Genomic DNA, 83,034 nt, shown 5'->3' on the forward strand with positions numbered 1-83,034 from the left:
GCTTGGCCGCGCGGGACAGGCTCACCGAATCCGAGGGCGGAGTCCCGGACCCGAAGGAGCGATCCACAGCCGACGCCGACGGGTCGAACCCGGTATCCCACATCAAGCAACCCTCCGTCGGGAATGGGGCAGCGATCGGGGCCACGTCATCGGCGCCGATGCCCTCGGCCGCCGTAACACTCCATCAACCAAAACCGATCCCGAAAGAATCCAAAATTATTCAGAAAAGTTGCTTCGATCCGCGCCGCCGCACCGGGGCCCCCGCGGGGTGCGGGGCGACCCGCGCTGCGGTCCAGGCGGCGTCCTCGAGGATGAATACGTAGATCCGTCAACATCTTGAAGCGAGACGCACAGGCGCCGCCGGATTTCCGCCCGCCGCGAGGGGGCGATCCCGGTAACCCTATCCTGAAAAACCGCAAGGGCCGAGTTCTGTGTCCGGCCATGTCGAGGCGGCTATGGCCAAGCAATCCCGGACCGCACGCCGAAGCAGAACGTGGCAACGCCGAGATGAGGTCGGCTTTCATGCTTCATTTCCGCCACAATCTCTTCGACCGAATCAGTCTCTGCTTCGAGCGCAGGCCGTGCGCGTCATGCCGGCGGGAGGCGCCGGTGCCAGTCGGTCGCCTGCTGGTAGGCGTGGCCGACGCGCAAGGCCGTGGCCTCGTCGTAGCTGCGGCAGACGATCTGGAGCGACAGCGGCAGGCCTTCCTCCGTGAACCCGTCCGGCAGCGCCAGGGCACAGAGGCCGAGGAGGTTGCCGAAGCGGGTGAAGCGGGCGGGCAGGTGGTCCTCGTCCACCTCCGCGAGGGGGATGGCGGCGGTCTCGGTGGTGGGGGTGAGGAGGGCATCGATCCCCTCCATGGCCTCGGCGAACCGCAGCCCCAGCTCCGCCCGCCGCGCCTGCGTCGCCAGGTAGTCCTGCGCCGTGACGGAGGCGCCCGCGAGCACCCGCGCCCGCACCGCCTCGCCGAGGGGCGCGGCGGGATCCTCCGCCAGCGCGCGGTTCACGAAATACGCCTCCGCGTTGGTGACCGCGCTCATCGCCAGGAAATCCGCGAAGCGGAAGGGCAGGGCGATCTCGACCAGGGTCGCGCCCTCGCCCTCCAGAACCGCGAGGGCCGCGTCGTAGGCCGCGAGCATGGCGGGGGCGACGCCTTCCCGTTCGGCCTCCGGCATCCGGGCGAGACGCAGGCCGCGCACCCCCCGATGGCGGGGGCTCCAGGGCTCGACGGGCGGGACGCCCCGCGTCAGCGGATCGAGGGGATCCGGCCCCGCCATGGCCTCGTAGAGCAGCGCCGCGTCCTCCACGGTGCGGGCGAGGGGGCCGGGCGTGTCGAAGGTGGCTGCCAGCGGTGCGATCCCATGGGTCGAGACCCGGCCCACCGTCACCTTCAGGCCCGTGAGTCCGCAGAAGGCGGCGGGCAGGCGCACGGAGCCGCCCGTGTCCGTGCCGAGGCCCCAGGGGGCCATCCGCGCCGCCACGGCGACGCCCGTGCCGCTCGACGAGCCGCCGGGCGTCCGCGCCACCTCCGGGTCCCAGGGGTTCCGGGGGGTGCCGAGGCGGGGGTTGGTGCCCCAGCCGCCATAGGCGAACTCGACGGTGTGGGTCTTGCCGAGCACGATCATGCCCTGCGCGATCAGCCGCCGGGCGACGGTCGCGGTGTGGGCGGCGCGGCGGTCGCGGTAGGCCGCCGAACCGCCCATGGTGATGCGCCCCCTGAGGTCGATCAGGTCCTTCAACACCACCGGCACCCCGTGCAGGGGGCCGACCGCGTGGCCCGAGCGGATCGCCCGCTCCGCCCCCTCGGCGGCGAGCCGGGCGTCGTCGGCGAAGACCTCCGTGAAGGCGTGGAGCGTGGGATCGAGGCGGGCGATCCGGTCGATCATCGCCTCCACCGCCGCGACGGGCGAGACGCGGCCCGCACCGATCAACCCCGCCAGCGCGGCGGCGGACAGGGTGTGGAGTTCGGTCATGACGGGCCTCCTGCCCTCGCTCGTTACCCTTGCCCCTTGCCCCCGGCGCACGGCCGGCCGACGCGGAAGGCCGGCCCGGCACGACAGGGGGCCAGACTGGAGCATCCTCCGTGACCCTCGGATGACACGGGGTGCGCCTGACCAGGCCCGTCGTCCATGCATCGATCATTCCGGACCCGGCCGACGCCTCCGACTGGATCGATGCACTAGCGCACGCTCACCCGGGTGAGGTCGACGAACCAAGTCCGGGACGGGGCGAAGCCCTGCACCCTCGGTGCCAGCGCCCGAGGGTTGAGATCATGGACAACATACAACCATGGTGGATTGTCGACCAAACGCTCGTGGGCGATGCGCGTCTGCGCGGCGATGGTCGCCTCGTCCGTGGTCTCCGCGAGCGCCTTCAAGGCCGCGTCGAAGCGCGGGTCCGCCCAGGTGGCGAAGTTGAAGCCGGCGGGGGGAAACCGTGCGGAGGAGAAGTAGCGCTCCATCACCGCCGGGTCGGAGGAGGGGGAGGAGATGTTGAGGGCGTCCACCCCCCGGACGCCAGGAGCGTCCGGCCGCGCCCGGAGGCCGTTGAGCAGCACCTGCCACTCCACGACCCTGAAGCTCACCTCCACGCCGCAGGCGGTCTTCAGGGTCTCCTGCAGATACTCGTTCATCGGCAGCGGCAGCATCTGCCCCGAGCCCGAGGCGGAGATCATCACCGTCAGGGCGAGGGGCTTGGCCGGACCGTAGCCGGCCTCCGAGAGGAGCGCCCGGCCCTTGCCCGGCTCGAAGCCGTAGCGGTTCTGCGGCGTGCCGAAATCCGGGTCGCCGTCGTTGAGCCAGCCGCTCGCCGGTTCGGCGGTGCCCGCCAGCAGCGTGACGATGCCCTCCCGGTCGATGCAGTAGTTCAGGGCCTGCCGGACGCGGACGTCCTTCAGGGGGCTCCCCTCCGCGCCGCTGTTGAAGATCCACGGCCAGATATGCGGATAGGGCGCGGTGGCGACGGTGAAGTCCGCCTGCTTGAGGGAGGGGATCGCGTCCGGGGGCACGGCCTCGATCCAGTCGACCTGGCCGGCGCGCAGGGCGGCGACGCGGGCGTTGGCGTCGGGGATCGGCAGCAGGCGGATGCCGTCGAGCTTGGCCCGGCGACCGGTGTCCCAGTAGGCGTCGTTGCGGGCGAGCTCGACCGATTCCCGCGGGGAGACCCTGACGATCCGGAACGGGCCGGTTCCCGCCGCCGGCACGGCCGGGACCTTCGTCCAGTCCCGTCCCGCCGCCTCGAAGGGGCGGGGCGAGGCGATGAGCAGGTACACCGCCATGTAGGGGAAGAAGGAGGCCACCTCCGTCGTCGTGAATTGCACGGTGGCCCCGTCCACCTTCCGGTAGCCAGCCAGGATCGGGACCCGCGCCCGCGAGATCCCCGCCGCCTGCGGCTCGAATTGCGGGCTGTCGGCCTTGAAGTAGCGGTCGAGGTTCCACAGCACGGCGTCGGCGTCGAAGGGCGTGCCGTCGTGGAACGTGACGCCCCGGCGCAGGTGGAAGGTCCAGACGCGGGGGTCGGCGGGATCCTGCTCCCAGCGTTCGGCCAGGGCGGGCTTGAGGCCGTGGCCCGAGAGGTCCCACTGCGCCAGGGCCTCGAAGACCGGGTAGCCCAAAAAGCGCATCCCCTCGAAGCCGTTGTTGGGCAGGCCGGTGGCGGTGGGGATGTCGGCGGCGGTCATGGCGATCCGCAGCACGCCCTCCGCGGGGGCGGGCCCCCCGATCCCCGCGGCACCCGCGACCGCGCTCGCCCACAGGCTGGCCACGACCAGGGTGAGACGAGGAAGGGGCGGCATGTGATCTCCGGTTGCGCGATCGGCGCACCGGACTCCCCCGTCGGGACCGCGTTGGCAAGATGGCATTCGGCCCGGGCGGGGGTTTCCCCGTCCCCGGAACGCCGTCCGGTCGGGCGAACCGCTCCGCCCCGGCGACGCCGGGGGCGATCGCGGGCATTCGACCCGTCCCGCTCACCCGGCCTTTACCGGTGGTGGATCAGGATGGCGCCATGAGCAGCTCGATCGCGCCCGCCGTGCAGATGCAAGCCGCAGGCTTCGCCCAGTCGGTCGGCGTGGCGGTCGCCCGCCAGCAGATCGACGCCGGGAAAGCCGTGGCCGACCTCGTGGCCCAGACGGCCGCCTCCGCCTCGCCCCCGGCTCCGGCGGGCCAGGGGCAGCGGCTCGACATCAGGGTCTGACCGGCCGGGGCGTCAGGGCTTCACCAGCAGCACGTTCACCGCCTTGGCGAGGACGTGGACGGCGTCGCCCTCCTTGAGGCCGAGCTCCTCCACCGAATCGAGGGTCATCACCGAACTCATCCGGTAGGGGGTGCCGACGAGTTCGACCTCGATCTGCGCCATCACGCCCCCGCGCTTGATCGCCGTGACCGTGGCGGGAATGTCGTTGCGGGCCCCGTGCTTCATGGATCCTCCCCTCGGCGCCCCTGCGGCGCAGGTCTGATCTAGTGCATCGATCCAGACGGAGGCGTCAGCCGTGTTTGGAAACATTGATGCAAAGACAAAAAGCGAGTGCTCACGCGCATGAACCCAGTGAGTGCGTCTGAGCATTCGGCCCGGCCCGGGGAAGGGGATGCCGGGCCGCCGCCCGCGGCGGGGCCCTACGCCACCCGGATCCGGGTCGCCACCCGCGGCGGCTCCTCCGCGCCGGTCTCCGCCTCCAGGATGCGCATGTCGAGGCGGCCCTCCTCGTCGCGAAAGACGTCGTAGACCACCCTGTCCACCACGGCGTTGTCCGCGCCGAAGATCAGCACGCGCGGCTTGTGGGCGATCACGTCGTCCACGGCGCCGTAGCTCGCCGAGGCGATGATCACCTCGTCGCCGACCTGGCAGGTGCGGGCGGCTGCCCCGTTCAGGATGCAGCAGCGCGAGCCCGCCGGGCCGTAGAGCACGTAGGTGCTGATCCGCGCGCCCGACATCTTGTTCCAGATCTCGACGAATTCGAGGGGATCGAGGCCGACCTCGCGGCAGAGATCGGCGTCGATCGTGATGGAGCCGTGATAGTTCAGGTCGGCGCCGGTGACGCGGATCCCGTGCAGCTTGGCGCGGACGAAGCTCTGCATTGGTGTCCTCCCCCATGAGGCCGGACCGCGTCGTCGAGGAGGCGGCCCCCGGGTCTCATAGCAAGACGCGCCACCGCGAGTCTCGCCGTCCGCGGGCCCGGGCCGGCCGCCGCCCCCGGCCTCCCTGTCAGCCCGCCTCGATCATCGACCGGATGCGGGCCGCCATCGTCTCGATGGCGAAGGGCTTGGTCAGCACGGCCATGCCGGGCTTGAGCTTGCCGTTGCCGATGATGGCGTTCTCCGCGTAGCCGGTGATGAAGAGCACCTTGAGGTCGGGCCGGGAGACGCGGGCCGCATCCGCCATCTGGCGCCCGTTCATCCCACCGGGCAGGCCGACATCGGTCACGAGCAGGTCGATGCGCACATCCGATTGCAGCACCTTCAGGCCGGCGGCGCTGTCGCTCGCCTCGATGGCGGTGTAGCCGAGATCCTCCAGAATGTCGGTGATCAGCATCCTGACCGTCGACTCGTCGTCGACGATCAGCACCGTCTCGCCCTGCTCGGAGCGCGGCAGCGCCACCGCGTCGTCGTGGCCGGCGCTCTCTTCGACGTCGCCGTAGTGCCGGGGCAGGTAGATGCAGACGGTGGTGCCCTTGCCGACCTCCGAGTAGATCCGCACCTGCCCGCCCGATTGCTGGGCGAAGCCGTAGATCATCGACAGGCCGAGGCCGGTGCCCTCGCCCAGCGGCTTCGTGGTGAAGAAGGGCTCGAACACCCGCTCCAGCACCTCCGGCGCGATGCCGGTGCCCGTGTCGGTGACGCACAGGGACAGGTACTGTCCCTCCGGCACGTCGTAGGTGCGCGAGGCCGGCCAGTCGAGCCAGCGGTTGGCCGTCTCGATGGTGATGCGCCCGCCCTCCGGCATCGCGTCGCGGGCGTTGATGCAGAGGTTCAGGAGGGCGTTCTCGAGCTGGGACGGATCGACCAGCGCCGGCCAGATCCCCGTGGCGCCGACGACCTCGATCGGGATGGCGGGGCCGACCGTGCGCTGGATGAGGTCCTGCATGTCCGCTACGAGGCGGTTCACGTTGGTGGGCTTCGGGTCGAGGGTCTGGCGGCGGGAGAAGGCCAGCAGGCGGTGGGTGAGGGCGGCGGCGCGCTTGGCCGCCCCCTGCGCCGCCGCCATGTAGCGCTCGACGTCGTTGAAGCGGCCCTGCTGCATCCGGCTCTGCATCAGTTCCAGCGAGCCCGAGATGCCGGCGAGCAGGTTGTTGAAGTCGTGGGCGAGGCCGCCCGTGAGCTGGCCGACCGCCTCCATCTTCTGGGATTGCCGGAGGGCCTCCTCCAGGGTCTCGCGCTTGGCGATCTCCTCCGCCACGCGCTGTTCGAGGGTCGCGTTGAACGCCTCCATCGCCGCCTTGGCGCGGAGTTCCCCCTCGATGTTGCGGGCCTCGATGACGGTGCCGATCGGCTGCCCGTCCTCGTTGCGGATGGGGCTCGCCGTGAAGCCCACGGGGTAGAAGCTCCCGTCCCGGCGGACGAAGACCTCCTCGCCCTGCTCCTGGTTGTTCTCGGGGAAGGCTTGGTCGATCGGGCACTCGCACAGGGGATAGGGCGAGCCGTCCGGCCGGGTGTGGTGCACGACGTCGTGCAGGGCGCGCCCTTGCGTCTCGGCCAGGGCGTAGCCGGTGAGCGCCTCGGCCGCCGCGTTCATGTAGCTGCAGTGCTGGCGCTCATCCATCACGAAGATGGCCTGCGTGGTGTTGTCGAGGATCGCGTCGAGGCGACGCGTCGTCTCCACGAGGCGGCGCTCGGTGACCTTCTGGTCGTCGATGTCGGTGACGGAGCCGATATAGCCGCAGAAGCTCCCGTCCTCGCCGAGGCGGGGCTGAGCGGCGTCGAGGAACCAGCGGTACCCGCCGTCGCGGCCCCTGAGGCGGTATTCCAGGCGGAAGGCGGCCCGCTCGGCGTTGGCGGCCAGGAAGGTCTCCTCCGACCAGCCCCGATCCTCCGGGTGGACGGCCTCCAGCCAGCCCAGGCCCAGGCCGTCGGCCTCGGTCTGGCCCGTATAGGCGTACCATTGCCGGTTGAGATACGTGCAGGCCCCGTTCCCGTCGGTGATCCACATCATCACCGGCGCGTGGTCGGCCATGTTGCGGAAGCGCGCCTCGCTCTCGCGCAGGACGATCTCGGCCTGCTTGCGCGCGGTGATGTCGATGGCCGTGCCGACCACGCGCACGCACGCCCCGGCCTCGTCGAACAGGCCCCGTCCCTTGGCCGCGACCCAGCGCACCACGCCGTCATCCCGGCCGATGGCGCGATACTCGACCTCGAAGATCGCCCGGCTCGCCGGATCGCGCGCCGCGTCGAGGGCGGCCCTGGTCGTGGCGCGGTCCTCGGGGTGGAGCCCGGCCTCGAAGTCGGCCATGGTGACCGGCACGTCGGGGGAGAGGCCGAACATCGCCTTGACCCGCGGCGGCCAGGACAGGGTGTTCGCGACCGGATCGATGTCCCACAGGCCGATCTCGGCGGCCTCCGTCGCGAGCGGCAGGGTCGCGTCCGCGATCCTCAGGCGCTCGGCGCTCGCGGCGTGCTGGGCGATCAGCGCCGCGTTCTCGCCCCGCAGGGCGGCCAGCTGCGCGAAGTCCGACGTGATGTCGTACTGGCTCGCGACGAAGTAGATGACGCCGCCCGCCTCGTCCCTGACCGGGGCCACCAGCAGCTGGTTCCAGAAGGGCGTGCCGTCCTTGCGGTAGTTGCAGATCGCGATCTCGATCCGGCGGCCCGCCGCGACGGCCTCGCGGATGCGCGAGACGTCCTCGGGATTGGTCTCGGGGCCCTGGAGGAAGCGGCAGTTGCGGCCGACGATCTCCTCGCGGGTGTAGCCGGTCAGATCGCGGAAGGCGTCGTTGGCGAAGATGATCGGGTTGTCGGGCTTGCGCGGGTCCGTGACGATCATCGGCATCCGCGTCGCCACCACCGCCGCCGCGAACGGATCGCCGCCCGCGCGGCCGGCGGCGATCTCGGACAGGATACGGTCCGTGTCGTGGCGAAGACTCTCCGGCCCCGTCCGCAGGGGAGCGCTCTCGGTCGTATGCATCGGGCCAGCGGTGTACCAGACGGGCGTTCCGGCTCAACTCCCCGGGCCGCGGCCCGTTGCGTCCGCCCGGTCAGGGCCCGCGCCGGGGCGCGCCGCCCCGAAGGACCGACCGCGCGACGGACTCCGCGGCACGTCCGGTGGCCGGTCCCTCCCGCCCGAGACGGCGAACCGGCCGGGACTTGACTCCAGGACCCGAAGGGCGCGACGCCCTTCGTGTTAACTCAGACAAATCTCTTGCGAGGATGAGACCCATGACGGCCCCCTATCGCGGCGTGTTCCCGGTGGCCCCGACGGTGTTCGACGCCGCAGGCGCCCTCGACCTCGACGGGCAGCGCCGGGCCATCGACTTCATGATCGAGGCCGGGAGCCAGGGGATCTGCATCCTCGCGAACTTCTCGGAACAGTTCGTCCTCACGGACGGGGAGCGCGAGACCGTGATGCACGCCGTGCTGGAGCACGTGGCGGGCCGGGTGCCGGTCATCGTCACGACCACGCACTTCGCCACCCATGTCTGCGCCGAGCGGTCCCGCCGGGCGCAGGAAGCCGGCGCGGCGATGGTGATGATCATGCCGCCCTATCACGGCGCCACGATCCGCGTGCCGGACCTCGGCGTCTACGAGTTCTTCCGCGCCGTCTCGGACGCGATCACGATTCCCATCATGATCCAGGACGCGCCCGTCGCCGGCACGCCCCTCTCGGCGGCCTTCCTCGCGCGGATGGCCCGGGAGATCGCGCACGTCTCCTACTTCAAGATCGAGACCGCCAACGCCGCCGCCAAGCTCCGCGACCTGATCGCGCAAGGGGGCGACGCGGTGGTCGGCCCCTGGGACGGCGAGGAGGCGATCACCCTGATGGCCGACCTCGACGCAGGCGCCACGGGCGCCATGACCGGGGGCGGCTACCCGGACGGGATCCGCACCATCACCGACGCCTACGCCGCCGGACGCCGGGAGGAGGCCATGGCCGCCTACGAGCGCTGGCTGCCGCTCATCAACTACGAGAACCGCCAGTGCGGCCTGCTCGCCTGCAAGGCGCTGATGGCCGAGGGCGGCGTGATCGCCCACGAGACCGCGCGCCTGCCGATCCAGCCCCTCCACCCGGCGACCCGCGCCGGCCTGATCGAGCTCGCCCGCCGCAACGACGCGATGGTCCTGCGCTGGGGGCGGTGAGGGGCGGGACATTGTCGTCTTTCCGGGGCGCCGGAGGCGAGCCCGGAAGCCAGAACCGCCGACGGTGCCACGGGCGGTGGTGTCGGCGTGTCTGGATCCCGGGCTCCGCTGCGCGGCCCCGGGATGACGGCAGGGCTGTTCGAGTCTCGATCCGCGTTAAGCGGCCGAGTCTCAAAAAAACGCCTGCAAGCCCGTCTGCGCCCGGCCCAGGATCAGGGCGTGGACGTCGTGGGTGCCCTCGTAGGTGTTGACCGTCTCGAGGTTCTGGGCGTGCCGCATCACGTGGTACTCGCCCATGATGCCGTTGCCGCCATGCATGTCGCGGGCGACGCGGGCGATGTCGAGCGCCTTGCCGCAATTGTTGCGCTTGACGAGGCTGATCATCTCCGGCGCCATCTTGTGCTCGTCCATCAGGCGGCCCACCCGGAGGGAGGCCTGGAGGCCCAGGGCGATCTCGGTCTGCATGTCCGCGAGCTTCTTCTGGACGAGCTGGGTCTGCGCCAGCGGGCGGCCGAACTGCTTGCGGTCGAGGGTGTAGTCGCGGGCCCGGCGCCAGCAATCCTCCGCCGCGCCCATGACGCCCCAGGAGATGCCGTAGCGCGCCCGGTTGAGGCAGCCGAAGGGCCCCTTGAGACCCGAGACGTTGGGGAGGAGCGCGTCCTCGCCGACCTCCACGTCCTCCATCACGATCTCGCCGGTGGTGGAGGCGCGCAGGGAGAGCTTGCCCTTGATGGTCGGGGCGGAGAGGCCCTTCATGCCCTTCTCCAGCACGAAGCCGCGGATCGCGTTGTCGTGCGCCTCCGACTTCGCCCAGACCACGAACACGTCCGCGAAGGGCGCGTTCGAGATCCACATCTTGGCGCCGGTCAGGCGGTAGCCGGAGGCGGTGCGCACCGCCTTGGTCTTCATGCCCGCCGGATCGGAGCCGGCATCGGGCTCGGTGAGGCCGAAGCAGCCGATCCACTCGCCCGAGGCGAGCTTGGGCAGGAACTTCTTCCGCTGCTCCTCCGAGCCGTAGGCGTAGATCGGGTACATGACGAGGGAGGATTGCACGCTCATCATCGAGCGGTAGCCGGAATCGACCGATTCCACCGCCCGCGCCACGAGGCCGTAGGCCACGTAGCTTGCCCCCGCGCAGCCGTACTCCTCCGGCAGGGTCACGCCGAGGAGACCCAGCTCGCCCATGCGCCGGAACAGGTCCGGGTTGCTGGTCTCGTGCGCGTAGGCGTCCACGATGCCGGGCAGGAGCTGCTCGCGGGCGAAGTCCTGCGCGACGTCGCGGATCGCGCGCTCGTCCTCGGTGAGCTGTTCGTCGAGGAGGAAGGGATCGTCCCACACGAAGCGGGCGGAGGGCGGGGCGTCGGGCGCGGCGGAGCCGGGCGGGCGCATCGGAGCGTTCATGGCGTCTCTCCTCGTCTCAGGCGGCGCTCGGCAGGGCGCCCGCGTCGCTCACCCGGCGCAGATGGGTGGGCGTATCGCCGAACAGAACCTCGATCGCGGTGAGGCGCCGGAACAGGTGCGCCCCGAGATATTCGAGCGTCATCCCGATGCCGCCGTGGAGCTGCACCGCCTCCTGGCCCACGGAGCGGGCCGAGCGGTTGACCTGCACCTTGGCGGCGGAGACGGCGGGCCCCCGCTCGGCCGCGTCGTCCCCGGCCGCCATCATGGTGGCGTAAAGGGCCATGGAGCGGGCCTGTTCCAGGGCCACGAACATGTCGACGGCGCGGTGCTGCAGCACCTGGAAGCCGCCGATCGCCGTGCCGAACTGCTTGCGGGTCTTCAGGTAGTCCACGGTGAGGGTGTGGAGCGCCTCCATCACGCCCACCGCCTCGGCGCTCACGGCGGCGATGCCGCCGTCGAGCACCCGCTCGATCACCGGCAGGCCCGCATCGGCCTGCCCCAGGAGCGCGTCGGAGGGAAGCGTCACGCCCGCGAGCGTCAGGTCCGCCGCCCGGCCGCCGTCCTGGGTCGGATAGGCCGTCACGGTCAGGCCGGGCGCGTCGGCGGGGACGAGGAACAGGCTGATCCCGTCCGCGTCGCGCCGTCCGCCGGCCGTGCGGGCGCTGACCACCAGGGTGTGGGCCGCGTCGGCGTTCAGCACCACGCACTTGGCGCCGTCGAGGACGAAGCCGTCGCCCTCCCGCCGGGCGGTGGTGGCGACGTCGAACCGGTCGTAGCGGGCCTGCCGCTCGCCATGGGCGAAGGCGAGGCGATGGCGGCCCTCCACGAGGCCGGGGATCAGCGCCGCCTTCTGCGCCGCGCTGCCCGCGAGCCGCAGGGCGGTCCCGCCCAGCACCACGCTCGCGAGGTAGGGCTCGGGGGCGAGGTGGCGGCCCAGCGCCTCCACGGCGATCATGGTCTCGACGGGGCCGCCGCCGAAGCCGCCATCCTCCTCCGCGAAGGGCAGGCCGAGGAGGCCGAGTTCGGCGAGTTCGGTCCAGGCGGCCTCGTCGAAGCCCAGCGGCTTGCGGCGGGCGGCCTCGATCCTCTCCAGGCTGCCGTAGCGGTCGGAGGCCCAGCGGCTCACGCTGTCCTTGAGCAGGTTCTGCTCGTCGGTGAGGTCGAAATCCATCGTGCTGAAGTCCGTTGGAGCTTATTTCTACGGTTCATGGGGCGAACACGGGACACCGCGCCGTCATTGCGAGCGAAGCGAAGCAATCCAGCAGCGCCACGTCTTGAGACGTCCCGACGCCCTGGATGGCTTCGCCGACGCTCGCCATGACGGGGCGCTCGTGCATCGATCCAGTCGGAGGCGCCAGCCGAGACTGGAAAAATCGGTGTAAAAACAATCAGCTGGTGCAGAACGCATGAACGAAGTGACTGCGTCACTGCACTAGAGTCCCAGGATCGCCTTGGCGATCACGTTGCGCTGGATCTCGTTCGAGCCGCCGTAGATCGAGACCTTGCGGGTGTTGAGGTAGGTCGGCGCGGCGAAGGCCTCCCAGCCGAGGGCATCGCTGTCGTTGGCCACCGGTGCCGGGAGGCTGAGCGGCCCCGCCAGTTCGAGGAGGAGTTCGGTCGCCGCCTGCTGCAACTCCGAGCCCTTGATCTTGAGGATCGAGGAGGCCGGATCGGGCTTCGACGCGTCGCGCTTGGCCTGCGCCGCCACCACCCGCATCTGGGTGATCTCCAGGGCCTTCAGTTCGATCTCGACCGAGGCGATCCTGCCCCGGAAGGCGGCATCGTCCCACATCGTGCCGTCGCCCGCCGGGGTCTCCCGGGCCAGCCGCTTGACGCGGGCGATGCGCTCCTTGGTGAGGCCGATGCGGGCGATGCCGGTGCGCTCGTTGGCGAGCAGGAACTTGGCGTAGTCCCAGCCCTTGTTCTCCTCGCCCACGAGGTTCTCGACCGGCACGCGCACGGAATCGAAGAAGACCTCGTTGACCTCGTGGCGCCCGTCGATGGTGATGATCGGGCGCACCGCAATGCCGGGGCTCTTCATGTCGATGAGCAGGAAGGAGATGCCGGCCTGCTTCTTCGCCGCCGGATCGGTGCGCACGAGGCAGAAGATCCAGTCGGCGTACTGGCCGAGGGTGGTCCAGGTCTTCTGGCCGTCGACGACGTAGTGGTCGCCGTCCCGCACGGCTCGCGTCTTCAGGGAGGCGAGGTCCGAGCCGGCGCCGGGCTCGGAGAAGCCCTGGCACCACCAGTCGTCGAGGTTGGCGATGCGCGGCAGGAAGCGCTTCTTCTGCGCCTCGTTGCCGAAGGCCGCGATCACCGGGCCGACCATGAAGCAGTTGAACTGCAGGGGCAGGGGCACCGCCGCCTGCATCAGCTCCTCCATGAAGATGTAGCGGCGGATCGGATCCCACGCCTGCCCGCCCCATTCCTTCGGCCAGTGCGGCACCGCCCAGCCCTTGGCGTTGAGGATGCGCTGGGAGGTGACGTAGTCCTCGCGGGCGAGGGAGCGGCCCTCGGAGACCTTCTTCCGGATCTCGGCCGGGATCTCGGCGTGGAAGAAGGCGCGCACCTCCTTGCGGAAGGCGGTCTCCTCGGGGGTGAAGCGCAGGTCCATGGTGTTAGCTCCGTGCGATCTCGAAGAGGCCGGCGCAGCCCTGGCCGCCGGCGACGCACATGGTGACGACGGCGTAGCGCACGCCCCGGCGGCGGCCCTCGAGCAGGGCGTGGCCGACGAGCCGGGCGCCCGACATGCCGAAGGGGTGGCCGACGCTGATCGCGCCGCCGTTGACGTTGACCCGGTCCGGGTCGATCCCGAGTTTGTCCCGGCAGTAGAGGGACTGCGAGGCGAAGGCCTCGTTCAACTCCCACAGGCCGATATCGTCCACGGTGAGCCCGTTGCGCTCGAGCAAGCGCGGCACCGCGAAGACCGGGCCGATGCCCATCTCCTCCGGGCCGCAGCCGGCGGCCGCGAAGCCGCGGACGAGGCCGAGCGGCGCGAGGTTCCGGCGGGCGGCCTCGTCGGCCGACATCAGCACCGAGGCCGAGGCGCCGTCCGAGAGCTGGCTCGCATTGCCCGCCGTGATGAAGGCGCCCTCGCCGCGCACGGGCTTGAGCTTGGCGAGGCCCTCCAGGGTGGTCTCGGGCCGGTTGCCCTCGTCCTTGGAAAGCCGCGTCTCGACGTGGCGGGTCTCGCCCGTCGCCTTGTCGGTGACGGCCATGGTGGCGGTGATCGGCACGATCTCGTCGTCGAACAGCCCGGCGTCCTGCGCGGCGGCGGTGCGTTGCTGGCTCAGGACGGCGAATGCGTCCTGCGCCTCGCGGGAGATGCCGTAGCGCTCCGCCACGATGTCGGCGGTCTCGATCATCGGCATGTAGATGGCGGGGAGGTGCTCCTCCAGCCACGCGTTGCGGGTCAGCTCGCGCCGCACCTGCGGCTGGACGAGGCTGATCGATTCGACACCCCCCGCCACCGCCACCGGCACGCCGTCGAGGCGGATGCGCTTGGCGGCGTCGGCGATGGCCTGGAGGCCGGAGGCGCAGAAGCGCGAGACGGTGACGCCCGCCGCCTGGACGGGAACCCCCGCGATCAGGCTCGCGTGGCGGGCGACGTTGCCGCCGGTCGCCGCCTCCGGGTAGCCGCAGCCCATCACGACCTCTTCCACGGCCTCCGGCTCGACTCCGGCCCTGGCGAGGGCGTGGCGGATGGCGTGGGCGGCGAGGTCCGCCCCGTGGGTCAGGTTCAGCGCCCCGCGATGCGCCTTGCCGATGGGCGTGCGGGCGGTGGCGACGATTACGGCGTCCGTCATCGGAAACTCGCGTGCGGAAGGAGAGGGCGGGGCGGTCGCGCGGGGGTCACCGGCCGCCCCAGTCGGCGAAGCCCTTGCCCTCGGCTGCGAGGCGGGCGAGCAGCGGCGCGGGGCGCAAATTCCCGTCGCCGGTCTCGTGCGAAAAGCGCTCCAGCTCGGCGGCGACCGTGGCGAGGCCGAGGCCGTCGGCCCAGTGCATCGGGCCGCCGCGCCACGCGGGCCAGTTGTAGCCGTTGAGCCAGATCGTATCGATGTCGCCGGGGCGCGCCGCGATGCCTTCTTCGAGGATGCGCGCGCCCTCGTTGACCATCGGCAGCATCAGCCGGGCGACGATGTCCTCGGACGAAAAGCTGCGCCGGGTGATACCGTGCTCGGCGGCTGTGCGCTCGATCAGGGCCTCGACCTCGGGGTCGCGCGCGCCCGTCCGGGCGCCCTCGGGGTAGAGGTAGAAGCCTTTGCCGGTCTTCTGGCCGAGGCGGCCCGCCTCGCACAGCGCATCGGCGACGGGGGCCTTGCCGCCGGTGGCCTTGCGGGTGCGCCAGCCGATGTCGAGGCCCGCGAGGTCGGCCATGGCGAAGGGGCCCATGCGGAAGCCGAACTCCGTCACGGCGGCATCGACCTCGTGGGGGAGGGCGCCCGCCAGCAGCAGGCGCTCGCCCGCCGCGCTGCGCTGGGCCAGCATCCGGTTGCCGACGAAGCCGAAGCAGACGCCCACCGTCACCGGCAGCTTGCCCAAGCGCCGGGCGAGGTCGTTGGCGGTGGCGAGCGCGTCCGGCGCCGTGCGGGCGCCCCGCACCACCTCCACGAGGCGCATCACGTTGGCCGGGCTGAAGAAGTGCAGGCCGAGCACGTCGCCGGGGCGGTCCGTGGCGTCGGCGATCCGGTCGATGTCGAGGTAGGAGGTGTTGGTGGCCAGGATCGCGCCGGGCTTGGCGATCCGCGACAGGGCGGAGAAGATCGTCTCCTTGACGCCCATCTCCTCGAAGGCCGCCTCGACCACGATGTCGGCATCCGCCGCGAGGTCGAGCCCGACGGCGCCGGTGATGCGCGCCATCCGTTCGGCCATCGCCGCCTCGGTGAGGGAGCCGCGCTTGACGGAGGACGCATAGGTGGCGCGCATCCGGTCGAGCCCCCGGTCGAGGGCCTCCCGCTCGGTCTCGATCACCACCACCGGGATGCCGGCATTGGCGAAGCAGAGCGCGATGCCGCCGCCCATCGTGCCCGCGCCGACCACCGCCGCCGAGGCGATTGCCCGGCGCGGCGTGTCCTTGGCCAAGCCCGGCACCCGCGCGGTCTCACGCTCGGCGAAGAAGGCGTAGCGCAGGGCCTTGGAGCGCGGGTCGTCCACCAGGGCGAGGAAGCGGGCGCGCTCGGTGGCCACGGCCTCGTCGAAGGGCTGATCGAACCCGGCGCGCACGACGTCGGCCAGCGCCGCCACGTTCGGCTGGCCCGGGGCCTTCTTCAGGGCCTCGGCGGCCCGGGCCTCGAAGGCGGTACGCGCCGCCGGATCCAACCGCTCGCCGCGGTCGCGGACCCGGACCGGCGTGCCCTCACCGAGCGTGAGCGCCAGGGTGCGGGCGGCCGCGACGAGGTCGCCCGTCTCGAGGGCGTCGGCGAGGCCGGTCTCGACGGCCTTGGCGGCATCGACCGGCTCGCCGCCCAGCATCATCGCGAAGCCGGCCTCCGGCCCCACGAGGCGCGGCAGGCGCTGGGTGCCGCCCGCGCCGGGGATGAGGCCGAGCTTCACCTCCGGCAGGCCGAGCTTGGCCTTCGGCCCGACGACGCGGGCGTGGCAGGCCAGCGCCAGTTCGAGGCCGCCGCCGAGCGCCGCGCCGTGGATCGCCGCGACGACGGGTTTGCCCGCGCCGTCGAGGCGGGCGAGCAGGTCCGGCAGCAGGGGAGGGCGCGGGGGCTGGCCGAACTCCGAGATGTCCGCCCCGCCGACGAAGACCTTGCCCTCGGCCGCCAGCACCACGGCCCGCACGGAGGCATCCGCGAGAGCGCGCTCCAGCGCTGCGTCGAGGGCGGCGCGCAGGCCGTGGCCGAGCGCGTTGACGGGCGGGTTCGACAGCGTGAGCACGGCGACGCCGCCCTGGATCTCCTCTCGAACCACGTTTCCTCCCGTGTTCTGCAATGCAGAATAGTGGTTTGCATTTATGGGAGGGATGTCGCGCCTGCCGTGGGCCGTGTCAAGTCTGAGTGGGGAATTCGGGCCGATCGCAGCTCGACGCTCTTGGGCCTTGGTCAGTTCGCGGGGTACCCTTGTCCATGCTCGTCATTTTGAGTGCAGCGAAGCAATCCGAGGTGGGCGCCACAGTCGGAGACGTCCCGCTGCCCTGGATTGCTTCGCTGCGCTCGCAAGAACGGCGGAGCGTGGCCAAGGGCGTTCCATCCGGCCCGTCGAACAGTCTCGTTCCGTTGTGCAGAACATCCATCTGCGAATTCTTGACAACGCAAGACGCAGCATGCGATGCCGCACCCGCTTCGGCCGCCCCGCGGACCGGACGCTGACGCGGCCCCTCAGAGGCCGCGCATCAAGACGAATCACGCGCGCCGCCGGCTTCCGGTCCGCGCCCAGGGAGGAAGCCCCATGTTGCGCAGGACCGTCGCGGCCGCGTCGATCGCCCTCGCCACCCTCGCCGGGAGCGCGGCCCGCGCCGACGAGATCCTGGTCGGCGCCCACATGCCGCTGACCGGATCCCTCGCCCGCTCCGGCCAAGCCTTCGACGAGGGCATGCGGGTGGCGATCCAGATGTTCAACGCCCGCTCGGACAAGCACAAGATCCGCCTGCAGGTGATCGACGACGAGAGCACGCCCGCCAAGGCCGTCTCGGCGGTGGAGAAGCTCGTCTCGGACGGGGCGGTGGCGGTGGTCGGCGGCTACGGCTCGAACATCATCGGCCCGGCCTCCGACGCCTCGAACCGGCTGAAGACCACCTACATCACGGCCGGCGCGGTGAGCGACGAGCTGACGGTCCGGGGCCTCAAGACCTTCTTCCGCATCAACAACAACGCCGGCTACCAACGCGGCATCGGCACCCTGCTCGAGGCCCTGAAGCCGACCTCGGTGTCGATCCTCGCCTCCACCAAGGAGGCGCCGGCCCTGCTCGCCAAGGGGTTGCAGAAGGACCTGTCCGCCAAGGGCGTGAAGGTCACGGTGCACGAGTTCGACCCGGCGATCACCGACTTCAAGCCGATCATCAACAAGGTGAAGCTGCAGGACCGCTCCGACATCCTGATGATGTCGGCCTACGAGAACGACTATGTCGGCATCATCCGCGCCGCCAAGGTGCTGAAGCCGCCGGTCAAGCTCGTCGTCGGCGCGTGGTCGCTCGCCACGCCGAAGATGTCCGCCGAATTCCCCGACCTGATGAACAACGTCGTCGGCACCTCCTTCCTGCCCTACCCGGTGGAGATGAAGGACGAGGAGGGCAAGCGCTTCGCGGAGGTCTACAAGACGACCTACAACAAGGAGATCGAGTACCTCTCCACCCTGAGCTTCGTGGAGACCACGATCCTCGCCGAGGCCATCGCCCGCGCGGCCGAGGCCGGCACCCTCAAGGCCGGCGGCCTGCCCGACGCCATGCGCCAGACCGACCGCGAGACCCTGCTCGGCCCCGTCCAGTTCGACGCCACGGGCGACAACCCGCGCTTTGCCGTGGCCATGGGCCAGCACCGGGCCGGCAAGGTCGTGCTGGTCTCGCCGCCCGCCTCGGCGACGGGCGAGATCGTCTATCCCGGCCTGCCCTGGTGAGGCGGGCATGACCGATCTCGTCCTCCAGGCCCTGTTCTCCGGGCTCCTCGTCGGCAGCGTCTACGCCCTGGTGGCGCTCGGCCTCGCCCTCTCCTTCGGGGCGATGCGGATCATCAACCTCGCCCACGGCGAACTCGTCCTGCTCGCCGCCTACTGCGCCTACGTGGTCGAGGGGCGGCTGGGGCTCGATCCCTACCTCGCGATCCCCCTGGCGCTCCTCGTGGTGAGCGCGGTCTGCGCCGTGCTGTTCCTGATGATCGACCGCATCCGCGAGCACCGGGAGCTCAACTCCCTGATCCTGACCTTCGGGGTCGGCATCATCCTGACGAACGCGATCCTGCTGATCTTCGCGAGCGACGCGCGCACCACCGCCTCGGCGACCCTGCAGGACGCGACCTCGGTCGGCCCGGTCTACGCCATGAACGGCGAGGTCGTCGCCTTCGGGGTGAGCCTCGCCCTGATGGTCGCCCTGTGGTGGTGGCTGAAGACGAGCTGGTACGGGCGGGCGGTGCGCGCCGTCTCCTCGAACCGGGCGGCGGCCAAGCTCATGGGCATCAGCCCGGTGCGGACCGAACTCGTCTCCTTCCTCGTCGCCGGGGCGCTCGCGAGCTTCGCGGGCGTGGCGCTCTACACGATGAGCGTGGTGCAGCCGGCCCTCGGCCACGCGCTCACCGTGAAGGCGTTCATCGTCACCGTGCTCGCGGGCGTCGGCTCGATCCCCGGCGTGTTCCTGGCGGCGATCCTGCTCGGCGTCACCGAGGCGCTCACCGTCACCCTCGCGAGCAGCGCGTTGCAGGAACTCGCCGGCATGGTGCTGTTCCTCCTCGTCCTCTTCCTGCTGCCGAACGGCCTGTTCGGCGCCCGTGCCCGGCGCGGCTGAGGAGCAACCGCCATGGCCTCCCTCGATTCCGCCCCCGCCGTCCCGCTGAAGGCCGCCCCCGCCAAGGGGCGGCTGCCCGGCGGCGCGCTCCTCGGCCTCGGCCTCCTCGTCCTGGCGGCCCTGCCGGTGCTGCTCGGGGCCAGCAACTATCTGCTGGGGCTGCTGATCTCGGCCCTGATCCTGTCCGGCGTCTCCCTCGCCTGGGCGCTGCTGGGCAACCTCGGCGGCATGGTCTCCTTCGGCCACGCGGCCTTCTTCGGCGTCGGCGCCTACGCCTCGGCGCTGCTCGCAGGCAAACTCGGCCTGCCGGTGCTGCTCACCGTGCCGGCGGGCGGCCTTGTGGCGGTGGTGGCCTCGCTGGCCATGCTGCCGGCGCTGCGGCTGTCGGGGCCCTATTTCGCGCTCGCCATCCTCGCCTACGCGCAGATCTTCCGCATCCTCGCGACGGAAGCCTCCTGGCTGACCGGCGGCGGCGCGGGCTACCAGCGCTACCCGGGCCTGCCCACCGTGTTCGGCCTCGATCTCGCGAGCCGCACCGGCAGCTACCTGCTCCTCGTCGCCTGCGTCACCCTCTGCGCGCTCGCCTACCTCGCCGTCCGGCGCAGCCCTATCGGCCTCGCCCTGCGGGCCATCGCCGACAGCGAGGACGCGACGCGGGTGGTGGGCGTCAACGCGACGCTCCTCAAGTGCCTGATGCTGCTGCTCTCGGCCTTCATCACCGGCGTGTTCGGCGCGCTGAACGCCCACATCATCGGCTTCCTGGAGCCGGATTACGCCTTCTCCGGCGTCTGGAGCCTGATGCCGATCATCGCCGCGATCTTCGGCGGCTACCGCACCATCGCCGGGCCGATCGGCGGCGCGGTGATCATCTACCTGTTCGACCAGATCGTCGCGAAGGGGCTGATCGCGGTGGGCCACCAGATCATCCTGGGCTTCGTCCTCGTCGCGATGGTGCTCGCCGCGCCGAACGGGCTCCTGGGTCTCGCGAAGAGGGGTGGCCGCCATGCTTGAGCTCGACGCCGTCACCGTCCGCTTCGGCGGCCTCGTGGCGCTCCGCGACGTCAGCTTCACCGTGAAGCCCGGCGAGATCCTGGGGCTCGTCGGCCCCAACGGGGCGGGCAAGACCACCCTGTTCAACGGCATCTCGGGCCTGACCCGGGTGCGCGGGCGCATCCGCTTCGAGGGACGGGACGTCACCAAGCTGCCCCTCTACCGCCGGGCCCGCCTCGGGATCGGGCGCACCTTCCAGATCCCGCAGCCGATGCAGCACCTCACCGTGCGGGAGAACCTCGCCGTCGCGCAGGTCTTCGGCGCGGGCCGCAGGGATCCGGCGCGGATTGAGGAGATCCTGGAGGTGATGGAGTTGCAGGCCCAGGGCGACCGCCCGGCCGAGAGCGCGCTGGCCCTCCAGGAACTGAAGCGCCTGGAGATCGCCAAGGCGCTCGCCACCGAGCCGCGCCTCCTCCTCCTCGACGAGGTGCTGGCGGGGCTGGAGAGCCAAGCCAAGCGTCAGTTCGCCGCCAAGCTGAAGGAGCTGCACCGGCGCTTCGGCCTGACCGTCGTCATCGTCGAGCACGACATCGAGACGATCTCGGGCCTCTGCTCCCGGGCGGTGGTGCTGAACTTCGGCGAGATCATCGCCGACGGCACCCCGGCGCAGGTCTTCCGCGATCCCCGCGTCATCGAGAGCTACACGGGGACGGCCCATGCTTGAGACCCAGAACCTCCGGGCCGGCTACGGCCACATCACCGTCCTGTGGGACCTGTCGCTCACCTTCCGGGAGGGCGCGCTCACCGCCATCGTCGGCCCGAACGGGGCGGGCAAGACCACCCTGCTGCGGGCGCTCACGGGGCTCATCCCCTACGAGGGCCGGATCCTGCTGGGCGGACAGCCGCTGGCGGGCCGGAAGACCTGGGACCTCGCCGCCCAGGGCCTCGTGATGGTGCCGGAGGGCCGCCTCGTCTTCCGCGACATGAGCGTGGAGGAGAACCTCTGCCTCGGCGCCTACCCGAAGCGCTGCCGGGGCGACGTCTCCGCCGGGCTCGACCGGGTCTACGCCCTGTTCCCCCGCCTGCGCGAGCGGCGCACCCAGGCGGCGGGCTCGCTCTCCGGCGGCGAGGCGCAGATGGTCGCCATGGGCCGGGGCCTGATGTCTCAGCCCAAGATCCTGCTGATCGACGAGCCGAGCCTCGGCCTCGCCCCGGTGATCGTCAACGAGGTCTTCTCCATCATCGCCCGCCTCAAGGAGGCCGGGACCACGATCCTGCTGGTGGAGCAGAACACCCGCGTCGCCCTCTCGGTGGCCGACGACGTGCATCTCCTGCGCGGCGGGCAGGTCCGGCTCAGCGCGCCGGCGGCCGACATCGCCCTCGACCGCCTGCACGATCTCTACTTCGCCCGGGAGGCGGAAACCGCATGAGCGCCCCCGAGACCCTGCGGATCACGGCGCCCGCCGAGGGCGTGCGCCTCCTCACGATCGACCGGCCCGCCCGGCGCAACGCCCTCGACCGGGCGACCTACGGCGCCCTGCGCGAGGCCGTCCGCGCGGCCGGGGAGGACGGGGGCGTGCGCGCCCTCGTGCTCACGGGGGCGGGCGGCTGCTTCACCGCCGGCAACGACCTGTCGGACTTCCGCGAGACCGCCGAGAGCGTGGAGGACAGCCCCGGCCTCGCCCTGCTGAAGGTGCTGGCCGCCTGCCCGAAGCCGCTGGTCGCGGCGGTGGAGGGCCACGCGGTCGGCATCGGCACGACGCTCCTCCTGCATTGCGACCTCGCCTATGCGGGGGAGGGGGCGCGCTTCCGCCTGCCCTTCGTCAACCTCGGCCTCAGCCCGGAGGGCGCATCGAGCTACCTGCTCCCCCTGGTGGCGGGGACGAAGCGCGCCGCCGAACTGCTGATGCTGGGCGAGCCCTTCGGGCCGGAGGCGGCGCGGGAGGCGGGCCTCGTCAACGCCCTGGTGGAGGAGGGCCACGCCCTCGCCACGGCGCTGGCGCGGGCGAGCGCGCTCGCGGCCCTGCCCCCGGCCTCCATCGCCGCCACCAAGCGGGCGTTGAAGGCCGGCCATGCGGAGATCGTGGCGCGCACGCTGGCGAGCGAGGCCGAGACCTTCCACGCGCTGCGCCGGGGTCCCGAGGCCCAGGCCGCCTTCGCGGCCTTCTTCGCACGGAGCGCGGGACGATGAGCGCGACGGCCGATCCCCTCCTCGATCCCGAGGCGGAGGAGGGCGGTCCGAAGGAGGACCGGCACTTCGTCACGGCGCTGGCCCGGGGGCTCGCCGTGCTGGCCTGCTTCGGGCGCGGCCGCCGGATGCTCGCCAACCACGACATCGCGGAGGCCTGCGGCCTGCCCCGCTCCACCGTCTCGCGGCTGACCTACACGCTGACCAAGCTCGGCTACCTGCGCTTCGTCGAGGAATCCGGCAAGTACGCGCTCGGCACCCAGACCATCGCGCTGGGCTCCATGGCGCTCGGCGGCCTCGACGTGCGCCACATCGCCCGGCCGGCGCTGCGGGCCGTGGCCCAGGCGTCCAACGCCTCCGTCGGCCTCGGCGTCCGCGACCGGCTGAGCATGCGCTACGTCGATTGCCAGCGCGGGCCCGCCGCGATCTCGCTCAACCTCGACATCGGCTCGCGCATCTCGCTCGCCCGCTCGGCCATGGGCCGGGCCTACATCGCGGTCTGCTCCGATCAGGAGCGCGCCGCCCTCTACGAGGAACTGAAGGCCTACGATCCCCTCGCCTGGCCGGCGCTCCGCGACGGCCTCGACAAGGCGGTGCGGGAGCACCGGGAGATCGGCTGCTGCACCTCCTTCGGCGAGTGGCAGGACACCGTCTCGGCCATCGCGGTGGGCTTCCATCCGGGGGGCGGCCTGCCGCCGATGTCGATCAATTGCGGTGCGCCCACCGTCATCACCGACGGCCGCTTCCTGATGGAGGTGGCCCGGCCCCGGCTCATCGAGGCGGTGCGCGGCCTCGATGGGGTGATGGGGACCTGAGAGCCCCGACCGGAAGGACCTTCGCTCCCTCCGTCTTTGCGAGCGCAGCGAAGCAATCCAGGGATGCGCAACGATCGTGAGACGGCCCGCTGCCCTGGATTGCTTCGCTGCGCTCGCAAAGACGCGGCGGGATTCATGAGCCGCCGAACCCGTCCCGGCCAGACGCCAAGGAGACACGCCCGATGCTGTTCGATCCCGACGACCTGCCGCTGGCCGGCCTGCGCGTGCTGGACCTCTCCCGGGTGCTGGCCGGTCCCTGGTGCGCGCAGGTGCTGGGCGATCTCGGCGCCGACGTGATCAAGGTCGAGCATCCCGAGCGCGGGGACGACACCCGCGACTGGGGGCTCAAGACCGGCCCGACCAACACCTCGTATTTCGACAGCGTGAACCGCAACAAGCGCTCCATCGGGATCGACCTCACCGATCCGGAGGGGCTCGCCCTGGTGCGCAGGCTCGCCCGCGAGAGCGACGTGGTGGTGCAGAACTTCAAGACCGGCGGGGCCGACAGGCTCGGCCTCGGCTACGCGGCCCTGTCGGCCGAGAACCCCCGGCTGATCTACTGCTCCGTCTCCGGCTACGCCTCGGACGGGCCGGAGGCGACCCGGCCGGGCTACGACCTCGTGATCCAGGGCGAGGCCGGGCTCATGGCCCTCAACGGCGAGGCCGACCGGCCGCCCCTCAAGTTCGGGCTCGCGGCCGTCGACCTGTTCACCGGGCAGTTCGCGGCCCAGGCCGTCCTCGCCGCCCTCTACCAGCGCGAGCGCACCGGGCGCGGGCGCCTCGTGGAACTCGCCCTGTTCGATTGCGGCGTGGCGCTCACCTCCTATTACGGGCTGGAGGCGATGGTGCAGGGGCGCGACCCCGCGCGCTACGGCAACGCCCACCCCTCCATCGTGCCCTACGGCGTGTTCCAGGCCGGCGACGGGCCGATCGTCCTGACGGTGGGCAACAACGCCCAGTACCGGCGCTTCTGCGAGCAGGTTCTGGAGCGGCCGGACCTCTGCACCGATCCGCGCTTTTCCACCAACCTCGACCGCTCCCGGAACCGCGCCGCCTTCGTGCCCACGATGGAGGCGGAGCTGGCCAAGCGCAGCCGGGCCGACCTCGTCGCGAGGCTCGCGGCCGCCGGCATCCCCTGCGGGGAGGTGATGGGGCTGCACGAGGCCCTGACCTCCGACCGCGCCGGGACGGCGGGGCTGGTCGTCCCCGTCCGCGAGGCGGGGGACGGGCAAGCCGGGGACCGGGAGCCCGGCGCCCACGTCTTCGCGCCGCCCTATCGCTTCGATGGCGCCCGGCTGCCGATCCGCCGCCCGCCCCCGTCCCTCGACGGCGCGCGCGACGCCATCCTGGCGCAGGTCGCCGCCAAGCCGGTCCCGTGACGCGGCGGGACTCGCCGCCGGCGCCCGTGCCCGGATCCGAGTCCCGCCGCTGGCCGGTGATCGCCGCCCTCGGCATCCTCCAGATCCTCGCCTGGGGTTCGTCCTTCTACCTGCCGGCGGTGCTCGCGGGGCCGATCGCCGCCGGGACCGGCTGGCCCCTGGCCTGGGTGGTCGGCGGCCTCGCCCTCGGCCTCCTGGCCGCCGCCGCCGCCTCGCCGCATGTCGGGGCGGCGATCCACCGCCACGGCGGACGCCCGGTCCTGGCACTGGCCGCGCTCCTCCTGGCGGGCGGCCTGACGATCCTCGCCCTCGCGCCGAGCCTGCCCGTCTACCTCGGCGGCTGGCTGGTGATCGGCCTCGGGATGGGGGGCGGGCTGTACGATCCGGCCTTCGCCACCCTCGGCCGCCTCTACGGCGCCGAGGCGCGCGGGTCCATCACGGCCCTGACCCTCTGGGGCGGGTTCGCGAGCACCGTCTGCTGGCCGCTCTCGGCCTTCCTCGTCGCCCAGGTCGGATGGCGGGGGGCCTGCCTGACCTATGCCGGGCTGCACCTGGCCGTCAGCCTGCCGCTGGTGCTCGCGCTGGTCCCGAAGGCGCCCCCGCCGCCGCCGGCCGCATCCCCCCGGGTGGGCACCGTCCCGCTCTCCGCCCGGGAGAGGCGGGCCTTCCTGCTCTTCGCCGGGGTGCTGATCCTGGGCGGCGCCGTCATGGCGATGGTCTCGGTCCACCTGCTGACGCTCCTGCAGGCGCGGGGCGATTCCCTCGCCTCGGCCGTCTCCCACGGGGCCCTGATCGGCCCGGCGCAGGTCGGCGCGCGCCTCGGGGAGATGGCCCTGAAGGGCCGCCACCATCCCCTCTGGACCCTGGCCGCCGCCCTGATCCTGGTCACCCTCGGGCTGGCGGCGCTCGCCCTGGGCGCGCCGGGGCTCGGCCTCTGGCTCGTGATCTACGGGGGCGGCAACGGGATCTATTCCATCGCCCGCGGCACGGTGCCCCTCGCCCTGTTCGGCCCGGCGCGATACCCCCTCGTGGTCGGACGCCTCGCCCGGCCGGGGCTGGCCGCCCAGGCGCTCGCCCCGCCGGCCGGCGCCCTCCTGCTGACCCGGGCCGGACCGGAGGCCCTGTGGTGGCTCCTCCTCGCCCTGAGCCTTGCCAACCTTGTCCTCGCCGCGGCCCTGTGGCGGCTCGCCGCAGCGACAAGACCGGGCGATGGCGGGCTGCTGTGACATCGGGCGGCGGGACGTGAGGGGGAGACCATGCGCACGCAGGTGGCCATCGTCGGCGCCGGGCCGGCCGGACTGTTCCTGGCGCATCTGCTGCGGGCCGCCGGAATCGACGGCGTGGTGCTGGAGCGGCGCAGCCGGGAGCATGTCGAGGGCCGCGTGCGCGCCGGGATTCTGGAACAGGGCACCGTCGACGTCCTCGCCCGCCTCGGCCTCGACGGGCGCCTGCGCCGGGACGGGCTCGTCCACACGGGCACGAACCTCACGGCGGACGGAGAGACCGTCCGCATCGACCTCGCGGCGCTGACCGGCGGCCGCGCCGTGACGGTCTACGGCCAGCAGGAGGTCATGCGCGACCTGTTCGATGCGGCGGAGGCCCGGGGCCTGCCGGTCGTGTTCGGGGCGGAGGACCTGCGCCTCCACGACATCGAGGGCGATCGGCCGGGCGTGAGCTACCGCACGCAGGCGGGCGAGGGGCGCCTCGCCTGCGATTTCATCGCGGGGTGCGACGGGTTCCACGGCGTGTCCCGGCGGGCGATCCCGCCCGGGGTGCTGGACATCGTCGAGCGGGTCTACCCCTTCGGCTGGCTCGGCATCCTCGCCGACGTGCCGCCCGCCGCGCACGAACTGGTCTATGCCAGCCACGCCAACGGCTTCGCGCTCGCCAGCATGCGCTCGGAGACGCGCAGCCGCTACTACATCCAGTGCGGGATCGAGGAGCGAGTGGAGGACTGGCCGGACGGGCGCTTCTGGGACGAACTGTGCCTGCGCCTCGGGCCGGCCCTCGCGGACCACGTGGTCCGCGGCCCCTCCTTCGAGAAGGGCATCGCGCCGCTGCGCAGCTTCGTGGCCGAGCCGATGCGCCACGGCCGGCTGTTCCTCGCGGGCGACGCCGCCCACATCGTGCCGCCGACGGGCGCCAAGGGCCTGAACCTCGCCGTGTCGGACGTGGTGATGCTGGCCGAGGCCCTGGCGGAGTTCTACCGCGGGCGATCCACCGCCGGCCTCGACGGCTATTCCGCCCGCGCCCTGGCCCGGGTGTGGAAGGCGGAGCGGTTCTCGTGGTGGTTCACCCGCCTGATGCACCGCTTCCCCGACGCGACGGGCTTCGACCGCCGGATGCAGGTGGCCGAACTCGCCTATCTCGGCACCTCCCGCGCCGCGCAGACGGTGCTGGCCGAGAATTACGTCGGCCTCCCCCTCGATCCGGTCTAGACCACCCTCCCGCGCCCGGAGAGATCCATGTCCGACGCCACGCCACGCCCCCGTGGGGAGCCGGGCCAGCCGCCCTCGCTGTTCCCGCCCTACCGCTCCACCGTGCTGCGCAGCCCGCGCGAGCCCCTGGTGCGGATACCGCCCACCCTGACCGAGCTCACCGGCCCCGCCGGGACCTGGGACGCCCTGATGGGCCCGGCCATCGCCGACCTCACCCGGCACGGGCGGGGGCCGGGCGTGGCGCTGGGCCAGCGCATCGTCGTGACGGGCCGCGTCCTCGACGAGGACGCCCGGCCCGTGCCCGACACCGTCGTGGAGATCTGGCAGGCCAACGCGGCGGGCCGCTACATCCACCGGGGCGACCAGTGGAACGCGCCCCTCGACCCGAACTTCACCGGGACGGGCCGGGTCGTCACCGATGGAGGCGGCCGTTACCGCTTCACCACGATCCGGCCGGGTGCCTACCCCTGGGGCAACCACCGCAACGCGTGGCGCCCGGCCCATATCCACCTGTCGCTGCTGGGCCCGGCCTTCGCCACCCGCCTCGTGACCCAGCTCTACTTCCCCGACGACCCCCTGATCGAGATCGACCCGATCGCCAACGCCGTGCCGATGCCCTACCGCAACCGCCTGGTGGCCCGGTTCGACATCGACGTCACGGAGCCGAACCACGCCCTCGGCTACGTCTTCGACCTCGTGCTGCGCGGGCGCGACGCCACGCCGTGGGAGGCCTGAGATGAGCGACGCCCCCGAGGGCCTGCGCCGCACCGCCCCCCGGGCGGACAACCAGGATCCGGCCCTGTTCGGCCAGACGCCCTGGCAGACGGTCGGCCCGTTCTTCCATTACGGCCTGCCCTGGAAGGGCGGCGCCGACCTCGTGGGCGCCTCCGGCATCGGCGCGCGCCCCGACCTCTTCCCGGCAGAGCACGACGTCCTCCACCTCGCCCCGCCGCGCGGGCCGGTGACGGGCGAGGTCGTCGCCCTCGTCGGCACCGTGTTCGACGGAGAGGGCAAGCCGGTGCCCGACGCCATGATCGAGATCTGGGGCGCCAACGCCGCCGGGCGCTACCACGGCGAGGCCGACACCCGGACCGGGATCCCCCTCGATCCCGGCTTCATCGGCTTCGGCCGGGCGGCGGTGGATGCGCGGGGGGGCTTCCGCTTCCTGACCCTCCGGCCCGGCCGCGTGCCCCTCGCCCCCGGCGACGACCGCCGGCAGGCGCCCCATCTCGCCGTGGGGGTGTTCGGGCGCGGGCTGATCAAGCGGCTGGCGACGCGGCTCTACTTCGCGGATAGCGAGGGCAACGGGGACGACCCGGTGCTGGCCCTCGTCCCCGAGGCCCGGCGGCGGACCCTCCTCGCGCCGCGCATCGCGGAGGAGCCGCCCACCTACCGGTTCGATATCGTGCTGTGCGGCGACGGCGAGACCGTCTTCTTCGATCTGTGAGGCCCGACCCATGAGCAGCCAACCCCTCGTCGTCGCGGTGGCCATCACCGGCTCCGTGCCGCGCAAGAAGGACAACCCGGCGGTCCCTGTGACCGTCGCGGAGCAGATCGAGTCGACGCAGCAAGCGTATCAAGCGGGCGCGACGCTGGCCCACATCCACGTCCGCAACGATGACGAGTCGCCCTCCTCCGATCCCGAGAAGTTCGCCGCCGTGCAGGAGGGCCTGCGCCGCCACTGCCCCGGCATGATCGTCCAGTTCTCCACCGGCGGGCGCGGGCGCGACCCGGCGGCGCGGGGCCTCTCCCTGACGCACCGGCCGGACATGGCCTCGCTCTCGACGGGCTCGGTGAACTTCCCCACCATCGTCTACGAGAACCACGCGAGCCTCGTCACCGACCTCGCCACCCGGATGAAGGACCACGGCATCCGTCCCGAGATCGAGATCTTCGACCTCTCGCACATCCACGGGGCGAAGCGCCTGATCGAGGCCGGGCTGATGGACGCGCGCCCCCACGTCCAGTTCGTGATGGGCGTGCAGAACGCCATGCCGGCCGACGAGCGCCTGCTCGACATCCTCCTCGCCGAGACCCGGCGGGTCATCCCCGGGGCGACCTGGACCGCCGCCGGCATCGGCCGCAACCAGGCGGTGGTGATGGACTGGGCGCTGGCCCGCGGGGCGGACGCGGTGCGCACCGGCCTGGAGGACAACATCCGCGTCTCGAAGGACCGGCTGGCGGCCGGCAACGCCGAGCTCGTGAGCCTCGCGGTGGAGGCGGCGGCCCGCCACGGGCGGCGCCCGGCCACGCCCGCCGAGGCGCGGGCCGTCCTCTCGCTCGCGGCCGCGCGGTGAGCTTCTCGGCCCTCGATTCGGGCCTGCTCGGCCCGCTCTTCGCGAGCGAGGCGATGCGCGCCGCCTTCTCGGACGGGGCGCGCCTCGCCGGGATGCTGCGGGCGGAGGCGGCGCTGGCCAAGGCCTCCGCCGAGGCCGGGCTCGCCCCGCCGGGGCTCGCCGGGGCCATCGAGGCCGTCGCGCCGGGCGACCTCGACCTCGGGGCGCTGGGGGAGGGCACGGCGCTGGCGGGCGTGCCGGTGATCCCCTTCGTCTCGGCCCTGCGCCGCCGCCTGCCGCCGGACCTGGAGCCGGCCTTCCACAGGGGCGCCACCACCCAGGATATCGCCGACACCGCCCTCGTCCTGCAGATGCGGACGGGCTTCGACCTGATCGCGCGGGACTGCGCCGCCGTGGTCGCGGGCCTCGCCCGGCTGGCGCGGGCGCACCGGGCCACGCCCTGCATCGGCCGCACCTACGGCCAGCACGCGGCACCGATCAGCTTCGGCGCGAAGGCCGCCACCTGGGCCCTCGGCATCGCCGAGGTCGCCGACCGGCTCCCGGAGGTGAGGGGCCGGGTGCTCGCCGCCTCCCTCGGCGGCCCGGTGGGCACCCTCGGCGCCTTCGGGGCCGAGGCCGGGGCGGTGGCGGAAGGCTTCGCCCGCCATCTCGGCCTCGCGCCGGAGCCGGTCGCGTGGCACACCCGCCGCGCCCGCATCGCCGAGGCCGGGACGTGGCTCGCGCTCCTCCTCGGGGCGCTGGCGAAATGCGCGGGCGACATCGCCCACCTCGCCTCGACGGAGGTGGGGGAGGTGGCCGAGCCCTTCGTGCCGGGCCGGGGCGGCTCCTCGGCGATGCCGCACAAGCGCAACCCCGTCTCCGCCACGGTGATCCTCGCCGCCTTCGGCGCCGCCAAGGGCCATGCGGCGACGCTCCTCGACGCCATGGCCGCCGCGCACGAGCGGCCCGCGGGCGCGTGGCACGCCGAGTGGCACGCCCTGCCGCAGCTGTTCGGGCTCGCCTCGGGCGCCCTGCGCGAGGCGCGGACCCTCGCCGAGGGCCTGGAGGTCGATGCCGGGCGGATGCGCCGGAACCTCGACCTCACCCACGGCCTGCTCTTCGCCGACGCCGCCGCCGCGGCCTGCGTCGGCTCCCTCGGCGGGGCGCGGGCCCATGCCCTGGTCGAGCGCGCGGCGGGCGAGGTCCGCGCGGGCGGCCGCGACCTGCGGACCGTCCTGGACGCCCTCCTCGCCACCCTGCCCGAGGGCGCGGGCATCGACCTCGCCCCCTCCTTCGACCTCGACCGCCCGGTCGCGGCCGCCGCCGCCGCCACCGACCGCGCCCTCGCGCGGTTGCCCCCCGACGCCGCGTTCCGAGACGGAGCCCGACCCCCATGCCCGTGATCCGCGCCAACGGCACCCACCTGAACTACGACCTCTCCGGCCCCAGCGGCGCGCCGGTCCTGGTGCTGTCGAACTCGCTCGGCACCACGCTCGCCATGTGGGACGGCGTGGCCGCCCACCTGCGCGGGCGCTACCGGATCCTGCGCTACGACACGCGCGGGCACGGTGCCTCCCCCGCCCGCGACGCCGAGACGGCGATCGAGGATCTGGCCGACGACCTGATCGGGCTGCTCGATGCCCTCGGCATCGCCCAGGCGCATCTCGCCGGGCTGTCGCTGGGCGGCATGACCGTCCAGGCCGCGGCGGCGCGGGCGCCGGAGCGCGTCCTCAGCCTCGGCCTGCTGGCCACCGCCGCCTTCATGCCGAGCCGCGAGAGCTGGGCCGAGCGGGCCGCCACGGTGCGGGCGCAGGGCACGGGCGCCCTCGTGGAGGCCACCCTCGGGCGCTGGTTCACGGCGGGGTTCCGCGAGGCGGCGCCCCCCGTCCTCGCGCGGATCCGGGAGGATTTCGTCGCCTGCGACCGCACCGGCTACGCCCGGGCCTGCGAGGCGATCGGCGCCATGGACCTGAGGCCGGTGCTCGGGCGCATCCCGGCCCCGACCCTCGTCATCGCGGGCCGCGAGGATCCGGCCACCCCGCCGGCCATGGCGGAGGAGATCTGCGCGGGGCTCCCCCAGGCGGAACTCGTCCTCCTGCCGCGCGCGGCCCATCTCCTCGCCGTCGAGCACCCGGCCGCCACCGCCTCCCATCTCGGCGCCTTCCTCGACCGGCATCGCGGCGCGGTCCCGGCGACCGGCGCGGTCCCGTTCGCGGCGGGGCTTGCGAACCGCAAGGCGGTGCTGGGCGACGCCCATGTGGAGCGCTCCCTCGCCGGGGCCGGCTCCTTCGCGGGGCCGTGGCAGGACTTCATCACCCGCACCGCCTGGGGCGAGGTCTGGGGCGACCCGCGCCTGCCGTGGAAGACGCGCTCCCTCGTGACCCTCGCCCTGATGGTGGCGCTCGGACGCGAGGAGGAGTTCAAGCTCCACATCCGCCCGGCCCTGGCGAACGGGGTCGATCCCGACGAGTTGCAGGCGCTGCTCCTGCAGACGGCGGTCTATGCCGGGGTCCCGGCCGCCAACGCCGCCTTCCGCTGGGTGCGCGACGTCCTGGGGGAGGAGGGGGGGCAGGGGTAGGGGCCGTCCGCCGGAGGGGAGGGCGGTCCGCGGCGCGAAGCGGAGCCGTTTCGCGGTGTCCGCCGTTAGGCTCCCGGTGCGGGCGTCGCCGGTCCCGCGCGGATCGGCGGCGTGACGCGCGCCGGGGTCACGGGGCCCGGCCGACGACGGGGGGAGCGTGGTGCGGAGAGTAGCGTGGCCCGGACTGCGTGAGGCGCTGCTCACCGTCGGCCTGATCGTGGTGCTCCTCGTCGGGGCCATCGCGACGGTCTACCTGACCCGTCCCACGACCCTGACCGTCGCGGTCGCCCCGGCCGGCGGGACCGAGCCGGCCCTGCTGCGGGCCTACGCGGAGGAGCTCGCCCGGCGGAAGCGGGGGGTCCGGCTGAGGATCGTGGCCTTCGACGGGGTCGAGGAGAGCGCGCAGGCCCTGAGCGCGGGCAGGGCCGACCTCGCGGTGGTCCGGCCGGACGTGGCGCTGCCCGGCAACGGTCTCACCCTCGCCGTGCTGCGGACGCTCGCGACCTTCGTGGCGGCGCCGGGCGCCTCCGGCATCAAGGCCATGCCGGACCTCGGGGGCAGGCGCCTGGGCTTGCTGGCGGGGCGGACGGCGGACCGGGCGCTCCTGAAGGCCGTGGCCGCGCATTACGGGCTCGAGCTCGCCACCGACGCGCCCGCCGGCGCGATCGGCGCCAAGGCCGTCGCGCTGGTCCCCGTCGAGGAGGCCGACATCGCGCCCGCGCTCAGGGACAAGCGCATCGACGCGATGGCCCTCGTCACCACGCCCGACTTCCCCGCCGCGCGCCGGGTGGTCGGCGCCGTGGCCGAGGCGGACGAGGGCGGCGAGGTCGCGATCCTCGGGATCTCCGACACCCAGGCCGTGCTGGCCCGCTGGCCGCGCCTGCAATCGATCACGGTGCCCGCCGGCCTCTACGGCGGCAACCCGCGGCTGCCCGACGAGGAGATGACCACCGTCGGCTCGTCCTACCGCCTGATGGCGCGCGCCAGCCTCTCGCGCAGCGTGGCGGCGGAGGTGACCCAGCACCTGTTCGAGATGCGCTCCGCCCTGGCCGAGGCCGTGCCGGCGGCCGAGGACGTGTCCCATCCGGAGTACGAGGACACGGCGGACGCCACCAGCGCGCGCCTGCCGATCCATCCCGGCGCGATCGACTACTACGAGCGGGAGCAGGAGACGTTCATCGAGCGCTACGAGAGCTGGATCTATCTCGTCGCGATCCTGGGCGGCGGCCTCGGCTCGACGGTGGCGTGGCTGCGGCAGCGCCTCGGCCGCATCCGCCGCGAACGGATCGAGGTGGCCACCGCGCGGCTGCTGGAACTCCGCTCGGCCGCGCGCCGCGAGACGGATCCCGCCCGCCTGGAGGCGATGGCGGGCGAGGTGGACGACCTCGCGGCCAGCATCGCCCGCCACGCCCTGAACCGCCCGACGGAGCCGCGGACGCTCGGCGCCGCCACCGTCGCCATCGATGCGGCGCGCTCCACGGTCCGGCGCGCCCGGGCCCCGCACTCGCCCCAGGCGCCACACCCTCACGAAATCGTGCAGGCATCCCCAGGCGCAGATTGACGCGGATCGCGTCGGCGCCTTACGCGCTCGGCATGAGGACGCAGAGGCCACGCTGGACGGCCGTCCGCGTGGCCATCGCCGTGGCCGCGCTGTACGCGCTCGTGCTGCAGGCGTTCCTCGGCGGCGTCCTCTCGGCCGGCCTGTCGGGGCCGGACCATCGCCTCTGCCTCGGCACCGTGGGCACCGACGACGACGGCGGGCCGGCCAAGCCCTCGCCCGCCCACGCCAACTGCGAGTGCTGCACCGCCGCCCACGTCCATCCGGCGAGCCACGCGCCCATCCTGGCGGTCTCGACCGTCGCCTGGCCGCGCCGCGGGGCCGTCAGCCTCGCGTGGCGGCCGGAGGTCGTCGCCGTCCCACGGGCGCCCCCACGGTTCCGGGCCCACGCGAGAGCACCCCCCATCGTCTGAGCGATCGCCACCTTTCGATCACTCAGACCATGGACCTTTTCTCATGCGCCCCATCCTCCGGGTCGAGCTGTATGCCGCCCTGTTGCCGACGCTGCTCGCCTCCCCGTCGGCCCTCGCCCAATCCGCCGCCTCGCCCTCCGTCGCCCTCCCCGAACTCAGCGTGGTGCGAGCCCCCGCACCGGGCGTCGGCACCACGACGCCAGCGGCGGAGAATCCCGGCTCCGTCACGGTGCCCAGCGTCGCCCGGCAGCGAGCCGCGGTGAACGCGACCGTCGGCTCGGTCGGCTTCGTGGATGCCAAGGACTTTCAGGACCGCTACGCCAACACCCTGCGCGACGTGCTCAAGGACGTCCCCGGCGTCTACGCGCAGCAGCGTTACGGGCAGGAGCTGCGCCTGTCGGTGCGCGGCTCCGGCATCGCCCGCGGGTTCCACCTGCGCGGCCTCGAGGTGCTGCAGGACGGCATCCCGTTCAACCTCGCCGACGGCAGCGGCGACTTCTACCAGATCGACCCGCTCGCCCTGCGCTCGGCCGAAATCTACAAGGGCGGCAACGCGCTGACCTTCGGGGCGACGACCCTCGGCGGCGCGGTCAACTTCGTGACGCCCACCGCCTACACGGCCTTCGCGCCGAACATCCTGCGCATCGACGGCGGCAGCTTCGGCACGATCCGGGAGAACTTCCAGGTCTCGCGCATTTCGGGCCCGGTCGACGTCATGGTCAACGGCACCTTCACCAACTCGGACGGGTTCCGCGTCCACGAGACCCAGCGCACCCAGAACTTCAACGCCAACATCGGCTACCAGCTCGCGCCCGGCGTCGAGACGCGGTTCTACCTCGGCGGCTACCTGACCGACCAGAAGCTGCCGGGCGCCATCACCCTCGGCCAGTCCCTCAACACGCCACGGATCGCGAATCCCACGGCCATCGCCGGCAACCAGTCCCGGAAGGTCGAGACCGAGCGGGTCGCCAACCGCACGTCGTTCGTGCTCGACGTCGGCAAGCTCGACATCGACACCTGGGCGATCCACAAGAACCTCTACCACCCGATCTTCCAGGTGATCGACCAGGACGGCTGGACCTACGGCATCAGCCCGCACTGGGCCGGGACCTTCGACGTCGGCGGCTACCGCAACGACACCATCCTGGGCCTTCGGGCCTTCGCGGGGCAGAATTCCGCCCAGCAATTCGTCAACATCCGGGGCCAGCGGGGCGCGCAGACGCTGAACGCCCTGCAGAGCGCGTCCAACTACGAGGCGTATGGCGAGAACCGCTTCTGGTTCCTGCCCGACGTGGCGTTGATGACCGGCGCCAAGCTGTTCTCGTCGAACCGGACCTACAGCAACAAGGGCGGCCTGCCGGCGAGCCCCGCCGTCCGGTACGACAACACCACCTACGACGGGATCAACCCCAAGGTCGGCCTCTTGTGGCAGCCGCTGCCGGACATCCAGGTCTTCGCCGACATCACCCGCTCGCGCGACGTGCCGGACTTCAGCGACTTGGTGCAGCAGAACCTGCTCGGTGCCACCTTCGTGCCCCTCGCGGCCCAGCGCGCCTGGACCTACGAGGCGGGCTCGCGCGGACGCATCGACCGGCTGACCTGGGACGTCACGCTCTACCGGGCCGACCTGCGCGACGAGCTGATCAACTTCTCGACCAATCCGGGGCTCGGCATCCAGGCCGCGACCTTCAATGCGCCCCGCACGCTCCATCAGGGCGTCGAGGCCGCCGTCTCCCTCGATCTCGTCCGCGACCTGACCGGCACCGGCGATACCCTCGCCGTCACCCAGATCTGGACGCACAACGACTTCCGGTTCGTGCGCGACCCCGTCTACCGCGGCAACCGCATCGCCGGCATCCCGGACGACGTCCTCCGCACGATCCTGAGCTACCGCCATCCGAGCGGCTTCTACCTCGCCCCCTCGGTGGATTGGGTGCCGCGGGGCGCCTTCGCGGACCACGCCAACACCCTGCGGGTGCCCGGCTACGCGCTGTTCAACGTTGAGACGGGCATCGACTTCGCCAACGGCGTGTCGCTGTTCGTGGACGCCCGCAACCTGACCGACGAGCGCTACGTCTCCGACATCGCGGTCGTGACCAACGCCCGGACTACGGTCGGCGGCCCGGCCGCGCTGGCGGCGTTCTATCCGGGCAACGGCCGCAGCGTGTTCGCCGGCATCCGCGCCTCGTTCTGAGCCGTCCCCTCCGCCCTGTCGGCCGCAGGCCCACCGTGGCCCGCGGCCGTCACCGCGCGCGGCCCACGCGGCAGCGCAGGTCACGCGACGGCGGAGATCCATCCGGGACAGAGAGAAAAATCCAATTCCGGCGATCCCGTCTGCTTGCCGTCGTGCAATGAATCGCGCAGTCTACTGCTGGAAGGCGGCGGAGGACGGCACTCATGACGCGTTTTATGATTGTTTTATTATTTTTTAGTGCCGCGATACCCGGCCCGGCCTGGGCACGACTGAAGATGGACGATCTCGCCTCGCTGTGGCCGAGGGCGTCGGCGGACGACAAGATCGATTTCACGAACCGGATGGGCAAGGCGATGAGTTCGCTCTCGCCGGACCTGAACCGGGAGTACTTCATGCGCTGCCTGGAGGAGACGGCCAATATCGGCGACACGAAGCAGTTGACGATGAGCGACATGGTGCGGACCTGCATCTCCCTGCAGGGCGGCTCCGGCGGCGACGAGTGACCGCGACGCCGCACGGGATGGAACGCGCGAACGAAGAGATCTGCGGACGGTGCGGACCTTGGACAGACTTCGCAGTCCCGTGCCGACCGTGATCGCGGCGACGCTGGTCACGTTGGCGGGCGGCATCGCCCTCTGGACGCGTCCCTGGCGCTCGGACCCGGCGCCCGCGAGCCCCCCCGCCGCGTCCGGCCCGCGCGATCCTGCGAGGTCTCAGGGGCCGGACACGACCCTCTATTGCGAATTCAACAACTTCGCGGACGTGACGCCGCTGGTCGGCTTCCTGTTCCGGATCGCGGGGACGGGGCCTTCGCGCAGCTTCGCCCTGATCGTCCAGCGTGAGAAGGACGGATCCCAGCGCGATTTCGGAGGGGCAGGCCAGCCGGCCCCGCTCTGGACGCTCGACACGGCCGACACTCCACCCGCGATCCGTGCCCCGGAGGACGATCTCCGGATCAATCTCTACGGCTACGACCCCGAGACGAGCGGACATGCCTGGTTCGAGGCCGGCTTGCGCAGCATCCGGTACAGGAACCTCGGCGGACGCTGCCGGCAGGGCGCATGATCATGGACCTGTCCAGGCTGAGGCAATCCGGCACCGCCGTCACGCCCCGCGCCGCCTGCGGGGTCCCCCCGCGCCGGGTTTCCACCGGCCGACCGTGGCCCGCCGCGCTCCGCCTCGCGGGCGCGTTCCTCGCGATGTCCGCCGCCGCGGCCCGGGCGCAGGACGTCGCGGACGGAACGGACGCCCGCATCGGACCCGACGCCACCCGCATCCTTCTGGACCGGATCGGCCGGACCCTGCACGGCGGCACCGAGGCGAAGGTCACCGCCCTCCGCGAGGGACGGCAGGGCGCGCTGTGCGGCGCGGTCGAGGTCCGCAACCGCATGGGCACCTATACGGGGGCTCGCCCGTTCGTGTTCGAGCGGGAGACGGGCTTCCTCGGGCGGCTGCCCGAGGGGCCGGAACTGCGCAACCCGGCGAGCGCCGCGGATTACGAGGCGATGGAGCGCGCCAGGACGCTCTTCCTCGCGAACTGTACGGAGAAGTGAGCCGATGCCCCCTCGAAGGATCCCCGCCCTGCGGCGCAGTGCCCTGCTTCGGGCGGCGGCCGTGATCGTCCTCGGCGCGACGGCCGCCCGGGCCCAAGAGCCCCGAGCAACCCAAGAACCCCAAGCAGGTCAGGAGCCTCAAAAGGCTTTCGAGGCTCCGGACATTCCGGCGCCGAAGCGGAATGCCGCCAAGCTGGCGGGTCTGGCGGGCTTCGTGAACCTCAACTGCGCCACGTTGCGCACGGACCAGGACCGGTTCAAGGGCGCCATCCAATCGATGGGCGTGGATCCCGCCGAGTTGGACCGCGATGCCCTGATGCTGCAGGCGCGCTCCTATCTGGCCGCCTATCAGAAGGACGTGCCGGGCAGTTGCAGCAAGGCGGAGGAATTGTTCGGGCGCAGCGGCAGGATCATCCCCGGCGTGTTCCTCGCCCGGTGATCCGGGCGTGCCGGGGCGGGCGTCCCGCCCTCAGCCGTCGAGGCACAGCCGGAAGTAGCTCTGGCGGATGGCCTCCTTCTCCGCGAAGCCGGCCGAGCGGGGGCTGAGAAGCTCCGGCCCGTCCGGGACGCGGCCGAACCGCCGGGTCTCCAGATCGACCACGAAGCCCCGCTCTCCGGTGTAGAGGCCGTCCCGGTTCTTCACGTTCACGGACCCGCAGACGTGCGAGCGTCCGCTCCGCCGCAACACCGTCACCTTGGCATCGGGGCTGTCGAGTTCCCGCCGGATCAGGTCGAGGACGATCGTCGTGTCGGGCGCGCCGATTTCGGCGCCCGATCCGTCCTCGACGGTCTGGGCGAGCGCGGGCGCGATCGCCAGCGAGGCGATCAGGACGGCGATGGGGCCGCCCGCCCGGGACCCTGGATCACGTCTCATTCCGGTGGCTCTTCCTGCAATGGACCATGCCGAGGCGCCGCGACCCCGCCCTCAGCGGGCCGGCAGGCCGGAGCGCACCCCCGGCTGGGACAGGGCGATGCGGATCAGCTCCGCGAGGCTCCCCACGCCGAGCTTCACCCGCATGGCGGAGGTGGTGCTCACGACGCTGCGGTAGTTCAGCGTCAGGATGTGGGCGATCTCGGTGTAGGTCTTGCCCTTGCCGAGCAGCGACAGGATCTGCAGCTCCCGGGCGGTGAGGCGCGTCAGCGGCGAACGGTCGGCGGCGAGGTCGAGGATCGCGATGTTCGTGGCGATGGCGTGGGGCAGGTAGCCCCGGCCGGCGCGCACCGCGTCGAGGGCCTCGAGCACGGTCGCGAGGGAGGTGTCCTTCATCACGAAGCCCGACGCCCCGGCCTCGAGGACCCGGGCGGCGACGACGGGGTCGTCGTACATGCTGAAGGCGAGGATGCGGGTGGCGGGCTCCAGCGCCCGGACCCGGCGGATCAGCGACAGGCCGGACAGGCCGTCCTCCCCGAAGGAGAGGTCCGTCACCACGAGGCCCGGCCGGTGGCGGTGGAACATCCGGTAGCCCGAGACGATGTCCTCCGCCTCGAACACCCCGTCGATGCCCTCCATCTCCGCGAGCTGGCGGAATCCCCGCAGCACCACCGGATGGTCGTCGACGATCAGGATCCCGTCCCGCGCCGTGGCGGCGGGTCTGCGCGGGGCGATGTCCAGGGCGGCGCTCATGGGGCGCTCCCGGTCAGCGGCCTCACCTCATTCTCGGCGAGTTCGGCGAGCGCCGCCTCGTGCCCGAGCCCCCGGTTGCGGATGTTGACGTAGTGCTGGCACATCTCGCCGTAGAGGCTCTTGTGGCGGCCGCGGGCGGCGGCGATCCGCCCGAGCCCGTCGAGGAGGTCGCGGTAGCTCTCGGACGTGCCGGTCTCGGCCAGCATCTCACCGAGCTGCACCGTGCGGTTGGCGATCATCCGCCGGTCCTCGATGAAGCCCTCGGCGGCGCGGGCGAGGCTCGCGCGCATCGCCTGGACCGGCGGCGCGTCGTTGGCCAGCGGATGCCCCGCCTCGCGGCCCGCGAGCCAGCGCGCCGGATCGGTCCCGTCCTTGTGGGAGAGCCAGGCGGGCAGCTCCGTCTCGGAGGTGCGGGCCACCACCGTCTCGTCCCTCCGCGCCTCCTCCTCGCCGCGATCGCAGGCGGCCAGCGGCACCAGCAGGGTGAGGGCGGGCAGCGGGAGCCATCTCCTCATCGTGACGCCTCCGGTGCGTCGGGCGCCGTGGCGAGGCCGCGCGGCCCCTCCGCGACGGGAATGCGGCGCGTCTCGCGGCCGGTGGCGAGGTCGATCACGGACACGTCGTCCGAGAACCAGTTGGCGACGTAGGCGAAGCCGCCGGAGATCGCCACCCCTTCGGGATAGGGGCCCACCGGCACCGTCGCCGTCACCGCGAGGCTCTGCGCATCGATCACCGAGACCTTGGCCGCGTGCTGGTCGCTGACGATCACGCGCGCCCCGTCCGGGGTGACGGCGATGCCGTAGGGGCTCGCCCCCGCCGGCACCGTCGCCAGGACGCGGCCGGCCCTGGTGTCGATCGCCGTCACGTCGTCGCTGCGGACGTTCGCGACGTAGAGGCGGCCGCGGGCCGGGTCGTAGGCCAGGGCGAAGGGGCCGTCGCCCACGGGAAAGCCGCCGACCCGCCGCATCGTGCCCGTGTCGATCACTCCCACCGAGCGGCCCTCCCGCTCGGCGACGTAGAGCCGTCCGGGCGGGCCCAGGACGAGATGCGCCGGGTCCGGCCCGGTCCGCGCCTCGCCCAGGACGGCGCCGTCCGCCGAGAGGGCGAGCACCCGGTTGCCCGACCAGTCGCCCACGTAGATCCGGCTTCCGTCCGGCTCGGCGGCGATGCCGAAGGGCTGGGCCGCCAGGGACAGGGGGCGCACGCCCCCGTCGGGCGAGACCACCGACACCGCCCTCCCGTCGGGATGGCTGAGGTAGAGCCGCCCGCCCGCATCCGCCGCCACGGCGGCCGGGGCCCGCGGCACCGCGACCGCGCCGGCCGCCCCGCCCGCCTCGATCCGCGTGACCCGCGCGCCCTGCTGGCTCACGACGGACACGCCGCCGGCCGCCGCCGGGCCCGCCGACAGCAGCACGAGGAGCGCGAGGAGGCGAACGCGTCCCGTCATTGCGTCGGCCCGCCCTCCACCTGGGCCTTCAGGCCCTTCAGGCCGTCGCCGAAATAGCGGTCCATGGCCTCGCGGCCGGCGGCGTCGCTCAGGTTCTCCGGCGGCTCGTTGCCCGTGTCGCCCCGGTAGAAGCGGCCCATCCACTCGACCTTCGAGCCGTCCCCGTCCGGGGTGACGGTCAGCGTCGCGGAGTAGGACGAGACCGGCAGCGCCGTCAGGTCCGGGTCGGACATCCGGTAGGTGTAGGTGTGCTCCGGCCCCTTCCACTCGTCGAGCCCCTCGACCAGGGTGCCGCCGGACTTGAGCGTCACCTTGCGGGTGGCGCCCTCGGCGTTGCCGCCCGTCCATTCGGCCTTGGCCACATCGGGATGCCACGCGGCGATGCCGCCGAAGTCGCCCACCACCTTCCAGACCGCGTCCGGCTTCGCCCGGATCGTCACGGTCTGCGACACCTTCTGCGGCGTCGGGCCATGGGCCAGGGCCGTGCCCGCGGTGAGGATCAGGGCCAGGGCGGCCAGGTTACGCATGGTCCTACGCGTCGTCTTACGCATCATCGTGGTCTCGCTGAGGGGATGAGGGACCTCGGCAGGCCCGCGCAGAGGGTGGCGAGCACCAGGGCCAGCGCCAGGGCGCCGAGGATCGGCCGGGGATCGAGGGAGCCCCGGAGGGCGCGGGGCGCGACCGCCCCGAGGACGGGCGCGTCGAGCCCGCCCGGCCCGTCGAGGTGGGCGTAGGCGAGGCCCGCCTCCGCCGCGAGGCGCTTGAGGTAGGGCTCGCGGACGGAGGACAGGTGCTCGGTGCCCCGTGCGGCGACGGAGCCGAAGGGGGCGTTGCGCGGGTTGAAGCCCTCGCGGCTCTCGGCGTCGGCCGGCGGCGGGCCGAAGCGGTTCTCCTGCGTCACGTCGGCCTCGCCGTAGAAACCCTTCTCCCGGCCCAGTTCGTCGTAGCGGGGGATCGGCGACAGGGCGTAGCCGCCCGCGCCGACGACGAGGCCGCGCACGGCGCCGGGCCGCCCGTCGAAGGGCGGGGGCTCGCCCCCCGGCAGGGGCGGCGTCTCCTGGCCGTCGGTGACGAAGACGAGATCGGTGCCGAGGTCCGCCGCCATCGCCACGGCGCGATGGAGGCCGGCGGCGATGCGGCTGTCGCCCTCCCAGGCCATGCGCCAGTCGAGGGCGGCCAGCGCCCCGTCGAGGGGGGCGAAGTCGGCGCAGACCTCGATGGGCGCGAAGAGCAGGAAGGGCCGCCTTTCCGTGAACAGGGCGAGCGCCACCCGCGAGCCGCAGGGCAGGTCGGCCACGAGCCTGCGCAGCGCGGCCTTCGCCGTGTCGAGGCGGCTCGCCGGCCTGCCGTCCTGCGTGTAGTCGCGGACGTTCATCGAGCCGGTGATGTCCACGACCATCAGGATCTCGGCACCGGTGCGCGTGACCGGCAGCGCCGGCGCGACGAGGGCGGCGAGCGTCAGCGCGAGGGCCAGGGCCAGGGCGAGGAAGCGCGGCCCACGCAGGTTGCGGGCGAGGGGCAGGGCAGGGGACGGGGCGGCGCTCACGGCCCGCCCCTCGGCTGGCCGGGAATGTCGGTCCAGATCTTCTTCGGCTCCGACTGGAGTTCGTCGCCGTCCGTGCGATTGAGTTCCGGGTAGTCGCGGATCAGGCGCGAGGCGACGTCGAGGTTGAACTTGGCGTCCCAGAAGTCAGGGCGCTCCCGCAGCGCCCGGCGGTAGTCCTGGCGGGAGAGGGTCACGAGCGGCCCGGCCTTGTCCAGTTCGCCCCGGGCGAGGAGGCCGAAGGCCGCGCGCATCCGGGCGTTGGCCAGCACGTAGCGGGCGCGGGCGAGGTCCGCCCGGTCGTCCCCGGCCTCGAGGCCCGGCAGCAGGGGCTCGGCCTCGTCCAGCCGACCGCGCTTGGCGAGGAAGGCCACCCGCGCGGCCAGGACCGGCGGCGGCGCGCCGGGGGAGACCTCCGCATCGGTCCCGGCTTCCAGGGCGGCGATGGTGCCGTTCGCCCGCGCCACGCGCCACGCCTCCAGGCCGGAGGCGCAGGCCGCCGCGAGCAGCAGGACGGGCATGGTCGCGATCAGGCCCGGACGCACACGCCCCCACAGGTGCCTCATGCCGCCCTCCGCCGGGGCTCGGCTGCCGCGACCCCTCGCGCGGTCCTGCGGGCGGAGAGGTCCGCCTCGGCGAGCGCCGCGAGCGCCAGGAGGAGGAGGCCGAGGGCCGCCACGCCGTAGGCCCACCCGGTGAGGTCGTGGCGGGGGCGGATCTCCGTGTAGGGGATGGGGTCGCGCTCCAGCGCCTCGATCTGCGCGATGGCGTCGGCCACCGCCTGCGGCCCCTCGGCCTCGAAGGCGCGGTAGGGGATGCCGAGACTCCTGAAGAACAGGTCGAGGTGGCGCTCGGGGGCGGCCTGGGGCGTGTCCTCGCCCTCCGGCCGGTCGTGGATCGAGGGCGATCCTTTCGTGCGCAGGAACAGCCAGTAGAGGTTCGGGCGGATCTTCGCGAAGTCGGCCCGGAGCTGGTTCTGGACGCGCGGGTCGATCACTGCCGCCCCGTCCGAGATGAACAGCAGCACCCGCGAGACGCCCCGGTCCGCGCCGAACTGCGCCAGCGCCATGGCGAGGCCGCGGGCGACGTTGGTGTAGTCGAGGCCGGGCCGGTCGATCGCCGCGATGGCCGCGCGCACGGCATCGTGCCGGTCGGTCATCGGCATGACGAGCATCGGCGCCGTCGAGAACGCCGTCACGGCGAAGAGATCGTGCTCCCGCTCGCCGACGAAGCCCGCGAGCAGGCGCCGGGAGGCCGCCGCCTTCGATTCCTCCGCCCCCGAGGGCTGCTTGCCCGCGAAGGTCTCGTTCATGCTGCCCGAACGGTCGATGAGCATCGAGACCTGCGCGCCGATCCCGATCCGCGTGATCCGCTCCCCCGCCCGGTAGGGGCCGGCCAGCCCGACCACGAGCCCGCCGAGGGCGGCGATGCCGGACAGTGTCAGGGCGAGGCCGATCCGGCGGGAGAGCGGGTCGGCCGGCGCCGCCGCGATGGCGGGCAGGGCGTTGCGCCGCCGTCCGGAGGCGACCAGCGGCACCAGCGCCAGCGGCAGGAGCCACAGCACCCAGGGGGTCGCGACGCCATGGGACGCGAAGAGGGCGGTCATGTCAGGCGGCCCTCTCGGCGGCGGCGAGGCGGCGGAGGGCCGCCTGCAGCTCGGGCCAGGGCCAGCCCTCCCGCGCCGCCTGCACCTCCCGCCCGAAGAAGGCCCGGCGGGACGCCTCGAAGAAGCGGCCGAGGGACTCGCCCTCCGGCCGGAAGGCCGGGTGGCGGTCGAGGAAGGCGGGGAGGTCGTCGGCCAGCAGCCGCCGCCCGTCCGTCTCGTCGAGGCCGCGATGGATCAGGCGCAGGGCCTCCCGATAGCCGTCCGGATCGGTCTCCGCGAGGCGGCGCAGGCGCCTGGCGGCGAGGGCGAAGGGGCGGCCCCGGCGGCGCCCGAACCAAGCGCGGTCGTAGGCCAGGAGGCCGAGCGCCAGCAGACCGAGGCCGGCCAGGACGAGGGCCGCCATGGCCGCCGGCTGCGGATCGAGGCGCCGGGCGCGGCCGTCGGGCTGGAGGTAGTCGGCCGGGTCGTCGCGCTTCTCCGGCTGGACCTCGCGCAGGGGCGACACGCCGAAGGACCAGGGCGGGATCTCGGCCTGGGCGGTGGTGGTGCCGCCGGGGCTCTCGCTCGCGAGGGCGACGGTGAAGCCCGGCACCTCGAGCCGCCGGGCGTCGAGGGCGGCGTAGAAGCTCTGGTAGGTCAGGCGCAGGCGGATGCCGCCCGCCATCCGCTCCACGGCGACGTCGCGCAGGTCGAGCCAGTAGGTGACGGGGCCGGGCTTCGGCAGCGAGGCCCGCTGCACGGTGCTGCCCGGATCGAGGGCGATGTCGATGCGGACCTGCAGCAGGTCCCCGAGGACGTAGCCGAAGCTCCGTGGCGTGCGCAGCTCGACCGAGCGCACCTGCGCCGCGGCCGCGGCGGTCTGGAGGATCAGGAACAGGATCGCGAGGACGCGCATCTCAGGCCGTGAGAAGGTGGCGGCTCAGCGCCAGCGCATCGAACCGGTCGACGAGGAGGAAAGGCCGGCGGGCGCCCGCCGCGGCCGCCGCCGTGGCCAGCGCCTCGCGCCGCTCCCGCTCCCGGGCGATCCAGCGCCGCCGCAGGGACGGCCGCAGGAACACGAGCCGCCGCCCGGCCCCTTCGAGATCCTCCAGTTCGGCGAGCCCCCAGTCGGGCAGGCCCTCGTCCTCCGCGCGGTCGGCGAGGAGGACCGGCACGGTATCGTGCAGCGCCAGCGCCCCGAACACCCGGCGGACGAGATCCTCCGGCCAGCGGAAATCCGAGACGACGAAGACCATCCTGGGCCGCCCGAGGAGCCGGTGCGCCCCCTCGATCATCCCCTCGGCGCTCCCGTCCCGGCAGGAGGCGCCCGCGAGCCGCCCCACCAGGGACCGGGCCGCGCTGCGGTGGCGGGTCGCCGGCAGGGTCAGGTCGGCGCGGATCGTCCGGTCGGCGGCGATCAGCCCGAAGCCGTCGCCGATCCGCGTCGCGGAGGCCGCGAGCCCGGCGCAGAGTTCGGCCGCCAGCGCCAGTCGGTCGGCCTCGCCCCGGTAGCGCATGGAGGCCGAGAGATCCACGAGGGCGTAGATCTCCACCGGCACGCGGCTCTCGAAGCGGCGGACATGCACGCCCTCGAACGGGTCGCGCAGGCTGGCGCGGATGTCGATCCGCCGCGCGTCGGGCTGGCTGAGGAAGGGAACGGAGGCGCGGAAGGTGCCCAGCCCGCCTGCATCCCGCCCGCGATGGGCGCCGGGGCGGCTGCCGCGGGGCCGCCAGCGTGGCAGGTAGACGATCTCTGCGGAGGGCGGGTCGCCCGTCGGGTCGCCGGTCATGGGGCCGGCACCCGGTCGAACACCGCGCGGCACAGGGCCGGGACGATCTCGGCCCGGCGCATCTCGTGGATCGGTTCGAGGAAGATCCGGTGGGCCATCACGTCGGGGAAGATCGCGCGGATGTCCTCCGGCACGAGCCAGTCGCGGCCCTCCAGCCACGCCCGGACGCGGGCGGCCCGGACGAGGAAGGCGAGGCCGCGGGGCGAGGCGCCCCCCTGCACGAGGTGCTCCATGTCGATCCCGGCCAAGCGGATGCCGGCCTCGGCCGGGCGCAGCAGCGCATCCCACAGCGCGACCACGTAGGTCTCGATCTCCGGGGCGGCCGCGACCGCGTGCTGGATGGCGCTGGCGATGCCGCCGATGCTCGCGTGGTCGAGCACCGCCGGGGCCACCTCGGCGATCAGCCGGTCGGTGTCGTGGAAGCGCGGATCGAAGGCCAGCGCCCTCCGGGTCCCGGCGTCGCGAGGCGCCTCCATGCCGATCTCCATCAGGAACCGGTCCCGCGCGGCGGCGGGCAACTCGAAGGTCTCCTCGCGCTCGACGCGGTTGCGGTCGGCGAAGACCTGGAGGTTCGGGAAGTGCCACTCCCGCTCGAAGGCGGTGACCGTGCGCTCGGCCATGAGGCGCAGCAGCAGCGCATGGACCTGCGGCCGGGCGCGGTTGATCTCGTTGAAGAAGAACACCGACAGGTCTTCCGCCTGCCGCAGCACCGGGCCGGGCTCGACCCGGGGGCGGCCGTCGGATCCGAGGAAGGTGTGGTAGATCAGGTCGGTCGGCATCAGGTCGACCGTGCCCTCGATCCGCTCGTAGGCGCCGCCGAGGGCGCGGGCGACGGCCCGGAGCAGGGTGGTCTTGCCGGTGCCGACATCGCCCTCCAGCATCACGTGGCCGCGGGCGAAGATCGCGATGGTGACGAGGCGGATGGCGCGGGCCTGCCCCACCACCGCCTTGGCGACCTCGGCCTCGAACCGGCCCGCCGCCTCGCGCCAATCGGTCAGCATCGCGTCGCCGGGGCGCGGAGGGTTCATGGGGGACTCTGCGATCGGGCAACGGGGCGGGCATGGGCCGGGGCGGCCCATGCCCGTGACGCTCAGTTCGTGATCTTGGCGACGTCGTATTCGAACTTGCCGGTCTTCTTGAAGTTGTCGACGCGCTTCTTGTTGCGCTCCTCCATCTGCTTGATGGAGTCCGCCTGCTTGGAGATTTCCTTGGGGTCGTGCTTCGGGTCGTACTTCGTCCCCGCCACCTTCTCCGGGAAGCCGGGCTTCGGCTCCCAGCAGTTGCCGGGCGCCTTGCAGGTCTGCCCGTCGTAGGCGAGCGCCGGGCCCGCGAAAGCCGCCGCCGCGAACAGCATGGCCACACCAATCGTCTTGCGCATCTGCCTTCTCCTCGTTTCCTCGCCCCGTGATCCGGGGCCGTTCCTCGCTGGACCGCTCAGTCCGCCAGGGGCTTGCACTGGCCCGGCGCGTCCTTGGCGAAGTGCTGTCCCTCCTTGAACGGCGTGTAGTTCTTCTTCTGCTCGTCGTTCAGCCAGAGGGCATCCTTGACCGGCCCGGTGTAGAGGTGCCGGATCCAGGCGATCACCTGCAGCATCTCGTCCGGGTTCAGGTCTTCGTTGTGCGGGCCCATCATGCCGTTGGCGCCGCCCCAGAGGGTCGCGAACAGCCCGGTATCCTCGGTGTTGGCCGGATAGGTCCAGTAGTTGTCGTTGAGGCCGGGGCCGACCTTGCCCTCCGCGAGGTGCCCGTGGCAGCCCGAGCACGAGGTGAGGTACAGGCTCTCGCCGTTGCGCAGGCAGGACTTGTCGTCGATGTAGATGTTCTTGCCGGTCTGGAAGAACGTCTTCACCGCGGGCGTGTCGCGCCCGCCGGGCTTGCCCTCGGTGAGGTCCATGGCCTCGCCGGTGATGGTGTTGCGGAAGACGAGGCCGCTCTGCGCCCCCGCCTGCGGCTGGGCGAACACCGCCCCCGCAAGCCCCATTCCCGCAAGTCCCACCGCGCCGAGGGCGAGGGCTACCGTCAGAAGTCGCTGTGATCCATTCATACGAAGACTTCGCATCTTTCTTGAGAGAACCGCCGGGGCGGGTTCAGTTGGTGGCGATGACGGGCACGCCGTCCTGCTTCAGGATGGCGTCGATCTGCGGCTTGGCCTTCGCGATGCCGGCATCGAGCGCCTCCCTCAGGGCCGCGTCGTCCTTGCGCACGCCCATGGACTGGTCGAAATCCTGCGGCATCTTGCGGCCGTCGCTCGTCACCGTGTCGTTCGGGACCGGGGCCATGCGCAGGGGCACGGCGGACTCCTTCACGTAGCGGGCGATGTCGGGGGCGAAGGCCACGCCCACCGCCGCCTTGCCCTGCGCCACCTCGCTCACGAGGCGGCCGGGATCGATCTGCGTGTACTGGTTGCGCGGGGCGCGGAAGCCGACCAGTGAGTAGAGGTAGGCCATGTCCTCCTCGTAGCGGCCGATGTCCTTGAGCATCGCCTCGCCGGGGGAGCCGAAGGGCACCACCATGTGGTCGATGGTCTTGAGGCGCGGGTCCTTCCACGAGGCGATGTCGAGGTTGCTGTCGGCCTTCGTCAGGAAGACGTAGCCGGCGCGGTAATAGGGCTTGGTGGTCAGCACCCGCGGGTCGTCGCTGTCGAGGCCGACCACCACGTCGCAGAGGCGCTTCTCCAGGCCGTCGCGGACGAGGTAGATCGCCGGCTTGTCGAGGAAGACGAAGGCCGGCTTCCGGCCCATCGCCTCGGCGACCGCCACCGCGATGCGGTTCTCCAGGCCGGACCCGTCCTTCATCGACAGGGGCGGCTGCTTCTCGGAGGCGCAGATCCGCAGCGTCGAGGGGTCGGCGGCCACCGCCACCGGGGCTTTCCTGGCGTCCGACTGGACGGCCTGGGCCTCCGATTCCTGGGCCTGCGCCTGCCCGCCGAGGGGGAGGAGCGCGAGGAGGGCGGCGGCGCAGGTCGCCGCGCGAAAGAATCCGCCGAGGAGCGGCATGGGCGTTGATCCCTGATGCTGTGCTTAAGTGTTGGCGCGCTGGCTTCGGACATGGCGTGTCCGCCGGGGGCAGGCGCCGCCCCGTGGCCCTCGCCGGCCCGGAGGCCGGCGAGGGATGTCGTCGTGGCGTTACTTCACGGCCGCCTGCTGGTACTCGCCGACGTTCGGGTCGTCGTAGGGACCCTTGCCGTCCAGCGAGAACACGATCACGCCGCCGCCCATCTGCGTGTAGTTGGCGAGCTTCTTGAACGCGCCCACCGCGCCGAGGCCGGCCGTCGGGTCCTGAAGGTCGAAGACGAGGCCCACACCCGGCCAGCCGCCGACGCCGTAGTTGATGGCGACGTACTGCGTGCCCTTGTGGTTGTAGGTGATCGGGTAGCCGATCGCCCCGGAGGGAAGCTTGAACTTCCAGAGCAGGTCTCCGTTGTCGGAGTCCCGCGCCTTGATGAAGCCGTCGAGCGTCCCGTAGAGCACGATGTTCCCGGCGGTGGCGGTGGTGCCGCCCCAGACCGCGAAGCGCTCCATCTTCTCCCAGTTGAACTTGCCGGTGATGGCGTTGTAGCTCTTGATCTGGCCGAGGCCCTCGTAGTTCTGCCGGTCACCCTTCGGGCCGGGATACATGTTCAGCGTCGCGCCGACGAAGAACTGACCCGCCCGGTAGGGCAGCATGAAGGGCTCCCAATCCATGCAGATGTGGTTGATGCCCATGTAGAAGGCCTGGCGCTTCGGATCGTACGAATCGTGGCCCTGGTTGTGGTAGCCCATCGCCGAGGGGCAGATGTCCTTGGCGAGGTGGTCCATCCGGGTGCCGTATTCCGGATCGCGGACCGGGGTGCCGGACTTCAGGTCCACCGACTTGAACACGTTGACCGTGTCGTCGATCTTGTTCGCCGAGACGAGGGAGCCGTCCGTCCGGTCGAGGGTGTAGACGATGCCGTTGCGGTCCGGGTGGGTGAGGAGCTTCCTCATCTTCCCGTCCTTGTCCTTCTGCTCGGACAGCATCATCACGTTGACGCCGGCGTAGTCCCACTCGTCATGCGGCGTCTTCTGGTAGCCGAAATGGGCCTGGCCCGTATCGGCGTCGCGGCCGAAGATGGTCATGGTCCACTTGTTGTCGCCCGGCCGCATGGTCTCGTTCCACGGCGCCGGGTTGCCGGTGCCGAAGTAGATCATGTTCGTGCCGGGGTCGTAGGCGTACCAGCCCCAGTTGGTGCCGCCGCCGATCTTCCAGGCGTCGCCCTCCCAGGTGGTCGTGCCGAGGTTCTTCTGGCCGTAATGGGCGTTCTTGATGTTGAAGTCGTCGGCCAGCAGCAGGTCCTGGTCGGGCCCCGTCGCGTAGGCCCGCCACACCTGGGCGCCGGTCTTCACGTCGTAGGCGGTCAGGTAGCCGCGCACGCCGAGCTCGGCGCCCGAGGAGCCGACGATCACCTTGTCCTTCACCACGTAGGGGGCGATGGTCAGGGTCGAGCCGACCTTGATGTCGGAGTTCTCGATCTTCCACACCGTCTCGCCGGTGTTGGCGTTGAGCGCCGCCACATGGCCGTCGAGCTGCGTCTTCAGGATCAGCGGCGGCGTCTTGCCGTCGCCCGGCCAGTAGGCCAACCCGCGGTTGACGAGATCGCAGCAGGCGACCGAGCGGGCGGCCGGGTTCTGCTTCGGCTTGTCCTGCCACAGGATGTGGCCCGGGTCGTCGAGATCGAGCGCGAAGGTGTAGTTCGGGAACGAGGTGTGGACGTACATCTTGCCGTCCACCACCAGGGGCGCGCCCTCGTGGCCGTTGAGCAGGCCGGTGGAGAAGGTCCAAGCCGGCTTCAGCTGCTTGACGTTCGATTTGTTGATCTGCGTCAGCTCGCTGTAGTTGTTCGAGTCGTAGTTCTTACCGGGCATCACCCAGTTGTCTTCGCTCTTCGCCAGCTCATTGAGCTTGTCGTTGGCGAACGCGGTCCCGGCCAGGCCGAGCGGTGCGACCGCGACCATCGCCAGCACCGACACCGAGCGCGAAAGTTGTCTCAACCTCATTGTGCATCTCCTCGCCGGACCGCCACGCCTTGAGGCCTCGCGGCTGATGATTGTGCGATGCAAGATAAACTGAAAGTCGATCTTGTTGATTCCGGCCTGTCGAAAGACTTGCTTGACGTTCAACTCTTAGAAAAGTTTTATTACGACCGGTATCGCCCCTCATTTTTATCGATATCAACCCTCGAATGTCTCTAGGATCTCGGTTATTTGTTTCCGGGAGGAATCGGCAACTGGCATCGGGGAGTATGGAACGGGCCCGCGCTGCTTGACGCGGCCGGAAACCGCCCTCACTCATGGCGGTCAAGCCGGTGCAGAACGATCGGCGCGAAGGACGAGGGAGGTGGGATGGGACGCGGGCGCGCATGGCACCTGTGCCTCCTGGCTGTGCCGTTCCTCGGCGGAGGCGGCCTCGCGACGGCCGCGCTCTACCCGCAGGACGGGCGCCGGGACCTGACCGGCGCCGACCTCGACCACTACAAGGGCGCGGGCGTGCTCTGGTGCCGCCGGCCGGACGGCGTGCCGCAGAAGGCGGCGGCGGCGTGGCTGGTGGCGGACCCGTCCCTGGTCGTGCTCAATGCGCACAACTTCCGCGACCGGCGCCTGGAGCAGACCCGGCCGGTCTCCGACTGCTACTTCCAGATCGCCGGCCGCAACTACGAGTTCGCGGCGGACAGCCTCCGCCTGGGGACGGCCCCCGGCGCCGACGCCCTGCACATCACCGACGACTGGGCGATCCTGCGCCTCGCGAGCCCGGCGGATGCCGTCCCGCAGCCCCTGCCCGTGCCGCCGGACCTGCCGACGGGGGAGGTCTCCGTGCGGGTGACGATGGTGTCACCGGCCGGCCACGAGAACTATCGCGGGCCCAGCAGCCTGGAGCGCTGCACGATCCGGCGCATCGACCCGCCGAGCGAGGGCGCGATCCGCCGCGCCCGCCACGATTGCAACGACGGCTACGGCGGCTCCGGGTCCGGCCTCTTCGACGAGGCCGGCCGCCTGATCGCGATGCAGAGCGCCTCGTCGGTGATGAACGCGAAACACGGGTTCGACCCCGAGTTCCACTACGGCTCGGCACTGCTGTTCGAGGGGCAGCTCGTCGACACGCTGAAATCCCTTGCCCGGCCCGGCCGGGAGTGACGGGCCCAAGGTCCGGGACGCATCCGGGACGCCCCCGGGACGGCCGGCGAGGGCGATTTCCGGGAGGTCCGGATCGCCCCCGCTCGCCGGCGGCGACGAGGACGCGCAGCGATCCGCGTTCGACTGAAGCCGCTTCAGCGCGTCACGAAGCCGATGTCGGCGGCGACGCCGCGCAACCGGTCCGGCTCGCGGTCCTTGCGCTCGCTGTAGCGGTCCACGAGGTAGTCCGCCCGCCCGCGGGTCAGGAGCGTGAACTTCATCAGTTCCTCGCACACGTCCACGACGCGCTCGTAGAGCGGCCCCGGCTTCATCCGGCCGGCCTCGTCGAACTCCTTGTAGGCCATGGGCACGGACGACTGGTTGGGGATGGTGATCATGCGCATCCAGCGGCCGAGGAGGCGCAGGGCGTTCACGGCGTTGAAGCTCTGCGAGCCGCCCGACACCTGCATCACCGCGAGGGTGCGCCCCTGGGTCGGCCGCACGCTACCCTCGGAGAGCGGCAGCCAGTCGATCTGGCTCTTCATCACCCCGGTGAGGGTGCCGTGCCGCTCCGGGGACACCCACACCTGGCCCTCCGACCAGACCGACAGCGCGCGCAGTTCCTGCACCTTCGGATGGTCGGCGGTCGTGTCGTCCGGCAGGGGCAGGCCGTGGGCATCGTAGATCCTCACCTCGCCGCCCATGGCTTCGAGGAGGCGGGCGGCCTCAAAGGCCAGGAACCGGCTGAACGAGCGCTCGCGCAGGGATCCGTAGAGGATCAGGAAGCGGGGCGCGTGGGCGAGGGCCGGGGCCGCCTCCACGCGGTCGCGGGTCGGCACCGCGAAATGCGCCGCGCTCAGGTTCGGCAGTCCGTCATCGAAGGGTGGCATCGGCTTGTCCAAGGATCGGTCGTCCCTTACACTCAAACGATCGTTTGAAGATTGAATCGGAAATGGACGAGCCGCAAGCCCTCGCCGCGTTCACGGCCCTCGCGCAGGAACACCGCCTGCGCCTCGTCCGGGCGCTGGTGACTGCCGGGCCGGAGGGCATGGCGTCCGGTGTGCTGGCCGAGGCGGTCGGCGTGTCCGCCGCCACCGTGTCCCACCACCTCAAGGAGCTGAGCCATGCCGGGCTGGTCGCCTCGCGGCGCGAGGGCCGCTCCATCGTCTACAGCGCCGCCTACGGGATGCTGTCCGACCTGATCGCCTTCCTGATGAAGGAGTGCTGCCAGGGCCGCCCGGAGGTCTGCGCCCCGGCCATGGCCGCGCTGGCCACCTGCTGTCCCCCGACCGGAGAGACCGCCCATGCCTGACCCGTTCGACGTCGTGATCTACCACAACCCCGCGTGCGGCACGTCGCGCAACGCCCTGGCGATGATCCGCAACGCCGGACTCGAGCCGCATGTGATCGAGTACCTCAAGACCCCGCCCACCCGGGCGCTCCTGGTCCAGCTCCTCGCCCGCGCCGGCCTCGGCGTCCGCGACGTGCTGCGGGAGAAGGGCACTCCGTTCGCCGCGCTGAACCTCGGCGATCCGGCGCTGACCGACGCGCACCTGCTCGATGCGATCGAGGCGCACCCGATCCTCCTCAACCGCCCGCTGGTCGTCACGCCCAAGGGCGTGCGCCTGTGCCGCCCGTCCGAGGCCGTGCTGGATCTCCTGCCGGCCCAGCGGGGCGAGTTCGTCAAGGAGGATGGCGAGCGGGTCGTGGACGGGCACGGCCGCCGCGTCGCCACCGCCTGAGCCTCGCGCCGACCGACAGGAAGACACCGCCCGGATGCTCGCACTCGCCATCTTCCTCACGACCCTCGTGTTCGTCATCTGGCAGCCCGGGGGCCTCGGGATCGGGTGGAGCGCGCTGGCCGGCGCGGGCGTCGCGCTGGCCACGGGGGTGATCCATCCGGGCGACGTCCCGGTGGTCTGGCACATCGTCTGGGATGCCACCTTCACCTTCGTGGCGCTCATCGTCGTCTCGCTGCTGCTCGACGAGGCCGGGTTCTTCCACTGGGCGGCGCTCCACGTCGCCCGCTGGGGCGGCGGGAGGGGCCGGCGGCTGTTTCCCCTGGTCGTGCTCCTCGGCGCGGCCATCGCGGCGGTGTTCGCCAACGACGGCGCCGCGCTGCTGCTGACGCCGATCGTGCTGGCGATCCTGGTGCGGCTCGACGTCGAGCCGGCGGCGGCGCTCGCCTTCATCGTCGCCTGCGGCTTCGTGGCGGATTCGACCTCCCTGCCGCTGGTGATCTCCAACCTCGTCAACATCGTCTCGGCCAACTTCTTCGACGTGACCTTCGGCCGGTACGCGGCGGTGATGGTGCCGGTGAACCTCGTCTCCCTGGCGGCGACCCTGCTGGTGCTGTGGGTCTCCTTCCGGCGCGACGTGCCGGCGGCCTATTCCGTGGACGCCCTGGAACGCCCGGCCGAGGCGATCCGTGATCCGCTCGTGTTCCGGGCGGCGTTCCCGCTGCTCGGTGTCCTCCTGCTCGCCTACTTCGTGACCGCGCCGTTCGGGGTGCCGGTGTCGGCCGTGACCTGTGCCGGCGCGGCGGTGCTCCTGCTGCTCGCGAAGCGGGGCGGGACCATCCCGATCCGCAGGGTGCTGGCCGGCGCCCCCTGGCAGATCGTCCTCTTCAGCCTCGGCATGTACCTCGTGGTCTACGGCCTGCGGAACGCCGGGCTGACCGACGCGCTGGCCAAGGGACTGGTCTGGCTCGCCGGGCACGGTCCGTGGGTCGCCACGGTCGGCACCGGCTTCGCGGCGGCGATCCTGTCGTCGGTGATGAACAACATGCCGAGCGTGCTGGTCGGCGCGCTCTCGATCCAGCAAGCCCCGGACCTGTCGCCGCTGACCCGCGAACTCATGATCTACGCCAACGTCATCGGCTGCGACCTCGGGCCGAAGTTCACCCCGATCGGCAGCCTCGCGACGCTGCTCTGGCTGCACGTCCTCGCCGGCAAGGGCCGGACCATCACCTGGGGCCAGTACATGAAGGTCGGCCTCGTCGTTACCCCGCCCGTGCTGCTGGCCGCCTTGCTGGCGCTGGCGGCGTGGCTGCCGCTCCTCGGCGCCGCCGGGTAGGCCGATCGCGTTGGCGGGGCCGGGCTACATCGGCAGCTTCGGTGCGGTCAGGAGGACGTCCTCCAGCGGTTGCCTGTAGAATCGGGCGAAGGCCGTGGTGCCGTGGCCGGAGGTCTCGGGGCTGGCCGGTATCAGGTACAGGCGCCCCGACTTCAGCCGCTTGATGTCGCGCTCCATGATCCCGGTTTCGGGCGGGTTGCGTTCGTCATCGGCGGAGTTGATGGCCAGCACGGTGCCCCTGATCGTCTCCAGCCCCAGCGAGGGGTCGTAGCCGCGGGACGCCTCCCATTGGTAGATGTAGTCGTTGGCGTCGGCGTTGAACGGCGCTCCGAGGCGGGCATCCACCACCTGGTCGGCCCGGTCGCCGGTCGGGGCCTGCTTCTGCAGGGCCAGCGTGCCGCCGCTGGTGGCGAGGGCGAAGAACACGTTGGCGACCCGCAGCGACGGAGGCTGACGGGTGTACTCGCCGCCGGCGTAGGTCGGGTCGCGCCTGATCGATTCGACGAGGAGCCTGCGCAGCATCCAGTTGCGGCTCGCCATCTCGCTCGGCTGGGACGCCATGGGGACGAGGATGTCCGCGTAGCCGGGATGGGTCACGCCCAGGATCCAGGTGTGCATGCCCCCCATCGAATTGCCGATGATGAGGCGAACGTGCGTGAGGCCGAGATGCTCGGTCAGGAGCCGATACTGTGCCTCGGCCATGTCGTCGTAATTGTATTTCGGGAAGCGCGTCTTCAGCCCGTCCGACGGCTTGGACGACTTCCCGTGGCCGATCGCGTCCGGGATCACGATGTAATACCGCGACGCATCGAGGGGCTGTCCGGGGCCGAACAGCTCCCCGGCGAAGCCGGCCGTCAGCATGCTGGCCGTCGAGCCCGTGGTGCCGTGCAGGACCACCACGGGCTCGCCCTTCGGATCCCCGATGGTGACGTAGTGCAGATGCAACTCCGGCAGCACGTCACCCGTGTGGAACCGGAAGTCCCTGACCGTCCAGTCGCCCGCCCTGGGAGCGGGATAGTCGGCCGCCTGCGCCGCGAACGCGGCCCAGGACAAGGCCAGTCCCGCCGCTGCGGCCCGCACGAGATCCAGCGCCGGCATGGGGTCACCCTCGATGGTGCGACGGGATGGAGGCGCTCCCCAGGGGCGGGTCCGGTTCCTGTCCCTGGGATGGGGGGCGTCGTGTCGGCACGTCAGAGCCGCGCGATGTAGGCGGCGAGATCGCGGATCTCGTCGTCCTTGAGGTCCTGCGCGACCTCGTTCATCGCCGGGTCGTAGCCCGGTCGCGCGTTGGACCGGTAGGCGGTCAGGGCCTTGGCGAGGTACTCCTCCCGCTGGGCCCGGATGCGCGGGATCGCATCGTGCCCCGCGAGGTCGGCCCCGTGGCAGGACGTGCACTGGTGTTTGCCGATGATCGCCTGGGCGCGATCCTTGAGCGCGTCGTCCGGTGCCGCGCCGGACCGGGCGGGCGGAGGCAGGGTCGCGATGGCGTCCGCGTAGGCCCTGAGGTCGTCGTCGGAGAACCCGGCGGCGATGTCGTTCATCGGTGCCGCCTCCCGCTGCTTCTCCCGGAACTGGAAGAGCTGCGTGACGACGTAATCCGCCGGCTGCGCCCCGAGGGAGGGGACCCCCTCGGTCGTGGAGGTTCCCGCCCCGTGGCAGCCGACGCAGGCGGCGAGGCGCCCGGGCACGGGGTCATCGGCAGCCGGGGCTGCCAGGGCGGCTCCGGCCAGGCAGGCGGCGGCGAGGCCGGGCAGGGCCCGGAACGCCTTTCGCGAACCCCTCATCGGGCGTAGCTCACGCGGTAGATCGCGCCGTTGTAGTCGTCCGAGACGAGGAGCGAGCCGTCCCTGGCGACGAGGACGTCGACGGGCCGCCCGACATACTTGTTGTCCTGCAGGAAGCCGGTCACGAACGGCTCGGTCGCGGCGATCTTGCCGTCGGGCCCGGTCCTGGCGAGCACCACGTCGCCTCCGAGCTTGGCGGTGCGGTTCCAGGAGCCGTGCCGGGCGATGAAGATCTGGTCCCGGTAATCGGCCGGGAACTGCGTGCCGGTGTAGAACCTCATGCCGAGGGAGGCCGTGTGCGGCCCGAGCAGGGCGGCGGGCGCAGTGAACTCGCTGCAGGAATGGCCCCAGCCGTATTCCGGATCGGTGAAGGTCCCCTGGTGGCAGAACGGATAGCCGAAATGCTGCTTTCCGGGATCCGTCACGACGTTGAGCTCGTCGTTGGGGATGTCCTCCGACACCCAGTCGCGGCCGTTGTCGGTGAACCAGAGCTGCTTGGTCTTCGGGTTCCAGTCGAAGCCGACCGAATTGCGCACCCCCCGCGCGATCACCTCGGCGTTCTTGCCGTCGAGGTCCATCCGGCGGATCTGGGCATGGGTGTCGGGCGGAAGCTGGATGTTGCCCGGCGCGCCGACCGGGACGTAAAGCTTGTCGTCGGGACCGATCGCGATGAACTTCCAGCCATGCGCCTCGTCCTTCGGCAGGTCGTCGTAGACGAGCCGGGGCTTCTCGCCGCCGTCGAGATGCGTGAGGATGTCGTCGTATCGCCAGATCTTGGACAGTTCCGCGACGTAGAGGGCGCCGTCGTGGAAGGCGACGCCGTTCGGGCGGTGCAGCCCGGTGGCGATGGTCCTGACCTCGTGGGTGCCGTCCGCACCGGCCTGCGGGAGGACGGCGTAGACCTTGCCGACGGTGCGGGTGCCGACGAACACGGTCCCGTCCGGCGCCTGCGTCATGGATCGCGCGTTGGCGATCCCGCTGGCATAGACCTCGATCCTGAAGCCGTCCGGCACCTTCAGCTGGGCGACGGGCAGCTTGGCGGCCGCTGTCGCGATCGGCGGCCCCGCCACCGGTGCGAGCTTGGCCGCGCCGCCCCCCTCCGGCCGGCCGTAGAGCGCCGAGCCCTTGTCCACCTGGACGGTCGCCGGCGGGGTGGCGGTCGCCTTGGTTTCCTGAGCCATGACCGGCAGCGGTCCGAGGCCGAGGCCGAGGCAGGCGAGCGCGGCGGCGAGGCCACGGGACGGGTTCGGCGTCATGTTCACTCCCAGGCGAGGCAGGGCGGCCGGTTGTTCCGGCCTGCCCTGCCGTCATAGGCCCCGCACGCCCACGATGACGAGGCGACGGGTCCCGGCCGGGGCGACAGGCCATGCCTATCGTCATCGCCGCCCGCATCGTCGCGTTCGCGCCCCGATGCCCGCGACGGGCGAGTCGGCGGCACGCCGCGGTCGGCCAAGGGACTGTCGCTGCGGTGGCAGCGGCGGCCTATCCCGACGGCGATCGTTTCCGGGCTTGATTGGCTTCGCAGGCCCCATGCTCGACGTGACGCCGACCCCGCTTCAGCGGCTCCTGCGCGAGCGCCGTCCCGGCTACACCCTGCCCGCCGCATTCTACCTCAGCCCCGAGGTCTTCGCCGCCGACATCGACGTCATCTTCGGCCGCCACTGGATCGATGTCGGCGTCGAGCCCGACGTGCCGGAGGCGGGGGACGTCATGGTGGTCGATGTCGGCACGACCTCCGTCGCCATTGCCCCACGCCGACGGGCAGGCGCGGCGGGGGCGGATCGAGACCGTCGAGGGCCATTCCCCTCCCGCGGGCGCGGCGCCCGTCCTGGAGGAGCGTCTATATCGACGCCGCCCGAAGATCGTGAAAGGTGCGCCCTCCGGCGGATCGGCGTCCTCGCGCCGCCGGCCTCCGACCACCGATGAGGACCCCGATGCCCCTGACCTCCGACGACCTCCTGGCCAAGCTGCGCGAGCGCGGCATCGTCTACAAGCACTCCGAGCACCCGCCGGTCCTCACCGTCGAGGCGATGATGGCGGTCTGCGGCGACATCGTCGGCGCGCACACCAAGAACCTGTTCCTGCGCGACGGGAAGAAGACCTTCTTCCTCGTCACCCTGCACCACGACGCCCGGGTCGATCTGAAGGCGTTCCGCGCCGTGCTCGGGGCGCGTGGCGGCCTCTCCTTCGCCAGCGCCGAGGCCCTGCGCGAGCAGCTCGGCGTCGAGAGCGGCGCCGTCTCGCCGCTGGCCGCGCTGAACGCCGCGCCGGGGAGCGTGCAGGTCTTCGTGCAGGACAGCCTGCTGGCCGAGGAGCGGATCAACGTCCACCCGCTGGTGAGCACCCGGACCATCACCTTGGCGCCGGACGATCTCGTAGCGACGCTCGCGGCGGAGGGGCACGACGTGCGGGGCTTCGCGCTGCCCGCTCCGGCCGACGCCTGATCGGCGGTCGGGGGACGCGCGGCCTCAGCAGGCCGCGACGTTCACCGCCAGCCCGCCGCGGGAGGTCTCCTTGTACTTGTCCTGCATGTCGTGACCGGTCTGGCGCATGGTCTCGATGACCTGGTCCAGGCTCACGAAATGCACCCCGTCACCGTGGAGCGCGAGGGAGGCGGCGGCCACCGCCTTGTTGGCGCCGAAGGCGTTGCGCTCGATGCAGGGGATCTGCACCAGGCCGCCGATCGGGTCGCAGGTCATGCCGAGATGGTGCTCCATCGCGATCTCGGCGGCGTTGGCGACCTGGGGAGCCTGTCCGCCGAGGATCGCGGCGAGGCCCGCCGCCGCCATCGCCGAGGCCGAGCCGACCTCTCCCTGGCAGCCGACCTCGGCGCCGGAGATCGAGGCGCGGCGCTTGATCAGGCCGCCGATGGCGGCGGCGGTGAGGAGGTAGTCGCGCCCCCGCGCCTCGTTCCAGCCGGAGCAGAAATCGACGATGTAGCGCAGCACCGCCGGCACGATGCCCGCCGCGCCGTTGGTGGGCGCGGTGACGATGCGCCCGCCCGCCGCGTTCTCCTCGTTCACCGCCAGGGCGAAGAGGCTGATCCAGTCCATGATCTCGTGGGCCGGGCGGCTGTTGGAGAGCCGGTTGGCGTCGAGCGTCGCATGGAGCCGCTTGGCCCGGCGGCGGACCTTCAGGCCCCCCGGCAACTCGCCATCCATGCGCAAGCCACGACCGATGCAGGCGAGCATCGCGTCGCGGATCGCGTCGAGCCCGTCCCCGATCTCGGCCTCGGAGCGGAGCGTCCGCTCGTTGGCCATCTGCACCTGCGCGATCGACAGGCCGCTCTCGGCGCACATCCGCAGCAGGTCGGCTCCGCTCTCGAAGGGGAACGGCACCGGGACGGCGTCGAGGGTTGCCAGCGTCTCTTCGCCCTCCTCCTCCACGAAGCCGCCGCCGATGGAGAAGCAGACCACCTCGTCGCGCAGCGTGCCGGCCGCGTCGAAGGCGCGGAACCTCATGCCGTTGGTATGGCGCGGCAGGATCTCGGTGAGATTGAAGATCAGGTCGCGGGCGCAGTCGAAGCGGATGCCGGGCAGGCCGAGGTCGCCCGTCTCGGCGAGGGCCGCCGCGTACCCGGCCACCCGGTCGGGATCGACGGTGGCGGGCGCGTGGCCGAGGAGGCCGAGGAAGATCGCGAGGTCGGTGCCGTGGCCGCGCCCGGTCCAGGCGAGGGAGCCGAAGATCTCGGCGGTGATGCGCACGGTGTGGGGCAACCCTGCGACGCGCCCGCGGAAGCGCTGCGCCGCCACCATCGGGCCGATCGTGTGCGAACTTGACGGACCGATGCCGATCTTGAACAGATCGAAGGCGCTGATCATCGCGCGGCGGCTCTCTCCGACGGACCCACCCCGAAGGCGGCTTCCTGCAACAGACCGTACACGTAGGTCGAGAAGGACCGCCAACACTCGACACGGTAGGTCGGCACGGCTCCCGGGCGGCGGATTAGCACGATCTCCGCCTTGCCGAGCAGGGTGCGGGTGGCGCTGCCCACGGGGAAGGCGGCGTCACCGAGGTCGAGGGGGCAGCCCGCGTCGAGGGCGACCGCAGCCAGCGCGCCGCCCACCTCGATGCCGACGTTCCGATGCGAGACGTCGACCAGGGAATGCACCCGGCCCGCGAGGTCGCCGCCGATGGCCGCCGCCAGCAGGTCGGCATCGGTCTCGGGCGCGCCGATCAGCCACTCGTCCGGCCCGAGGCGGGCGGCCCAGCGGCGCGCGTCGCCGGAGACCGTGTTGATCCGGCCGTCGAGGCGAAGTCCCGCCGCCGTGGCGACGGTGCCGCGCAGGCGGAGCGAGAACCGCGCCTCGGCCTCGGCCGGGCGGATCGTGACGCCGCCCTGGGCCGGGGCGGCCGCCTTGCGGTCGAGCGGCAGGAGACGGGCGGTGCGGTCGCGGGCCTCAAGCATGGATGCGCTTCCCCTCTGGGATCGAAGAAGACGGGCTCGGCCACCGTCGCCGTGGTGAAACCTTTTGGGGTCGTGACGTGGAGCGTCCTGCCTATCAGGTCGCGTCCGCCCTCCACCAGGGCCAGCGCGATGGAGCGCCTGCAATTCTCGCTCCAGTAGCTCGACGTAGCCGAGCATCGTCATCGGGATGGGCTGGTACGGGTCGTCGGTGACGAGCCCGATCAGCTGCCGGCCTCGTCCCCGAGGCAGCGATCCGCCTGCCGCCGGTCATCGCCGTCCCGCGGCCGCCAAGCTGGTACGCTCGACGATCTCGATGGCGCCCCGGCGGAGTTCGATCAGGCCCGCCTCGGCCCATTGCGCCAGGATCCGGCTGACGACCTCGCGCACGCTGCCGACATCGTCCGCCAGCTTCTGGTGGGTGACGGCGGCGATGCCCTTGGCTCCGGCCTCGGCCAGGAGGCGTTGCGCCAGCCGCTGCTTGAGGGGCGCGAAGGCGACCTCGTCGATCAGCGTGAACAGGCCCGACATCAGCCGCGTGTAATCGTCCATGACGAAGCTGCGGAAGGCGGCGCTGTCGTCCATCAGGTGCTGGAACGTGCTCACCGGCAGGGCCGCGAGTTCGGTGCGCTCCTCGGCGATGCTCTGCGCGGGGAAGGTGCCGCCCGAGAGGAGGCATTGCGTGGTCAGGGCGCAGGTCCCGCCGGGGCCGACCTTGTAGATCAGCACCTCGCGCCCGCCCTCCGACATGCGGAAAACGCGTGTCCGGCCCTCCAGGCACATCAGGTAGTTGGCGCAGTCGCCGTCGAGTTCGTAGGCCGTGGCCCCGGCCTCCAGCACCGGGAAATGCACCGTTCCCCGGGCGATCTGGAGATGCGCTGGGCTGAGCGCGCGGATCGGCGGGAACCGGTCGATCCACCGCTCGACCTTCTGGGCGTCCGTCATCGCTGGCGCATCCTCCGGGCACGAAGGCGGGTTGAAAAACCCGGCTCGCGTGGCGTTTTTCTCCCACCGCGCCCGACTTGTGTGACCTCGGTCACCGACGGGCTGCGGCGGCCCGGCATAGCATCGCACCCATACGAAAACGATACGGAGGCCGCTTCCGCCCGGACCTCCAGGGAGTGACACGATGCACCGCCTCGCCCTGAGCGTCCTGCTCGCCGCAATCCTCGTCGGACCCGCCGCCGCCGAGCAGGATCTGCTGCTCGGAGCGGACATGACCTCCCCCGCCATGACTCAGGCCGAGATGAGCCGCGCCGACATCGAGGCGATGATCGCGGCGGCGCACGGCAAGCCGATCGACCTGCACGACAAGTCGCTCTCCGGCCTCGACCTCTCGGGCCTCGACCTGCGCGGCGCCAACCTGCGCACGGCCCGGCTCAACACGGCGAACCTTCGCGGCGCGGATCTCACCGGCGCGAACCTGCAGCAGGCATGGTTCCTCAAGGCCGACCTGTCGGGCGCAAAGCTCGCCGACGCGGCGATGTTCGGCATCACCGCGCGGGATGCGAATTTCAGCGGTGCCGACCTCAGCCGCTCCATGCCGATCGGCGACTTCAAGGGCGCCAACATGCGCGGCGCGACGCTCGTGGACCTGAGGGGCGGTGCCGACATCAGGAACCAGTCCATGGGCCTGATGCGCGCCGTCTTCACCTCGGTGAACCTGTCCGGCGCGAACCTGAAGGGGGCCGATCTCGGGCGCTCGCGCCTGGAATTCGCCAACCTGACGGACGCCGACCTCACCGACGTGGTGCTGATGGGCTCGGACCTCTCGGGCGCGAACCTCACCGGGGCCACGGTGGCGGGTGCGGACTTCAAGAACGTCGACGTCAGCGGCACGCGGCTCATCGGCCTGAAGGGCGAGGACCGGGCGCGGGATTGGGCGGCGCGCGTCAACATCGACCGCGCCATCACACAGGCCGCCCATTGACCGAGCCGTGGACGATCGGGTTGGCTCACGCAGCTCCGCTCGCAACGACGACCCGGGATTCATCGACGGGGACGGCTCAACCCCATCGGCCACGGCTCCCGCCGTGAAACCGAAGGCGGGTTTCCGGCGAAGGACGGATCGCCCACCCTCTCCTGACCGCGAGGATTTCATCCCATGACCAGCCGCCGCTTCCTCCTCGGGCTTCTCGCCGCCGCGCCGATGGTGTTCGGCACCGCCGCCTCGGCCGCGGAGCAGCCCTACGATCCGGCCGCCTTCGCCGCCGCGCAGAAGGCCGGCAAGCCGATCCTCGTCCACATCACCGCGCCGTGGTGCACCACCTGCGCCGCGCAGAAGCCGATCCTCGCCAAGCTGGAGGCCGATCCGAAGTTCAAGGATCTGCAGGTGTTCGATGTCGATTTCGACAGCCGCAAGGACGTGGTGAAGCAGTTCCGCGCCACGATGCAGAGCACGCTGATCACCTATCGCGGCGAGACGGAGACCGGCCGCTCGACCGGCGAGACCAAGCCGGAGGCGCTCTCCGCCCTCCTCGACAAGGCGATCTGAGCGCCCGCCATGGTCGCCACCCTCGGCCTCGCCTTCCTCGCCGGCCTCCTTTCGGTGCTGTCGCCCTGCGTCCTGCCCCTGCTGCCGCTGGTGCTGGGGGCGGCGGCCTCCGAGCACCGGCTCGGCCCGGCGGCGCTGGCGGGGGGGCTCGCCCTGTCCTTCGTCGCCATCGGCCTGTTTGTGGCGACGATCGGCTTCGCCATCGGCCTCGATGCGGGGGTGTTCCGGGTGGCGGCGGCGATCCTGCTGATGCTCGTCGGCCTCGTGCTGATGGTGCCCGTCGCGCAGACCCGCCTCGCGGCGGCGGCGGGGCCGGTGAGCGACTGGACCGAGCGCCGCTTCGGCGGCTTCTCCACGGCCGGGCTCGCCGGCCAGTTCGGCGTCGGGCTCCTGCTCGGGGCGGTGTGGAGCCCTTGCGTCGGGCCGACGCTCGGCGCGGCCTCGCTGCTGGCCTCGCAGGGGCGCGACCTCGGCACGGTGGCGCTGACGATGCTGCTGTTCGGCCTCGGCGCGGCCCTGCCGCTGCTCCTGCTCGGAACGCTGTCCCGCGAGGTGCTGATGCGCTGGCGCGACCGGATGATGGGGCTCGGCAAGGGGCTGAAGGCGGCACTGGGCCTGATCCTCGTGGCCACCGGCCTGATGATCGCCACCGGCCTCGACAAGGCCGCCGAGACCGCCCTCGTCAACGCTTCGCCGGATTGGCTCACCGCCCTGACCACCCGCCTCTGACCGCCCGGAGTCCGCCCTGGGAGGCGCGCAGGCGCCCCCCCATCGCGCGGGGTGGGCGCTTCCCGTGTCAGCGTCCCGCCGGCCGGCCTGTGGTGAGCTGAAAGAGCCCCATCCCGGCGAGCATCGCCGCCACGAACAGGGCGACCTGCGGCAAGCCGAGGGTGAGGCCGGCAAGCGCCGGGCCGGGGCAGAACCCAGCGAGGCCCCAGCCGATGCCGAACAGGGCCGCGCCGCCGATGAGGCGGGCATCGACGCTCCGGTTCGTCGGCACCGCGAAGCGGTCGGCGAGGGCAGGGCGGTCCATCCGGGCCTTCAGGGCGTAGCCCAGCGCCGAGACGCCGACGGCGCCACCGAGCACGAAGGCGAGGCTCGGGTCCCAGGCGCCCACGAGGTCGAGGAAGCCCAGCACCTTCTCCGGGTCCATCATGCCCGACAGGGCGAGCCCTGCGCCGAACAGCAGGCCGCTGGCCAGCGCCGCGAGGAGACGGGGCGCGGTCATCGGGCCACTCCGTGACGGACGAGGAAGACCGTGACGATGGCCGCCGCCATGAAGGTCGCCACCGCCGCGAGGGAGCGGGGCGAGAGCCGCGCGAGGCCGCAGACGCCGTGGCCGCTGGTGCAGCCCGAGCCGAGGCGCGTCCCGTAGCCGACGAGGAGCCCGGCGACGACGAGCACCGGCCAGGACGCGCCGACCCGGACCTCCGGCCAATGGCCCGCGCCGAGGCGAAACAGGGCCGGGCCCGCCAGCAACCCGATGACGAAGGCGGCCCGCCACGCCCCATCCCGCACGGAGGGGCCGAGCAGGCCGCCGAGGATGCCGCTGATTCCGGCGATGCGCCCGTTGGCCAGCAGCAGCAAGGCGGCCGAGGCGCCGATCAACGCGCCGCCTGCGAGCGGTGGGACATAGGCGTTCATGGCGTGTCTCCGACCCGACCGAACCGGATGGCCTGACCGGGCGTGCAAGCTGCCGGAGGCCGGGTTCCTGAAGGGCTATGCCCCGTGGCGGGTCGTCGAGGCAACGCCCTGCCTCCACCAAAGATCTAAATCGTATTCGAAACCCCGCAGCGAATTCTCGGATGGCGCAGTGCCAGGAACGCCATCGTCATGCCTTCCTTGATGTGGATCAAATTTCAACCAAAAGTCCGAATTGACAGGCGAAGTCGTCGGCGCGAGGTAGGCTCATGCGTCGCGTGTCGGCCGCCAGGGCCGTCCCGCGGGCCATCCCCGTGAGGGACTTGATCCAATGCTGGCCAACCATCTCCCGAGCGCCCTCGATCTCGCCCGCAGCCAGTTCGCCTTCACCGTCGTCTGGCACTTCCTGTTTCCGGCCTTCACCATCGGGCTGGCGAGCTATCTCGCGGTGCTGGAGGCGTTCTGGCTCGCCACCGACAGGCCGGTCTACCTCGACACCTACCGCTACTGGCTGAAGGTCTTCGCCGTGGCCTTCGCCATGGGCGTCGTGTCGGGGCTGGTGATGAGCTACCAGTTCGGCACCAACTGGTCGGTCTTCTCGGACAAGACCGCCCCGGTGCTCGGGCCGCTGCTCGGCTACGAGGTGCTCACCGCCTTCTTTTTGGAGGCGGGCTTCCTCGGGGTCATGCTGTTCGGCATGGAGCGGGTGGGGCCCCGCCTGCACTTCCTGGCGACCTGCCTCGTCGCGGGCGGCACGCTGCTCTCGGCCTTCTGGATCCTGTCCGCCAATTCGTGGATGCAGACGCCGGCCGGCTACTCGCTCGATGCAGACGGCCGGTTCGTGCCGGAGAGCTGGACGGCGGTGATCGTCAACCCGTCCTTCCCCTACCGTTTCGCCCACACCGTGACGGCGGCCTACCTGACGACGGCGATGATCGTCGGCGCGGTCGGCGCGTGGCACCTGCTCCGCGACCGGACCAACCCCCGCGCCCGGCTGATGTTCTCCATGGCCATGTGGATGGCGGCGATCGTCGCCCCGGTGCAACTGGTGCTCGGCGATCTCCACGGCGGCAACACCTACCACCACCAGCCCGCCAAGGTGGCGGCGATGGAGGGCCACTTCGACAGCGTCACCCGCGCGCCCTCGATCCTGTTCGGCTGGCCGGACGCGCAGGCCGCCGAGACGCAATACGAGATCGGCATTCCGGGCCTCGCGAGCCTCTATCTCGCGCACGATCTGAACGCGAAGGTCACCGGCCTGAAGGACCTGCCGCGCGACACGTGGCCGACCAACCTGCCGCTGGTGTTCTGGGCCTTCCGGGTGATGGTCGGGCTCGGAATGCTGATGATCGGCCTCGGCCTGTGGTCCCTCGTCCTGCGGTACAAGGGCCGCCTGTTCGAGACGCCCTGGCTGCACCGCTGCGCCGTGGCGATGGGGCCGTCCGGCCTGATCGCCGTGACGGCGGGCTGGGTGGTGACGGAATCCGGCCGCCAGCCCTTCACGGTCTACGGCCTGCTGCGCACGGCCGACAGCGTCTCGCCCATCGCCGCGCCCGCCGTGGCGGCCTCGCTGGCGGCCTTCGCGGTGGTGTACTTCGCGGTGTTCGGGGCGGGCATCTGGTACCTGTTCCACCTGTTCAACCAGACCCCGCGCCCGCACGAATCCGGCCCGCCCGTCGGCCAGCCGGTGCGCACGGCGGGCATCACCCCGGCGCCCGCCCTGGCGGGGGACGCGCACCTGCAACCGGCCGAGTGAGGAGAGCCCGCGATGGACCTCGATCTCACCCTCATCTGGGCGATCCTCATCGCCACCGCCGTGTTCCTCTACGTGGCGATGGACGGGTTCGACCTCGGCCTCGGCATCCTGTTCCCGGCGGTGCGCGGCAAGGCCGAGCGGGACGTGATGGTGAACTCCGTCGCCCCCGTCTGGGACGGCAACGAGACCTGGCTGGTGCTGGGCGGCGGCGGGCTCTTCGCGGTGTTTCCGCTGGCCTACGCCACGATCCTGCCGGCGTTGTACATGCCGCTGATCCTGATGCTGCTCGCCCTGGTGTTCCGGGGCGTGGCCTTCGAGATGCGCTTCCGCATGGCGACGCCGCGCGGGCAGCTCTGGTGGGACCGGGCCTTCTCCTGGGGCAGCTACGTCGCCGCCTTCTGCCAGGGCATCGCGCTGGGGGCCTTCGTCCAGGGCATCAGGATCGACGGCCGCGCCTATGCGGGCGGCTGGTGGGACTGGCTGACGCCGTTCTCGGTGCTGACCGGGATCGCCCTCGTCGTGGGCTACGGCCTGCTCGGGGCGTGCTGGCTGATTGGGAAGACCACCGGCGAGTTGCAGATCCGCGCCTACAACCTCGCCAAGCCCCTGGCGGTGGCGACGCTCGTTCTCATCGCCGTGGTCTCGGCGACGATGCTGGCGATCAGCGCGCCCTTCCGCGACCGCTGGCTCGGCCTGCCCGGCCTGTTCGTCGGCGCGCCGGTGCCGATCCTGGTCGGGCTGCTGGCGTGGCGCTTCGCCCATGCCCTGGAGCGACGGGAGGAGGTCACGCCCTTCCTCTGCGCGCTGGGATTCTTCCTGCTGTCCTATATCGGGCTCGGCATCAGCATGTGGCCGTACATCGTGCCGCCGAGCGTCACGATCTGGCAGGCGGCGACGCACCCGAAGTCGCAGGCCTTCCTGCTCTACGGGGCGGCGGTGCTGGTTCCGCTGGTCCTGATCTACACGGCCTACGTGTACTGGCTGTTCCGCGGCAAGGTCACGGCGGAGGCGGGGTACCACTGATGCGCAGGCTCGGCTGGTTCGTGCTGATCTGGGCGATGAGCGTGGCGAGCCTCACCGCCATCGCCCTGCCGCTGCGGTGGCTGCTCAAGGGGGTGTGAGCGGGGGCGGCACCCATCCGCATCGCCGGCAAGACCACGGTCAGGGATGGGCGTGACGCCACGTGCGTTCGAGCTGTCGCTCGCACGCGGTGTCGACAAGAGAGCAGGCGGAGTCTCGTCGTAGGGCTCCGTGAGCATCGGCTGGCCGCCGATGTCGCCGAGCGAATGCGCCTGCGAATAGCGGGGTCCCGGATCGAAGTAGGGATCGCTCGTGTCGCTATTCATGAACGCACCGCCCGCCGGCTGTTCGTTCCGGGCCATTGCTGGAAGCGGCCGTGGCAGCGTGATCGCTGTCACAGCCGGCCGTCAGTCGGTTGCCTGAGACCAGTCGCGATCTGCGCCACTTTCAGCGGGCGGAAGCGCGCTTGCCGTCGTCACTCGTCCTGAGTCTTGCCGTTGAGGCTCTCGCAGTACCCGTTCTCCCACGGCGATCCCGGAGCGTCGTCGCAGCGGATGTTGTCGGGGATGCCATGCAGGCACATCGCTTGCGCCAACGCCTCGATCACGCCCACGCCGTCGATGCGTCGCGCCACCTTCAGCGCCAGACAAGCCGGCTGTGCTCCACACTCAGCGTCGGGATGGGCAGGCTTCGGCCGTCATGGGTCTGGCCCGGCACGAAGGCGAAGCGGCAAACGCCAAACTCTTGCCCTGCGCCGTCTGCACCTCAGTCTGGCGGAGCTTCAGCACCACCTGCCCCGCGCCCGTCTTCAGACCCCGCGTCATGTCCAGCCCCTTCAGTCCGGGCTGATCCTCTCGATCAGCCCGGGCCAAAGCCAGCCGGTCACGTCGGTGTCGCAGCGGAATGTAGAAACCGGCTCACCCCGCAGGCAACCTGGTCGAAAGTCGTACAGGCTGAGTGACTGAGCGGGAAGTTGGCTGGGGCGCCAGGATTCTCAGCCAAAACCGATGGGGTACGACATCAAGGGGTTAGGCCCTCGATCACCCATTTCGCGCGGCATCGGACCGGGGGAATGGACCATCGGAGTGGACCCAGGTCAACGCTCGTTCTAGAGCACTCCACAACTTGGGCGAACGGCGGTGGACCTGCCATTCGCCGAGAGCGCAAGCTGCCAGTCTGCCCGGAAGCGGACGACCCGCTTCCGACCCAACCCAGCCGCCAAGACTGCTGCCCGCGCTTCTCCAAAGCAGCCGTTCGTCGCCCCCAACAAATTTGGTTCAGTCTCGTAAGCCGACCTTTCGAGCATCGAATGCCGAAGCCGGATCGGGCCAATGGAAGCGCAACGCGGGTAGCAAACCTCCGCCGGGTGCTTCGTCGATGATCTGTTCAACGGCGACGCCACCCCTTTGCTCGTAGAAGCGGCAGGCGGGTGCATTCTGCTCGAAGCACCACAGATAGATCCCTGCGGAGGGATAGATGGCCGCCGACCATTCGGCAGCCGCACCTAGCAATGCCGCCCCCACTCCCTGTCCCTTCGCCGATGGCAGAACGTGAAGATTGTCGATCAGCGTTCCCCACCGATCATCCTCGCCACCGACTGCACATACGAAGCCGATGGGCTCGTTCTCGATTTCAGCGACGATAACTGTCTCGTTGGCGGGCCTACGCATCAACCGAGAGGTCCATGCCCTGAGCCGATCCTCCTCGATTGGTCCGGAAAGGAAATTGGGATTGAGGAATGGTTTGTAGGCGCTCCTCCAGCTTTCCGTGTGAAGACGCGCGATCATCGCACCGTCGTCTACCATGGCTCGCCGCATCTGCATGTTTGGCGGTTTACAGAACCTGGCCGAGGGCCGCAAAGATCGCGACGGAACCAGACGGGGATGTCCGCTTGAACGTGTCTGCAATCCGCAACCGGACAGACAGGGAACCACCCAACTCAGTCAGCCTTTGCTGCCGCTGTGCGCCAAGAGCTGACATCAGCTCGCTGCCCGTAATTAGACGTTCGGCTTCGCGCCCCTCTCTACCGTTTCGTAGTCTTGCCCAACATCTCCGAAGCGGACACTACGCAAATGAGGGCTACGCGTGTTGGAGCCTAGTCTTCGGCCGGCGCCCCAGGCCGCATCCAGTTTCCACCGCCGCCGTCAGAGAGGTCTGGCCGGCGCTTCGGAGGTATGACTTGCACAGGCAATGGCATTACCGCCCCGGAACCGATGATTAGAGCTTCTCCCTCTCGTAGGGTTGGAAGAAACGTTGCCATCGATGCATCGATCGCGCCGCTGGCGCTAACGACAACTCCTTGATCGCGCTCGTTGATAAGCCGATGCACGATCAGTAGCCCGACCTGGCTCAAGACGTCTTCAGGGATGTCGCGCGGCCTCTGCGTCGCCATCACTGTGGTCAGGCCGTACTTTCGACCTTCCTTCGCTATAAGGCCGAAGGCGTCGAGGTGGACCCGGTTGACCTCGTCGCCAACGGATTTATTCAAGAATTGGTGAGCCTCGTCGAGGACCACAACGAGCGGGCTGTCCTTAAAGTTTCCGTCCCGCGCCTTTGCAAGAAGGTGACGACCGAGTGCGTTGACCACGAGTTCGCGTGCCGATTGTTCAAAGGGCATGTACCGCATTGACACGCGCAGGATTTTTTCCGTCCCTACAAGAAAATTGTCGATTACCTCCGTTACGTCGGCCATGTAGTCTTCAGGGGAGAATACAGGCTTCAGGTGTTCGGAGTTCACAGCTCCATCGACGCGTATGCAGAGCGAGATACAACTGCTGACGGAATTGTCGTGCGCGCTTCCCCAACGCATGACGTTAGTACCGTTGGGGAAAACGCACTCGTGGTGGATCTGAAGTGATAGCTTTTTGATGTCATAGTTCGCGCCCGCCTTCCTCAACAGCGCGTCATGTTCCCTAATAGCTCTATTGATAGGCTTCTTCTCCCGGCCGTTCTTAATGAGGTGCCCATCCTCATCAGCTAGATCAGGCAGGATCGCTATCAACTTCAAGCTTATCAACGCTTCCCGAAGCTTAGGTGCCTGGACGCCCTGACTAGGTTGCAGAAGCGCGAAGAGGTCCATCTCGTTGAGGTGCCGGTGCGGAAACGAGACAAAGCATCGCGCGTCGTCTTCCCCGTCGCGCCGCCCTCCGAGATGCACATGGGTTGCCTGCTCAAGTGTGTGGTACTCGCCGGTCGGGTCGATTAGCAGAACCTTCCCGTCCAGGCGCGCAACCTCCTCGACGAGGTGAGCCGTTGTCCAACTCTTGCCGCCGCCCGTTGACCCAAGGATGGCACAGTGACGTCCGAACACCGTCGTCGCCGACATTGCAATCTCGCTGTCCTGCGAGCCCGTGAGGTGCCCGATCCGAACGGTGGCTCCCTTCTTGTCCGCCGCGCTGTCGATCGCGTGTCGGAGGAAATCGGGATGCGCGAGGTAGACGTATTCCCCGACCCGTGGCGCGCTTGGGATGCCGCGGGACGAATGCCCGGAGACGAGATCGACCGACCCTAAAAGACGCACGACGCCGATGGGGTTGGCCACGTCGGCGCGGTTCTCACGTTCCGGCTCGACGCTCAGCCGGTCACGGTCGGGCAGTCGGATTTCCACCATCCGGCCAAGCACCGCCGAGGTTTGGCCCTCAATGACCACAAACTCGCCGACCTGGCCGCGGTCAATAACGTGTCCGGCGTAACGGGCCGATGCGATTTCTGTACCGAACGGTAGGTTTAGCCGGACGTCCAGCGGCGTCACCGCTGTGACAGTGCCGAGATAGCGGGCCCGGTCAAAGGGACTAACGGCGATCTTGGGCATTCGGCGCGATGTTCCGCATACGTTCGTAGTGGCGTTCGATCTCGGTCTGGGAAACGACGTCGGGGATAAGAGGCACGATATCCTCGAAGGTCCCCTCGACCAGCGCGATGCGTCCGTCTCCGTCGTCGACCAGCCTAGCGAAGCTCTGGAGGTATGGGTTAGCACCTCCGTCGGCACGGCATCTGACCTCGAGGGTCGGGTCGACCACGACGAGGTTGAACGATAAGTTGGAGCGCACTGCCGCCATGATCGGTTCGGCGATGTGCTTGTCATTGAATCCGAACCCGATGACGACAAGAGTCGTCGCGGGTGTGCGCAAGGAGGCCTGGAAGGCGGCCATCATATCCACGTAGGGTTGGCTGAACGCCATCTCGTACTTGGTCGAACGCGGATAGACGAGCAGCGGCTTACGCGTGCCCTCACGCTTGATGACCTTGCCTGATCCCTCATCTAGCTCCCAGTCGATCGATCCGTGGAGCTTCAGCAAATGGAAGAGGTTTTCGACGTAGTCGGTTCTCTCCTCCGTGTCGCGCCGAACCACGTCATAGTTAAACTGGTCGGGATTGAACTGCGGCTCGGACCCGAAGGCGAAACCGTCCACCACGATAAATCCTTCGCGGCCGGCGGCAGCTTCAAAACACCGGTCGTAGTTGGTCGTGTATATCCGGACGCGCGCCTTGCGCGCTGGCCGCCTTGCAATTCGGCGCAGGAAGTTAGCATGCGTGTGCAGGGAGACATCCGGAGCGAGGAAGTCCACCGTTTCGCGGATGACTTCCTCCGCAACCGCAAGCAGTCTTTCCTGGAGGAGGCGCACTGGCTCGGTAGCTAGTTCCGTAGCCAGCTTCGCGCGGGACAGGACGTGCTCGAGATTCTCCTCCTCCTCGGCCACGTTGGATGCGGCCGTGAAAGTGGACCAACGGGACCGACGATCGTGCATGGGCTCAATAGCGTCGAGTCGTGCGAACGCCTCTTTCACTCTCTGAAGCAACTGCCACATCGTCGGCGCAAGCCTGTCGTCCCCGCGCTTGACGCAAAGTGACGTGCCGAGCCCAGAGAGGACGACGAGGTTGGCCGAGCGTACTGCTTGTGAGAGGTGGCGGGCGGTTTCGTCTGCGCCTATGCCGCCCGTCTCGTCCTCCGCGGCTATGTCGACCTCGGCCCAGTGGCGGGATGTTTGGTTCGTCCTGATTCGCAATCGATCGTTCTCCATGTGGATCGGCGTGGAGTGATGCGTCTCCCAAAAGCCCACTTTACTCATTTTGGTGGGGCACGGCCTCGGTGAATTGTGACCCAACCCAAAATGCGTGTTTTCATGTTCTAGCAGCTTGTTAGCGAGATTTTTGCTGGGGTCATGGTTCGCGCCGATACACAGTCGAAGACGTTCAGGCCATGCGTCGGCGCATCGAATTCCTCTTCGCGGAGACGCCGCGCCGCAAGGAGCTGCAAGTGACCCTGTTTGAGCACGCCTATTTTGTGGATGTCCCGCGTTCCGTGGAGGCCACGCGGGAGCGGTGGACGCGGGAGTCAGGGAGCGCCCTCATCCCGCTCGATTGGGCCATTCGCAAGGACAAGCAAAACTCACAGAGCCATATTACTCGATGAGGCAGGCCGGAACCGGACGCTCCGAGGGCCCGCTTTGGGTCATGAGCCACATCAGCTCCCACCTTAAAAAGAGGCAATTCACGGGTGTCGCTGCTGTAAGGATACCCATGTTCCCTACGGCACCATCGCCCCCTGCGTTTCGACATAGACCGCGTAGATCGAGGTGCTGGCTGCTATGAATAGCCGGGTCCGCTTGGGTCCGCCGAAGCAAAGGTTGGCGCAGGTCTCGGGCAAGTGGATCTTGCCGATCAAGTCGCCTGAGGGCGCGTAGCAGCGCACGCCATCCTCGCTCGCGTCGGCCCATCCCATCGAGCACCAGACATTGCCATCCACGTCGATGCGGATTCCATCGGTGAAGCCTTCCGTGAAGACCCGGTCGCCGGTGAGCCGGTCGCCTTCGATCGTGAAGGCACGGATGTTGGACCGGCCGCCATGGGTGATACCGTAATCGACGACGTAGAGCGTCTTTTCGTTGGGCGAGAAAGCGAGGCCGTTCCGCCTGTCAATGCCCGCCGCCACGGCCTTGGCCTGTCCCGTGGAGGGGTCGAGGCGGTAGACCTGGGCCGGTAACTCCGCCGTGGCCTTGTGACCCTCGTAGTTCCCGTCGATGCCGTAGCCCGGATCGGTGAACCAGATCGTGTCGTCGGCGGCCACCACCACGTCGTTGGGGGCGTTGAGCGCCTTGCCGGCGAATGTGTCAGTTAGAACGGTGATCTTGCCATCGGCTCAGTGCGGGTCACCCGGCGGGTATCGTGCTCGCAGGTGATCAGCCGACCCTGTCGGTCGCGGGTATTGCCGTTTGAGTAATTCGAGTTCGCTCGATAGACGCTGACGTGGCCGTTCTCGAGCCAGCGCATGATCCGGTTGTTCGGGACGTCGCTCCATAGCAGATAGCCGCCGTCCCGGAAGTAGACTGGACCTTTTGCCCAGCGGAACCCTGTGGCGATGCGCTCGATAGCGGTGTTGCCAACCTTGTAGCAAAAACGCCTGTCCAAAGCCTCGACCCGCGGATCGGGATAGCGGGTGCCGGGCAAGTTGCCGAGGGGCAATCGGTCGGCCTGCGCCGTGACCGTGGTCGCCATCAGGGCGACCATATCCGCGACGACATCACGTCGGTTCATCATTCGTCTCTCCCTTGTCCGGTCTTCACGACGGAAGGGTGGATTGTATGGAAGCTGGGTTCGGTGTCTCGAGTTTTTCGTTTCAGAGAGGCGATGCGGCTAGGAGGTTGTCCTGGGACAGGGAAGCGTTGCATTCGGGATAGAAATGTTCTTGACGGCGGCGAGACGTGCAGGTTCTTTTACAGATTGGGTACCTCGAAAGGACGGCACTCTATCGCCACGATGTAGCCTTTGATTGCGCTCGTATGGATCACAAGCCGGAAGCCAGAGAAACCAACCTCGCAGCGACAAGCCGAGAAAAAATATAGACGGCTGGTTTGCCCGCTGAAATTCTCCCTACGGGCAAACCTTTGGGGCGACGCTTGGTCAGAACAGTTCGCCGTTCTTGTTGACCGGCTGAGGCACAGGAGCTGGTTCTGATGTCGTACCCTCCCTGGGCCGCCCTCTTGCCATCACCATGTCCATCCCTCTCCCGAGCGCATGTCTGGCGTTCTGAGCAGATTCAAGTTCCTGCTCCGCCTTGCGAACAGATTCTGGGCTGTCAACGTCCCGTGACGTGGACGTTGTGGCGACCATCGGTGTTGCCGGTGCCGGCTCGATAGTTCGCGCCTGCGGCGCCGGCGTGGGACGTTGTGATCCAGCGGGTCCGGAAGGTGCGATGCTATGCGGCTTGGTCGCATCCTGGCTTGCCATACTGGGGCGATCTGGTTGAGTCACGGACGCAGGTGATGGCGTAGGGCCTGCGGAGGGGGGCTGAGGCCGCGTGGGCCTGGGCGGCAATGTCCACGGGCTCGTGCTCGACGTCCCAGCGGAAGCTTCAACAGGGCTGTTCGCGATGAAGGCCGCCGTTTGGGATGGCGGTGTCGTCGGCGCTTGCCGTTGCTGCGGCTGAGGCGATGCAGGGGGTGGTGTCGTACCCTGGGTGGCGCTGCTCGACGCAGGCGGTGACGAACTCCCGGAGGACGAAGCACCTCCGCTCGTATCTGCCTTCTTGACTCGGCCTCTTCGTGCAGAGCGTTTGTCACAGCGTGCGAGGTAGCGACGGAGTTGTGTTCCGTCGAGTTGTTCGCCTCCGAACTTCAGTCGCGCAGCAATCGTCGCGAACGAATGTCCCGCCTTGAGGCAGGCGCGGATGTCGGCGGCGTAGGCCGCGATTTCGGTCGCCACAGTGACCTTGGTCGGTTGTGCCTCCGGTTCCTCGGCTTGCAACTCAGTGAGTGCGTTGCGGTTGTCGGCCGGCTCGTTCGCCAACATGGGCTTCAGTCTGCGTTTGGGTTTGGCCATCGGTCTTTGCCTTGCGTGAGCCAAGCCTTAGGTCGAGCGGGATTGCTCAAGCTTAGCTCGCTTATGGTCACGCTTGTCGCCGGAAAATGCAAATCCTGGCGATTCGCATGCAGTCTTGTCCCTGTAATTACCCGTAAGTCCGGGGCCGTGAATCGCTATACGAATCGCCAATATTTGACAGAGGCGCTTGGTCAAGCTTTACCCTCAAGCTTGAGCTTATCGGCTGTCGATAGCTCGGTCGAGCCATCTCGGCTCATGAGGGTGTGGCCGATGATCATCTACGTAGAACACGGAGCGTCTGTTGTTCCGTTCGGCTCATGGAGGAAACCACCGCCAGCCGACTTGGACCGCACTGTCGCACCAGTGAGCCAAACATCGGCCTTAGCGACACAGAAGGAAGTGTACTCCCGGAAGGACGGTCCCGAGGAGAACACAGCGGGGAACACAGCGGGCAGGATGCCCCTCGCTATCCGCGCCGCCGGCCAAGCCGGGCGCAGCTAGCGAGGAGACGCAGCCGTTCGGCGCTGACGCTTCTCACAGCCGCTCACCTGTCGGGGCGAGCCCCCGAACCCCCATCCCAGAACCTCCCCGAACACAGCCCGAGAGGACTTCTGACGTGCCCGGCCAACGCGGAACCGAGACGCGCATCCTGACGAAGCAGGTCAACATCCGGCTCACGCCGGAGGAGTACGAGCGCCTGCAGGCCGAAGCTGCGGCGGCCGGCATCACGCTCGCCGAGCTCACGCGACGACGGCTCCTCGGGCTTCACATCACGGCGCGCGTCGATGCTGAACTGATCCGCGAGCTGCGGCGGCTCGGAGGGCTCGCCAAGATCGCCATCCGCACGCTGCACTTGGCCGAGACCGGTCGCCTCGTGCTCAAGGACATTCGCTCCGCCATCGCGCATCTGGCCGTGCCGTCATGATCGGCAAGCGCATGCCCAAGCGCCGCGACGGCGCGTCGGTGGTTCGGCAGGTGACCCAGCTCGCCGCCTATATCGACCGCGACGTCAACGCCCAGGATCGCGGCGACGTCGTGGCTCGCGGTCAGCTCAATCTGATCACCGACGTCCGCTCGGACCAGGTCGCCGAGATGGCCGCCACCGCGATGGGTGCCCCCACCGCCCGCAGCCCGATCGAGCACCTCGTGCTGTCGTGGCGGGCGGGCGAGCAGCCGACGGTCCGCCAGATCGAACAAGGCCTGGCGATCCTGCTGGAGGAGACCGGCCTGCGCGGCCATCAGGTGCTCTGGACGCAGCATCTCGGCGCGTCCGGCAACGCCCACGTCCACGCGCTGATCTCGCGTGTCGCGCCCGACGCGGACAAGCCGACGCGGGTCGCCTTCTTTCACCGAGCCATCGGGCGCGCCGTCGCCCAGATCGAGCACGTCCAGGGCTGGCAACGCGAGCCCGGCGCGCACCACGAGGTCTTCGAAGACCGCAGCATAGGAGAGCAACATGTCGACCGGTACAGGACCGCAGGGCGACCCGCCCCCGGACTACAGCCGCATCGCAGCCTACCAGGCGCAAGGGGCCCACACCAACACGATCGAGCTCTTGAGGATCATCCGGGAGGGGAGCGACGAGGCCGATCCGATCGGGACGATCATCGATGGTCAGGACCGCGCCTCGAGCCGCCTCAAGCAGATCATGGAGCTGTTGCAGGCCATGTCGGCCGAACAACAGAGACAGGCGGGCGACCTCACGGTGCTGCGCCAGCAGGTCGGCGAGATCCACCTCGTTCTCACGCGGGCAACTCTCACTCGCAAATAGCCCGCACGCTGGCAGCCGTGAGACTGCGTCGGGCAGCAGCGTCCGAGCCCGCTGCCCGGCCGCAGATCTCTTCCTTGCAACAGGGATCTCGGCCCGAACTCTCCGAGGCGATGGCAGCGGCGCGGGATGACCGAGCGACGACCCCGGCCGACCCGGTCGCGGCCCTCGCCGCCCGGCGTTTAGCCGAGATTCGCATGCGTCTCGCCCATCGCGCGCAGGGGACGAAATTGGTGCTCGCCAGAAGGATCGGGCCGGGCGATGCGTTGCCTGCCGGCGCCGCGCGGGCCGAGATCTACCGCGGTGAGGAAAGCGCCGCGCGACGCGTGATCGAGGTCGTCGGTCCGATCGCGACGAAGGCATCGTCGTGGGCCGCCTTGCACGCGGCCCTCGATGAGCACCAGATCATCTACGAGGCGAAAGGATCGGGCGCGGTCATCGTCGTGGACGGGATCAGGGTGAAGGCCTCGACGTGCCGGGCGGCCAGCCGAACCCGCCTGGAGAAGCGCCTGGGCGCATTCGAGCCGAGATCGAAGGGTGTCGGTCATCAGCCCAGCCCTGACAACCAGAGCGCCGATGCAGTCTTGCATTCACTGCGACCGGCTCCCGGTACCGACCCGGCCCTCTTCGGCCTCGCGAGGCGACAGGAAATGGCGGCGAGTTCTGCGCGGAGCGCGTACGACGACGCCTATCCGATGCTCAACTTCGCCCCGCTGCTGAAGGCGGCCGTCGTCGGGCCGGCTCCTCGCGCCGCCCCGAGCGCGCGCAGTCTCGCGATGAGAGCAGGTCAGCCATTGCCTCGCTTGGCACCGATCCGCCAGCCGAGCCACGGCGCGAGCGTGACCGGACCTCTCGAGCTGTACCATGCGGCTCTTCAGGCCGACCTCTACCGAGTCGTGACCGAGCGGCGCTCGCCGCGGGCTCGTGGAAAAGGCGACGAGGTTTTCGCCCAAGATCCCGATCTGTTGAGGCAACTGACGCCGTGCCCGATGGCCGAGATCGCGTTGGGCTGGAAAGCGATGGAGCGAGCGGGCGGGCCCGGGGCAAAAGTCCATCTCAGCCCGATCTCCACAGACCGGCACCACCTGATGCTCTCCGGCCTCGCTAAAGCGCAAGTCGATGCCTTGGTAGCTTCCGGTTTTGCGCCAGCCCTCGTCCTCGACAAGAGCGACGGGAGCCACGAAGTCGTGCTGACGACGCCGAACGAGGGTAGGCCCTACGAACAGGCTGCCCTGGCCGAGGCGAGCGAGGATCTCCGCTTCAGCCTCGGGGTCGCCCGCAGCCCCTACGGCCTGCGGATCGACGATCCCGATCACCCGGATACCGCTGTTCGGAACGCGGACGGGAGCGCTCGCCGTGTCTATGCGCAGATTCTCACCGCGACCGGGGCGATGTGCCAGAGGCTCGGCCAGCGGCTCGCGCTCTGGATCGGCAACTTCGCCCGACGTTACGGTCTTGGGCCGGCCTCACAACTCGATCGCGGTCCAAGCTCGGACGGCGAGGAGCAGCACGCCGACGCGCCGGTCTACTGGGCGCACCGGGCAGACCTTCTCGCACGCTGGCAGGGGCGCTGGCCCGATCCCTCCCGGATCGACGCCCTGATCGCCCGCCGTCTGCGCGGTACTGGGCACGGCGAGGAGGCGGTCGCCACCCTGATCACCGCCTGCGCTCCGATGGTGCCGAGGATCGGCCGTCATGCCTGGACCGGATACGGCCGTCGTGCGGCAGGCCATGCCTTCCGCGGCGACGCACAGGACAGCTGCTGGGCATTCGACCGCGCTTCTCCGGAGATGTGGCTGGAGTTGGAGCGTGCCGCGCGGAAACGTGAGGAGGCCAACAAACCGAAGTCGATCCCGGTGGCCGCCCCGGCGGTCACGCTGCCTCCGCTGGTTCGAGCCTCTGGCAAGGCAAAGGCGAGCGAGAAGCGCGGGGTTAGGCGCGGCAGCGGGAACGGCAACGAGATGTAGGTGGAGCAAGTCGGCATCCGCCATCCGGAACCGACGTGCCCTGAAACTCTCAGAGAAATGAGCGGACGCTCATCCATCAGATCGTATCCACGAACGGCCTGATCGCCACCTCCGTCCCGCCCAGGAGATCATCGCACCCGGCGCCAGACTGGGCTCGCAGGGCCATGCCGTAGAGGATGGTGAAGCAGAGCTCGGCCAAAGCGGCCTTCTGCCCCGGTGGGAGATGCTCGTCCTTCACCGCGCGGGACAGGCGTTCCTCGATCGCGCGCTCAATCCGCTGCCGATACTCCGCGATCAGCGAGCCGACCTCATCATCTTCCGTCCTCAGATTCACCGAGCTGGTCAGGATCAGACAGCCGCATGCCGGGGACCAGCGCGTGTAGAGCTCGGCGGCTTCCGCAAACAGGGTCTGGAACGCCTCAATGGGTTCGTCTGCGGCGAGAGGCTCCAACACCGCTTCGAGATGGCTCACCCAGTACGAGCGGAGCGCGGCTTCAAACAGCTTCAGCTTCGATCCGAACGCCGAGCTGAAGCTCTGGGGATGGGTGATGCCCATGGCGGTCTGCAACGCCCTGAGCGGAGTGGCGCTGTAACCGCGTTCCCAGAACAGCATCATCGCTTGATGCAGAGCCTGCTTCCGATCGAAGCTCCAGGGGCGTCCGCGGGCCATCGGCAGCTCATCTATTTATGAGCGATCGCTCATTTGTTTATCGCATGCTGGGCCGCGGCGCATTCAAAAGTGAGCGACCACTCAATTAATCAAGCGCTCGGGTAACCTAGCACGCGCCGACCTGCTTGTGGTCGATCGATGTCCGGCAACCATCACACAGCACGAGAGGGAAAAAATCGAAGTGCTCCCGAGCCTCTGTGGCTGCGGGAGCGGAGGGGAAGACAGTCCAATCAAGGTGAATCAGGCGAAGGCCCTTCGCCCACAAACCCCAGGAAGGACGGGGTGAAACGCGGCGCTCGAACAGCGCCGGCGGGAAGCAGTCGGTGAGGTGCCTTCGCCCCTTCCCCTCATGACGGACACGACAAATGACAGATCTCAACGCGCTCGTTGGCGCGAACGAGCCCGGCCGCGCCCACGAGCCGAGCTTCTGGGTGCGCGCCACGGTTGAGCGCCCTCGCAGGCACCAGGACGGCCTTCTCCTCGAACTCCGGGCCGTCGATCCAAGCCGCCCCGGACGGCTCACAGCCTTCATGACGGGTGACTTCATCCGAGAGGTTCAGACCGCGACGGGCATCTTGCTCGATCCGAGCACTATCTTCGGCGAACACCAGCTGAAGCTGACCGTGACGGCCGAACCACGGGGTGACCTCTCGGCACAGGTCGCAGGCTTCGTGCGAGAGACCTTCCTGTTGGACTGGGCCGAGCAGGATGCCGCGATCCGGGATGGGCTCGAGGCCGATCGGATCTGGGATCGTCAGCACAATCTGCCGGCCCCGAGCCGCCTCCGGCGGGTCTTTCTGATCGAGCCGGAAGACGGAGGTTCGCCCAGCGCACTCAGGGAGACACTCGAGCGGTGGTGGGAGCACGGGATCATCGAGCTGATCCGGCACCCGGTCGCCTTCGAGGAAGCCGGATCGGTCGCCGCACTCGAGGAGGCGATCGGCTGCGCCTGGGATCAGTTTGAGTGGGGCACGCTCGACCTCGTGATCATCGCGCCCGGTACCGGCTTCGCGTTCCGCGCCCTATCGGACGAGGGACTGCTGCGCCGGATCGCCGTTCTCCCGGTCCCGATCGTCCTGCGCAAGGCGGGCGCTCCGACCCTGCTCGACACCATGGCCCACCGCTGTTTCGATTGCCCGGACGAGATCCTCACCTTCCTGACCGGCATCCTCCGGGAAGAGGTGCGCGTGGCGAACACGCCGCGGCTCGCGGCGATCGCCGAGATGATCGAGCCGGCTTCCGCTCGACGGATGACGCCCGCGTTCCACGGGCCGCTGTTCGACTGACGCGACCGCCGCGATCCGGCCGCCCGCATGAGGGCCGCCGGATCATCTCTCCTTCCCGGGAAACGAATGACAGATGAGACACCACCGCTTCTTCAACCCGTCCGAACGGGCGCCCCTGCGTCGCCCGCTCTCGGGCGATGTGGGTCGTCCCCTCGGCCGAGCGAACGACGAGAATGAGGGCAAGCCCGCCGATGAGGTGCGCGACCTACGAGACCTCATCGCTTGGCTGCGTCAGCGCCTGCGCGGCGAACACACGGTGCGGGCCTGCGTCCTCACCGTCGAACCCGTCGGTCCCAGCGATTACCTGCTTTTGCTCGGGGAGGCCGACCCCAGCGGCAGTGCCGATCCGCCGCGGCTGAAGGTTCGGCTCGATGCTGCTGAAAGCGAGGCCCATCGAAGCCTGACCGGTGAAAGCTTCGATCCGGCGACCCTGGTCAACCGGAGGATCGAACTGCGGCTGCAGACCGGCATGCGCCAGCGCTTCGGTCGCGGGGCCGGGGTGCAGGCCCGGGTCCTCGCCCTGCTCTCGATCGGTGAGGTACCGATCGACGGCGAATTGGATCGGGAGCGAACGCTACAGCGTCTCCGGCTGGAAGGACGCCGGTTCGGTCCTGAGACCTGGGTCGAACCGGAGGATCTCCACCACATCGCACTGATTGCAGCCGAGTGCGGCGATGCTCGCCGTGACGTCGAGCACGTCCTGCGTCCGCTCGAGGAGAGCGGTCTCATCCGCATGCACCGGATCTGGGCGAACTTCGAAGGCCCCAGTGCGGAGCGGTCCTTGGCTGACGCGTTCGAGCGGGTCAGCGAACTGCATCGCGATCACGGCCTGTCGGCCACCCTGGTCTGCAGGGGAGGGGGACCAGTCGAGGGCTTCCGGGCCTTGAATGCTTTCGTGACCGCAAACGCTGCCCTGGCCACCGCGGTTCCGAATCTCATCGTTGGGCTCGGCCATGCCGGTACGCCGCCCACCGCTCTGGATGCGATCGCGGCCCGCTCGGAGCCCACGCCGACAGCCGCCGCGGTGCTGGTCCGCCGTCTTGTTGAGGGCACCGGCGCCCGGGCCGAACGTGCGCTCGCCGCCTTCGATGCTGCGGTCACTGACGATCTGGAAGCGGCCGCCCGGATCGCCCTGGCGCAGGCTACCCATGCCTTCGAGGCCGCCGTTCAGGATCTCGTCGATCGCGCCGACCGACACCTGCGGCAACTGGACAGAGCCGTCGAGCAGAGTCTGCTGGGTCACCTTGCCAAAGCAACCACCACTGCGGCCGTACCTCAAGCAGCTTCCGATCCTGCCCAACTCCCACAGCTCGGCGATGGCGATGGTGCGCCACCGCAGGAGCCGGGGTTGGCGCTGGTGACCGTCGCCGAGACCAACCGCGTCATCACTCAGTACGATCAGCTGCGATCAGACAGCAACCTGTTCCTTCATTTCCACGACGGAACGGTCTTCGTCCGGGTCGTACCGATCAGCGTCGCCTTTCACTGACACCTCAACGAGGAATTACATCATGACCGAGAACCAGACGACTAAGACACCCAGCTTCCTGATGGCGGTCAAGCGCATCGAAGCGCTGACCCAAGAGATCCGGAAGGATGGATTGGCGGCCTTCGAGAAAGCCGAAGCCGCTTACGGAGAGATCCAAGAGCTTCGCACCGTTCTGCACGATCGTATCGCGAGCCTGCGCCGCCGAACTGCGTAACCAATATTGTTGCCTCACCGCCGATG

80 protein-coding genes and 5 pseudogenes are annotated in these 83,034 nt (G+C 70.4%); 44 read left to right on the forward strand and 41 right to left on the reverse strand.

Features of this window, described 5'->3' with window-relative positions; translation table 11 throughout:
• Nucleotides 1-588: 588 nt before the first annotated feature.
• Together MFF06_RS20965 and MFF06_RS20970 are read right to left on the reverse strand one after the other, a co-directional pair.
• A complete protein-coding gene (locus MFF06_RS20965; protein ID WP_238207764.1) occupies nucleotides 589-1,974 on the reverse strand; it encodes an amidase in 1,386 nt (461 codons plus the stop codon).
• Nucleotides 1,975-2,180: 206 nt separating this feature from the next.
• Nucleotides 2,181-3,794, reverse strand: a complete 1,614-nt coding sequence (locus tag MFF06_RS20970; protein ID WP_238207765.1) for an ABC transporter substrate-binding protein — start codon at nucleotides 3,792-3,794, stop codon at nucleotides 2,181-2,183.
• A 209-nt stretch (nucleotides 3,795-4,003) separates the two neighbouring features.
• Between MFF06_RS20970 and MFF06_RS20975 the strand changes: the two genes are divergently transcribed.
• Entirely contained in the window at nucleotides 4,004-4,192 is a 189-nt protein-coding gene (locus tag MFF06_RS20975) for a putative motility protein (protein ID WP_238207767.1), read from the forward strand.
• 12 nt (nucleotides 4,193-4,204) lie between these two features.
• Here the strand turns inward: MFF06_RS20975 and MFF06_RS20980 are convergent, their stop codons facing one another.
• The 3 genes from MFF06_RS20980 to MFF06_RS20990 all read right to left on the reverse strand — a co-directional run bounded on the left by MFF06_RS20980 (nucleotide 4,205) and on the right by MFF06_RS20990 (nucleotide 8,113).
• Nucleotides 4,205-4,417 (reverse strand): TOBE domain-containing protein, encoded by a 213-nt coding sequence (locus MFF06_RS20980; protein ID WP_238207769.1) that lies wholly within the window; start codon nucleotides 4,415-4,417, stop codon nucleotides 4,205-4,207.
• Nucleotides 4,418-4,611: 194 nt separating this feature from the next.
• Complete coding sequence (gene panD / locus MFF06_RS20985) at nucleotides 4,612-5,073, reverse strand: aspartate 1-decarboxylase (protein WP_238207771.1); 462 nt, start codon at nucleotides 5,071-5,073, stop codon at nucleotides 4,612-4,614.
• 127 nt (nucleotides 5,074-5,200) lie between these two features.
• Complete coding sequence (locus MFF06_RS20990; RefSeq protein WP_238207773.1) at nucleotides 5,201-8,113, reverse strand: PAS domain S-box protein; 2,913 nt, start codon at nucleotides 8,111-8,113, stop codon at nucleotides 5,201-5,203.
• Between the two features lie 251 nt (nucleotides 8,114-8,364).
• On the opposite strand from MFF06_RS20990, the gene MFF06_RS20995 reads away from it, so the two are divergent.
• Complete coding sequence (locus tag MFF06_RS20995; protein ID WP_238207775.1) at nucleotides 8,365-9,282, forward strand: dihydrodipicolinate synthase family protein; 918 nt, start codon at nucleotides 8,365-8,367, stop codon at nucleotides 9,280-9,282.
• 171 nt (nucleotides 9,283-9,453) lie between these two features.
• Here MFF06_RS20995 and MFF06_RS21000 read toward each other — a convergent pair whose 3' ends face one another.
• The 5 genes from MFF06_RS21000 to MFF06_RS21020 form a co-directional block, all read right to left on the reverse strand.
• Nucleotides 9,454-10,683, reverse strand: a complete 1,230-nt coding sequence (locus tag MFF06_RS21000) for an acyl-CoA dehydrogenase (protein ID WP_238207777.1) — start codon at nucleotides 10,681-10,683, stop codon at nucleotides 9,454-9,456.
• Between the two features lie 16 nt (nucleotides 10,684-10,699).
• Nucleotides 10,700-11,854 (reverse strand): acyl-CoA dehydrogenase family protein, encoded by a 1,155-nt coding sequence (locus MFF06_RS21005; RefSeq protein ID WP_238207779.1) that lies wholly within the window; start codon nucleotides 11,852-11,854, stop codon nucleotides 10,700-10,702.
• Between the two features lie 261 nt (nucleotides 11,855-12,115).
• Nucleotides 12,116-13,297 (reverse strand): acyl-CoA dehydrogenase family protein, encoded by a 1,182-nt coding sequence (locus MFF06_RS21010; RefSeq protein ID WP_238207781.1) that lies wholly within the window; start codon nucleotides 13,295-13,297, stop codon nucleotides 12,116-12,118.
• 4 nt (nucleotides 13,298-13,301) lie between these two features.
• Nucleotides 13,302-14,489 (reverse strand): acetyl-CoA C-acyltransferase, encoded by a 1,188-nt coding sequence (locus MFF06_RS21015; protein WP_238207790.1) that lies wholly within the window; start codon nucleotides 14,487-14,489, stop codon nucleotides 13,302-13,304.
• A gap of 46 nt (nucleotides 14,490-14,535) precedes the next feature.
• Nucleotides 14,536-16,602, reverse strand: coding sequence for a 3-hydroxyacyl-CoA dehydrogenase NAD-binding domain-containing protein (locus MFF06_RS21020; RefSeq protein ID WP_238207792.1), 2,067 nt, complete (start codon nucleotides 16,600-16,602; stop codon nucleotides 14,536-14,538).
• 477 nt (nucleotides 16,603-17,079) lie between these two features.
• Here MFF06_RS21020 and MFF06_RS21025 point away from each other — a divergent pair, with 477 nt between their 5' ends.
• From MFF06_RS21025 to MFF06_RS21130, 22 genes are all read left to right on the forward strand, one after another.
• Nucleotides 17,080-18,243: an ABC transporter substrate-binding protein gene (locus MFF06_RS21025; protein ID WP_238207794.1), complete on the forward strand. Its 1,164-nt coding sequence runs from the start codon at nucleotides 17,080-17,082 to the stop codon at nucleotides 18,241-18,243.
• 7 nt (nucleotides 18,244-18,250) lie between these two features.
• The gene (locus tag MFF06_RS21030; protein WP_238207796.1) at nucleotides 18,251-19,123 is read left to right on the forward strand and encodes a branched-chain amino acid ABC transporter permease; all 873 of its coding nucleotides are present in this window, start codon (nucleotides 18,251-18,253) and stop codon (nucleotides 19,121-19,123) included.
• Nucleotides 19,124-19,135: 12 nt separating this feature from the next.
• Complete coding sequence (locus MFF06_RS21035; RefSeq protein WP_238207798.1) at nucleotides 19,136-20,134, forward strand: branched-chain amino acid ABC transporter permease; 999 nt, start codon at nucleotides 19,136-19,138, stop codon at nucleotides 20,132-20,134.
• A complete protein-coding gene (locus tag MFF06_RS21040; protein ID WP_238207801.1) occupies nucleotides 20,127-20,837 on the forward strand; it encodes an ABC transporter ATP-binding protein in 711 nt (236 codons plus the stop codon). The genes MFF06_RS21035 and MFF06_RS21040 overlap by 8 nt, the downstream gene beginning before the upstream one ends.
• Complete coding sequence (locus MFF06_RS21045; protein ID WP_238207803.1) at nucleotides 20,830-21,543, forward strand: ABC transporter ATP-binding protein; 714 nt, start codon at nucleotides 20,830-20,832, stop codon at nucleotides 21,541-21,543. The genes MFF06_RS21040 and MFF06_RS21045 overlap by 8 nt, the downstream gene beginning before the upstream one ends.
• Nucleotides 21,540-22,304, forward strand: a complete 765-nt coding sequence (locus MFF06_RS21050) for an enoyl-CoA hydratase-related protein (protein WP_238207805.1) — start codon at nucleotides 21,540-21,542, stop codon at nucleotides 22,302-22,304. The genes MFF06_RS21045 and MFF06_RS21050 overlap by 4 nt, the downstream gene beginning before the upstream one ends.
• Nucleotides 22,301-23,116, forward strand: a complete 816-nt coding sequence (locus tag MFF06_RS21055) for an IclR family transcriptional regulator (protein WP_238207807.1) — start codon at nucleotides 22,301-22,303, stop codon at nucleotides 23,114-23,116. The genes MFF06_RS21050 and MFF06_RS21055 overlap by 4 nt, the downstream gene beginning before the upstream one ends.
• Before the next feature lie 182 nt (nucleotides 23,117-23,298).
• Complete coding sequence (locus MFF06_RS21060) at nucleotides 23,299-24,495, forward strand: CaiB/BaiF CoA transferase family protein (protein WP_238207809.1); 1,197 nt, start codon at nucleotides 23,299-23,301, stop codon at nucleotides 24,493-24,495.
• Between the two features lie 26 nt (nucleotides 24,496-24,521).
• Nucleotides 24,522-25,721, forward strand: coding sequence for an MFS transporter (locus MFF06_RS21065; protein WP_238207811.1), 1,200 nt, complete (start codon nucleotides 24,522-24,524; stop codon nucleotides 25,719-25,721).
• A 30-nt stretch (nucleotides 25,722-25,751) separates the two neighbouring features.
• Nucleotides 25,752-26,933, forward strand: coding sequence for a 4-hydroxybenzoate 3-monooxygenase (pobA, locus tag MFF06_RS21070; protein WP_238207813.1), 1,182 nt, complete (start codon nucleotides 25,752-25,754; stop codon nucleotides 26,931-26,933).
• A gap of 27 nt (nucleotides 26,934-26,960) precedes the next feature.
• The gene (gene pcaH, locus MFF06_RS21075; protein WP_238207815.1) at nucleotides 26,961-27,668 is read left to right on the forward strand and encodes a protocatechuate 3,4-dioxygenase subunit beta; all 708 of its coding nucleotides are present in this window, start codon (nucleotides 26,961-26,963) and stop codon (nucleotides 27,666-27,668) included.
• 1 nt (nucleotide 27,669) lies between these two features.
• Nucleotides 27,670-28,380, forward strand: coding sequence for a protocatechuate 3,4-dioxygenase subunit alpha (gene pcaG, locus MFF06_RS21080; RefSeq protein WP_238207817.1), 711 nt, complete (start codon nucleotides 27,670-27,672; stop codon nucleotides 28,378-28,380).
• 10 nt (nucleotides 28,381-28,390) lie between these two features.
• Nucleotides 28,391-29,230 carry a 3-oxoadipate:acetyl-CoA acetyltransferase gene (locus MFF06_RS21085; protein WP_238207819.1) on the forward strand — a complete coding sequence of 280 codons (840 nt, stop codon included), beginning with the start codon at nucleotides 28,391-28,393 and terminating at the stop codon, nucleotides 29,228-29,230.
• A complete protein-coding gene (locus MFF06_RS21090; RefSeq protein WP_238207821.1) occupies nucleotides 29,227-30,612 on the forward strand; it encodes a class-II fumarase/aspartase family protein in 1,386 nt (461 codons plus the stop codon). The genes MFF06_RS21085 and MFF06_RS21090 overlap by 4 nt, the downstream gene beginning before the upstream one ends.
• On the forward strand, nucleotides 30,603-31,787 hold the full coding sequence (gene pcaDC / locus MFF06_RS21095) for a bifunctional 3-oxoadipate enol-lactonase/4-carboxymuconolactone decarboxylase PcaDC (RefSeq protein WP_238207824.1): 1,185 nt from the start codon (nucleotides 30,603-30,605) through the stop codon (nucleotides 31,785-31,787). Before MFF06_RS21090 ends, pcaDC begins: the two co-directional genes overlap by 10 nt.
• 160 nt (nucleotides 31,788-31,947) lie before the next feature.
• Entirely contained in the window at nucleotides 31,948-33,348 is a 1,401-nt protein-coding gene (locus MFF06_RS21100; RefSeq protein ID WP_238207826.1) for a TAXI family TRAP transporter solute-binding subunit, read from the forward strand.
• A gap of 32 nt (nucleotides 33,349-33,380) precedes the next feature.
• Nucleotides 33,381-33,758: a hypothetical protein gene (locus tag MFF06_RS21105; RefSeq protein WP_238207830.1), complete on the forward strand. Its 378-nt coding sequence runs from the start codon at nucleotides 33,381-33,383 to the stop codon at nucleotides 33,756-33,758.
• 43 nt (nucleotides 33,759-33,801) lie between these two features.
• Nucleotides 33,802-35,952, forward strand: a complete 2,151-nt coding sequence (locus MFF06_RS21110; RefSeq protein ID WP_238207832.1) for a TonB-dependent receptor family protein — start codon at nucleotides 33,802-33,804, stop codon at nucleotides 35,950-35,952.
• Nucleotides 35,953-36,227: 275 nt separating this feature from the next.
• Complete coding sequence (locus MFF06_RS21115; RefSeq protein ID WP_238207834.1) at nucleotides 36,228-36,455, forward strand: hypothetical protein; 228 nt, start codon at nucleotides 36,228-36,230, stop codon at nucleotides 36,453-36,455.
• 79 nt (nucleotides 36,456-36,534) lie between these two features.
• Nucleotides 36,535-37,017, forward strand: coding sequence for a hypothetical protein (locus MFF06_RS21120; RefSeq protein WP_238207837.1), 483 nt, complete (start codon nucleotides 36,535-36,537; stop codon nucleotides 37,015-37,017).
• A gap of 2 nt (nucleotides 37,018-37,019) precedes the next feature.
• Entirely contained in the window at nucleotides 37,020-37,505 is a 486-nt protein-coding gene (locus MFF06_RS21125) for a hypothetical protein (RefSeq protein ID WP_238207839.1), read from the forward strand.
• 61 nt (nucleotides 37,506-37,566) lie between these two features.
• Nucleotides 37,567-37,944, forward strand: coding sequence for a hypothetical protein (locus MFF06_RS21130; protein ID WP_238207841.1), 378 nt, complete (start codon nucleotides 37,567-37,569; stop codon nucleotides 37,942-37,944).
• Between the two features lie 30 nt (nucleotides 37,945-37,974).
• Here MFF06_RS21130 and MFF06_RS21135 read toward each other — a convergent pair whose 3' ends face one another.
• The 15 genes from MFF06_RS21135 to MFF06_RS21205 all read right to left on the reverse strand — a co-directional run bounded on the left by MFF06_RS21135 (nucleotide 37,975) and on the right by MFF06_RS21205 (nucleotide 50,508).
• A complete protein-coding gene (locus tag MFF06_RS21135) occupies nucleotides 37,975-38,379 on the reverse strand; it encodes a hypothetical protein (protein ID WP_238207843.1) in 405 nt (134 codons plus the stop codon).
• 51 nt (nucleotides 38,380-38,430) lie between these two features.
• Nucleotides 38,431-39,129 carry a response regulator transcription factor gene (locus tag MFF06_RS21140; RefSeq protein WP_238207845.1) on the reverse strand — a complete coding sequence of 233 codons (699 nt, stop codon included), beginning with the start codon at nucleotides 39,127-39,129 and terminating at the stop codon, nucleotides 38,431-38,433.
• Nucleotides 39,126-39,644 (reverse strand): MxaH protein, encoded by a 519-nt coding sequence (locus tag MFF06_RS21145; RefSeq protein WP_238207847.1) that lies wholly within the window; start codon nucleotides 39,642-39,644, stop codon nucleotides 39,126-39,128. Before MFF06_RS21145 ends, MFF06_RS21140 begins: the two co-directional genes overlap by 4 nt.
• Nucleotides 39,641-40,576 (reverse strand): YncE family protein, encoded by a 936-nt coding sequence (locus MFF06_RS21150; protein WP_238207853.1) that lies wholly within the window; start codon nucleotides 40,574-40,576, stop codon nucleotides 39,641-39,643. The genes MFF06_RS21145 and MFF06_RS21150 overlap by 4 nt, the downstream gene beginning before the upstream one ends.
• Nucleotides 40,573-41,103 (reverse strand): SRPBCC family protein, encoded by a 531-nt coding sequence (locus MFF06_RS21155; RefSeq protein WP_238207854.1) that lies wholly within the window; start codon nucleotides 41,101-41,103, stop codon nucleotides 40,573-40,575. The genes MFF06_RS21150 and MFF06_RS21155 overlap by 4 nt, the downstream gene beginning before the upstream one ends.
• 23 nt (nucleotides 41,104-41,126) lie before the next feature.
• The gene (locus MFF06_RS21160) at nucleotides 41,127-42,122 is read right to left on the reverse strand and encodes a vWA domain-containing protein (RefSeq protein ID WP_238207856.1); all 996 of its coding nucleotides are present in this window, start codon (nucleotides 42,120-42,122) and stop codon (nucleotides 41,127-41,129) included.
• Nucleotides 42,119-42,685 (reverse strand): MxaK protein, encoded by a 567-nt coding sequence (locus tag MFF06_RS21165; protein WP_238207858.1) that lies wholly within the window; start codon nucleotides 42,683-42,685, stop codon nucleotides 42,119-42,121. The genes MFF06_RS21160 and MFF06_RS21165 overlap by 4 nt, the downstream gene beginning before the upstream one ends.
• On the reverse strand, nucleotides 42,682-43,725 hold the full coding sequence (locus tag MFF06_RS21170; protein WP_238207860.1) for a vWA domain-containing protein: 1,044 nt from the start codon (nucleotides 43,723-43,725) through the stop codon (nucleotides 42,682-42,684). The genes MFF06_RS21165 and MFF06_RS21170 overlap by 4 nt, the downstream gene beginning before the upstream one ends.
• Before the next feature lies 1 nt (nucleotide 43,726).
• Nucleotides 43,727-44,620 carry a nonribosomal peptide synthetase MxaA gene (locus tag MFF06_RS21175; RefSeq protein ID WP_238207862.1) on the reverse strand — a complete coding sequence of 298 codons (894 nt, stop codon included), beginning with the start codon at nucleotides 44,618-44,620 and terminating at the stop codon, nucleotides 43,727-43,729.
• A gap of 1 nt (nucleotide 44,621) precedes the next feature.
• The gene (locus tag MFF06_RS21180; protein WP_238207864.1) at nucleotides 44,622-45,494 is read right to left on the reverse strand and encodes a DUF58 domain-containing protein; all 873 of its coding nucleotides are present in this window, start codon (nucleotides 45,492-45,494) and stop codon (nucleotides 44,622-44,624) included.
• Complete coding sequence (locus MFF06_RS21185; RefSeq protein ID WP_238207865.1) at nucleotides 45,491-46,522, reverse strand: AAA family ATPase; 1,032 nt, start codon at nucleotides 46,520-46,522, stop codon at nucleotides 45,491-45,493. The genes MFF06_RS21180 and MFF06_RS21185 overlap by 4 nt, the downstream gene beginning before the upstream one ends.
• A gap of 62 nt (nucleotides 46,523-46,584) precedes the next feature.
• Nucleotides 46,585-46,872 (reverse strand): methanol dehydrogenase [cytochrome c] subunit, encoded by a 288-nt coding sequence (locus MFF06_RS21190; RefSeq protein WP_238207867.1) that lies wholly within the window; start codon nucleotides 46,870-46,872, stop codon nucleotides 46,585-46,587.
• A 56-nt stretch (nucleotides 46,873-46,928) separates the two neighbouring features.
• Entirely contained in the window at nucleotides 46,929-47,537 is a 609-nt protein-coding gene (moxG, locus tag MFF06_RS21195) for a cytochrome c(L), periplasmic (RefSeq protein WP_370876730.1), read from the reverse strand.
• A 43-nt stretch (nucleotides 47,538-47,580) separates the two neighbouring features.
• The gene (moxJ, locus tag MFF06_RS21200) at nucleotides 47,581-48,489 is read right to left on the reverse strand and encodes a methanol oxidation system protein MoxJ (RefSeq protein WP_238207869.1); all 909 of its coding nucleotides are present in this window, start codon (nucleotides 48,487-48,489) and stop codon (nucleotides 47,581-47,583) included.
• A 129-nt stretch (nucleotides 48,490-48,618) separates the two neighbouring features.
• Nucleotides 48,619-50,508, reverse strand: a complete 1,890-nt coding sequence (locus tag MFF06_RS21205; protein WP_238207871.1) for a methanol/ethanol family PQQ-dependent dehydrogenase — start codon at nucleotides 50,506-50,508, stop codon at nucleotides 48,619-48,621.
• Nucleotides 50,509-50,853: 345 nt separating this feature from the next.
• On the opposite strand from MFF06_RS21205, the gene MFF06_RS21210 reads away from it, so the two are divergent.
• Nucleotides 50,854-51,642 (forward strand): S1 family peptidase, encoded by a 789-nt coding sequence (locus tag MFF06_RS21210; RefSeq protein WP_238207873.1) that lies wholly within the window; start codon nucleotides 50,854-50,856, stop codon nucleotides 51,640-51,642.
• Between the two features lie 134 nt (nucleotides 51,643-51,776).
• Here MFF06_RS21210 and arsH read toward each other — a convergent pair whose 3' ends face one another.
• A complete protein-coding gene (arsH, locus tag MFF06_RS21215) occupies nucleotides 51,777-52,523 on the reverse strand; it encodes an arsenical resistance protein ArsH (protein ID WP_238207875.1) in 747 nt (248 codons plus the stop codon).
• Between the two features lie 50 nt (nucleotides 52,524-52,573).
• Between arsH and MFF06_RS21220 the strand changes: the two genes are divergently transcribed.
• The 3 genes from MFF06_RS21220 to MFF06_RS21230 are packed head-to-tail and all read left to right on the forward strand — an operon-like array spanning nucleotide 52,574 to nucleotide 54,696.
• Entirely contained in the window at nucleotides 52,574-52,933 is a 360-nt protein-coding gene (locus MFF06_RS21220) for an ArsR/SmtB family transcription factor (protein WP_238207877.1), read from the forward strand.
• On the forward strand, nucleotides 52,926-53,363 hold the full coding sequence (gene arsC, locus MFF06_RS21225) for an arsenate reductase (glutaredoxin) (RefSeq protein WP_238207879.1): 438 nt from the start codon (nucleotides 52,926-52,928) through the stop codon (nucleotides 53,361-53,363). The genes MFF06_RS21220 and arsC overlap by 8 nt, the downstream gene beginning before the upstream one ends.
• Before the next feature lie 34 nt (nucleotides 53,364-53,397).
• Nucleotides 53,398-54,696, forward strand: a complete 1,299-nt coding sequence (locus MFF06_RS21230; RefSeq protein WP_238207881.1) for an arsenic transporter — start codon at nucleotides 53,398-53,400, stop codon at nucleotides 54,694-54,696.
• A 24-nt stretch (nucleotides 54,697-54,720) separates the two neighbouring features.
• Here the strand turns inward: MFF06_RS21230 and MFF06_RS21235 are convergent, their stop codons facing one another.
• The 3 genes from MFF06_RS21235 to MFF06_RS21245 all read right to left on the reverse strand — a co-directional run bounded on the left by MFF06_RS21235 (nucleotide 54,721) and on the right by MFF06_RS21245 (nucleotide 57,736).
• Nucleotides 54,721-55,794: an alpha/beta fold hydrolase gene (locus MFF06_RS21235; RefSeq protein ID WP_238207883.1), complete on the reverse strand. Its 1,074-nt coding sequence runs from the start codon at nucleotides 55,792-55,794 to the stop codon at nucleotides 54,721-54,723.
• A 92-nt stretch (nucleotides 55,795-55,886) separates the two neighbouring features.
• Complete coding sequence (locus tag MFF06_RS21240; RefSeq protein WP_238207885.1) at nucleotides 55,887-56,480, reverse strand: c-type cytochrome; 594 nt, start codon at nucleotides 56,478-56,480, stop codon at nucleotides 55,887-55,889.
• Nucleotides 56,477-57,736, reverse strand: a complete 1,260-nt coding sequence (locus MFF06_RS21245) for a PQQ-dependent sugar dehydrogenase (protein WP_238207887.1) — start codon at nucleotides 57,734-57,736, stop codon at nucleotides 56,477-56,479. The genes MFF06_RS21240 and MFF06_RS21245 overlap by 4 nt, the downstream gene beginning before the upstream one ends.
• A 274-nt stretch (nucleotides 57,737-58,010) precedes the next feature.
• Between MFF06_RS21245 and MFF06_RS22760 the strand changes: the two are divergent.
• Together MFF06_RS22760 and MFF06_RS21255 are read left to right on the forward strand one after the other, a co-directional pair.
• Nucleotides 58,011-58,226 (forward strand): annotated as a pseudogene (locus MFF06_RS22760) (aromatic ring-hydroxylating dioxygenase subunit alpha); the annotation flags it as partial.
• 188 nt (nucleotides 58,227-58,414) lie between these two features.
• Entirely contained in the window at nucleotides 58,415-58,924 is a 510-nt protein-coding gene (locus MFF06_RS21255; RefSeq protein ID WP_238207899.1) for a prolyl-tRNA synthetase associated domain-containing protein, read from the forward strand.
• Between the two features lie 24 nt (nucleotides 58,925-58,948).
• Here the strand turns inward: MFF06_RS21255 and MFF06_RS21260 are convergent, their stop codons facing one another.
• From MFF06_RS21260 to MFF06_RS21275, 4 genes and pseudogenes are all read right to left on the reverse strand, one after another.
• A complete protein-coding gene (locus tag MFF06_RS21260; RefSeq protein ID WP_238207901.1) occupies nucleotides 58,949-60,301 on the reverse strand; it encodes an L-serine ammonia-lyase in 1,353 nt (450 codons plus the stop codon).
• Nucleotides 60,298-60,888, reverse strand: a complete 591-nt coding sequence (locus MFF06_RS21265) for a sarcosine oxidase subunit gamma (protein ID WP_238207903.1) — start codon at nucleotides 60,886-60,888, stop codon at nucleotides 60,298-60,300. Before MFF06_RS21265 ends, MFF06_RS21260 begins: the two co-directional genes overlap by 4 nt.
• A pseudogene (locus MFF06_RS21270) lies at nucleotides 60,881-61,119 on the reverse strand (glycine cleavage T C-terminal barrel domain-containing protein); the annotation flags it as partial. The pseudogene MFF06_RS21270 and the gene MFF06_RS21265, both read right to left, overlap by 8 nt.
• 36 nt (nucleotides 61,120-61,155) lie before the next feature.
• A complete protein-coding gene (locus MFF06_RS21275) occupies nucleotides 61,156-61,830 on the reverse strand; it encodes a Crp/Fnr family transcriptional regulator (protein ID WP_238207905.1) in 675 nt (224 codons plus the stop codon).
• A 184-nt stretch (nucleotides 61,831-62,014) separates the two neighbouring features.
• Here MFF06_RS21275 and MFF06_RS21280 point away from each other — a divergent pair, with 184 nt between their 5' ends.
• The 3 genes from MFF06_RS21280 to MFF06_RS21290 all read left to right on the forward strand — a co-directional run bounded on the left by MFF06_RS21280 (nucleotide 62,015) and on the right by MFF06_RS21290 (nucleotide 64,108).
• Nucleotides 62,015-62,815: a pentapeptide repeat-containing protein gene (locus MFF06_RS21280; protein ID WP_238207907.1), complete on the forward strand. Its 801-nt coding sequence runs from the start codon at nucleotides 62,015-62,017 to the stop codon at nucleotides 62,813-62,815.
• Between the two features lie 174 nt (nucleotides 62,816-62,989).
• On the forward strand, nucleotides 62,990-63,379 hold the full coding sequence (locus tag MFF06_RS21285; RefSeq protein ID WP_238207909.1) for a thioredoxin family protein: 390 nt from the start codon (nucleotides 62,990-62,992) through the stop codon (nucleotides 63,377-63,379).
• A gap of 9 nt (nucleotides 63,380-63,388) precedes the next feature.
• A complete protein-coding gene (locus MFF06_RS21290; protein ID WP_238207911.1) occupies nucleotides 63,389-64,108 on the forward strand; it encodes a cytochrome c biogenesis CcdA family protein in 720 nt (239 codons plus the stop codon).
• Between the two features lie 67 nt (nucleotides 64,109-64,175).
• Here MFF06_RS21290 and MFF06_RS21295 read toward each other — a convergent pair whose 3' ends face one another.
• Both MFF06_RS21295 and MFF06_RS21300 read right to left on the reverse strand, forming a co-directional pair.
• Nucleotides 64,176-64,607: a DUF6691 family protein gene (locus tag MFF06_RS21295; RefSeq protein WP_238207913.1), complete on the reverse strand. Its 432-nt coding sequence runs from the start codon at nucleotides 64,605-64,607 to the stop codon at nucleotides 64,176-64,178.
• A complete protein-coding gene (locus MFF06_RS21300) occupies nucleotides 64,604-65,023 on the reverse strand; it encodes a YeeE/YedE family protein (protein ID WP_238207915.1) in 420 nt (139 codons plus the stop codon). Before MFF06_RS21300 ends, MFF06_RS21295 begins: the two co-directional genes overlap by 4 nt.
• 328 nt (nucleotides 65,024-65,351) lie before the next feature.
• Between MFF06_RS21300 and MFF06_RS21305 the strand changes: the two genes are divergently transcribed.
• From MFF06_RS21305 to MFF06_RS21315, 3 genes are read left to right on the forward strand one after another with little or no spacing between them, the layout of a single operon-like run.
• Entirely contained in the window at nucleotides 65,352-66,776 is a 1,425-nt protein-coding gene (locus MFF06_RS21305; protein ID WP_238207917.1) for a cytochrome ubiquinol oxidase subunit I, read from the forward strand.
• Between the two features lie 12 nt (nucleotides 66,777-66,788).
• Nucleotides 66,789-67,799, forward strand: coding sequence for a cytochrome d ubiquinol oxidase subunit II (cydB, locus tag MFF06_RS21310; RefSeq protein ID WP_238207920.1), 1,011 nt, complete (start codon nucleotides 66,789-66,791; stop codon nucleotides 67,797-67,799).
• Nucleotides 67,799-67,897: a DUF2474 family protein gene (locus tag MFF06_RS21315; protein WP_238207922.1), complete on the forward strand. Its 99-nt coding sequence runs from the start codon at nucleotides 67,799-67,801 to the stop codon at nucleotides 67,895-67,897. The genes cydB and MFF06_RS21315 overlap by 1 nt, the downstream gene beginning before the upstream one ends.
• A gap of 296 nt (nucleotides 67,898-68,193) precedes the next feature.
• Here the strand turns inward: MFF06_RS21315 and MFF06_RS21320 are convergent.
• From MFF06_RS21320 to MFF06_RS21335, 4 genes and pseudogenes are all read right to left on the reverse strand, one after another.
• Nucleotides 68,194-68,531 (reverse strand): annotated as a pseudogene (locus tag MFF06_RS21320) (integrase core domain-containing protein); the annotation flags it as partial.
• A gap of 542 nt (nucleotides 68,532-69,073) precedes the next feature.
• The gene (locus MFF06_RS21325) at nucleotides 69,074-69,601 is read right to left on the reverse strand and encodes a GNAT family N-acetyltransferase (protein WP_238207923.1); all 528 of its coding nucleotides are present in this window, start codon (nucleotides 69,599-69,601) and stop codon (nucleotides 69,074-69,076) included.
• 290 nt (nucleotides 69,602-69,891) lie between these two features.
• Nucleotides 69,892-71,607: an ATP-binding protein gene (locus MFF06_RS21330; protein WP_238207925.1), complete on the reverse strand. Its 1,716-nt coding sequence runs from the start codon at nucleotides 71,605-71,607 to the stop codon at nucleotides 69,892-69,894.
• Nucleotides 71,588-72,817 carry an SIR2 family protein gene (locus MFF06_RS21335; protein WP_238207927.1) on the reverse strand — a complete coding sequence of 410 codons (1,230 nt, stop codon included), beginning with the start codon at nucleotides 72,815-72,817 and terminating at the stop codon, nucleotides 71,588-71,590. Before MFF06_RS21335 ends, MFF06_RS21330 begins: the two co-directional genes overlap by 20 nt.
• A gap of 179 nt (nucleotides 72,818-72,996) precedes the next feature.
• Here MFF06_RS21335 and MFF06_RS21340 point away from each other — a divergent pair, with 179 nt between their 5' ends.
• Complete coding sequence (locus MFF06_RS21340) at nucleotides 72,997-73,209, forward strand: hypothetical protein (RefSeq protein ID WP_238207929.1); 213 nt, start codon at nucleotides 72,997-72,999, stop codon at nucleotides 73,207-73,209.
• Between the two features lie 114 nt (nucleotides 73,210-73,323).
• On the opposite strand, the pseudogene MFF06_RS21345 reads toward MFF06_RS21340, so the two are convergent.
• Nucleotides 73,324-74,291, reverse strand: a pseudogene (locus MFF06_RS21345) (SMP-30/gluconolactonase/LRE family protein).
• Nucleotides 74,292-76,230: 1,939 nt separating this feature from the next.
• Between MFF06_RS21345 and MFF06_RS22845 the strand changes: the two are divergent.
• The 4 genes and pseudogenes from MFF06_RS22845 to MFF06_RS21360 all read left to right on the forward strand — a co-directional run bounded on the left by MFF06_RS22845 (nucleotide 76,231) and on the right by MFF06_RS21360 (nucleotide 79,349).
• Entirely contained in the window at nucleotides 76,231-76,539 is a 309-nt protein-coding gene (locus tag MFF06_RS22845) for a plasmid mobilization protein (RefSeq protein WP_370876729.1), read from the forward strand.
• Nucleotides 76,540-76,550: 11 nt separating this feature from the next.
• Nucleotides 76,551-76,952, forward strand: a pseudogene (locus MFF06_RS22850) (relaxase/mobilization nuclease domain-containing protein); the annotation flags it as partial.
• A 118-nt stretch (nucleotides 76,953-77,070) separates the two neighbouring features.
• On the forward strand, nucleotides 77,071-77,385 hold the full coding sequence (locus MFF06_RS21355; protein WP_238207933.1) for a hypothetical protein: 315 nt from the start codon (nucleotides 77,071-77,073) through the stop codon (nucleotides 77,383-77,385).
• A 194-nt stretch (nucleotides 77,386-77,579) separates the two neighbouring features.
• A complete protein-coding gene (locus MFF06_RS21360; protein ID WP_238207935.1) occupies nucleotides 77,580-79,349 on the forward strand; it encodes a DNA-primase RepB domain-containing protein in 1,770 nt (589 codons plus the stop codon).
• A 76-nt stretch (nucleotides 79,350-79,425) separates the two neighbouring features.
• On the opposite strand, the gene MFF06_RS21365 is transcribed toward MFF06_RS21360, so the two are convergent.
• A complete protein-coding gene (locus MFF06_RS21365; protein ID WP_238207937.1) occupies nucleotides 79,426-80,019 on the reverse strand; it encodes a TetR/AcrR family transcriptional regulator in 594 nt (197 codons plus the stop codon).
• A 365-nt stretch (nucleotides 80,020-80,384) separates the two neighbouring features.
• Here MFF06_RS21365 and MFF06_RS21370 point away from each other — a divergent pair, with 365 nt between their 5' ends.
• The 3 genes from MFF06_RS21370 to MFF06_RS21380 all read left to right on the forward strand — a co-directional run bounded on the left by MFF06_RS21370 (nucleotide 80,385) and on the right by MFF06_RS21380 (nucleotide 83,008).
• Nucleotides 80,385-81,305 (forward strand): hypothetical protein, encoded by a 921-nt coding sequence (locus tag MFF06_RS21370; protein ID WP_238207939.1) that lies wholly within the window; start codon nucleotides 80,385-80,387, stop codon nucleotides 81,303-81,305.
• Nucleotides 81,306-81,378: 73 nt separating this feature from the next.
• The gene (locus tag MFF06_RS21375) at nucleotides 81,379-82,794 is read left to right on the forward strand and encodes an exodeoxyribonuclease VII large subunit (RefSeq protein WP_238207941.1); all 1,416 of its coding nucleotides are present in this window, start codon (nucleotides 81,379-81,381) and stop codon (nucleotides 82,792-82,794) included.
• 22 nt (nucleotides 82,795-82,816) lie between these two features.
• Entirely contained in the window at nucleotides 82,817-83,008 is a 192-nt protein-coding gene (locus MFF06_RS21380) for a hypothetical protein (protein WP_238201008.1), read from the forward strand.
• The last annotated feature ends 26 nt before the right edge of the window (nucleotides 83,009-83,034 follow it).

The sequence above is a fragment of the Methylobacterium aerolatum genome (genome assembly GCF_022179085.1).
In the GTDB taxonomy this organism is placed as follows: Bacteria; Pseudomonadota; Alphaproteobacteria; order Rhizobiales; family Beijerinckiaceae; genus Methylobacterium; species Methylobacterium aerolatum.

What these genes read in the sequence shown, in the direction of transcription:
- MFF06_RS20965 (WP_238207764.1), bottom strand. Translation starts at nt 1,974, where the DNA reads ATGACCGAACTCCACACCCTGTCCGCCGCCGCGCTGGCGGGGTTGATC.
- MFF06_RS20970 (WP_238207765.1), bottom strand. Translation starts at nt 3,794, where the DNA reads ATGCCGCCCCTTCCTCGTCTCACCCTGGTCGTGGCCAGCCTGTGGGCG.
- MFF06_RS20975 (WP_238207767.1), top strand. Translation starts at nt 4,004, where the DNA reads ATGAGCAGCTCGATCGCGCCCGCCGTGCAGATGCAAGCCGCAGGCTTC.
- MFF06_RS20980 (WP_238207769.1), bottom strand. Translation starts at nt 4,417, where the DNA reads ATGAAGCACGGGGCCCGCAACGACATTCCCGCCACGGTCACGGCGATC.
- panD (WP_238207771.1), bottom strand. Translation starts at nt 5,073, where the DNA reads ATGCAGAGCTTCGTCCGCGCCAAGCTGCACGGGATCCGCGTCACCGGC.
- MFF06_RS20990 (WP_238207773.1), bottom strand. Translation starts at nt 8,113, where the DNA reads ATGCATACGACCGAGAGCGCTCCCCTGCGGACGGGGCCGGAGAGTCTT.
- MFF06_RS20995 (WP_238207775.1), top strand. Translation starts at nt 8,365, where the DNA reads ATGACGGCCCCCTATCGCGGCGTGTTCCCGGTGGCCCCGACGGTGTTC.
- MFF06_RS21000 (WP_238207777.1), bottom strand. Translation starts at nt 10,683, where the DNA reads ATGAACGCTCCGATGCGCCCGCCCGGCTCCGCCGCGCCCGACGCCCCG.
- MFF06_RS21005 (WP_238207779.1), bottom strand. Translation starts at nt 11,854, where the DNA reads ATGGATTTCGACCTCACCGACGAGCAGAACCTGCTCAAGGACAGCGTG.
- MFF06_RS21010 (WP_238207781.1), bottom strand. Translation starts at nt 13,297, where the DNA reads ATGGACCTGCGCTTCACCCCCGAGGAGACCGCCTTCCGCAAGGAGGTG.
- MFF06_RS21015 (WP_238207790.1), bottom strand. Translation starts at nt 14,489, where the DNA reads ATGACGGACGCCGTAATCGTCGCCACCGCCCGCACGCCCATCGGCAAG.
- MFF06_RS21025 (WP_238207794.1), top strand. Translation starts at nt 17,080, where the DNA reads ATGTTGCGCAGGACCGTCGCGGCCGCGTCGATCGCCCTCGCCACCCTC.
- MFF06_RS21030 (WP_238207796.1), top strand. Translation starts at nt 18,251, where the DNA reads ATGACCGATCTCGTCCTCCAGGCCCTGTTCTCCGGGCTCCTCGTCGGC.
- MFF06_RS21035 (WP_238207798.1), top strand. Translation starts at nt 19,136, where the DNA reads ATGGCCTCCCTCGATTCCGCCCCCGCCGTCCCGCTGAAGGCCGCCCCC.
- MFF06_RS21040 (WP_238207801.1), top strand. Translation starts at nt 20,127, where the DNA reads ATGCTTGAGCTCGACGCCGTCACCGTCCGCTTCGGCGGCCTCGTGGCG.
- MFF06_RS21045 (WP_238207803.1), top strand. Translation starts at nt 20,830, where the DNA reads ATGCTTGAGACCCAGAACCTCCGGGCCGGCTACGGCCACATCACCGTC.
- MFF06_RS21050 (WP_238207805.1), top strand. Translation starts at nt 21,540, where the DNA reads ATGAGCGCCCCCGAGACCCTGCGGATCACGGCGCCCGCCGAGGGCGTG.
- MFF06_RS21055 (WP_238207807.1), top strand. Translation starts at nt 22,301, where the DNA reads ATGAGCGCGACGGCCGATCCCCTCCTCGATCCCGAGGCGGAGGAGGGC.
- MFF06_RS21060 (WP_238207809.1), top strand. Translation starts at nt 23,299, where the DNA reads ATGCTGTTCGATCCCGACGACCTGCCGCTGGCCGGCCTGCGCGTGCTG.
- pobA (WP_238207813.1), top strand. Translation starts at nt 25,752, where the DNA reads ATGCGCACGCAGGTGGCCATCGTCGGCGCCGGGCCGGCCGGACTGTTC.
- pcaH (WP_238207815.1), top strand. Translation starts at nt 26,961, where the DNA reads ATGTCCGACGCCACGCCACGCCCCCGTGGGGAGCCGGGCCAGCCGCCC.
- pcaG (WP_238207817.1), top strand. Translation starts at nt 27,670, where the DNA reads ATGAGCGACGCCCCCGAGGGCCTGCGCCGCACCGCCCCCCGGGCGGAC.
- MFF06_RS21085 (WP_238207819.1), top strand. Translation starts at nt 28,391, where the DNA reads ATGAGCAGCCAACCCCTCGTCGTCGCGGTGGCCATCACCGGCTCCGTG.
- pcaDC (WP_238207824.1), top strand. Translation starts at nt 30,603, where the DNA reads ATGCCCGTGATCCGCGCCAACGGCACCCACCTGAACTACGACCTCTCC.
- MFF06_RS21105 (WP_238207830.1), top strand. Translation starts at nt 33,381, where the DNA reads ATGAGGACGCAGAGGCCACGCTGGACGGCCGTCCGCGTGGCCATCGCC.
- MFF06_RS21110 (WP_238207832.1), top strand. Translation starts at nt 33,802, where the DNA reads ATGCGCCCCATCCTCCGGGTCGAGCTGTATGCCGCCCTGTTGCCGACG.
- MFF06_RS21115 (WP_238207834.1), top strand. Translation starts at nt 36,228, where the DNA reads ATGGACGATCTCGCCTCGCTGTGGCCGAGGGCGTCGGCGGACGACAAG.
- MFF06_RS21125 (WP_238207839.1), top strand. Translation starts at nt 37,020, where the DNA reads ATGGACCTGTCCAGGCTGAGGCAATCCGGCACCGCCGTCACGCCCCGC.
- MFF06_RS21135 (WP_238207843.1), bottom strand. Translation starts at nt 38,379, where the DNA reads ATGAGACGTGATCCAGGGTCCCGGGCGGGCGGCCCCATCGCCGTCCTG.
- MFF06_RS21140 (WP_238207845.1), bottom strand. Translation starts at nt 39,129, where the DNA reads ATGAGCGCCGCCCTGGACATCGCCCCGCGCAGACCCGCCGCCACGGCG.
- MFF06_RS21145 (WP_238207847.1), bottom strand. Translation starts at nt 39,644, where the DNA reads ATGAGGAGATGGCTCCCGCTGCCCGCCCTCACCCTGCTGGTGCCGCTG.
- MFF06_RS21150 (WP_238207853.1), bottom strand. Translation starts at nt 40,576, where the DNA reads ATGACGGGACGCGTTCGCCTCCTCGCGCTCCTCGTGCTGCTGTCGGCG.
- MFF06_RS21155 (WP_238207854.1), bottom strand. Translation starts at nt 41,103, where the DNA reads ATGCGTAACCTGGCCGCCCTGGCCCTGATCCTCACCGCGGGCACGGCC.
- MFF06_RS21165 (WP_238207858.1), bottom strand. Translation starts at nt 42,685, where the DNA reads ATGAGGCACCTGTGGGGGCGTGTGCGTCCGGGCCTGATCGCGACCATG.
- MFF06_RS21170 (WP_238207860.1), bottom strand. Translation starts at nt 43,725, where the DNA reads ATGACCGCCCTCTTCGCGTCCCATGGCGTCGCGACCCCCTGGGTGCTG.
- MFF06_RS21175 (WP_238207862.1), bottom strand. Translation starts at nt 44,620, where the DNA reads ATGCGCGTCCTCGCGATCCTGTTCCTGATCCTCCAGACCGCCGCGGCC.
- MFF06_RS21180 (WP_238207864.1), bottom strand. Translation starts at nt 45,494, where the DNA reads ATGACCGGCGACCCGACGGGCGACCCGCCCTCCGCAGAGATCGTCTAC.
- MFF06_RS21185 (WP_238207865.1), bottom strand. Translation starts at nt 46,522, where the DNA reads ATGAACCCTCCGCGCCCCGGCGACGCGATGCTGACCGATTGGCGCGAG.
- MFF06_RS21190 (WP_238207867.1), bottom strand. Translation starts at nt 46,872, where the DNA reads ATGCGCAAGACGATTGGTGTGGCCATGCTGTTCGCGGCGGCGGCTTTC.
- moxG (WP_370876730.1), bottom strand. Translation starts at nt 47,537, where the DNA reads ATGAATGGATCACAGCGACTTCTGACGGTAGCCCTCGCCCTCGGCGCG.
- moxJ (WP_238207869.1), bottom strand. Translation starts at nt 48,489, where the DNA reads ATGCCGCTCCTCGGCGGATTCTTTCGCGCGGCGACCTGCGCCGCCGCC.
- MFF06_RS21205 (WP_238207871.1), bottom strand. Translation starts at nt 50,508, where the DNA reads ATGAGGTTGAGACAACTTTCGCGCTCGGTGTCGGTGCTGGCGATGGTC.
- MFF06_RS21210 (WP_238207873.1), top strand. Translation starts at nt 50,854, where the DNA reads ATGGGACGCGGGCGCGCATGGCACCTGTGCCTCCTGGCTGTGCCGTTC.
- MFF06_RS21220 (WP_238207877.1), top strand. Translation starts at nt 52,574, where the DNA reads ATGGACGAGCCGCAAGCCCTCGCCGCGTTCACGGCCCTCGCGCAGGAA.
- arsC (WP_238207879.1), top strand. Translation starts at nt 52,926, where the DNA reads ATGCCTGACCCGTTCGACGTCGTGATCTACCACAACCCCGCGTGCGGC.
- MFF06_RS21230 (WP_238207881.1), top strand. Translation starts at nt 53,398, where the DNA reads ATGCTCGCACTCGCCATCTTCCTCACGACCCTCGTGTTCGTCATCTGG.
- MFF06_RS21235 (WP_238207883.1), bottom strand. Translation starts at nt 55,794, where the DNA reads ATGCCGGCGCTGGATCTCGTGCGGGCCGCAGCGGCGGGACTGGCCTTG.
- MFF06_RS21240 (WP_238207885.1), bottom strand. Translation starts at nt 56,480, where the DNA reads ATGAGGGGTTCGCGAAAGGCGTTCCGGGCCCTGCCCGGCCTCGCCGCC.
- MFF06_RS21245 (WP_238207887.1), bottom strand. Translation starts at nt 57,736, where the DNA reads ATGACGCCGAACCCGTCCCGTGGCCTCGCCGCCGCGCTCGCCTGCCTC.
- MFF06_RS21255 (WP_238207899.1), top strand. Translation starts at nt 58,415, where the DNA reads ATGCCCCTGACCTCCGACGACCTCCTGGCCAAGCTGCGCGAGCGCGGC.
- MFF06_RS21260 (WP_238207901.1), bottom strand. Translation starts at nt 60,301, where the DNA reads ATGATCAGCGCCTTCGATCTGTTCAAGATCGGCATCGGTCCGTCAAGT.
- MFF06_RS21265 (WP_238207903.1), bottom strand. Translation starts at nt 60,888, where the DNA reads ATGCTTGAGGCCCGCGACCGCACCGCCCGTCTCCTGCCGCTCGACCGC.
- MFF06_RS21275 (WP_238207905.1), bottom strand. Translation starts at nt 61,830, where the DNA reads ATGACGGACGCCCAGAAGGTCGAGCGGTGGATCGACCGGTTCCCGCCG.
- MFF06_RS21280 (WP_238207907.1), top strand. Translation starts at nt 62,015, where the DNA reads ATGCACCGCCTCGCCCTGAGCGTCCTGCTCGCCGCAATCCTCGTCGGA.
- MFF06_RS21285 (WP_238207909.1), top strand. Translation starts at nt 62,990, where the DNA reads ATGACCAGCCGCCGCTTCCTCCTCGGGCTTCTCGCCGCCGCGCCGATG.
- MFF06_RS21290 (WP_238207911.1), top strand. Translation starts at nt 63,389, where the DNA reads ATGGTCGCCACCCTCGGCCTCGCCTTCCTCGCCGGCCTCCTTTCGGTG.
- MFF06_RS21295 (WP_238207913.1), bottom strand. Translation starts at nt 64,607, where the DNA reads ATGACCGCGCCCCGTCTCCTCGCGGCGCTGGCCAGCGGCCTGCTGTTC.
- MFF06_RS21300 (WP_238207915.1), bottom strand. Translation starts at nt 65,023, where the DNA reads ATGAACGCCTATGTCCCACCGCTCGCAGGCGGCGCGTTGATCGGCGCC.
- MFF06_RS21305 (WP_238207917.1), top strand. Translation starts at nt 65,352, where the DNA reads ATGCTGGCCAACCATCTCCCGAGCGCCCTCGATCTCGCCCGCAGCCAG.
- cydB (WP_238207920.1), top strand. Translation starts at nt 66,789, where the DNA reads ATGGACCTCGATCTCACCCTCATCTGGGCGATCCTCATCGCCACCGCC.
- MFF06_RS21315 (WP_238207922.1), top strand. Translation starts at nt 67,799, where the DNA reads ATGCGCAGGCTCGGCTGGTTCGTGCTGATCTGGGCGATGAGCGTGGCG.
- MFF06_RS21325 (WP_238207923.1), bottom strand. Translation starts at nt 69,601, where the DNA reads ATGGTAGACGACGGTGCGATGATCGCGCGTCTTCACACGGAAAGCTGG.
- MFF06_RS21330 (WP_238207925.1), bottom strand. Translation starts at nt 71,607, where the DNA reads ATGCCCAAGATCGCCGTTAGTCCCTTTGACCGGGCCCGCTATCTCGGC.
- MFF06_RS21335 (WP_238207927.1), bottom strand. Translation starts at nt 72,817, where the DNA reads ATGGAGAACGATCGATTGCGAATCAGGACGAACCAAACATCCCGCCAC.
- MFF06_RS21340 (WP_238207929.1), top strand. Translation starts at nt 72,997, where the DNA reads ATGCGTCGGCGCATCGAATTCCTCTTCGCGGAGACGCCGCGCCGCAAG.
- MFF06_RS21355 (WP_238207933.1), top strand. Translation starts at nt 77,071, where the DNA reads ATGTCGACCGGTACAGGACCGCAGGGCGACCCGCCCCCGGACTACAGC.
- MFF06_RS21360 (WP_238207935.1), top strand. Translation starts at nt 77,580, where the DNA reads ATGCGTCTCGCCCATCGCGCGCAGGGGACGAAATTGGTGCTCGCCAGA.
- MFF06_RS21365 (WP_238207937.1), bottom strand. Translation starts at nt 80,019, where the DNA reads ATGGCCCGCGGACGCCCCTGGAGCTTCGATCGGAAGCAGGCTCTGCAT.
- MFF06_RS21370 (WP_238207939.1), top strand. Translation starts at nt 80,385, where the DNA reads ATGACAGATCTCAACGCGCTCGTTGGCGCGAACGAGCCCGGCCGCGCC.
- MFF06_RS21375 (WP_238207941.1), top strand. Translation starts at nt 81,379, where the DNA reads ATGAGACACCACCGCTTCTTCAACCCGTCCGAACGGGCGCCCCTGCGT.
- MFF06_RS21380 (WP_238201008.1), top strand. Translation starts at nt 82,817, where the DNA reads ATGACCGAGAACCAGACGACTAAGACACCCAGCTTCCTGATGGCGGTC.